General features: G+C 74.1%; 67 protein-coding genes and 1 riboswitch. Of the genes, 49 read left to right on the top strand and 18 right to left on the bottom strand.

Going from position 1 to position 107,005, the window contains the following annotated elements; all coding sequences use genetic code 11:
• Positions 1-1,110: 1,110 nt before the first annotated feature.
• Positions 1,111-2,409 carry an MFS transporter gene (locus ACFVFR_RS04635; RefSeq protein WP_383698046.1) on the bottom strand — a complete coding sequence of 433 codons (1,299 nt, stop codon included), beginning with the start codon at positions 2,407-2,409 and terminating at the stop codon, positions 1,111-1,113.
• 1,304 nt (positions 2,410-3,713) lie between these two features.
• Here ACFVFR_RS04635 and ACFVFR_RS04630 point away from each other — a divergent pair.
• The gene (locus ACFVFR_RS04630) at positions 3,714-7,745 is read left to right on the top strand and encodes a BTAD domain-containing putative transcriptional regulator (protein WP_383698044.1); all 4,032 of its coding nucleotides are present in this window, start codon (positions 3,714-3,716) and stop codon (positions 7,743-7,745) included.
• A 61-nt stretch (positions 7,746-7,806) separates the two neighbouring features.
• Here ACFVFR_RS04630 and ACFVFR_RS04625 read toward each other — a convergent pair whose 3' ends face one another.
• The 5 genes from ACFVFR_RS04625 to ACFVFR_RS04605 form a co-directional block, all read right to left on the bottom strand.
• Positions 7,807-9,669 carry a caspase domain-containing protein gene (locus tag ACFVFR_RS04625; protein WP_383698043.1) on the bottom strand — a complete coding sequence of 621 codons (1,863 nt, stop codon included), beginning with the start codon at positions 9,667-9,669 and terminating at the stop codon, positions 7,807-7,809.
• Positions 9,662-10,102, bottom strand: coding sequence for a hypothetical protein (locus ACFVFR_RS04620; RefSeq protein ID WP_383698041.1), 441 nt, complete (start codon positions 10,100-10,102; stop codon positions 9,662-9,664). Before ACFVFR_RS04620 ends, ACFVFR_RS04625 begins: the two co-directional genes overlap by 8 nt.
• A 531-nt stretch (positions 10,103-10,633) precedes the next feature.
• Positions 10,634-12,340 carry a methionine--tRNA ligase gene (metG, locus tag ACFVFR_RS04615; RefSeq protein WP_383698039.1) on the bottom strand — a complete coding sequence of 569 codons (1,707 nt, stop codon included), beginning with the start codon at positions 12,338-12,340 and terminating at the stop codon, positions 10,634-10,636.
• A gap of 314 nt (positions 12,341-12,654) precedes the next feature.
• Complete coding sequence (locus ACFVFR_RS04610) at positions 12,655-12,960, bottom strand: AzlD domain-containing protein (RefSeq protein ID WP_383698078.1); 306 nt, start codon at positions 12,958-12,960, stop codon at positions 12,655-12,657.
• 26 nt (positions 12,961-12,986) lie between these two features.
• Positions 12,987-13,673 (bottom strand): AzlC family ABC transporter permease, encoded by a 687-nt coding sequence (locus ACFVFR_RS04605; RefSeq protein ID WP_383698038.1) that lies wholly within the window; start codon positions 13,671-13,673, stop codon positions 12,987-12,989.
• 65 nt (positions 13,674-13,738) lie between these two features.
• Here ACFVFR_RS04605 and ACFVFR_RS04600 point away from each other — a divergent pair, with 65 nt between their 5' ends.
• On the top strand, positions 13,739-14,305 hold the full coding sequence (locus tag ACFVFR_RS04600; RefSeq protein ID WP_383698035.1) for a helix-turn-helix domain-containing protein: 567 nt from the start codon (positions 13,739-13,741) through the stop codon (positions 14,303-14,305).
• Positions 14,306-14,817: 512 nt separating this feature from the next.
• On the opposite strand, the gene ACFVFR_RS04595 is transcribed toward ACFVFR_RS04600, so the two are convergent.
• The 5 genes from ACFVFR_RS04595 to gcvT form a co-directional block, all read right to left on the bottom strand.
• Positions 14,818-15,846, bottom strand: a complete 1,029-nt coding sequence (locus tag ACFVFR_RS04595) for a YdcF family protein (RefSeq protein ID WP_383698033.1) — start codon at positions 15,844-15,846, stop codon at positions 14,818-14,820.
• A gap of 594 nt (positions 15,847-16,440) precedes the next feature.
• Positions 16,441-17,838 (bottom strand): L-serine ammonia-lyase, encoded by a 1,398-nt coding sequence (locus ACFVFR_RS04590; protein ID WP_383698032.1) that lies wholly within the window; start codon positions 17,836-17,838, stop codon positions 16,441-16,443.
• Positions 17,839-18,186: 348 nt separating this feature from the next.
• The gene (gene glyA / locus ACFVFR_RS04585; RefSeq protein WP_383698076.1) at positions 18,187-19,446 is read right to left on the bottom strand and encodes a serine hydroxymethyltransferase; all 1,260 of its coding nucleotides are present in this window, start codon (positions 19,444-19,446) and stop codon (positions 18,187-18,189) included.
• A gap of 44 nt (positions 19,447-19,490) precedes the next feature.
• Positions 19,491-19,868 (bottom strand): glycine cleavage system protein GcvH, encoded by a 378-nt coding sequence (gene gcvH / locus ACFVFR_RS04580; protein ID WP_383698030.1) that lies wholly within the window; start codon positions 19,866-19,868, stop codon positions 19,491-19,493.
• Between the two features lie 130 nt (positions 19,869-19,998).
• On the bottom strand, positions 19,999-21,135 hold the full coding sequence (gene gcvT, locus ACFVFR_RS04575) for a glycine cleavage system aminomethyltransferase GcvT (protein ID WP_383698028.1): 1,137 nt from the start codon (positions 21,133-21,135) through the stop codon (positions 19,999-20,001).
• A 151-nt stretch (positions 21,136-21,286) separates the two neighbouring features.
• Positions 21,287-21,403, bottom strand: a riboswitch (glycine riboswitch).
• Between the two features lie 459 nt (positions 21,404-21,862).
• On the opposite strand from gcvT, the gene ACFVFR_RS04570 reads away from it, so the two are divergent.
• The 15 genes from ACFVFR_RS04570 to ACFVFR_RS04500 all read left to right on the top strand — a co-directional run bounded on the left by ACFVFR_RS04570 (position 21,863) and on the right by ACFVFR_RS04500 (position 45,967).
• Positions 21,863-22,540 (top strand): AAA family ATPase, encoded by a 678-nt coding sequence (locus ACFVFR_RS04570; RefSeq protein ID WP_383698027.1) that lies wholly within the window; start codon positions 21,863-21,865, stop codon positions 22,538-22,540.
• Positions 22,541-22,893: 353 nt separating this feature from the next.
• Positions 22,894-23,685: an enhanced serine sensitivity protein SseB gene (locus ACFVFR_RS04565; protein ID WP_383698025.1), complete on the top strand. Its 792-nt coding sequence runs from the start codon at positions 22,894-22,896 to the stop codon at positions 23,683-23,685.
• A 186-nt stretch (positions 23,686-23,871) separates the two neighbouring features.
• Positions 23,872-24,624: an enhanced serine sensitivity protein SseB C-terminal domain-containing protein gene (locus ACFVFR_RS04560; protein WP_383698075.1), complete on the top strand. Its 753-nt coding sequence runs from the start codon at positions 23,872-23,874 to the stop codon at positions 24,622-24,624.
• A gap of 1,017 nt (positions 24,625-25,641) precedes the next feature.
• Complete coding sequence (locus ACFVFR_RS04555; RefSeq protein ID WP_383698023.1) at positions 25,642-26,649, top strand: ABC transporter permease; 1,008 nt, start codon at positions 25,642-25,644, stop codon at positions 26,647-26,649.
• Between the two features lie 80 nt (positions 26,650-26,729).
• On the top strand, positions 26,730-28,499 hold the full coding sequence (locus ACFVFR_RS04550; RefSeq protein ID WP_383698021.1) for an ABC transporter substrate-binding protein: 1,770 nt from the start codon (positions 26,730-26,732) through the stop codon (positions 28,497-28,499).
• Between the two features lie 153 nt (positions 28,500-28,652).
• Positions 28,653-29,651: an ABC transporter permease gene (locus tag ACFVFR_RS04545; protein WP_383698019.1), complete on the top strand. Its 999-nt coding sequence runs from the start codon at positions 28,653-28,655 to the stop codon at positions 29,649-29,651.
• Positions 29,648-30,820 (top strand): ABC transporter ATP-binding protein, encoded by a 1,173-nt coding sequence (locus tag ACFVFR_RS04540; RefSeq protein WP_383698017.1) that lies wholly within the window; start codon positions 29,648-29,650, stop codon positions 30,818-30,820. The genes ACFVFR_RS04545 and ACFVFR_RS04540 overlap by 4 nt, the downstream gene beginning before the upstream one ends.
• Before the next feature lie 11 nt (positions 30,821-30,831).
• Positions 30,832-32,262 (top strand): dipeptide ABC transporter ATP-binding protein, encoded by a 1,431-nt coding sequence (locus tag ACFVFR_RS04535; RefSeq protein WP_383698015.1) that lies wholly within the window; start codon positions 30,832-30,834, stop codon positions 32,260-32,262.
• A 211-nt stretch (positions 32,263-32,473) separates the two neighbouring features.
• Complete coding sequence (locus ACFVFR_RS04530) at positions 32,474-33,142, top strand: trimeric intracellular cation channel family protein (RefSeq protein ID WP_383698013.1); 669 nt, start codon at positions 32,474-32,476, stop codon at positions 33,140-33,142.
• 414 nt (positions 33,143-33,556) lie between these two features.
• Positions 33,557-34,444: a thioesterase family protein gene (locus ACFVFR_RS04525; protein ID WP_383698011.1), complete on the top strand. Its 888-nt coding sequence runs from the start codon at positions 33,557-33,559 to the stop codon at positions 34,442-34,444.
• Positions 34,445-35,584: 1,140 nt separating this feature from the next.
• The gene (locus ACFVFR_RS04520; RefSeq protein ID WP_383698009.1) at positions 35,585-36,127 is read left to right on the top strand and encodes a CU044_2847 family protein; all 543 of its coding nucleotides are present in this window, start codon (positions 35,585-35,587) and stop codon (positions 36,125-36,127) included.
• A 15-nt stretch (positions 36,128-36,142) separates the two neighbouring features.
• Positions 36,143-38,365, top strand: a complete 2,223-nt coding sequence (locus tag ACFVFR_RS04515; protein ID WP_383698008.1) for a trypsin-like peptidase domain-containing protein — start codon at positions 36,143-36,145, stop codon at positions 38,363-38,365.
• A gap of 337 nt (positions 38,366-38,702) precedes the next feature.
• Entirely contained in the window at positions 38,703-39,737 is a 1,035-nt protein-coding gene (locus tag ACFVFR_RS04510; RefSeq protein WP_383698073.1) for an AAA family ATPase, read from the top strand.
• Positions 39,734-45,265, top strand: coding sequence for an SAV_2336 N-terminal domain-related protein (locus tag ACFVFR_RS04505; RefSeq protein WP_383698006.1), 5,532 nt, complete (start codon positions 39,734-39,736; stop codon positions 45,263-45,265). The genes ACFVFR_RS04510 and ACFVFR_RS04505 overlap by 4 nt, the downstream gene beginning before the upstream one ends.
• A 78-nt stretch (positions 45,266-45,343) precedes the next feature.
• Positions 45,344-45,967, top strand: a complete 624-nt coding sequence (locus ACFVFR_RS04500) for a hypothetical protein (RefSeq protein ID WP_383698004.1) — start codon at positions 45,344-45,346, stop codon at positions 45,965-45,967.
• A gap of 155 nt (positions 45,968-46,122) precedes the next feature.
• Here the strand turns inward: ACFVFR_RS04500 and ACFVFR_RS04495 are convergent, their stop codons facing one another.
• Positions 46,123-46,989: an alpha/beta fold hydrolase gene (locus tag ACFVFR_RS04495; protein WP_383698002.1), complete on the bottom strand. Its 867-nt coding sequence runs from the start codon at positions 46,987-46,989 to the stop codon at positions 46,123-46,125.
• 306 nt (positions 46,990-47,295) lie between these two features.
• Between ACFVFR_RS04495 and ACFVFR_RS04490 the strand changes: the two genes are divergently transcribed.
• From ACFVFR_RS04490 to gatB, 12 genes are all read left to right on the top strand, one after another.
• Entirely contained in the window at positions 47,296-48,465 is a 1,170-nt protein-coding gene (locus tag ACFVFR_RS04490) for a cysteine desulfurase family protein (RefSeq protein WP_383698000.1), read from the top strand.
• Between the two features lie 165 nt (positions 48,466-48,630).
• Positions 48,631-49,794, top strand: a complete 1,164-nt coding sequence (gene mnmA, locus ACFVFR_RS04485) for a tRNA 2-thiouridine(34) synthase MnmA (RefSeq protein WP_383697998.1) — start codon at positions 48,631-48,633, stop codon at positions 49,792-49,794.
• A gap of 208 nt (positions 49,795-50,002) precedes the next feature.
• On the top strand, positions 50,003-50,545 hold the full coding sequence (locus tag ACFVFR_RS04480; protein ID WP_383697996.1) for a TIGR00730 family Rossman fold protein: 543 nt from the start codon (positions 50,003-50,005) through the stop codon (positions 50,543-50,545).
• Between the two features lie 219 nt (positions 50,546-50,764).
• Positions 50,765-51,454: an SDR family oxidoreductase gene (locus ACFVFR_RS04475; protein ID WP_383697994.1), complete on the top strand. Its 690-nt coding sequence runs from the start codon at positions 50,765-50,767 to the stop codon at positions 51,452-51,454.
• A gap of 218 nt (positions 51,455-51,672) precedes the next feature.
• A complete protein-coding gene (locus tag ACFVFR_RS04470; protein WP_383697993.1) occupies positions 51,673-52,143 on the top strand; it encodes a MarR family winged helix-turn-helix transcriptional regulator in 471 nt (156 codons plus the stop codon).
• A 148-nt stretch (positions 52,144-52,291) separates the two neighbouring features.
• On the top strand, positions 52,292-53,311 hold the full coding sequence (locus tag ACFVFR_RS04465) for a methionine synthase (RefSeq protein WP_383698071.1): 1,020 nt from the start codon (positions 52,292-52,294) through the stop codon (positions 53,309-53,311).
• A 46-nt stretch (positions 53,312-53,357) separates the two neighbouring features.
• A complete protein-coding gene (gene ligA / locus ACFVFR_RS04460) occupies positions 53,358-55,649 on the top strand; it encodes an NAD-dependent DNA ligase LigA (RefSeq protein ID WP_383697991.1) in 2,292 nt (763 codons plus the stop codon).
• A 195-nt stretch (positions 55,650-55,844) separates the two neighbouring features.
• Positions 55,845-58,007, top strand: a complete 2,163-nt coding sequence (locus ACFVFR_RS04455) for a putative bifunctional diguanylate cyclase/phosphodiesterase (protein ID WP_383697989.1) — start codon at positions 55,845-55,847, stop codon at positions 58,005-58,007.
• 360 nt (positions 58,008-58,367) lie between these two features.
• A complete protein-coding gene (gene gatC / locus ACFVFR_RS04450; protein ID WP_383697987.1) occupies positions 58,368-58,664 on the top strand; it encodes an Asp-tRNA(Asn)/Glu-tRNA(Gln) amidotransferase subunit GatC in 297 nt (98 codons plus the stop codon).
• Between the two features lie 5 nt (positions 58,665-58,669).
• Positions 58,670-60,172 (top strand): Asp-tRNA(Asn)/Glu-tRNA(Gln) amidotransferase subunit GatA, encoded by a 1,503-nt coding sequence (gene gatA / locus ACFVFR_RS04445; protein ID WP_383697985.1) that lies wholly within the window; start codon positions 58,670-58,672, stop codon positions 60,170-60,172.
• Between the two features lie 112 nt (positions 60,173-60,284).
• Positions 60,285-60,527, top strand: a complete 243-nt coding sequence (locus tag ACFVFR_RS04440; protein ID WP_383697984.1) for a hypothetical protein — start codon at positions 60,285-60,287, stop codon at positions 60,525-60,527.
• A gap of 15 nt (positions 60,528-60,542) precedes the next feature.
• Positions 60,543-62,051, top strand: a complete 1,509-nt coding sequence (gene gatB, locus ACFVFR_RS04435; RefSeq protein WP_383697982.1) for an Asp-tRNA(Asn)/Glu-tRNA(Gln) amidotransferase subunit GatB — start codon at positions 60,543-60,545, stop codon at positions 62,049-62,051.
• Positions 62,052-62,357: 306 nt separating this feature from the next.
• On the opposite strand, the gene ACFVFR_RS04430 is transcribed toward gatB, so the two are convergent.
• Positions 62,358-63,686 carry a hypothetical protein gene (locus tag ACFVFR_RS04430; protein ID WP_383697980.1) on the bottom strand — a complete coding sequence of 443 codons (1,329 nt, stop codon included), beginning with the start codon at positions 63,684-63,686 and terminating at the stop codon, positions 62,358-62,360.
• A gap of 593 nt (positions 63,687-64,279) precedes the next feature.
• On the opposite strand from ACFVFR_RS04430, the gene ACFVFR_RS04425 reads away from it, so the two are divergent.
• Complete coding sequence (locus ACFVFR_RS04425) at positions 64,280-64,648, top strand: MerR family transcriptional regulator (protein WP_383697979.1); 369 nt, start codon at positions 64,280-64,282, stop codon at positions 64,646-64,648.
• Between the two features lie 1,414 nt (positions 64,649-66,062).
• The gene (locus ACFVFR_RS04420; protein ID WP_383697977.1) at positions 66,063-66,209 is read left to right on the top strand and encodes a hypothetical protein; all 147 of its coding nucleotides are present in this window, start codon (positions 66,063-66,065) and stop codon (positions 66,207-66,209) included.
• A gap of 687 nt (positions 66,210-66,896) precedes the next feature.
• Here ACFVFR_RS04420 and ACFVFR_RS04415 read toward each other — a convergent pair.
• The gene (locus ACFVFR_RS04415) at positions 66,897-67,592 is read right to left on the bottom strand and encodes an SDR family NAD(P)-dependent oxidoreductase (RefSeq protein ID WP_383697975.1); all 696 of its coding nucleotides are present in this window, start codon (positions 67,590-67,592) and stop codon (positions 66,897-66,899) included.
• A 1,149-nt stretch (positions 67,593-68,741) separates the two neighbouring features.
• Here ACFVFR_RS04415 and ACFVFR_RS04410 point away from each other — a divergent pair.
• From ACFVFR_RS04410 to ACFVFR_RS04390, 5 genes are all read left to right on the top strand, one after another.
• On the top strand, positions 68,742-70,994 hold the full coding sequence (locus ACFVFR_RS04410) for a phosphocholine-specific phospholipase C (protein WP_383697973.1): 2,253 nt from the start codon (positions 68,742-68,744) through the stop codon (positions 70,992-70,994).
• 273 nt (positions 70,995-71,267) lie between these two features.
• The gene (locus tag ACFVFR_RS04405; RefSeq protein WP_383697971.1) at positions 71,268-73,673 is read left to right on the top strand and encodes an MMPL family transporter; all 2,406 of its coding nucleotides are present in this window, start codon (positions 71,268-71,270) and stop codon (positions 73,671-73,673) included.
• Between the two features lie 104 nt (positions 73,674-73,777).
• Positions 73,778-75,187, top strand: coding sequence for an HD domain-containing protein (locus ACFVFR_RS04400; RefSeq protein ID WP_383698069.1), 1,410 nt, complete (start codon positions 73,778-73,780; stop codon positions 75,185-75,187).
• A 247-nt stretch (positions 75,188-75,434) separates the two neighbouring features.
• Positions 75,435-75,620 carry a hypothetical protein gene (locus tag ACFVFR_RS04395; RefSeq protein WP_383697969.1) on the top strand — a complete coding sequence of 62 codons (186 nt, stop codon included), beginning with the start codon at positions 75,435-75,437 and terminating at the stop codon, positions 75,618-75,620.
• A 445-nt stretch (positions 75,621-76,065) separates the two neighbouring features.
• Positions 76,066-79,407, top strand: a complete 3,342-nt coding sequence (locus tag ACFVFR_RS04390; RefSeq protein ID WP_383697967.1) for an AAA family ATPase — start codon at positions 76,066-76,068, stop codon at positions 79,405-79,407.
• A 182-nt stretch (positions 79,408-79,589) separates the two neighbouring features.
• On the opposite strand, the gene ACFVFR_RS04385 is transcribed toward ACFVFR_RS04390, so the two are convergent.
• Positions 79,590-80,786, bottom strand: coding sequence for a PQQ-dependent sugar dehydrogenase (locus tag ACFVFR_RS04385; protein ID WP_383697965.1), 1,197 nt, complete (start codon positions 80,784-80,786; stop codon positions 79,590-79,592).
• 337 nt (positions 80,787-81,123) lie between these two features.
• Positions 81,124-82,143 carry an aldo/keto reductase gene (locus tag ACFVFR_RS04380; RefSeq protein ID WP_383697963.1) on the bottom strand — a complete coding sequence of 340 codons (1,020 nt, stop codon included), beginning with the start codon at positions 82,141-82,143 and terminating at the stop codon, positions 81,124-81,126.
• A gap of 72 nt (positions 82,144-82,215) precedes the next feature.
• Between ACFVFR_RS04380 and ACFVFR_RS04375 the strand changes: the two genes are divergently transcribed.
• From ACFVFR_RS04375 to ACFVFR_RS04340, 8 genes are all read left to right on the top strand, one after another.
• On the top strand, positions 82,216-83,178 hold the full coding sequence (locus ACFVFR_RS04375) for a 2-hydroxyacid dehydrogenase (RefSeq protein ID WP_383697961.1): 963 nt from the start codon (positions 82,216-82,218) through the stop codon (positions 83,176-83,178).
• Between the two features lie 371 nt (positions 83,179-83,549).
• Positions 83,550-86,459, top strand: coding sequence for a putative bifunctional diguanylate cyclase/phosphodiesterase (locus ACFVFR_RS04370; RefSeq protein ID WP_383698067.1), 2,910 nt, complete (start codon positions 83,550-83,552; stop codon positions 86,457-86,459).
• Positions 86,460-86,660: 201 nt separating this feature from the next.
• Positions 86,661-88,523: an acetolactate synthase large subunit gene (locus ACFVFR_RS04365; RefSeq protein ID WP_383697960.1), complete on the top strand. Its 1,863-nt coding sequence runs from the start codon at positions 86,661-86,663 to the stop codon at positions 88,521-88,523.
• Positions 88,524-88,563: 40 nt separating this feature from the next.
• Complete coding sequence (ilvN, locus tag ACFVFR_RS04360) at positions 88,564-89,088, top strand: acetolactate synthase small subunit (RefSeq protein ID WP_176164298.1); 525 nt, start codon at positions 88,564-88,566, stop codon at positions 89,086-89,088.
• Between the two features lie 252 nt (positions 89,089-89,340).
• Positions 89,341-90,339 carry a ketol-acid reductoisomerase gene (ilvC, locus tag ACFVFR_RS04355; RefSeq protein WP_383697958.1) on the top strand — a complete coding sequence of 333 codons (999 nt, stop codon included), beginning with the start codon at positions 89,341-89,343 and terminating at the stop codon, positions 90,337-90,339.
• A 617-nt stretch (positions 90,340-90,956) separates the two neighbouring features.
• Positions 90,957-92,561 carry a phosphoglycerate dehydrogenase gene (gene serA / locus ACFVFR_RS04350; RefSeq protein ID WP_383697956.1) on the top strand — a complete coding sequence of 535 codons (1,605 nt, stop codon included), beginning with the start codon at positions 90,957-90,959 and terminating at the stop codon, positions 92,559-92,561.
• 455 nt (positions 92,562-93,016) lie between these two features.
• Positions 93,017-93,721, top strand: a complete 705-nt coding sequence (locus ACFVFR_RS04345) for a TetR/AcrR family transcriptional regulator (protein ID WP_383697955.1) — start codon at positions 93,017-93,019, stop codon at positions 93,719-93,721.
• Positions 93,722-93,784: 63 nt separating this feature from the next.
• Positions 93,785-95,356 (top strand): MFS transporter, encoded by a 1,572-nt coding sequence (locus tag ACFVFR_RS04340; RefSeq protein ID WP_383697953.1) that lies wholly within the window; start codon positions 93,785-93,787, stop codon positions 95,354-95,356.
• A gap of 672 nt (positions 95,357-96,028) precedes the next feature.
• On the opposite strand, the gene ACFVFR_RS04335 is transcribed toward ACFVFR_RS04340, so the two are convergent.
• The gene (locus tag ACFVFR_RS04335; RefSeq protein WP_383697952.1) at positions 96,029-97,480 is read right to left on the bottom strand and encodes a helix-turn-helix domain-containing protein; all 1,452 of its coding nucleotides are present in this window, start codon (positions 97,478-97,480) and stop codon (positions 96,029-96,031) included.
• A 954-nt stretch (positions 97,481-98,434) separates the two neighbouring features.
• Between ACFVFR_RS04335 and ACFVFR_RS04330 the strand changes: the two genes are divergently transcribed.
• From ACFVFR_RS04330 to ACFVFR_RS04320, 3 genes are all read left to right on the top strand, one after another.
• Positions 98,435-99,361, top strand: coding sequence for a proline dehydrogenase family protein (locus tag ACFVFR_RS04330; protein WP_383697950.1), 927 nt, complete (start codon positions 98,435-98,437; stop codon positions 99,359-99,361).
• Positions 99,362-99,512: 151 nt separating this feature from the next.
• Positions 99,513-101,144: an L-glutamate gamma-semialdehyde dehydrogenase gene (pruA, locus tag ACFVFR_RS04325; protein WP_383697949.1), complete on the top strand. Its 1,632-nt coding sequence runs from the start codon at positions 99,513-99,515 to the stop codon at positions 101,142-101,144.
• A 436-nt stretch (positions 101,145-101,580) separates the two neighbouring features.
• Positions 101,581-101,709: a hypothetical protein gene (locus ACFVFR_RS04320; RefSeq protein ID WP_383697947.1), complete on the top strand. Its 129-nt coding sequence runs from the start codon at positions 101,581-101,583 to the stop codon at positions 101,707-101,709.
• A 427-nt stretch (positions 101,710-102,136) separates the two neighbouring features.
• Here the strand turns inward: ACFVFR_RS04320 and ACFVFR_RS04315 are convergent, their stop codons facing one another.
• On the bottom strand, positions 102,137-103,780 hold the full coding sequence (locus tag ACFVFR_RS04315) for a fibronectin type III domain-containing protein (RefSeq protein WP_383697946.1): 1,644 nt from the start codon (positions 103,778-103,780) through the stop codon (positions 102,137-102,139).
• A gap of 138 nt (positions 103,781-103,918) precedes the next feature.
• On the opposite strand from ACFVFR_RS04315, the gene ACFVFR_RS04310 reads away from it, so the two are divergent.
• Together ACFVFR_RS04310 and ACFVFR_RS04305 are read left to right on the top strand one after the other, a co-directional pair.
• On the top strand, positions 103,919-104,959 hold the full coding sequence (locus ACFVFR_RS04310) for a 3-isopropylmalate dehydrogenase (RefSeq protein WP_383697944.1): 1,041 nt from the start codon (positions 103,919-103,921) through the stop codon (positions 104,957-104,959).
• Positions 104,960-105,351: 392 nt separating this feature from the next.
• A complete protein-coding gene (locus ACFVFR_RS04305; protein ID WP_383697942.1) occupies positions 105,352-106,449 on the top strand; it encodes a branched-chain amino acid aminotransferase in 1,098 nt (365 codons plus the stop codon).
• Positions 106,450-107,005: the final 556 nt, after the last annotated feature.

Here is a 107,005-nt window from a genome sequence, read left to right as displayed (position 1 = left end):
CCACGGGCCGCCCCCCGCACAGGGTGGGCGGCCCGTGGCGGCGACACTCCCGCGCACCGTCCCCCCGCCTGACCGCCGTCGAGTCGCCCCCGTGCCCCGCGTACGGGCCAGGCGTGGGCGCCGACCGCCCCCGTGTCCGCCGGAAGAAGCCGTGCCGAACGCCCTCCACGCCCACGGCCCGGACGCGACGTTCGCCGCCGTCCTCCGGCACGCCCGCAAGCGGTGCGAGGCTGTCCCCGGAGCGGGTGCGCCACCACCTCCGGGCGCAGCGCATCTCGGTCAGCCTCGCCACCCTCAGCTACGGGCGGAGCGGGCGCGGCCGGCCCGGGAAGCCCCGGTCGCTGCGCGCCGTCGACGCGCTGGAGCCGCCGCTCCGCCTGCCACCCGACACCCCGCGCCCGCCGCTGGGACCCAACCGGCCGCGCGGGCGCGCGCCACGACACGACCCGGCCGCTGTCCGTCGGGTCTACCGCCCCGGCCCCGACGTCGAGCGGATACCGGGCGACGCCTTCCCCCACCTCAACGCCGACCCGCGACGGCTGGTCGTCCACGAGACCGTGACCCTCGACGAACACCGCCACGTCCGGGAGACCAACGTCACCACCGTGGTCGGCGGCCTCCGCGACGGCGTCGGGGAGCTGGCCGTCATCCACTCCCCGGACGCGCCGAACGCCGAGTCGATCGACCTCGCCATCCCGCACGGGCCGTCGGTGCCCGCCCGGTTCCTGCCCGACCTGGGCCGCGTGAGCGCCGCGGCCCCGCTCGGACGCGCACTGGCCAGGAACGGAGACGGCGGTGGTCGCGTACCGCCCGCGCTCCGTGTCCACGTCCGGCGCCTCCCACCGCCACGACCGCCGTGCCACCGGCTCGCCGACCAGCTGTCCGCTCCGGGCGCGCTTCCACCCACGGGCGCTGCCCACGCACCGCTGGCGCCGGTACGGCGAACGGCCGGGCGCCGAACCCCGGTACCGACACCGTGTGACCCCCGACGCCTTCCACACGGCGCACCTGCTGTCCACCCCGTGCGCCCCGGGCGTGTACGGCGTCGAGTGGGAGTGGCCGGACGGAGACGGCAGCCCGGCCCACGCCGTCGGAGCGCGCCCGGGCGGCTCAGCCCGTGCGCCGGCTGGCGGGGAAGCCGTGTCGGTGCGCGGCCAGGACGACGGCCAACACCGGTGCGAGGAGCAGCAGTACGGCCCACGGGAAGGAGTCGCTGCCGACGGAGCCGAGCAGCACGCCCCCCAGGACGCCGCCGCCCGCCATGGCCCCGTTCCAGAGCGTGACCAGCATGGCCTGCGCGGCGTCGGCCGCCTCCCCGCCCGCGTCGGCGGCGGCGGTCTGCAACAGCGTGGGCACCCCGCCCCAGCCCAGGCCCCACAGGACGGCGGAGGCATAGACCAGTGCGGTGTGGTCCGCGAGGGTGGCCAGCAGCGCGGCGCCCACGGCCACCAACAGGGCGCTGGCGACGGTCAGCGCGCGCAGCCGGCGGTGGATCTGGGCGCCGACGAGCCAGATGCTGGCCAACGAGGCGGCGCCGAACACCAGCAGCACCAGGTCGGTGTCGTCGCCCATGCCCAGGTCGTCGAGGAACGCCGCGATGTACGCGTACAGGATGGTGTGCGCCAGCACGAAGACGAGCGTGACGAACAGCACCGGCGTCACGCCCGGCACGCGCAGCGCCCCCAGCATCCTCGGCCGCTCGCCGCGCTCCTGCCCCGGGTGGTCCGGCACGGCCGCGACGATCCACAGCAGGAGGACCACCGTCAGCCCCGTCATGGCCAGGAACGCCACCCGCCAGTCGGTCACGCGGCCGAGGAAGGTGCCGGCGGGTACGCCGAGCGAGAGGGCGAGCGGGATGCCCGCCATGGCGATGGCGATCGCCCGGCCCTGGAGGTGGGCCGGTGCCATGCGACGCGCGTACCCGGCGAGCAGCGCCCAGGCCAGGCCCGCCGCGACGCCCGCGACGAACCGCGCCCCCATCGTCAGCGCGTAGTGCGAGGACACGGCCGTGACGGTGTTGGCCAGGGCGAAGCCGCCCATGGCGGTCAGCAGCAGCCGCTTGCGCCGCCACCCCGCCGTGGCCGCGGTCAACGGGATCGCGGTCAGCGCGGTACCGATCGCGTAGATCGTCACCGTCTGCCCCGTCGCGGACTCGCTCACCCGCAGGTCGTGGCTCATCGCGGGGAGCAGCCCGGCCGGCAGGGTCTCGGTCAGGCTGGTGATGAAGACGGCCGTGGCCAGGGCGAGCAGGGCCAGCAGCGGAAGCCCCTGCCGCTCCTGCCCACCGGCCGGCCCACCCGCTCCGCCGCCGGCGTCCACGGTGGGACCGGCCGTGCGAGCGGTGGCGGTGTCGGCCCGGCTGTCGGCTTCGGAATCGACGCCGGGTGCGGCATCGGATGTGGTGCTCATGAGGTGCGCTCCAGGTCTGCTGCGGGTGACGGACCGTTCGGCCGTACGCGGGTGGGGTGCGGGTGGGCGGTTGCCGGGGGTGTGGGGGTGCGGATGTTGTTGGGTGGGCCAGGGGCGTCGGGGCGCCCGAGGGTGCCGGGGGGCGGCGTACGGGACGGGGGAGGGGCGTCGGGTGATCCGGACAGTGGGACTGTGCGCGGACCCGCTTCGGGAATCCTTCGGATCGGCTGTGGGCCCACCACGCGGCGTGCTGCGGGGCGCTGTCGCGCGGCGCCGGGTGGTGGGCCCGTGTCCCGGGCGGGGTGCGGCGCTGGGGCCGCGCCGCACTGGGCGTACGGGGTGTGCGGGGCGTATGGGGCGTGCGGGGCGCGGCGCTGTCCGGGTGCGCTGCCCCGGACCGTGCGAGGAGGGCCGCCGCGCTGAGCGGCGAGGCTCCGTCCCGGGCGGTGCGTGGCCTGGCGGGGCGGGGGCCTTGCCGCGCGTCGTAGGTTCCGTGGTGCCCCGCTCCGCGCCGTAGGCTCCGTGACCGCTCGCCCCTCCCGGGGTTCCCCACCGGCGTGCCGTGCGGCTGCCCGCTCCCTGCCTCGTGCCGTTACGCTCTCCGCTCCGCGCCGTGCGCTCCGTGGCTCCTTGCCCCGTGCCCGCGCCCCGCCTTCGCCACCCCGGATGCCGCGCGGCTACCCGCTCGGCACGGCGGCGCCTCGGTCCCGTGCCCGCTGGCTCCGGGGGCACGGCCTGTTCCGCGTGGGGAGTGCCCGCGCCGCGTTCCGCTGGCCTGGGCGGGTCGGGCGCCTCGCTCCGTACGACAGGGCTCCGCTCCGTTGGGTACGCGCGGGACGCCGCCCGTCGCCTTGTCCGCCGCCGGTGCGATGCCCCGTGCGCCGTCCGCCCCGTGGCCCCGTGCCCCGTCCGCGAGAACGCCTCCACGGGGGCGACGCGATCTCCCACGACCCCGTGGCTCCGTCAGCCCGGCCCCGTGCTCCGTGAGCCCGGCCGCGCACCCTGAACACCCGACCCCGCGTCCCTGTCGTCGCACAGCTCGCGGCCCCGTACGCCGCCAGGCCGCAGGCCCCGTACGCCCCGTGGCGCCCGGCCCGTCCCCGAGCGCCACCTCGCCTCCCGCGCCGCGCCCCGGGCAGTGCCACGCTGCCCTCCGCGCCGGCGGCCCGTACGGGGCACGGAGCGGGCGTGCCGGCCCCGCTCCGTGTCGCTCCGTTGCCCCCGTCGCACCGTCGCCCCGTGCGGGGTGGGGCTCGGGAGGCGGTCAGCGGGTGGGTGTTCGGGGTGGCTATACAGTGACGCGCATGCGGTTTGGGGTGCTTGGGCCACTGGTGGTGTGGGACGACGCGGGGGAGGTCGTCACCGTTCCCGAGCTCAAGGTCCGGGCGCTGTTGGCGGATCTGCTCGCCCACGACGGTGGCCCGGTCGCGACCGACCGGCTCGTCCACGACCTGTGGGGCGACCGACCGCCGGGCAGGCCGACCGGCGCTCTACAGTCCCGGGTCAGTCAGTTGCGCCGGGTCGTCGGTCGGGACCGGGTGGTGCGCCAACCGCCCGGCTACGGGCTGCGGCTTGACGGTGTCACCGACGAGGTGGACGCCGCCCGGTTCGGCGCCCTGCTCGCCGAGGCCCGGCGGGTGCCGGATCCGGCGGACCGGGCCGCGCGGTTGACCACGGCACTGGACCTGTGGCGGGGCCCGGCCTTCGCGGACTTCGCCGACGAGGCGTTCGTACGCGGCGCCGTGCGGCGCCTCACGGAGCAACGGCTGTCCGCGCTGGAGGAACGGGCGCGAGCCCGCCTGGCCACGGGCGACCACCTCACGCTCGCCGGCGAGCTCACCGACCTCGTGGCCCGGTATCCCCTGCGCGAACGCATCCGCGCGCTCCAGATGCGGGCCCTGTACGGGGCGGGGCGGCAGAGCGAGGCGCTCGCCTCGTACGAGGAGTTGCGGCACCGCCTCGCGGCGGACCTGGGGGTCGACCCGAGCCCTGAACTGAGCGCACTGCACCAGGCGGTGCTCCGGCAGGACGCCCATCTGCTCCCTCCGCCGGCGGCGCCCGGCGCGGCGGACCAGCCCGGCCCGGCCCGCCCGCCCGGGTCCACGACACCCGGAGGCGAACCGAGGCCCCGCGCGGCGGCGGCGCCCCCCGCCCCGTCCCAGCCGGCGGCCGCCCCGTCCCCGCACCTCGGTGGACAGCCGCCCGCCCCGCCCCGTACCAGCGGCGGCGCGCACCTCCTGACGCCTCCCGGCAACGGCACGCCCCCTCCGACCGCGCCCCCCACCCCGGCACCGGACGGTGCAAACGCCCCCGGCCGGAACGACACCCCGCCCGCGCCCGGCGAGGGCGCGACCCGACCGGCCCCCACCCCCGCCCCGTACGCCCCGTACGCCCCCTCCGGCACCCTTCAGCCGACCCCGACCCCGACCCCGACCCCGACCCCGACCCCGACCCCGACCCCGACCCCGACCCCGGCCCCGACCCCAGCCCCGGCCTCGACCGCGTCCCCCGCCCCGTACCGCGCGGACGTCACATCCGGGCGTGATGGCGGCCTGTTCGGTGGTGACCTGCCTCTGCCCGCCCCGCTCACGTCGCTGATCGGGCGGCGGGAGGACCTCGCCACCGTCGCGCGACGCCTCGCGGAGGCGCGGCTGGTGACGCTCACCGGTCCGGGCGGTGTGGGCAAGACGCGGCTGGCGGTGGCCGGTGCGGAGCGGCAGGCCGGCGACCGGTTCCCGGACGGAATCCGACTCGTGGAGTTCGCCGGCGTGCGCGCCGGCGGCGCCGACGAACTCGCGCAGATCGTCGCCATGGCCGTCGGCATCAGGGAGGACGCCGCCCCCGCCCCACGCGGCGCCCCCGCGCCCGCCCCGCTCCACCGTCTCGCCACCGCCCTGCGGGATCGCCGCGCGCTGCTCGTCCTGGACAACTGCGAGCACGTCGTCGAGGCCGCCGCCGAACTCGCCGAACGCCTCCTGCGTACCGCGCCGGGCCTGCGCCTGCTGGTCACCAGCCAGGAACCGCTGGGCCTGACGGGCGAGTCGGTGTTCCTGGTCGAGCCGTTGTCGACCGCCGACGCCGTGCGGCTCTTCCACGAGCGCGCCGCCGCCCGCACCCCCGGCTTCCCGCTCGACCCCGAGGCGGCCGCCCTCGTCGACCGGGACGCCGTCGTGGAGATCTGCCGCCGCCTCGACGGCATCCCGCTCGCCCTGGAGCTGGCCGCCACCCGCGTACGCGCCCTGGGTGTGCGGGAGTTGGCCGCGCGCCTCGGTGACCGGTTCCGCGTGCTGACGCTCGGCCAGCGGGGCGCGCCCGCCCGCCAGCAGACGCTGCGGGCGGTGATCGACTGGAGCTGGGAACTGCTCAGCGCCCCCGAACGGGCCGTCCTGCGCCGGCTGGCCGTCTTCAGCGACGGCTGCGACCTGCCGGCCGCCGAGGCGGTGTGCGCGGGGGAGGGCGTCGCCCCACAGGACGTGCTCGACCTCGTGACGCGACTGGTCGACCGGTCCCTGGTGGCCGTCGTGGCCACGCCGACCGGCAGGCGCTACCGGCTGCTGGAGTCCGTGGCCGCGTACGCGATGGAGCGGTTGCGCGAGCGGGCGGAACACGACGCCGCACGCGACCGCCATCTGGGCCACTACCTCGCACTCGCCGAACGCGCCGCGCCCCATCTGCGTGCCGCCGCGCAACGGGACTGGCTCGCCCGGCTGGACGCCGAGGCCGGGAACCTGCGCCTGGCGCTCGACAGCGCCGCGAGCCCCGCCCCGCCCGGCACGGTGGACCGGGCCGCGCGGCTGGCCGTCGCCCTGGCGTGGTGGTGGCTCCTGCGCGGCCGGCTCACCGAGGGCCGCCGCACCCTACGGGCCACGCTCCCCGCCCACCCCGAGGCCGCCCTCCACCGCGCGGGGGCCGCCCCCTCCCCACCCGCCCCGGGCCACGCGACGGCCGTCCCGACCGAAGTCGCCCCACCCTCCCAAGCCACCCCGGCACCTGGCGCCCCCTCAACACCCGCGGCCCCCTCGACGCCCGGCGCCACCTCGACACCCGGGGTCGCGCGGGCGCCCGACACCACGAGCGCACCCGGGGGCGCACCCAACGGCGCCACCACCCCCGCGGGCCCACCCCTCCCCGGCGGCCCCGGCTGTCCCGCCCCCGCGCCCCGCCCCGTGGACGCGCCGGCCGCCGCCCCGTACGCCGAACTCGCGCTTGTGCACACCGCGTTCGCCCTGCTCACCGGCGACCACGGGGCGGTCGTGGAGCCGGGGGCCGCCGACGCGATCCGCGACCCCGCGCGCCGCGCCCACGCCCTGTGGCTGTGCGCGTACGGCCTCTTCAGCGCGGGCGCCACGGCCGACGCCGAGGAGCTGAACTCCCGCACCCTGGCCCTGTGCACCGCCACGGGGGACGCGTGGGGCTCGGCCGCCGCGCTGAGCCTGCGCGCGATGCTCGCGCTGGTACGCGGCGACCTGGCGGCGCTCGACCGCGACGGACGGCGCGGCGCCGACCTCTTCCGTGCCCTGGGCGACCGCTGGGGCGAGCTCCAGACCGTCTCGCCCCTGGCGGCGCTGGCCGAGATCAGAGGCGCGTACGAGGAGGCGGAGCGCCGCCAGCACGAGGGACTTCGTATGGCACGGTCGCTGGGGCTGGCGGCGGAGGTCTCGGCGCGGCTGTCCGGTCTGGGCCGGCTCGCGCTGCTCGCCCAGGACTGGGAGCGGGCGCGCGAACTCCACGAACAGGCACACCGCTGCGCCGTCGAGCAGGGTTACACCTACGGTGAGATCCACTCGCGGATGGGCCTGGCCCTCGGCGCCCGCCGCGTGCACGACCTGGACGCCGCCGAAGCCCACCTGACGCGCATCGGCGAGCGGTACGCGGACGTGTCCTCCCCGGCGGGCGACCATCTGCGACTGGCCGAACTCGGTTTCGTCGCGGAACTGCGCGGCGAGGCGGCCCAAGCCCGCGCGTACCACCTGCGCGCCCTGGCGGTCGCGCGCCAACTCGACGAACCGCGCGCCCTCGCACTGGCCCTGGAGGGCCTCGCGGGCGCGGCGGTCCTGCGCGGCGACGCGCCGGGCGCCACCCGCGCGGCCCGCCTGCTGGGTGCGGCCGACGCCGCCAGGCGGGGCGTGGGCGCCCCGCTGCCCGCCGCCGAACGCGGCGACGTCGACCGCGTCACCACGGCGGCCCGCGCCATCCTGGGCGCCCCCGCGTTCACGACGGCCTTCGCCCACGGCGCCACCCTGACCACCACGGCCGCGGCCCGGTACGCCCGCGCCGGGGCCGAGCGGCTGCGGGCCGAGGGCGGGCGGACCACGCGGGTGGAGCCGGCCGAGTGAGCCGCCCAGGCCGGGCGGGGCGGGCTGGGGCCACAGATGCGACGGGCCGCTTCCGCCTGCTCTACTGGCCGCGAAAGAGGCGTGGACCGGGGGCGTCCCGGCCTGGGTAGCCGAGCACGGCCTTGTTCCTCGGCCAGAGCAGACCGTCGGGCGTGCGGATGACGAGCCAACGGCCGGGCGCGGGGGTGCCGATGACCTCGACGCGTTCGACGGCGGACCCCGGCCGGCCATCGACGTAGCGTCCGTGCGCGGAGTCCAGCTTCACCGCGAGTGACTGCCAGTCCCCTACGGACGTCTGCCAGACGCCGGAGGCGTTGGTACTTCCGTGCTGTGGGAGCAGCGGTGTGTGCGCCGCGTCGGGGTACGCGAGCCATGCCCACGGCGGGTGCAGCTCGATGCCGACGATGCCGTCGGAGGACCACTCCGACAACCGCTCGGTGCGCATGACCATCGACACGGCGTACAGCCCGGAGCCGCGCAACACGGCCCGGACGCGGATGAATCGCCAGGTTGTCCTCCGGCTCGCGAAGGCGGCGATGCCGCTGGGGAGCACGAGGGCGTCGAGGGCCAGGCAGGTCGCCTCGCCCAGCCCGAGGAAGCCACTCAGGGGGTACCGCAGCATCGTCGCGACAACCAGCGCGAGGCCGTAGGCCGCACCCCGCAGGCCCCGGCGCCGTAGACGTCGGTAGCCGCTGTCGGCCCTGAGTTCGGCGAGCAGGGCGCGGCTGGGAGGCAGGGGGGTACCTGGCCATCGCCCCCGCTCCCTGGCCTGGCGGAACACCCGCACCTGCGGCGCCGCCCACTCGACGCCCTGCCCGGTCGGCAGGGTGAAGGCGACCACGCCGCCGCCCAGGAGCTCGGATCGCACGTCGGCCACCTTGCGGCCGTGAACCCCGGAGTGGGCCCCGCGCCAGGAGAGCGTGGCGCGGCGGTACACCTCGGCGGTGACGGGAGTGCCCTCGCTCGCCGCGAGGATCTCGTCGCGGTGGACCGCCAGCATCCCCGCTCCGTGCGGCGGAAGCTGGACGAACACCATCCCGCTGAAGTCCGTGTACGCGGGCATCGCGGTGCGACTCCCGTGGTGACCGACCAGGTGGGGTCGGATATCGACGTACTCGGCGGCCTCCTGCCGCTCCGGACGCTGTTCGTCCTGTCGACCACGCTCGTCAGCGTGGGACGGCTTGGACGGGGCCGGCCGCCGTGTACGGCGGGCCAGCGGGATGGCGCCGACCCCGGCCTGGGTCTTCACATGGGGGATCTGACCGGAGGGGCGTAGCCTGTCGTGGACGTAGTGGTAGAGGTCGTATGCCGTGACGTAGCCGCCCCGGTCAGGGGCGCCGGACCGGAGTCCGGCCACGAGGTGTTGGGTGAAGGGGCTCGTCGTACCGCGCTCGGCGGCGTCCGCCGACGTGTCCGCGTGACTGGAGCTGGTCATCACGAAGCGGCCGTGTCCGGCGAGTTGGGCCGCCGGGTCCGTTCCCTTGACCGCGGCGGCCCCGCTGAAGCAACAGTCCAGGATCACGACGATCGACCGTGCCGCGCAGTCGTCGATCAGCTCGTCGATGTACCGCAGTTCCAGCGAGCGCGCGCGGAGGTGCTCGTGCGTGGTGTCGCGGGCACCCAGCCGCAGCCGGTTGTGCAGGTCGAGCAGGCCGTGGCCGCTGTAGTAGAGAAGGAGTCGCTGGCGCGCGCGAGCACCTTCGAAGAAGTCAGCCAGCTCCTCCTTGATGTGCTGGGTGTCGCCCTCCAGTACGGTGCGCACGCCGCCGCCCCCGTGCAGCCCGGTGTCCGGGTCCGTCAGCGCGGCGGCCAACGCTCGAACGTCGGTCGGTGGCCCCAGCAGGGGGCGTGGGCCGTCGGGCGGCCCGGAGAACTCGGAGTTGCCGATCAGCAGCGCCCGGAACTCGCCCGCCGGCTCAGTCACGTGGCGCGCCGTCCGGGGCGGTCGGTTCGTCGGCGGACGGTCGCTCCGCCGTCGCCGCTCGCAGGCCGTGCTCAAGGGCGGTGCGCAGTGTCGCGTTGTCGACCGTGCTGCCGGTGACCGTGAACTCGCCCTCGCGTCCCTCGACGGACCAGGTCAGGCGTACGCTGCGGCCCCGGTCCCGCCTGAGCCAGGCGGCGATGGCGGCGACCGTGCCGGCTACGGCGGGTCCGGTGAGGCCGATCACCACATGGGAGAGCGCGCCCTTGGTACCCGTACCCTCCGTGATCGGCTCGGGGCGGCGCTCCACCAGCCCGGTTGCCTCGACCAGGGCCGCGTGCAACAGGAGTACCTGCGCCTGCCAGCGGTCGTCATCCGCCGCGAAGCGGTCGCTGTGCGCCGCTAATCGCACCTCCGCCACATCAGTGTCCCCCACGGCCCCCGCCTCTCCGCGTCGCTCCGTCTCCTGCCGTTGTACCAGGAGACACACGCCGTCCGGCAGCCCCGCGCGACGCCCTCCGCGCCCCCGCCGCGCCGCGCCGCCGCCCGCCTTGCTCCGTGCCCCTCGCGGTTCGATGGGCCGGGCGGGCCGTGGTCCGTGCCGAGCGGGTCGAGCCGGTCGAACGAACCGCCCGGGTCAAACGGGCTGTTCGCCGAGGTTTGTCAGCCGGGCGTTGGGTCGCGGGGTCGTCCGGTGACTGGAGCACACCCGTGGGCGGTGGCGGTGTCGTGGGACGCCGGGGTCCAGTCGATTCACGGGCCCGTAAGGCCGCTTCAGGGGGGCGTGGCGGGAGATCCGCCGGGAGTACGACGACGCGGGCCGGACCCGCGAGTCAGAGGCGCGACGTCACGGCGACTGCCGTGGAACGTGGGGGCGAGCACGGAGAGGCGTGCGGAGTCCGCCTCTCCGTGACGCACCAGGAAGGAGCACACCGGCCGACCCAGACCCCGCCCCACCGGCAAGCCCCTACTGGCCGCCGAAGCGCGAGCGCCAGGCGTCGAGGTCGTCGTCGGTGACCTTGGCGAAGAGCACCGGGGGCACGGAGAACGCGGTGCCCGCCGGCACGGAGGCCAGGGCGCGGGCCTCCTGCGCGGTGACCCACGTCGCGGTGTCGTCCGTCAGGTCGAAGGCCCCCCGCATGGCCTGCGCGGAAGCGGGGATGAACGGCGCCGACACGACCGCGTACAGGTGGATCAGGTTCATCGCGGTACGCAGCGTGAGCGCCGCTGCCTCCTGGTCGGTCTTGATCTGCAGCCAGGGAGCCTTCTCCTCCAGGTAGGAGTTGCCCGCGCTCCACAGCGCGCGCAGCGCCTGCACCGCCTTGCGGAACTGGAGGGCCTCCATGTGGCCCTCGTACTCGGCCAGCAGCCGTGCGACCTCCTCGCCCAGCTTCCGCTCCGCCTCGCCGGCCGCCGCGCCCGCCGGGACGGTGTCGCCGAACCGCTTGCGCGAGAAGGAGAGCACCCGGTTGACGAAGTTGCCCAGGGTGTCCGCGAGGTCCTTGTTGACCGAGGCGGAGAACAGCTCCCAGGTGAAGGAGGTGTCGTCCGACTCGGGCGCGTGCGCCATCAGGAAGTAGCGCCAGTAGTCGGCCGGCAGGAGCTCCAGAGCCGTGTCGGAGAAGATGCCCCGCTGCTGCGAGGTCGAGAACTTCCCGCCGTAGTAGTTCAGCCAGTTGAACGCCTTGACGTGGTCGACCCGCTTCCACGGCTCGCGCGTCCCGATCTGCATGGCCGGGAACATGACCGTGTGGAACGGGACGTTGTCCTTGGCCATGAACTGGGTGTACCGGACGTCGGCGGCCTCGTACCACCAGGACTTCCAGTCGCGCGTCTCCGGCTCCAGGTCCGCCCACTCCTTCGTCGCCCCGACGTACTCGATGGGGGCGTCGAACCAGACGTAGAACACCTTGCCCTCCGCCGCCAACTCGGGCCAGGTGTCGGCGGGGACGGGCACGCCCCATTCCAGGTCGCGCGTGATCGACCGGTCGTGCAGGCCCTCGGTCAGCCACTTGCGGGCGATCGAGGAGGCCAGCTGGGGCCACTCGTCGCCGTTGGCGTCGATCCAGGACTCGACCTCGCCGGCCAGCTTCGACTGGAGGAGGAAGAGGTGCTTGGTCTCGCGGACCTCCAGCTCGCTGCTGCCGCTGATCGCGGAGCGGGGCTCGATCAGGTCGGTCGGGTCCAGGACACGCGTGCAGTTCTCGCACTGGTCGCCGCGCGCCTTGTCGTAGCCGCAGTGGGGGCACGTACCGACGATGTACCGGTCGGGCAGGAAGCGGTCGTCGGCGATCGAGAAGACCTGGCGGATCGCCCGCTCCTCGATGAAGCCGTTCTCGTGCAGCTTCCGCGCGAAACGCTGGGTGATCTCGCGGTTCTGCTCGGAGGAGCTGCGGCCGAAGTAGTCAAAGTCGAGCGCGAACCCGTCGTAGACCGCCTTCTGGGCCGCGTGCTGCTGCGAGCAGAACTCCGAGACCGGCAGCCCGGCGTCCTTCGCGGCGAGCTCCGCCGGGGTGCCGTGCTCGTCGGTGGCGCAGATGTACAGGGCGTCGTGGCCCCGTTGCCTCAGGTACCGGGTGTAGACGTCCGCCGGGAGCATGGACCCGACCAGGTTCCCCAGGTGCTTGATCCCGTTGATGTAGGGAAGCGCGCTGGTGATCAGGTGTCGAGTCATCGTCGGATGCTCCCAATTTCTACCGCTGTGGGCCGTGCGCGGCACGGCAACTGAGTCCAGATCCTGCTGGCGTACGCCGTGGGGACACGCGGCGTGGCGGTGTCTCTTCGCAGGCTGCCTGCATCCTATCCAATGGCCAGGGCCCGTCCTGAGCGCGTTTATTCGGCCCCAGCCCGGGGGCGGCCCGCCCGCCGGTCGGGGCGGGGCGCGGGGCGCCGTGCGACGCCTGACCGGTGCTCCCCGCTCGCCACCGGCCCCGCTCGCCACCGACCCCGAGCGACCTCGGCCGGCCCCGTGGGGCGCGGGTGCGGTGGTCACAGGCCCGCCAGCGCGGGCCCGAGCAGGCGCAGTCCGGCGGCGGTCGCCGCGGCGCCCAGCACCACCACGAGGAACGGGGCCCCGCGCCAGGCCAGCACGCCGCCGACCAGGACGCCCACGGGGCGGGCGGGTCCGGCCCCGTCGTGTCCCTGGAAGAGGGCAGTGGTAGAGACCAGTGCGGTCAGCAGCACCACGGCGGCCCGCTCCACGAGCCTGTCCACCGCGCGGGGAAAGGCGAACCTGGCGCGCAACAGGGGGCCGGCGAGACGGAAGGCGTAGGTTCCGGCGGCCAGCACGAGCATCGCGACGACCAGTGCGGGGGTGGTCCTCACCGGGTGTCCTCCTCCGCCGTGGGGCGCCCGACCGCGAGGCCCACGCCGACGAGCGCCAGCAGCACCGGCAGGCCCACCGGCAGCAGGGGCGTCGTGGCCAGGGCCAGGGTCGAACCCGCGAGGGCCGCGCGCCGGGTGACGCGGTCCCGCAGCGCGGGCAGGACCAGCGCCAGGATCACCGCCGGGAACATGGCGTCCAGGCCCAGCGCGTCCGTGTCGTCGACGAAGGCCCCGGCCACGCCGCCCAGCAGGGCCCCCAGCGGCCAGCACACCAGGATGCCGAGACCGCAGAGCCAGTACGCCGCTCGCTGGCGCGACGGGTCCCGTTGGGCCAGCGCGAAGACGACGGTCTCGTCGTTCATCAGATGAGTGCCGACCAGGCGCCGCCAGCCCGTGCCCACCACGTCGGGGACGGCCAGGCCGAAGGGCAGGTGCCGCGCGTTGACCAGCAGCCCGGCGCACAGCGCCGCCAGGGGGCTGCCGCCCGCCGCGACGACCCCGACGAACAGGAACTCGGAGGAGGCGGCGACGACGAGCACGCCCAGCAGGACCGGGGCCCACAGCGGGAAGCCGGAGGCGACCGCGATCGCGCCGTACGAGAGGCCGATGACGCCGATCGCCAGACAGACGAGAACAATGTCCCGCAGCACCCCGTGCTCCAGAGTTCTCCACATCGAACGCATGGAGCGCATAATGAACATGCCGCATGGCGTTCGTCAAGGCGAACGGCGGACCGATGGAGTGAACGTTGACGCGGAAGAACCCCGACAAGCCCCCTCTCGCCGCCATCGCCACGGCTCTGCGCCGGGAACGTGACCGGGCCGGCCTCAGCCTGACGGAGGTCGCCCAGCGGGCCAAGATCGCCAAGTCCACGCTCTCGCAGCTGGAGTCCGGCACGGGCAACCCCAGCCTGGAGACGCTCTGGGCGCTCTGCGTCGCCCTGGACATCCCCTTCTCCCGCCTGATGGACCCGCCCAAGCCCCGTGTCCAGGTGATCAGGGCGGGCGAGGGGCCCGTCGTCTTCTCCGCGCGGGCCGACTACCGCGCCACCCTCCTCGCCACCTGCCCGCCGGGCGCGCGACGCGACATCTACCGCGTCGCCGCCGAACCCGGCGAACCCCGCGTCTCCGAGCCACACCCGCCGGGCATCGTGGAGCACGTCGTCCTGAGCGCCGGCCGGGCCCTCGTGGGCCTCGCCGACGACCCCGTCGAACTGCGCCCCGGCGACGCCGTGACCTACCCCGGAGACCTCCCGCACCTGTTCCACGCGCTGGAGCCGGGCACATGGGCGGTGCTGCTGTCCGAGAACGTGTGAGGTGACCCGTACGGGGTCGCTCCGCTGGGTACCGGGCGGCGGGCGACACGGGGTCGCTCCGCTGCGTACGGAGCGGGCGGTACGGGGCGGTGGGCCGGGGCGTCGGCGGGTCGCGCCCCGCTGAGCGCTCGCCGCACCCGCCCCGGTGCGACCCGGCCACGGCTCACGCGGCCCGTTCGGTACGGGGCTCTGCTCGGGGGTCGCTCCGCTGGGTACGGGGCGGCGACGGAGGAGCCCGTGGGGGCGTGCGCCGACACCGCCCTCGACGCGGACCGCTGACACCCGTCCTCGACGCGGACCGCCGACCCGGCCCCGCCGTACGGGCCCCGGCCGGCGGCGCCGGCGGTCAGCCAACCCCCGGCCCCCGAAGCGTCGGCGCTCGCCGGCTCGTGCCCGGCGAGCGCGCCATCCGCGCAACGCGCGATCACCGCGGCCCCTCCACCCGGCGGGGACCCCCGCCTCGCCCCCTGGTGGGGTTCGGCGCCCGCAGGGCACCTGGAGGGCCTCGACCGCTACGTGACGGCCTGCGGCGACGGCCACCCCAGCCACCAGATGAACAGGCCGCTCAGCAGGACGAGTAGGAAGAGCGCGGCGTTGGTGCGGCGGTAGGCGACCAGGAGGGCCACGAACTCGCGGATCATGGCGCTCGGCCAGAAGTACGCGGCGGTCGGGGCGCCGATCACGTGGCCCCGGACGCCGGTGCGGCGGGCGGTGATCGCGGCGCGGAAGACGTGGTAGTTGTTCGTGACGATCACACACCGGTAGGTGGGGTTGGCCCGCTCCATCAGGGCCTTGCTGAACGTCAGGTTCTCGTCCGTGGTCGTCGAGCGGTCCTCACGTGCGATCAGGTCGGCGGGGAAGCCCTGGGCGACCAGGTAGTCGGCCATCGCGTGCGACTCGGGCAGCTTCTCGTCGGGTCCCTGTCCTCCCGAGGTGAGCAGGACCGGGCGCCGGCCCTTCCGGGACAGCCTGGCGTGTTCCCTCCGGGCCCGGTCGAGGCGGGCGGCCAGCAGCGGGGGCACGGTGGTGCCGCCGATCAGGCCCGAGCCGAGGACCACGACGTAGTCCGCCCGGCGCCAGGTACGCAGACGCCCGTACAGGCCCCCGTAGACGAGGAAACAGAGGAACAGGAAGGCGACGTATCCGGCGAGCGCCACCGCCGTCGCGGCCACCACCACCAGCGTGTGCGTGTGCAGCACCAGCGCGGTGACCAGCAGTACGAGCAGGGCGACCAGGGCGGTGCCCGCTCCCAGGGACAGCAGGTTCGCCAGGCTCCTGCCCTCCTTGCGCACCATGGTGATCCCGTTGGCGACGAGGAACCACGCCAGCGTGACGACCCCCACGCCCGCCAGGGTCAGCAGCGCGACGGCCAGATCGCGGCCCGACTGGGCCCGCTCGGAGGCCACCCGCAGCACGAGCGCGAACACCGCGAAGACGGCGGACAGGCCCAGCAGAACCGCGTTGCTCACTCGGCGGCGATCTCGCACCACACCCACACAGAACAGGAAGAAGCAGACGAACGACGGTACAAAGGCCACCATGCGCTGATCCTACGAGGCGTGACGCGACCCCGGCCAAGCCCCGTGGGCGCTCCCACGCTGGCCGCTTCGTCCGGGCGCCGCCGGCGCCGCGGAGCGCGGGGCGGGCGACGGCGTGGGCCGCCTCGGTGACCGCCGCCGGGCCCGCCCACGCCCTGCCCGGCGCGGGAGGGGGCACGGTTCCCCCCAGGTGCGACCAGCCCCGCTGTCGAGATAGGCGATGCGAGCGAGCAGATCACGTCGCGGCCCCCCAGGTGCGACCAGCCCGACCTGCCCGACCCGCTCGGAGGTCGCGGCCCCTCCAGGAGCGCGAGCCGTCCGAGGCTACGGCCGGCCTACCCCAGCACGGCGACCGCGTTGGCGACCTTCCCGGTCACGGTGTCCGCGCACACGAACGCGCGGGGCACCGGACCCCCGTGACTGTGCGGTGGGCAGATCCGGCGCCCAGGGCCCGCGCGGGAGCTCCCAGGGACTCTTCGGGGACTTCCCGCGCTGTCCGAGGGGGTTCCCAGCGGCTTCCCGCCGTGCGGACAGGGCAGGCCCTGACCGCGCCGAAGGATGGGAACGCGCTGGTCAGGGCCTACCGTGGTGACGTGCTCAGCACTCGATGACGTTGACCGCGAGCCCGCCGCGCGCGGTCTCCTTGTACTTGACCTTCATGTCCGCGCCCGTCTCCTTCATCGTCTTGATGACCTTGTCGAGCGAGACGTGGTGGCGGCCGTCACCACGCAGGGCCATGCGGGCGGCGGTGACGGCCTTGACCGAGGCCATGCCGTTGCGCTCGATGCACGGGATCTGGACGAGGCCACCGACCGGGTCACAGGTCAGGCCCAGGTTGTGCTCCATGCCGATCTCGGCGGCGTTCTCCACCTGCTCCGTGGAGCCGCCGAGTACCTCGGCCAGGCCGCCGGCGGCCATCGAGCAGGCCGAGCCGACCTCGCCCTGGCAGCCGACCTCGGCGCCGGAGATGGACGCGTTCTCCTTGAAGAGCATGCCGATGGCGCCGGCCGCCAGCAGGAAGCGGACGATGCCGTCCTCCCGCTCGCTCTCCGTCGAGTCCTTGGCGACGAAGTTGACGTAGTAGTGCAGGACGGCGGGGATGATGCCGGCCGCGCCGTTGGTCGGGGCGGTCACCACGCGGCCACCGGCCGCGTTCTCCTCGTTGACCGCCATCGCGTACAGCGTCACCCACTCCATCGCGTGCGCGGCCGGGTCGCCCTCGGCGCGCAGCGCGCGGGCGGCCGTCGCGGCGCGGCGGCGGACCCGGAGGCCGCCGGGCAGGATGCCCTCGCGCGACATGCCCCGCGTCACGCACGCCTGCATCACCCGCCAGATCTCCAGCAGGCCCGCGCGAATCTCCTCCTCGGTGCGCCATTCCTTCTCGTTCTCCAGCATCAGCGCGGAGATGGACAGCCCGGTCTCGCGGGACAGGCGCAGCAGCTCGTCGCCGGTGCGGAAGGGGTGGGTCAAAACGGTGTCGTCGAGCTTGATGCGGTCCTCGCCCACCGCGTCCTCGTCCACCACGAAGCCGCCGCCCACCGAGTAGTACGTCTTCTCCAGAAGCGGCAGCCCGTCCGCGTCGTAGGCGAAGAGCGTCATGCCGTTGGCGTGGTAGGGCAGCGAGCGGCGGCGGTGCAGGATCAGCTCGTTCGGCTCGTCGAAGTCGATCTCGTGGTCGGCGCCGATCTCCGCGCCGAGCAGCCGCAGCCGCTTCGTCTGGCGGATGCGGTCGACCTCGCCGTCGGCGCGCTCCACGTCCACGGTCTTCGGCGCGTAGCCCTCAAGCCCGAGCAGGACCGCCTTGGGGGTGCCGTGGCCGTGGCCGGTGGCGCCCAGGGAGCCGAACAGCTCGGCGCGGACGGCGGTGGTGTGGGCCAGCAGGCCCTCGTTCTTCAGGCGGCGCACGAACATGCGGGCGGCGCGCATCGGGCCGACGGTGTGGGAGCTGGAGGGACCGATGCCGATGGAGAAGAGATCGAATACGGAGATGGCCACGGTAGCTGACCCCTTTGTCTGCTCGGTGTGGGTGGTTCGGAGTGCGGAGGGAGAGAGGGGGGCGGTGGGGCGGGAGGTTCCGCGTCCATGGGGCGTGGGACTGAGGGAGCCCTGGAGCGGTGACGGGGCGCGCCCCGTCGGCGGAGCGGGCGGATGGCCGCCGCGGTGCGGGGCCGGATGCAATTGTCGTACGGGCGGGCCGGACGGGCCGGGCCCTCCGGAGGGGGCCGGTGGGCCCCGGTGTCTGGCCGGTACGGGGCCGGCGGACGGCCCCGTCCGGACGTGGGACGGGGCACCGGCCCACTACCAGTGTGCGCGGTGCCCCGGGAAAGCCGCCCAGCCGAAGGGTTACAGCGTGACGTACAACGGGTGCTTCGCGGCCAGCGCGCTGACCCGCTCGCGCAGCGCCTCGGCGTCGTAGGACGGCTTGAGGGCCTGCGCGATGACGTCGGCGACCTCGCGGAAGTCCTCCGTCTGGAAGCCGCGGGTGGCCAGCGCCGGGGTGCCGATCCGCAGGCCCGAGGTGACCATCGGGGGGCGCGGGTCGTTCGGGATGGCGTTGCGGTTGACGGTGATGCCGACCTCGTGCAGCCGGTCCTCCGCCTGCTGGCCGTCCAGCTCGGAGTTGCGCAGGTCCACCAGGACCAGGTGCACGTCGGTGCCGCCGGAGAGGACGGCCACGCCCGCCTCGGCCACGTCGGCCTGGGTCAGCCGCTCGGCCAGGATGCGCGAGCCCTCCAGCGTGCGCCGCTGACGCTCCGTGAACTCCTCCGAGGCCGCCATCTTGAAGGCGACGGCCTTGGCCGCGATCACGTGCTCCAGCGGGCCACCCTGCTGGCCGGGGAAGACCGCCGAGTTGATCTTCTTGGCCAGTTCGGCCGTAGAGAGGATCACACCGCCACGGGGGCCGCCCAGCGTCTTGTGCGTGGTGGTGGTCACCACGTGCGCGTGCGGCACGGGCGAGGGGTGCAGGCCCGCGGCCACCAGACCGGCGAAGTGCGCCATGTCCACCATGAGGTACGCGCCGACCTCGTCGGCCACCCGGCGGAAGGCCGCGAAGTCGAGCTGGCGCGGGTAGGCCGACCAGCCGGCCACGATCAGCTTGGGGCGGTGCTCCTTGGCGAGCCGCTGGACCTCGTCCATGTCGACCTGACCGGTCTGCTCGTCCACGTGGTAGGCGACCACGTTGTAGAGCTTGCCGGAGAAGTTGATCTTCATGCCGTGGGTCAGGTGCCCGCCGTGCGCCAGGTTCAGACCCATGATCGTGTCGCCGGGCTTGAGCAGCGCGAACATCGCGGCGGCGTTGGCCTGCGCGCCCGAGTGCGGCTGCACGTTGGCGGCCTCGGCGCCGAACAGCGCCTTGATGCGGTCGATGGCGATCTGCTCGATGACGTCCACGTGCTCGCAGCCGCCGTAGTAACGACGACCGGGGTAGCCCTCGGCGTACTTGTTGGTGAGGACCGAGCCCTGGGCCTCCAGGACGGCGACCGGAGCGAAGTTCTCCGACGCGATCATCTCCAGGGTGGACTGCTGGCGGTGGAGCTCGGCGTCGACGGCGGCGGCGACGTCCGGATCGAACTCGTGGAGGGAACTGTTGAAAGTCGACATCGGCATCCCGATCAGAGTCGTCAGGGGTACGTGGAAGGTTGCGCTCAGTTGCCGGTGAAGGCGGCGTACTCGTCGGCCGAGAGCAGGTCGCCCGGCTCTTCCGACACCTTCACCTTGAACAGCCAGCCACCCTCGAAGGGGGCCGTGTTCACCAGCGACGGGTCGTCCACGACGTCCTGGTTGACCTCGGTGATCTCACCGGATACCGGCGCGTACAGGTCGCTGACCGACTTGGTCGACTCCAGCTCACCGCAGGGTTCGCCCGCGGTGACCTCGGTGCCGACCTCCGGGAGCTGGACGTAGACGACATCGCCGAGCGCGCCTGCCGCGTGCTCGGTGATGCCGACCGTCGACACGCCGTCCGCGGCGGCCGACAGCCACTCGTGCTCCTTGCTGTAGCGAAGCTGCTGGGGGTTGCTCATGTCCTGATTCTCCTGTACGCGAGGGCGTGGTCGTGCAAGGGGGCGGGGAAACGAAGGAACGGACACGGGGCGCCGGGGCGTGGGGCGGGGCCGACACGGCACGGCGGGCCGGGTCCGGTCGCGGTGCTGGCTAGCGCTCGCGCTTGTAGAAGGGGAGCGCGACGACCTCGTACGGCTCGTGCGTGCCACGGATGTCCACGGCCACGCCCTCGGTACCGGGGGCGGCGTGCTCGGCGTCCACGTAGGCGATGGCGATCGGCTTGCCCAGGGTGGGCGAGGGGGCGCCGGAGGTGACCTCGCCGATGACGGTGCCGTCGGCGGCCACGACCGGGAACCCGGCCCTCGGCACCCGACGGCCGGTGGCGATCAGGCCGACCAGCTTGCGCGGCGGGGCCTCGGCGGCCCGCTTGGCCGCGCCCTCCAACGGCTCGCGGCCGACGAAGCGGCCCCCGTTGGTCGTCTTCTCGAACTTCACCACGCGGCCCAGGCCGGCGTCGAAGGGCGTGGTGGCGGTGGTCAGCTCGTTCCCGTACAGCGGCATGCCCGCCTCCAGGCGCAGCGTGTCGCGGCAGGAGAGCCCGCACGGGATGAGGCCGACGCCCGCGCCGGCCTCGGTCAGCGCCTGCCACAGGGCCACCGCGTCGCCCGGGGCGACGAACAGCTCGAAGCCGTCCTCGCCGGTGTACCCGGTGCGGGCGATCAGCGCGTCCACGCCGGCCACGGTGCCGGGCAGGCCCGCGTAGTACTTGAGCCCGTCCAGGTCGGCGTCGGTCAGCGACCTGAGGATGCCGGGGGACTCGGGGCCCTGGACGGCCAGCAGGGCGTAGTGGTCGCGGTCGTCGCGCACCTGGGCGTCGAAGCCGGCCGCGCGCTCGGTGAGCGCGTCGAGCACGGTCTGCGCGTTGGCGGCGTTCGCGACCACCAGGTACGTCTGCTCCGCCAGCCGGTAGACGATCAGGTCGTCCAGGATGCCGCCGTCGGCGTCGCAGATCATGGTGTAGCGGGCGCGCCCGACGGCCACCGACGACAGGTTGCCGACCAGGGCGAAGTCCAGCACCTCGGCGGCCTGCGGGCCGGTCACGGCGATCTCGCCCATGTGGGAGAGGTCGAACAGGCCGGCACGGGTACGGACGGCGTTGTGCTCCTCGCGCTCGCTCCCGTAGCGCAGCGGCATGTCCCAGCCTGCGAAGTCGGTCATGGTGGCGCCGAGCGCGCGATGGGTCGCGTCAAGGGCGGTACGGCGCGGAGAATCGGGCAGGCTGCTCATCGGTGCGGGCTCCCAAAGGTGGGCAGGGGCTGGCGAAGACATCCTCCCCATCTGTCATCGGAACCTGAGAGGTTCGCCTTGACCCCTTGAAGCGGGGCCTGGCTTGCACCTTGGGTGGAGCCGTGCGAAACGGCTCGCTTTTCAGATCTGCCTCGTCCACGCGGTATCGGGGCCTGAGAGATTCAAGGGAGGACTTGCTCCTTCGGCGCCCCGGGGCGGGTGATCGCGTAGATCACCGCTGGTCCGGGAACTCTCCCGCATGGATTCGAGCGGCCGGTATGCAGTTGCGCGCACATCATGACACGGACAGGCGAGCGATGGACCCCCGGTCCGGCACCCAATTGTCGGTGGGGCGCATTACCTTTTCTTTACACTCGGTGGACGCGAACCGTGGTGACCGCCGCCGTAGCGCTCGGGGAGGACGATCACGTTGCAGGGTCAGGGCATGCAGACGGGACCGCAGGTCCCCGCACCACCCCCACCGCCGCGCCGACGTGCCCGGCCGCCGGGGGAGTCGGTGCAACCGGGCCGTGGCCCCCGGGTGCGCGACCTGCGCGCGGGCGGCAGAGCCTGCGCCCCGGCGCCGGAGCGGCCCCGGGGCCGGGCGGGCACGCCGCCCACCGGCTTAGCCGACCAGCCCGCCGGCCGGCGGCGCACGGGCGAACCGCCCGGTGAGGAGCCGGCCAGTCGTCCGCGCCCCCCGACTCCCGAGGTCGAGGCCGGCTCGGTGGCCGTCGGTCCTCCCGGCCAGACGGCGGGCGGCGGCCCGGAGGCGGCGGCCGTCGGCGTCCCCGTGGCCCGCCAGGACGCCCCCCGCGCCGGGTCGCCGGAGCCCGGGGCCGTCGCCGGGGTGCGGGAGCTGCGGTACGCCGCCGGGGACCTGCTGGTCGTCTCCGGCCTGCCGGGCAGCGGCAAGAGCACCCTGATCCGGCGTGTGGTGCCCGGCCGCGACGGGCGGGGCCGGGCGGTGTGGCGGGTGGACTCGCAGGACGCCCGGGACCGCTGGGAGCGGCGCGTCCCGCCGTGGCTGGCCTACCCCCTCTACCGCCCGCTGGTACGCCTGGCGCACTACGCGGGACTGCGCCGGGCCGTGCGCTCCGGCGACAGCGTCGTCGTCCACGACTGCGGAACGATGCCCTGGGTGCGCCGCTGGCTGGCCCGCAGCGCGCGGCGGAGCGGCGTCTCGCTCCACCTGGTGCTGCTCGACGTGCCACCGCACACGGCCCTGGCCGGTCAGGCCGCGCGGGGCCGCGGCGTCACCCCCTACGCCTTCGGCCGCCACCGGGCCGCCGTCGCCCGGCTGCGCGCGGCGGCGCTCGCGGGCGCCCCGCCGGCCGGCTGCGCCTCGGCGGTCCTGCTCGACCGGGCGGCGGCCGGGGACCTGGGCGACATCACCTTCGGATAGAGCGCCCCCCGCCGCGCCCCGCTCACCCCGCCCCGCCCACTCCGCCGGCGGGCGGGCGCGCGGCGGGGGCGGACGGGCAGCGAGCCGGCGGAACGCGGGGGAGCGGCAGGGGCGGAGGCGACGGGGCAAGAAAAGGGGGAGAGCGGCGGGGGGACAAGGAGAGAGGGGAAAGGGGGGAGCGCTCCGTGAGGGACGCGTGGGGTGTTGGGGGCATCGGTCGCCGTGCCGCGAACGCGCCCGCCCCGGCCGTGTCCGCTGTCCGGAGGGCGAGGGGATCGGCGACCCCCGGGAGCGGGGAGGGGTGCAGCCGTTAGGGTGCGTAGGCAGGCTGGACGAGACGGCGGTTGGACGAGATGAGCATCCCTGAGCGACACGAAACCTCCCCTGCTGTCGGTGGATTCCCGGGCAACGAGCTCGAAGAGGTGCTGGCCGCCGCGCTCGCCCTGGGCCCGGACGGGCAGCAGCGCGCGGGAGCGGGCGCCCGCGTCGTCGAGGTGCTCGGCCGCAGCCACGTGTGGGTGCCGCTGCCCCGGGGTGGCGGACCGGACAGCATCCATCTGGACCTGGCCACCATCGAGTTGGACGGCGCCGCGTTCGTCCCGGTCTTCAGCTCCGAGGAGCGGTTCCACGCGCTGACCGGCGGCCGGCTGCCCGGCACCGTCGCTCCCGCCGTCGAGTTCGCCCGTGGGCTGCCCCCGCAGGTGGGCATCATCGTGAACCCGGGCGGCGCGGTGGGTATCCCGCTGCCCCCGCCCGCCGTCGCCGTCCTGTGTCGTGGCGGCCACGCCCCGCTGGACGGGGCCGCGAGCGGTGGCCGGGTGCTGCTGTACGAGCCCGACTGGCAGGACGAGCCCGTCGACTTCCTGGCCGCCGCCGGCCTGGAGTTCACCGCCACACCCGGTGTGCGCACCGCGCGCCGGGCCCTGGCCAGCGTGGAGGGGCAGCCGCCGGCGCTGTTCGTCGGCGTCGAGCTGGACCGGCCCGACGACCAGGGCCGCGCGGTGACCCTGGACGCCCTGGGGCGCGCGCTCGGCACGGTCCCGGTGGCCTGGCCGGTGCAGCTGGTCCTCCTGGACATAGCGCGCGACCCGGTGGCGGACTGGATGCTGGGGCGCGTACGACCGTTCTTCGACCGGGACGTATGACATCGTGCGGGCGCTTCGCGGGGGACTCGTAAGCTGGTGGGATGACCGGACGGGGCGTGCGACGACGACCCGGACATCGGCCGACAGAAGGGGCGTAACCAGGTGAGCGCGGGCGCGGACAGGGGGGTGCGCAGCGACTCGTATCTCGGCGGCGGGCGAGGCGGGGCGGGGGCGCCCGCCGGGCGGATCGAGGAGGCGCTGGGGCAGGTCTCCCCGGGCCGTTTCGACGCGTACGAACGCCTGCTGCACGCCCTCGTCGAGGGGCGGGTGTGGATGCTCCTGTGGCACGGCCGGAGCGGATCTCCCGAGGCGCAGTACGGGAACATGGACATCGACGGCCTCGGGTACGCGCCGTGCGTGACCTCCGCGCACGAGCTGGCCGCCAGCGGCTGGAACCGGGCCCACGAGGTGGTCCCCGTCCGCCGTGTCGCCGCCGCCCTCTTCCCCGAACGCTGGGGCCTGTGGCTCAACCCGCACGCGCCCGGCGGCGGCGTCGGCGTCCCCTGGGCCGACCTGCGCCGCGTCGCCGGCGGCTTGGACCGACTGCCCGCCGGACCGCTGCGGCTGAGCGAACCCACGGTGGACATGCACCAGTTCTACGCCCTGCTCGGGCAACACGCGCACCGCACGGCCGCGGTGCGCTCGCTGCGCCGCGCGTGGGTGCAACCCGCGCTCGGCAGCCCGTACCTGGCCATCGGCCTCGATCTGTACGACACGGGCCAGGCGGCCGTGGAATCCGTACGGTTGATGATGCGTCAGGCCATCGGCGTGGTGCCCGAGGGGCTGCCGGTCTCGACGGTCGCGATGGCCGACGCGTACGACCCGGTGGCCATGTGGATGCGGGCCAACAGCCGCCCCTTCTTCGACCGTGACCTGTACGGCCCCGCGCCCGCCCCCGCCGCGGGGTACGGCTATCCGCCGCAACCCCAGCCCTACTGACCGCGCCCACCCCGCCCGCGCCCGGGTGCGGCGCCCCGCTGTGGCCACGAGCCCGGCCGCGCCTGGCCACGCCCGCCTGGGCGTGTCCTCCACGTCTGGTTCCCGCCCACCCGAGATGCCTCCCGCGTCGGGTCACGCCTGCCCAAAGGCGCCGCCCGCACCGCTCCCCGGCGCCGTGCCGCGTCGCCGCCCGCCGCGCGCGCCAGCGACCCCGTGTCGCCGCACGCGGCGTGGGCGGGGAGGCCGCCGCCGCTGGTGGCGCGCTCCGCGGGTCACCGTCGCGCGGGGTGACCCCTCCGCGTTCCCGCGTGCCGCGCACCGCCGCCCCGCGCCCGCCCGCGGGGCGAGGCACCGCACCGCGAGGTCACCGCCGGCGATCCCACCTGCCGAAAACCGCCGCGAACGGTCGCCAACCGCCGTGCGGCGGTGGGTGCGAACGGTGACGGCGGGTGCGGTTTCGGCCGCGGTGTGCGCGCCGGAGTGGCGGGAACGCGCCACTCCGGATTCGCGTGTCCGGCGGCCTCCAGCGAACTTCCGCCCCCGCCGCGTGAGATCGGTAGGCCCAGGCCACGGGCGCTGAGCGCGGGCACATAGCAGCTTGTCGCCGTCCCGCTGATCTGTCACCGCTGTTCGGATAACGGAACCTTCCTGGCCACATCACAGTTGCGCATCCATTACCGATGAGGTCTGGCGGGTGATCGCGGCAGCGTTGAAGACTCCCGCTCCAAGGGACGTGTGGCGCGTCACACGCCCCGAACGGGTGACGCGCCGCGGGTGAACTTCCCGGTCCGTCCGCACTCCTCCGCCGAGCCCGTGTCAGCGTTCTCGCGCGATGGACTCGCCTGGGGGGCGAGGGCGGATCGCGCACCACCGCTCCCGCACCACCTCGGTACGCGCACACCAAGCTCAGCCCGTGTGCACCAGCTCCGCTGTTCCTGCTCCAACTGATGTGAACCAAGCCGCTACAGCGGCGGTCGTGGGCCGGTCACCACCCGGCCGAGAGGGGTCCCCACCACGATGACGGCACCACTGCACGACACGAGCGCGGCCGAGACCGCGGCTGTCGACGTCGCGGCCAACGCCCCGGCCAAGGAGATCGCGGGCCGTTCGCCCGCGCAGATCGCCTGGGCGCGACTCAAGCGGGACAAGCTCGCGCTGGCCGGTGGCGGCGTCGTGCTGTTCCTGATCATCGTCGCGATCTTCGCCCCGTTGATCGTGAGCTGGTTCGGCCACCCGCCCAACGAGTTCCACGACGACCCGGAGACGGTCGACGCCCTGCTCGGCGGCCAACCCGTGGGCGAGTGGGGCGGCATGAGCAAGGACTTCCTGTTCGGCGTCGAGCCCGTCAACGGCCGCGACACCTTCAGCCGCGTGGTCTACGGCACCCGCATCTCGCTGATCGTGGCCTTCCTCTCGGCGATCTTCGCCGTGCTGCTCGGCACCGTGTTCGGCATCATCGCCGGCTACTTCGGCGGCGTCGTGGACGCGATCATCAGTCGCACCATGGATCTGCTGCTCGCCTTCCCGCAGCTCCTGTTCATCCTGGCGCTGGTCTCCGTGGTGCCCAGCGAGCTGTGGGGGCTGAGCGGTTCGGGCGTGCGCATGGGTGTACTGATCGTGGTGATCGGCTTCTTCGGCTGGCCCTACGTGGGGCGCATCGTGCGAGGTCAGACCCTGTCACTGCGCGAGCGCGAGTACGTGGAGGCGGCTCAGAGCCTGGGCGCCGGCCGCCGCTACATCCTGTTCCGGGAACTGCTGCCCAACCTGGTCGCGCCGATCACGGTCTACATGACCCTGATGATCCCGACCAACATCCTCACCGAGGCCGCCCTGAGCTTCCTGGGCGCGGGCGTCAAGCCGCCCACCGCCTCGTGGGGGCAGATGCTGTCAACGGCGGTGCGCACGTACGAGATCGCGCCCCTGTTCATGATCTTCCCCGGCCTGGCCATCTTCGTGACCGTGCTGGCCTTCAACCTCCTCGGCGACGGCGTCCGCGACGCCCTCGACCCCAAGGGGAACCGTTGACCCCATCGATCCACCGAGCTCTACCGGCAGTCCCACCACGCTAGGCAAAGAAACGTCACCACCACGGAGGTTGCGAGATCGTGACAACCCATCGCACATCGAAGCGCAGACTGGCCCTCGGGTCGGCCGTCGTCGTCGCGGCTCTGCTGACCACCGCCGGCTGTGGGGGCGGCGACGACAAGAGCAAGGGCGGCGGGCCCGGCTTCAACGCCGCACAGAACAAGATCGCCAACCCGTCGGAGAAGACGGGCGGCACGCTCAAGTTCATCGGCACCCAGGACGCCGACTCCTGGGACCCGCAGCGCGGCTACTACGGCTTCGTCTGGGACTACGCGCGCTACTACACCCGCCAGCTGATCACCTACAAGCCGGCGCCCGGCGAGCAGAGCAAGGAGCTCGTACCCGACCTGGCCACCGGCGTCGCCAAGATCACCGAGGGTGGCAAGCGGTACGAGTACACCCTGCGGGACGGTGTGACCTGGCAGGACGGCAAGCCGATCACGTCCAAGGACATCAAGTACGGCATCGAGCGGATCTGGGCCCAGGACGTGCTGTCCGGCGGCCCGATCTACCTCAAGGACGTGCTGGACCCCAAGGGCGAGTACAAGGGTCCCTACAAGGACAAGCACCCGGAGAAGCTGGGTCTGAAGGCGATCGAGACGCCGAACGACAAGACCATCGTCTTCAAGCTGCCCCGGGCCAACGGCGACTTCGAGCAGATGCTGGCGATGCCCGCCGCCTCCCCGGTCCGCAAGGACAAGGACACCGGGTCGCGCTACGGCCAGAAGCCGTTCTCCTCGGGCCCGTACCAGTGGGTCTCCTACGAGGCCAACAAGTCCATGGAGCTCACGCGCAACCCCAACTGGAAGAAGTCCTCGGACCCGATCCGCAAGGCCCTTCCGGACAAGGTCACGCTGACCCTCATCACCAACTCCGATGAGATGGACAAGCGCCTGATCAAGGGCAACTACGACATCGACCTGAACGCGACGGGCATCGGCCAGGCCGGCCGCGTGGAGGCCCTGCGCAAGCACAAGGGCAACGTCGACAACCCGATGACCGGCTTCATCCGCTACGCCGTCTTCCCGCAGACGGTGGAGCCGTTCAACAACATCGAGTGCCGCAAGGCGGTCATCTACGGCGCCGACAAGAAGTCGCTGCAGACCGCCCGTGGTGGCCCGCAGGCCGGTGGCGACATCGCCACCAACATGCTGCCGCCGGTCGTCAAGGGCTCGGACCCCAAGTTCGACCCGTACGGCGCGCTGGAGAACGGCGGCCTGCCGAACGAGGCCAAGGCCAAGGACGCGCTCAAGAAGTGCGGCAAGCCGAACGGCTTCAAGACCACCATCGCGGTGCGGAACAACAAGCCCGTCGAGGTCGCCACCGCCGAGTCGCTCCAGGCGTCGCTGAAGAAGATCAACATCCAGGCCGACATCGAGCAGTACGACGGCTCGCAGACCACCGGCATCATCGGTAACCCGGCCTACGTCAAGAAGCACAACTTCGGCATCATCATCATGGGCTGGGGCCCGGACTTCCCGACCGGCCAGGGCTTCTCGCAGCCGCTCGTCCACAGCAAGTACATCCTGGACAACGGCAACAACAACTACAGCATGCTCAACGACCCCAAGATCGACGCCAAGTTCACCGAGGCCCAGGCCGAGCTGGACGACGACAAGGCGGCCACGATCTACGGCGACATGAACAAGCTGGTCTCGGAGCACGCCGTCTACCTGCCGTTCGTCTTCGAGAAGAACATCATCTGGCGCAGCAGCCGGCTCACCAACGTCTACACGGCCGACTCCTTCAACGGCCGCTACGACTACCAGGCGCTGGGCGTCGTCAAGTGATCACCACCACCCGTATCCGCAGGTCTGGCGTTCGGCCAGCCGCACCCCGGCGCACCCGCCGCTAGGCACGAAGGGCAGGTGATGGCCGCGTTCCGCGGCGGGGAACTCCCGGACACACTCCGGTAGTTCCCCGTCGCGGCCGGGCCGAGAGCAGTGCTCGCATACCTCATCCGGCGGCTGTTCGCCGTCGTCCTGACACTGATGGTCGTCATCCTGGTGACCTTCGGCATCTTCTTCATCATTCCGAAGTGGACCGGCGTCGACCCGGCGACGATGTACGTCGGCAAGCAGTCCGACGCGCAGGCCATCGAGGCGATACGTCAGAAGCTCGGGCTCGACGACCCGATCGTGGTCCAGTTCTGGGAGTTCCTGCGCGGCCTGTTCGTGGGACGCGACTACACCAGCGGCGCCGACACCGTGCACTGCGACGCACCGTGCTTCGGGTACTCCTTCAAGAACGAGCAGCCCATCTGGCCGGTCCTGACCGACCGGCTGCCGGTCACCCTCGGCCTCGCCGGCGGCGCGGCCGTGCTCTGGGTGCTCGGCGGCGTGGCCACCGGCATCGTCTCGGCGCTCAAGCGCGGCACGCTCTGGGACCGTACGGCCATGACGGTCGCCCTGGCCGGCGTCTCGCTCCCCATCTACTTCACCGGCGTCGTCTCGCTGGCGATCTTCTCGTACCAGCTCGACTGGGTGAGCAACGAGTACACCGAGTTCGCCACGGACCCGGCGAAGTGGTTCAGCGGCATGATCCTGCCCTGGATCACCCTCGCCTTCCTGTACGCCGCGATGTACGCCCGACTCACCCGGGCCACCATGCTCGAAGTGCTCGGCGAGGACTACATCCGTACCGCGCGCGCCAAGGGCCTGCGCGAGCCGGTCGTCATCGGCAAGCACGCCATGCGCTCCACGATGACGCCGGTGCTCACCATCCTCGGCATGGACCTGGGCGCCCTGGTGGGCGGGGCCATCCTCACCGAGACCACGTTCAGCCTCCCGGGCCTGGGCCAGGCCGCGGTGCGGGCGATCAGCGAACGCGACCTGCCGCTCATCCTGGGGGTCACCCTGATCACGGCCGGCGCCGTCGTCGTCGCCAACCTCATCGTGGACCTCCTGTACGCCGTGATCGACCCCCGAGTGAGGCTCTCATGACGACGGATTCCACCCCCGGGGCCGGCCGCGCGGTCAGCAAGACCGACGGCGACACGGGCGCCACGCCGCGCGGCGGGACGGCCCGTCGGGCCGGCGCCGTGGGCGAGCCCACCGGCTCCAAGGCCCCGACGTCGACCGCCTTCCTCGACGTGCGCGACCTCAAGGTGCACTTCCCGACCGACGACGGCCTGGTCAAGTCCGTGGACGGGCTCTCGTTCCAGTTGGAGCGCGGCAAGACACTGGGCATCGTCGGCGAGTCCGGCTCGGGCAAGTCGGTCACCTCGCTGGGCATCATGGGGCTGCACACCGTCGGCCAGTACGGCCGGGGCAAGGCGCGGCTGTCCGGCGAGATCTGGTTCGACGGCACCGACCTGCTCGCCGCCCACCCGGACGAGGTGCGACGGCTGCGCGGCCGCGAGATGGCGATGATCTTCCAGGACCCGCTGTCCGCGATGCACCCGTACTTCACGGTCGGCGCGCAGATCGTGGAGGCGTACCGGGTCCACCACAACGTGGACAAGAAGAAGGCCCGACGGCGCGCCGTCGAACTCCTGGACCGGGTGGGCATCCCCCAGCCCGACCGCAGGGTCGACGACTACCCGCACCAGTTCTCCGGCGGCATGCGACAGCGCGCCATGATCGCGATGGCGCTCGCGAACAACCCGGACCTGCTCATCGCCGACGAGCCGACCACCGCCCTGGACGTCACCGTGCAGGCGCAGATCCTCGACCTGATCCGGGACCTGCAGAAGGAGTTCGGCTCCGCCGTCATCGTCATCACCCACGACCTGGGCGTCGTCGCCGAACTGGCCGACGACATCCTGGTGATGTACGGCGGCCGGTGCGTCGAGCGCGGCCCCGCCGAGAAGGTCTTCTACGAACCCCAACACCCCTACACCTGGGGCCTGTTGGGATCGATGCCGCGCATCGACCGGGAGGACACCGACCGGCTGATCCCGGTCCACGGCTCGCCGCCCAGCCTGATCAACGTGCCCAGCGGGTGCGCCTTCAACCCCCGCTGCCCGTACGCCGACGTGCCGGCGGACAACCGCACCCGCACCGAACGGCCGGAGCTTCGGGAGGTCGGCAGCCGTCACTTCTCCGCGTGCCACATGACGCAGGAGGAGCGGACGCGGATCTGGACCGAAGAGATTGCGCCCAAGCTGTGAAGGACCAAGCTGTGTCGGAGAACAACGTGACGTTGCAGAAGCAGCGGCCCGCCCCGGGCGAGCCCCTGCTCAAGGTGAACGGCCTGGTCAAGCACTTCCCGATCACCAAGGGGCTGCTGCGTCGACAGGTCGGCGCGGTCCAGGCCGTGGACGGGCTGACCTTCGACGTGCGCTCGGGCGAGACGCTGGGTGTGGTCGGCGAGTCCGGCTGCGGCAAGTCCACCATGGGGCGGCTGATCACCCGTCTCCTGGAACCCACCGGCGGCACGGTGGAGTTCGAGGGCCAGGACATCACGCACCTGAACGTCGCCGGCATGCGCCCGCTGCGCCGCGACGTCCAGATGATCTTCCAGGACCCGTACTCGTCACTGAACCCGCGCCACACGGTCGGCACCATCGTCAGCGCACCGTTCAAGCTCCAGCGCATCACCCCCGAGGGCGGTGTGAAGTCCGAGGTCCAGCGGCTGCTGGGGCGCGTGGGCCTGAACCCCGAGCACTACAACCGCTACCCGCACGAGTTCTCCGGCGGCCAGCGTCAGCGCATCGGCATCGCCCGCGCGCTGGCCCTGAACCCGAAGCTGGTCGTCGCTGACGAGCCGGTCTCGGCCCTCGACGTGTCCATCCAGGCCCAGGTCGTCAACCTGCTCGACGACCTCCAGGAGGAGCTGGGCCTGACGTACGTGATCATCGCGCACGACCTGTCGGTCATCCGACACGTCTCGGACCGGATCGCGGTGATGTACCTCGGCAAGATCGTCGAGCTGACCGACCGGAAGTCGCTGTACGAGCGGCCGATGCACCCGTACACCCGGGCGCTGCTCTCGGCCGTCCCGGTGCCCGACCCCCGGCGACGCGGCCAGCGCGAGCGCATCCTGCTGCGCGGTGACGTGCCCTCGCCCATCGCCCCGCCGAGTGGCTGCCGGTTCCACACCCGGTGCTGGAAGGCGACGGTGGTGTGCACCGTGGAGGAGCCGCCGCTGCTCGCCCTGAAGTCGGGGCACCAGGTGGCGTGCCACCACCCGGAGAACCACGAGGACCTCAAGCCGGGCGACGCGGCGTTGCCCGAGGGCGCGGCGGGCGCGGACGGCGCGGCGCGCACCCTGGCGCCGGCCACGGCCTCGCCCAAGGCCGCGTCGCCCAAGAAGCTGGCGGCGCCGGAGGCCGGGGTGGCTTCGTCCGAGGCAACCGGCGCGACGCCGGCGAAGGAGGCGTCGCCCGCGAAGGAGGCGTCCGTGACGACGCCGGCCGGGGAGAAGGCGGCCTTGGCCAAGGCGACGGACTCCGGCGCCGCGAAGACGCCGGCGGGCGCGGCGGACACGGCCGCGACGGAGGCGGCGGGCGAGGCGGCGGCCTCGGCGCCAGCGCGGGAGTCGGCCGACGCGGCGGGGAAGCCGGCCGAGGCGGCGAAGGCGAAGAAGGAGTCCGATCCCGCTGAGGGCTGATCGCGGGCCGGCGCGGGGATGCCGACGCGGCGCCGGTGCGGCCGGGTCCGCCCGTGCGGCGGCCCCGGCCGGCGGGCGCCCGGAGCCGGCCCGGGGTCGGCCTGGAGCGGGGCGCGGGGCGACCCCGCGCGGGGCGGGAGCCGACCTGGGACGGGCTGAGGTCACACCCACCGGATCGGGGCATCTCGGACCCGCGAGGTAAAAATATCGGGTGCTCACCGACCTGTTCACGCCATCCGTGCTGCGCTCCATGGACCTCGCCGGGATCTTCGTCTTCGCGATCTCGGGCGCGCTGCTCGCCGTGCGCAAGAACTTCGACGTCTTCGGCATCGCGGTGCTCGCCGAGGTCACCGCGCTGGGCGGCGGGCTGCTCCGCGACCTGATCATCGGCGCCGTCCCACCGGCGGCCTTCACCGACCTCGGCTACTTCGTCACCCCGCTGATCGCCGCCGTCCTGGTGTTCTTCCTGCACCCCGAGGTGGAGCGGATCAACGGAGCGGTCGGCATCTTCGACGCCGCCGGCCTCGGCCTGTTCTGTGTGGCCGGCACCACCAAGGCCCACGAGTACGGGCTCAGCCTCACCGCCTCGGTCACCCTGGGCGTCGCCACGGCGGCGGGCGGCGGCGTCCTGCGCGACGTGCTGGCCAACGAGGTGCCCTCGCTGCTGCGCTGGGACCGCGAGATCTACGCCGTACCGGCCCTGGTGGGCTCCTCCGTGGTGGCCCTGCTGATGCACTTCGACGCCTTGAGCGGCGGCACGAGCGCCCTGGCGGCCGTCCTCGCCTTCGCGCTGCGGCTGTGCGCGATGCGGTTCGGCTGGCGCGCGCCCCGGGCGTGGAACCGCCGCAGCGCGGCCCGCGAGGACCCGGAGGGGGCGTAGCACCGCCCACCGTCCCCCGCTTCCGCCTCGCCTCGTCGACGGTTCGCCAGCGCCTTGCCGACTCCTTGGCCGCCCCGCCGGCGCCCTCTCCCCGCCCGCGCCCCTGCCCTTGCCCCACCTCGCCTCTGTCCTCGCCTTCGGAGTTCCGCGACTGGGCGGCGGGGCTGCTGCCCGGCTGGTTCGGAAGGCACGCGGCGCGGGGAGACGCTGGGCGGGGCGACGCGGCGCGAGTCGCGGGGGTTGTGTGTGGGGGGCCGCTGGCGTCGCGTGGTGAGGAGGCGCCGCGCGGCGTGCGGGCGGCGCGGTGGACGGGGCGACGGGGCAGGTCGTCCGGGCGGACTCCTGTCGGGAGTGTGGTGAACGCGGCCCAGTGAAACCTACCCGCCGGTAATTGATGCGTGTACCGTGCCGTGCATGGCACAGGCAACCATCGGTAACAGCGAGTTCGACCGGGACACGACGGTGACCCGCCGCGCGCCCGGCGCGGGCTCCGCCACCGAACCCGGCGCGAGCCCCACCGTCGCGACCTACGACGCCGACCTCTCCGCGCGGTGGAGCATCCTCAAGGCGCTCAACGGCGGCTACCTGCTGGCCGTGCTCGGCCGCGCCCTCGGGGACACCCTGGCGCACCCGGACCCGTTCACCGTCACGGCCCACTACCTGACCGCCTCGCAGCCGGGGCCCGCTCTGATCCGTACCGAGTCGATACGCACCGGCCGCACCCTCTCCACCGGACAGGCCGCACTCGTCCAGTTCGACGAGGACGGCGCCGAGGTGGAGCGCATCCGCGTGCTGGCCACCTACGGAGACCTGGCCGCGCTGCCCAACGACGTACGCACCACCGCCACGCCGCCCGCCATCCCCCCGTACGCACAGTGCCTGGGCGCGGACGACGCTCCCGACCGGCAGGTGCCGTTGAGTGACAGCACCGAGATCGTGGGCCGGTTCGACATGCGCCTCGACCCGGCGACGGCGGGTTGGGCGATCGGCCAGCCCAGCGGTGTCGGGGACATGCGGGCCTGGTTCGGCCTCGCCGACGGCCGGGACCACGACCCCCTGTCGTTGCTGCTGGCCGTGGACGCGCTGCCGCCCACCGCGTTCGACCTCGGCCTGAGCGGCTGGGTCCCCACGGTGGAGCTCACCGCGCACATCCGCCGCCGCCCCGCCCCCGGCCGGCTCCGCGTCTCCATCACCACCCGCAACCTCGCCGGCGGCTTCCTGGAGGAGGACGTCCAGGTCTGGGACAGCGCGGACCAACTGGTGGCACAGGCGCGCCAGTTGGCGCGCGTGCAACTGGGCTAGCGCGAGCGGCGGCCCGGGGGTGAAGGCCCCTGGGAGAGAGGCGCCGGGACACGGAGGGGCCCCGCCCCGTAGGCTCGCCCGCCCCCGCGTCGCCCCGTACGCCGTGCGCCATGACGCGCCGCTCCCTCTCGCCCTATCCGCTTCGAGGTCCATGCGGGGCCGCCCCCCGCGTGCCGTGTCGGGCGCGCGGGGGGCTGGCGCCTCCTGTGCTGTACGGGGTGGCTCGGTACGAGACGACTCCGTGTGGGGCGGCTCCGTATCCCGTGCCCCACGCGGGGCGGGCTTCGCGCCTCGTGCCCTCTGCTTCGCGTGGGCCCGGCGTCCGTGCGCCGTGCGGGGCTGGCCCCCTTGCTCCGTCGCGCCAGTGTGCTGGCCGTCGGCTGTGCCGCGAGTGGGCGCGCCTTCACCCCGCGCTCCGTGCGGGCCGGCCCCGTGCCCCGTGCCCCCCGCTGCGTTGTGCCCGGTACGCCGGCCGTCAGACAGGCCGCGCGTGCCTGCGGGTGGCCTACGTCCACCTCGTGCTGCGTGGGGGCGACCTCGTGCTCCGTGGCTCCGTGGCTCCGTTGCTCCGTGCTCCGTGGCTCCGTTGCTCCGTGCCCCGTGCCCCGTGCCCCGTGCCCCGTGCCCCGTGCCCCGTGCCCCGTGCCCCGTGCCCCGTGCCCGCGTGAGGTTGCCGCCGTACGCCGCCTGCTGCGCGCCGCGCAGCACCGTGCGGGGGCGCCGCCCGCTGTCCGCGCGCCGCGCACCGTTGTGGCGGCCCGTCGCGCGGTGCGTACGTCCGCGAGCGTGTGCGCCTCCGCTCCGTGCCGGGTGCGGCGCCGGGCGGGGCCCCCGCCCCGCTCCCCGTGCTCCGGGCGGGCCGTGACTCCGCGCCCCGTGGCCCCCGGGTCGCCGCCGGTGGGGCGGCGCGGTGTGCCGCGCGCGCTCGGGGGCGGCGTCCCGTGCTCGCGGTGCGGGGTGGGCGTCGCCGGCGTTCGCTGAGGTGATGGTGCGTCACATTGTGTCGGCTGTAACGGTGTTGTGGCGTGTGAGGCGTGGCGAGGGAGGTGGTTCCGGTGAGCGCGCGTGGGCGTGGTGGGGCCGGGGATCGGGGCGTTCGGCGGCTCCCCGTGTCCGGGTCTCCGTGCCACACTGATCGCCATGGGGGACCTTGCACTGACATTTGATGACGGCACTGTTGCCTGGCTCCATCTCGCCCCGGTCGCCGACGGCGCACGGCCCGTGCCGCCGGGTGCCGAGGGCGGCCCGAAGCCGGGCGGCGCGGGCGGTGACGGGGCGCCGGGCGGCCCCGACGGGGCCGGTGGCGGGGCGGATGGTGGCGAGTCGCACGGAGGCGGGCCCGCCGATGCCCACGGCGCGCCCGGCGGGGCGTCCGGCCTGGCGCGCCCGGATCTCGAACTCCCCGCCGGCTTCGGCGCCGCTCGCCCGGTCAGCGCCGACAGCAGGGCCGCGCGCGCCCTGACCACGGGCGGGCAGGCGCTGGTGAACGCGCTCCGCCCGCTGGGCGGGGTACTGGAGAGCATCCACCAGTCCCTGGCGGACTCGGCTCGCCGCCCGGACGAGGTGACGGTGGAGTTCGGCGTCACCCTGGGCACCGACCTCAGCCTGGGGGTCTTCACCGGCACGGGAGAGGCCAACTTCACGGTCTCCGCCACCTGGAACCTCGGTTCGACAACCGCGTGAGGCAGCGCGATCGAGATGCACGCTGACATAGAAGACGCCGCGCTGCACGCGGCGTTCGTCTCGGTGTTCGCCGGGCCCACGCCTGTGGGGGCCGGCGTACTGATCGCCGAGGACCTGGTACTGACGTGTGCGCACGTGGTCAACAGCGCGCTCGGGCGCGACCGGTTCGACCAGTCGAGCCCGCCCCGTGCCGCCCGGCTGACGCTGACCTTCCCGCTGGTCGACCACGCGCACCCGGTCAGCGCCCGGGTGGAGCCCGCGTCCTGGCGGGCGCCACGGGCCGAGGCCGTCGGACTGGCCCCGGTGCTTCCCGGCCGGCTCGCCTACTACGGCGACCTGGCGGTGCTCAGACTGGAAGGGGGCGCCCCGGCCGGCGCCGAGCCCGCCCCGTTCCAACTCCACGACTGCGAGCGGGAGGTCGTCGCGCTGTGGGCCAGCGGGCACCCGCTCACGGCGACCCGGGCCAGGCCGCGCGTGGTGGCGGCCTCCTGGCTCGCGCTGGACGTCGTCGGCGGGGCGGGGGTCACCGAGGGGTACAGCGGTGGTCCGCTCTGGGACCGCGCGCGGCAGGCGGTCGTCGGGCTGGTGGTCGCCGTCCACGAGGAGCCGTCGGCCCTGCGGGTACGCGCCGGCGCGTACCCGGACCGCGCGCCGGCCGTGCTGTACGGCATCAGCCTGCCGGCCGTCGAGTCGGAACTGCCCCGGCTGCCGCCCCTGCGGGGGCCCGCGGCGCGGCGCGGCGTGCAACAACTGACGGCCGCGCTGGAGGACGTACTGGTCCCCCCGACGTCGGTGGCCGACTGCGAGCGTCGGCTCGCCGCGCGCCTGGGCTTCCCCGCGCGGGAGGCCGGCGCCGACCACGCGCGCCTGGTGCGGCTCGCGGTGGGCACCCGACGGGGCGTGCCGGAACTCCTCGAAGCCGTCCGGGGCACCCTCGACCAGTACCCGACGCCCCGCGAGGGGGCGGCCGGGGCGCTGGCGCGACTGCGCCGGGCCGCACGCGTCGTCAGTCCCGCCGAGTGCCTGACGCTGGCCCAGCGCCGTGAGTTGACCGAGCTGCTGGCACGGTGCCGCCCACCGGCCCCGGAGGCCCTGCTGGCCGCCGTGGTGCCCTACGACGCGGAGCCGCGCGCACTGTCCGGGCTGGCCGACGTGATCGACGTACTGGAGACGTACGAGCCGACGGAGGCGCAGCCCACCCCGCCCCTGCTGCAGGCGGTCGTCCTGGTGGCCCGTCAGGAGCGGGAGGGGGCGGATTCCCCCGCCGCCGACCTGCGGGCCTGGGCGAAGCGGGTCGCGGCCCGGCTGGGCGTGGAGTGGGCGGCGGTGTGCCAGTTCGAGGCGGACACGGCGCACCGCCCCCCGCTGACCGCGCCCCCGCTCCCCGCGTCCCCACCGAGGGACACGGAGCGGGGCCACCAGCGGGCGGCGGTCGGGGCGGCCGGGCGGGTGGGGCGCGAGGGGACGGTGCCACGGGTGCAGGTCGAGCTGCTGCCCACTGGCGGTGGCACGCTCTTCACGTACCAGATCTGGGCCTGGGACGCCGGGGCGCAACCGAGACTCGTCGTCGTCCAGGACCACGACGCGAGCAGCTCCCGCGTGGTGGACGACATCCGGCGCGTGCTGCGTACGGAGGTGCGCGAGGACCCCGAGACGGCGCTGGTGGAGTTCTTCCTGGCGCCGGAGTGGCTGGGGCTGGCCGTCGACACGTGGGAGTCCGACGAGGGCGACGAGGGAGGCGCGTTCGTACCAGGGCTCACCCGGCGCCTGGTCGTCCGCACCACGAGCCGTACCCGGGAGTGCTACGCGGGCTGGAAGCGGCGCACGGCGTCGCTGACCACCACCGAGCGCCTGGTCTTCGACGACCGCCACGCCGACCACAAGGTGGCCCGGGCCAATCTGGAGGTGCGGCCCGACGTCGGCACCGTGGTGCTGTGCTGCGACCCGGTACGACACGGCCAGTTGCTGCGCCAGTGCGTGCAGGCCGGCGTGCACACCGTGCTGTGGCACCGGGCGGACCACGGGGCCCAGGTCGGCATGGACCTGGCCAACGTGCTGGAGGGCACCGAACCGCGTGGGGTGCCCGAGGCGGTGCGACTGGAGCGAGCCAAGGCCGTGGCCGAACCAGGCGTCTCGACACACCGTGGCGGCCAGCTCTCCCTCCTGCACGACCCGCCCGACCATCGACCCCCACCGCTGGCTCCGGAGCCCTGGGTCCTCGCGGAGCCGTCGCCGTGACGGGGCGCCCACCGCCGGCCCGGCACCGCCCGCCACGGGGCCCCGGCCCCGTGGCTCCGTGCCCGCGAGGGGCGGGCCGGCGGACGCCCGTTCCCCCGCGCCGCGCGAGAGCCGGGGTGTCGGCCCCGCCGCCACGCGGGGCGGCCACCCCACCCCGCCGCCCTACGACGACCAAGGAGAACGCGCCGTGGCCCCACCAGCCGGACCGGGCAACGACCCCCAGGACGCGCCGGGCGCGGACGCCCCCAGCGATGCGCACGGGGCGGCGGCCCACGGCGCCGGCCCGGACGCCGAGGCCCCGTCCGAGGGGTGGTGGGTCTTTCGCGGCCCCGCGCCGCTGCCCCAGCCGCCACCCTGGCGTCGGTTCGCCACCGCGCGGCAGACCCGCCCCGCGCCGCCGTACCTGCTGGGCCGCGACGAGATCGCCGTCGTCAACGCCGCCCTGCACCTGCACCGCCCGCTGCTGGTCACCGGGCGGCCCGGCACCGGCAAGTCCGAGCTGGCGCACGCCGTCGCCCGTGAACTCGAACTCGGCCAGGTGCTGCGCTGGTCCGTGAACAGCCGCGCCACGCTCGCCGACGCCCTCTACCGGTACGACGCGGTGGGCCGGCTACGCGAGGCGTCACTGCGCCGCGAACGCGCGGTGGGGCCCGCCGCCCCCGCGCGGGGTGGGCCCCGAACCGGTGGGCCGCACGGCAAGACCGGCGCCCGCGCGCTCCGTGGCGCCCGGAGCGGCGCGCCCGGGGCGATGCGCGCTGGCCGGCGCGCTGTGGGCTACCGGGCCGCGACCCCCGAACCGGACATCGGTCAGTACCTGCGGCTCGGACCGCTGGGCACGGCGCTGGCCGCCGCCCACCGGCCCCGGGTGCTCCTCATCGACGAGCTCGACAAGGCCGACATCGACCTGCCCAACGACCTGCTGGTGGTCCTGGAGGAGGGTGAGTTCGAGATCCCCGAGCTGGCCCGGCTGCCCGAGCAGCAGCGCGATGTGGACGTGCTGGTCAGCGGGGGACGGGAGCGGGCCCGGGTGCGGCGCGGCGTGGTCGCCTGTACGCACTTCCCCATCGTGGTGATGACCAGCAACGGGGAGCGCGACTTCCCTCCGGCGTTCCTGCGCCGCTGTGTCCGCCTCGACCTGCCCGACCCGGACGCGGCCCGGCTGCGGGACATCGTCCGAGGCAGCCTGGGCGAGCGGGCGTTGGCCCAGGCGGAGGATCTGATCAGTGCCTTCCTGCGCCGCTCCACCACCGAGACGCTCGCCACCGACCAGCTCCTGGCCGCCATCCACCTCCGTCTGGCGGGCGCCGACATGAGCCGGGACCAGCTCCTGGCGGCCGTGATGCACCGGCTCGACGAGACCCTGCCCACATGATCGACCGGCTGTGCCAGGCGCTCGTCGGCGCGGGCTTGGAGCCCAGCGCCGACGAACTGCTCGACGTGCTCTGGCTGGGCCAGGTCATGGCCCGCGCCCAGCGCGCGGACGAGCCGCCGACCGCGCCCGGCCCGGCCCCGTCGGCGGCCCTGGCCGTCCCGCGCGCCTCGGCCGGGGAGCCGTCGGGCGCCACCTCCGCCAAGCCGTCCCCCGAGCCCGCTCCGGAAGCGCCCTGGGAGCCGCTGCCCGGGACTCCGACGCTCCCTCCGTACGGGGCGACTCCCGCCCCTGTCCACGGAGCACCGGCCGCGCGGCCCGATGAGCGCACGCGCCCCGACGGCACCGACGGGCCCGGGGAAGCCGGCCTCCCTGGCCGTTTTGACGGGGCCGACCACGACGCCCGACCGGACCAGCCGGGCCTTGTCGGCGAGTGGGGCCACCCCCACCGGTCCCGTCACGACGCGCCGGCCGCCCCGCCTGGCAACGCCCCGGCGTACCCGGGGTCGGACGACGCCACCCGGAGCGCACCGACCGGCGCGCGGGGTACGCCTGAGGCGCGGGGGCCTCGGCGTGCCCTCTACAGCGACGGTAGCCAGGGCGGGGACAGCGCCGACCGGCGCGCGCGGGCGAGCCGGGTCCCGGGCGGGCGGGTGCTGCCCGAGGCGCAGCGGCTGGCGCGGGCGCTGCGTCCGCTGATCCGCTACCACGACCATCCCCAGCGCCGGGCCACCGATGTCGAGGCCACGGTGCGACTGACCGCCGAGACGGGGCTGTTCGACCTGGTGACCCAGGCGGTGCCCGAGCGCGCCCTGACGGCCGTGCTGTGGGTCGACCGCTCGCCGTCCATGCGGGTGTGGCACTCCCTCGCGTCCGAGGTGCGCGCGGCGTTACGGCGCAGTGGCGCGTTCCGTTCCGTACGCCAGCAGCGGTTCGATCCGGCCGGGCTGGGCGCCGACGCCAAGCGCGCCACGTCGATGGCCGACGGACCCGGGACGGTCGTGTTCGTCCTCACCGATGGCGTGCACCCCGCCTGGCGCGATCCACGCACCCCGCGCGTCCTGCTCGCCCGACACCGCTCCGGCCCCGTGGCCGTGCTGCACGCGCTACCGCGCCGGCTGTGGCGAGGCAGCGGACTGGACGGCCAGCCCCGGCTGCTCACGGCGACCACGCCGCTCAGCCCGGCGCACCGGCTCACCGTCACCGACCCGCTCACCGGCGAGCGCGACCCGACCGTCGAGCACCAGGTGGCGCTGCCGGTGATACGCCTGGCGCCGGCCGCGCTCGGACCGTGGGTGGCCCTCCAGACCCGGCCGGGCACCCCGCGTCACGTCGAGACCGTGCTGGTGCCGACGGAGCGGATACGGGGCCCCGGCGCGGCGCGGCGCGGCGGCCAACCCGCCGAGGCGACACGGGGCGCACCACCGCCGTCCGGCGGCCCCGGAGCGTTCGCCACACCCGGCGCGAGCGTGCCGGGACTCACCGCACCGGGCTGGGCCGCGCCGTACGGAGCCGTGCTCGGACCCGACGGGGCCGGGCACACCGCGCGGGAGCGCATCGAACGCTTTCGCAGCACGTTCTCGCCGGAGGCGTACCGGCTCGCGGTGCGGCTCTCCGCGATCCGCCCGCTGACCACGCCCGTCATGCACCTGGTCAGGTCGGCCGCGCTACCGGAGGCGACCGCCGCGCAGGTGGCCGAGGTCCACCTCGGCGGCCTGCTCACCCAGATCGCCCCGGACCAGGCGGGCGCAGCGTACTCGCCCGAGCTCGACGCGCTGACGCGTCACCTGGCCCCGTCCGACCCCGTCCAGCCCGTGTACGACTTCGCCGACGGGGTGCGCGAACTCCTCTTCAGCGGCCTGGGCGTGGAGCGTTCCCTGGAGGTCGCCGAGGCCGTGGGGCGCGCGCTGGCGCCCTACCTGGGCAGCCTCCCCGACTTCCCCGCCCTGATGGCCGACCCCCAGGGCCTGCTGCGTCTGCACGGCACCGCCCGCGCCTTCGCGGTGTTGGTCGGCCCCGTCTGCGAGCGACTCGGCCTCCCCGCCCCGACGCCCGGCCCGATGGCCCCGTCCGCCCCGCCCCGTCCCCCCGGCCCCGCCGGCGCCGGGCCGGCGGCACCCGCCCCGCCGCCCCGTCCCCCGCTCACGCCGCCCCCCGCGCTGCCGCCCCGTCCCACCACGCCGCCGCCGACCGTGGCTACACCCCCGCCCCTGCCCCCGTTCCCCGTCCCTCTCGCGCCCCCGCCGTGGCCGCCCCAGCTCCCGCCCCTCCCGGACCCGTACCCCGTGGCGCGGGAGGCGGCGCTCACCGCTCCACGGGGCGCTCCCGGCGACACGAGCCCGACCCCGGAGACCACCGCCCCCGAGCCGGAGACCACCGCCCCCCGGCCCCCCACGCGGCCGGAGCGAGCGGGCCGACCGGAGCCGCGTACGACCGCCCCACCGGTGGGCGTCGACCGGCTGCGGTTCGAACTGCTGGGCCCCGTACGGGCCTGGCGCGGCGAGATCGAGGTCTCCCCTGGCCACTGGGAAGAGAGCGAGGTCTCCCCCCGGTGGCCCCGGCGTCGCGCGTTGCTGTGCCTGCTGCTGATCCGCAAGGGGCACCCGGTCACCGTGGCCGAGGCCGCCAGCGCGCTGTGGGGCGCCGCGCAGCCGACCCAGGCACAGGCCGTGATCCACAACTACGCGCTCCAGCTCCGCCACGCCCTGGGCTCGGACGCACTGCGCGGCGCCGGCCCGCACGGCTACGTCCTGGACGCCGGCGTACGCACCGACATCGACGCGTGCCAGCGACGGGAGGCGGCGGCCGACACGGCGCTGCGGCGCGGAGAGCGACACCGGGCGCGCGCCCTGCTCGACGAGGCGCTGCGGCTGTGGGGTGGCGACGAGCCGCTGCCCCGCGTGCCGGGCCCGTACGCCGCCGCCCAGCGCGCGCGGCTGATCGCGTGGCGGCTCGACCTCCAGGAGCGCGCGCTGGGCCTGGACCTCGCGCTCGGCCACACCGCACGAGTCGTACCCGAACTCACCGCCCTGCTCGCCCGGCACCCGCTGCACGAGCCGCTCCATCGCCTGCGCATGACGGCGCTGCACCGCGCGGGCCGCACGGCCGAAGCCACCACCGCCTACCAGAGCTGCCAGCGCCTGCTCGCCGAGGAGCTGGGCATGGAGCCCGCCGGCGTCACCCGGGACCTGTACGAGCGCATCCTGCGCGGCGCCGACCTGCCGGCCCCCGACCCACTGGAAACGCGCGACCCGGGCCCGCCTGCGGTCAGCCCACTCCCGGCGCCCCCGCTCCACTTCGTGGGGCGCGCGGCGGAGCTCGCCGAGCTGCGGAGCGGGCTGCGCGAGTCCGGCCGGCCCGCCCCGGTCTACGGCATCGGCGGGTTGAGCGGCATCGGGAAGACGGCGCTCGCCCTCCAGGCGGCACACGAGCTCGCGCCCGGCTACCCGGACGGGCGGCTCTTCGTCGACCTGCGCGGCGGCGAGCGCGACCGGCCCGAACTCGCCCACGTGCTGGGGGGCCTGCTGCGCGCCCTCGGCGTTCCGGCCGGCGACATCCCCACCGGTACGGAGGCACGCCGCGCCCGCTACCAGTCGCTGCTGGAGCACCGGCGCGTCCTGGTCGTCATCGACCGGGCGCACGGCTGGGCGCAGGCCGCCCCGTTGCTGCCCGACGCGTCCGGCTGCGCCGCCCTGGTCACCAGCCGTCGGACACAGGCCGTACCGGAGCGCGTGTCCCTGGTCGAACCGCGCGAGCTCACCGCGCGCGAGGGGACGGACCTCATCGGGCACCAGCTCGGGCCCGCCCACGTCGCCGCGGACCCGGACGGGGCGCACCGCGTCGTCCACTACTGCCACGGGCTGCCGCTGGCCCTGCACATCGCCGGCAGGCTCGCACGCGGGCAGCTCCGGCACCACGCGCGCCCCCTGACCCGACTGGCGGACCGGCTCGCCGCCCCCGCACACCGACTGACCGGGCTGCGCGTGGCCGGCCTCTCGGTCAGCGCGGGTTTCGAGCAGAGCTACCGCCAGCTCGACGAGGCCCAGCAGCGCGCCCTGCGCCTGCTGTCGGTCCTCGGCTGCGCGGAGGTCAGCCGGTTCAGCTCGGCCGCGCTGCTGGACCGGCCGCAGCTCGTGACGGAGGACCTGTTGGAGGCCCTGGCCTCCGCGTCACTGACACACCGCGAGGGCCGCGGCCGGTACCGGTTCAACGCCCTGGTCCTGCTCTACGCCCAGCGGCAACACACGTCACACACCCTCGGAGGGGCGGGCATGCCCAGCAAGTACCTGGCACAACGCGAGAGCACGGCCGCCATGGCGCGGCTGGTCGACCGCTACCTGAGCGGTTGCGCCACCGCGCTACGGCGACTCGACCCGGGCGACACGCTGCCCCACCACCTCGCCTCCCGCGACACCCCGCTGGACCGGGCCGCAGCGCGCCATGTCGAGCCCCCCGCACGGTGGTTACACGACGAGGCGCCCCGTCTGCTGCGCGTCCTGCGTCACGCGGACTCACCCACACGCGTCTCGGCGGGCGTGCTGCACCGGCTGGCGGACCTCGCGCTCGCCGCCCGCGCGCTGGCCGAACACCAGGCGTACGGGCGGGACTTCACCGAGGCCACCGAGTCCCTGGTACGGGCGGCCAGCGGACCCCACGACGGGGCGGCGGCGCGGCGCGCCCTGCTGGCGCTGGCCCACGCGCACAACAGGGCCGGCCGCTTCGGCGAGGCGGAACGGGCGGCGGCCCGGATGATGGACCACGGGGCGCCCGCCGCCGACCGGCCCGACCCCGTCACCCAGGCGCTGGCTCCGCACGAGCGAGCCCTGGCCGTCTACAGCCTGGGCCGCCTGGCGGAGGCCGAGAAGCTCCTGGAAGTGGCCGAGCGCGCCTACCAGGACGACACCAACCTGGCGGGCCTCGCGCGGGTCTGGGCCGACCGATCCCGGCTGTACCTGGCGCGGGGCAAGCCACGGGAGGCGTGCGAGCTGGCCGAGCACGCGCTGGCGGTGGCCCGGCGGGCACGGCCCGAGCCGGCGCCGGGCACGCGGGCCCCCTCGGTGGGGGCGCCGCCGCCCGTGGGGGAGGGGCTCGCGGTCGCGCACGCCTGCTACGCCCTGGGGAGCGCGCTGACGGCGGCCAGACGCGCCACGGACGCGCTGGGCCCGCTCCAGGGGGCGCTCGACCTCTTCGCGGACGCGGGCCTGCCCCTGGCCGAGGCCGGCACCCGCGCCCGGCTGGCCGAGGCGCGGCTCGCAGTGGGAGACACGACCGCCGCGACCGAGCTCGCCGACCAGGCCGCGACCGCGTTCGGCCGGCACGGCGGCGACTGGCGCCGCGCGGACGCCCTGGTCGTCCTCGGCCGGGCCCTGGCGCGCCAGGGGCGGCTCCGCGAGGCCGGCGAGTGCTGGTCGACGGCGCGGGACCACTACCACGCGCTGGGCCTGCGGGAGGCGCGCACGGTCACCGAGCTGCTCGCCGACCTCACAGCCGGCGACCCGACGAGCGCGGGCCGGCGCGCGCACCGAGGCTGAGCCACGGGCGCCGCGCCGCCCGCGAGGTGACCACGAACCCGGGGAGCGCGGGCCCCGGGAGCCAGCGGGGAGGACACCATGCGGGCGAGGAAGACGTCACGACGGGGCGGTCCCGGGGCCGTCGCGATCGCGCTGGCCGCCGTGGTGGCGGCCGGGGCGACGGGGCCGGCGGGCGCCGCCGAGACCGACCCGGCCCCACACCCCCCAGCGGCACCCACGGCCGGTACGCGCCCCGCCGGCCCGGAGGGCCCCGTCGTCACCCATCCGGAGTCCAGGCCCTACGACTACCCGGCGGGCGAGGTCTGCCCGTTCCGGGCGCGGGCCGAGTTCCCGGTCAGCGACCTACGGCTGCGCACCTGGACGGACGGGGCGGGGCGCCCCGTGTTCGCCGTCGAGGACGGGCCACTGGTGCTGCGCGCCACGAACCTGGACACCGGCACGTCGGTGGAGCGCGAGGTATCGGGCACAGCCACCATCGGCTACCCCGAGTACCCCCGTTCGGACGTGTACGTGATGGGCGGCGACAACTGGGCGACGGGCTTCCACACCCACGACCAGCCGGGCGGCCGGTGGATCATCAGTCGCGGCTACATGGCGGTGGAGATCCGTCCCGCGACCGACGGGTCGGCGGGCACCGCGAAGCGACTGCTGGCGCTGTACGGGCCGTACGAGGACCTGTGCGCGACCCTCGCCGCCCCGTAGCCCCGCACCGTTACGCTGCCCCGCCGCCCCGTAGCCCCGCACCGTTACGCTGCCCCGTCGCCCCGTCGCCCCGTCGCCCCGTCGCCCCGTCGCCCCGTCGCCCCGTCGCCCCGTCGCCCCGTCGGGCGGGGGCGCGGCGCGGGGCGGCCGGTGGGTCAGGCGTCCAGATCGCGGAGGAAACCGCTGAGCGCGCCGGCCAGTTCGGCCGGGGCGTCCTCCTGGACCAGGTGGCCCGCGCCCTCGATGAGCCGTAGGCGGGCCCCGGGCACCAGGGCGGCCAGCTCGTGACCCTTGGCGACGGGAATCCAGGAGTCGTCGGTGCCCCAGCACACGAGCACCGGCAGCCGCAGCTCGCCGTAGCGGCCCTGGATCTCGTCGGTGTACCGCTGGTCGTTCTGCGTGATCTGCCGGTAGAAGGCGGGCTGCCCCGCCTCGCCGCACCACGGGGCGACCAGACGGTCGAGAACGTCCGGACGCAGCCCCGGCGCGCTGGCCGAGCTGACGTACTCCCGCACCAGCGCACGGTGCAGCGCGGGCGGTAGCCGCTCGAAGACCGCCGCGTGCGCGCCCAGCAGCCGGTAGGTGGGCGAGCCCCACGGCGCCAGCGCCACCGGGTCCACCAGGGCCAGCGCCCGGTAGCGCGCGCCGTGCAGCAGATGGGCACGCAGCGCGACGCACCCGCCGAAGTCGTGCGCGACGACGTACGGGGCGACGTCCTTCGCCCCGGCTCCGGGCTCGCCGGCGCGCAGGCCCCAGTGCGCCAGCAGCTCGGCGAACACGACCGCCTGCGCCGCCAGCGACACGTCCTGCCCCGCGTGCTGTTCGGAGGCGCCGTATCCCGGCATGTCCCACACCAGCACGCGGTACCGGTCGGCCAACGCGCGGGCGACGCCGCGCCAGACGTACGACGAGAACGGCGTGCCGTGCAGGAGCACCACCGGCGGCGCGTCAGGGTCTCCGAACTCCGCCCAGCGCACGGTGCCGGAGGACGAGTGGTACGCGCGGTCCAGATCCCATGTCATGACCGTAAGGCTAGTAACTCATGACAGGCCCGTCGAGTGATCCGCGCCTTCCCTCCGCTCCGTGCCCTCCGTACCGGACTGGACCAGTGCGGGCCCCGACCGCCCCGCACCCCGCCGGGTGGGACGGTCGAGCGGCCCCGCGCTCCGGCGCCCCGGTGCACGGGGCGGCGCATGCCGGGGCCGCCCCGCCACCCGGCCCCACCTGGAGCGACGTCAGGGGCCCGGGAACGCGCCCGCGCGCCCGGGACCCGTGCGCCCCTACGCGCCTCTCGTGTGCACCGCCGTGGCTCGTAGAATCGACGCATCATGGCCTACCTCGACCACGCCGCCACCACCCCGATGCTGCCGGAGGCGGTGCGGGCGATGACCGACCAGCTCGCCGTCGCCGGCAACGCCTCCTCCCTGCACGCCGCCGGCCGGCGGGCGCGCCGCACCGTGGAGGAGTCCCGCGAGACGCTCGCCGCCGCACTGGGCGCCCGCCCCAGCGAGGTGGTGTTCACCGCCGGCGGCACCGAGGCCGACAACCTCGCCGTCAAGGGCATCTACTGGGCCCGGCGCGCCGCCGACCCGGCCCGCACCCGACTGCTCGCCAGCCCCGTCGAGCACCACGCCGTACTCGACGCGGTGGACTGGCTCGCCACGCACGAGGGCGCGCGCGTGGAGTGGCTGCCGGTCGACTCGTACGGCAGGGTCAGCCCGGACGCGCTGCGGGAGGCGATCGCCCGCGATCCCTCCGACGTGGCGCTGGCGACCGTGATGTGGGCCAACAACGAGATCGGCACGATCATGCCGGTTACCGAACTCGCCGAGGTGGCCCGCGCGTTCGACGTCCCGCTGCACGCCGACGCGGTGCAGGCGTTCGGCCAGGTCGAGCTGGACTTCGCGGCCTCCGGGCTCGCCGCGATGACCGTCACCGGCCACAAGATCGGCGGCCCGTACGGGATCGGCGCCCTGCTCCTGGGCCGCGCGTACGCGCCCGTGCCGCTGCTGCACGGCGGCGGCCAGGAGCGCCACGTGCGCTCGGGCACGCTCGACGTGCCCGCCATAGCCTCCTTCGCGGTGGCCGGCGAGCTCGCCGCCGCGCGCCACGAGGAGTTCGCCCGCGAGATCGGCGGGTTGCGCGACGCGCTCGTCGCGGCGGTCACCGAGGCCGTCCCCGACGCGGTGCTGGGGGGCGACCCCGACCCGGCGGGCCGGCTGCCCGCCAACGCGCACTTCTCCTTCCCCGGCTGTGAGGGCGACTCGTTGTTGCTGCTGCTCGACGCGCAGGGCATCGAGTGCTCGACGGGCTCCGCCTGCACCGCGGGCGTCGCCCAGCCCAGCCACGTGGTGCTCGCCACCGGCTCGCCCCCCGAGCTGGCCCGTGGCACGCTGCGGTTCTCCCTGGGGCACACCTCGACCAAGGCGGACGTGGAGGCGGTGGGCGCGGCCATCGGCCCCGCCGTCGCCCGCGCCCGCACCGCCGGACTCAGTTAGCGGCGCCCGCCCGCCCGCGCGAGGCGGAGCCCGGCACACGGGGCGACGGAACGGAGCCCCGTGCGGCACGCACGGAGCGGTCGGACCTCGGACTGGGGGCTCCCGTCGCGGCGGGTCCTTATCGCCGCGACGTACCACCGCGCACACCCGTACCCTGGAACGGCTATGACTGACTTCCCGGGCGCCCCCGATCCCCTTGCTCCGCGCGATGGCCGTCGCCTCCGTGTGCTCGCCGCCATGTCCGGCGGCGTCGACTCCGCCGTCGCCGCCGCGCGAGCCGCCGAGGCCGGGCACGAGGTGACCGGCGTACACCTCGCCCTGTCCGCCAACCCGCAGTCGTTCCGCACCGGTGCGCGCGGCTGTTGCACCATCGAGGACTCGCGTGACGCGCGCCGCGCCGCCGACGTCATCGGTATCCCCTTCTACGTCTGGGACCTGGCCGAACGATTCCGCGAGGACGTGGTCGAGGACTTCGTCGCCGAGTACGCGGCCGGTCGCACGCCCAACCCGTGTCTGCGGTGCAACGAGAAGATCAAGTTCGCGGCCCTGCTGGACAAGGCCCTCGCGCTCGGCTTTGACGCCGTGTGCACGGGCCACTACGCCACCGTCGTCACCCGCGACGACGGCTCCCGCGAGCTGCACCGCGCCTCCGACCTGGCCAAGGACCAGAGCTACGTGCTCGGCGTCCTCGACGACCGGCAGCTCGCGCACGCGATGTTCCCCCTCGGCGACACCCTCACCACCAAGGACGAGATCCGCGCGGAGGCGGAGCGGCGCGGCCTGGCCGTCGCGAAGAAGCCCGACAGCCACGACATCTGCTTCATCGCCGACGGCGACACACAGGGCTTCCTGGCCAAGCGACTCGGCACCGCCGAGGGCGACATCGTCGACGAGGACGGCACCCGGCTCGGCACCCACGAGGGCGCGTACGGCTTCACCATCGGCCAGCGCAAGGGCCTGCGCCTGGGCGTCCCCGCCGCCGACGGCAAGCCGCGCTACGTGCTCGACATCTCCCCGGTGAACAACACCGTCACGGTGGGCCCGGCCGGCGCGCTCGACATCTCCGCGCTGACCGCGATCAAGCCCCGCTGGTGCGGCACGGCGCCCATCGGCCCCGACACCTACACGGCCCAGCTCCGCGCGCACGGCAGCGAGACGCCTGTCACGGCCGAGCTGGTGGACGGCACGCTGGAGGTCCGCTTCGACGCTCCGGTGCGCGGCGTCGCCCCGGGCCAGGCGATCGTGCTGTACGACGGCACGCGAGTGGTGGGCTCGGCGACCATCGCGCGTACCGAACGCCCCACGCCCGCCGCCGCCCGCCCGGCCTGAACCGCCCCGCCCCGTCCCGTCCCGTACGGAGCCGCCGCGCGCCCCGTGTGTCATCGCGGGGCGCGCGGCGGCGCGAGGTGCGCCCGCCCCGCGCCAGGGGGCGCACCGGCGGCAGGCCACGGGGCGGCGGGCCGGGCTTCCGGCCGTCGAAGCGAGCGGTGGAGCGGGCCTCGAACACCGACCCGCCCGCTCTCGTACAGTGACGCGCATGAACATCTGCGTCTTCTGCTCCGCCGCCGACCTTGACGAGCGCTACGTCACGCCGGCCCGCGAGTTCGCCGAGCTGATCGGCAAGGGCGGGCACACACTGGTGTGGGGCGGGTCGGAGTCCGGCCTGATGAAGGTCATGGCCGACGGGGTGCAGGAGCACGGTGGGCGGCTGGTCGGCGTCTCCGTGGAGTTCCTCCGGGACAAGGCGCGCCAGCACGCCGACGAGATGCTCGTCACCCGCGACCTGGCCGAACGCAAGGCGGAGCTTCTCGCGCGCGCCGACGCGGTCGTGGTCATGGTGGGCGGCACCGGGACGCTGGACGAGGCGACCGAGATCCTGGAGCTGCGGAAGCACGGCCTGCACTCCAAGCCGGTGGTGCTGTTGAACGCGGCCGGGTTCTACGACGGCCTCAAGGCGCAGCTCCAGCGCATGGAGCGGGAGGGGTTCCTGCCGATCCCGCTGACCGACCTCGTCTTCTTCGCCGAGGACGGCGTGAGCACCCTGGCCTACCTGGAGGAGCAGGCGGGCATCCAGCCCTGACACCGGCCCCGTCAACGCCGTCCGCCCCGCCCCGACTCCGCGACCCCGCCCGTCCCCCACCCCGCCCGGGCCCCGTGCCTGACCCGCTCGCCCCGCCGCCCGCTCCGTCCTGAGCCTCACCCCCCTCGCGGCGGCCGCGCGTCCGGGCCCCGTGTCCGCCCCGTGTGCGCTGGGCCACGTGCGCCAGGGCGGGCAGGCCGGCGTCGTTAGGATCGTCGTATGGGTACGCATCTGATCACCGGAGCAGGCTCGGGCATCGGCACCGTCGTCGCGGAGCGGCTGTGCGCGCGCGGCGAGGAACTGTGGCTGCTGGCGCGGGACGCCGGACGGGCCAAGCAACTCGCCGAGCGCTACCCCGGGGCCCGAACGCTCGTCGGCGACCTCGCGGAGCCGGAGCGGCTGTCCTGGGCGCTGGGCCACCAGCAGGTGCCCGAGCGCCTCGACTCGCTGCTGCACATCGCCGGCATCGTGGAGCTGGGCGAGGTCGGCGAGCTGACCCCCAAGGCGTGGAACCAGCAGCTCGCCGCCAACCTGGTCTCCCCGGCCGAACTGACCCGGCTGCTGCTGCCCCAGCTCCGGCTCGCCAAGGGACACGTGGTGTTCGTGAACTCCGGCGCGGGGCTGCGGGCCAACGCCCAGTGGGGCGCGTACGCGGCGAGCAAGCACGGCCTCAAGGCGCTGGCCGACGCCCTGCGCTGGGAGGAGAGCGGCCACGGCGTACGCGTCACCACGGTCTACCCGGGGCGCACGGCCACACCGATGCAGGTCAAGGTGCACCAGCAGGAGGGCAGGGAGTACGACCCCGAGCGCTGGATGACGCCGGAGTCGGTGGCCACCACGCTGCTCACGGCCCTGGACCTGCCGCGCGACGCGGAGATCACCGACCTGTCGGTGCGCCCCGCCGGCTGACACGCGCGCGCCCGGAAGCGCCCTGCGGCGCGCGGCCGGGCCGTGGGTCGCCGGGCTCGTGTCGGGGCCGCCGGCCGAGCGCGGGACCGGGAGCGTCGGGCTGGAGTGAACGGCTCAACCGCCCCGGTGGCCACAGCCGTTGGCAGCGGCCGTCTCAACGTTCGGGAACGCGCCCGGCACCCTCCTGGAAGGCCCCGGGGCCGACGTACGCTAACCGGGTGACTAGCAGTGAGGTGACACCGGGCGCGCCGGACAAGCGGGCGGCGCCCGCCGCTGGGGCGGGGTGTGGGACCAGGGAGATCCGGGGGCTCGTCACGGAGCTGACCCGGCGCATGGACGCCCACCGACGAAGCCACGTCGCCACCCTCGACCTCACGCCGACCCAGGCCAAGGCCCTGGAGGAGCTCGGCGAGCCGAAGACGGCGCGCGAGTTGGCGGCCGGCATGTGCTGCGAGCCGCCCAACGTCACGTACGTCATCGACAAGATGGAGCGGCAGGGACTCGTCGCGCGCTGCCCCGACCCCCGGGACCGGCGCGCCAAGCAGCTCGTGCTGACCGACGCGGGCCGGCGGCTGCGGCTCGACCTGCTGGAGCGGATGGCCCAGGACTCGCCCCTGGACCACCTGACCCACGACGCCCGCGCCGAACTCCGCACCCACCTGCTGCGCGCGCTGGACCGCGCCGAGTAGCTCCGTACGGCCCCACGCCAGCGCCCCGTGGCGGCCGGAGCGCCGCCCCGTGCGCACGACGGCGGGTGGCGCCGGCCCGGGGCGCGCCCGTCGCGGCGCGGGCGGCGACGCTGCCGCGCCCCGCGCCTCGTACGCTTCCTGCGTGAGCGTGAGCGAGAACAACGAGACGGGCTGGGGCGCGGGCGCCGCCACCGGAGTCGGGTCGATGCCGGGCGGGGACGCGCGGGAGGCGGCCAAGACGGTCACCGGGTCGCTGGAGCGACTGCCGTACCTACCGGAGCTCCCCGCACGGGGCCCCGGCGCGGACATGATCGGGCGCACCGCCGGGATGCTCGTGGAGCTCTACGCGCGCGTGGAGCCCAGCGGCTGGCGGATCGGGGACCACCCCGGGCGGGACACCCGCCGCGCGCGGTCCTGGCTCGGCGAGGACCTGGACGCCCTGGAGGAGTTCACCCAGGGGTACACCGGGACGCTGAAGGTGTCCGCCGTCGGGCCGTGGACGCTGGCCGCCGCGCTGGAGCTGCGCGGCGGCGAGGCGATGCTCAGCGACCCCGGCGCCTGCCGGGACCTGAGCGGGTCGCTGGCCGAGGGGCTGCGCGCGCACCTGGCCGAGGTGCGGCGCCGGGTGCCGGGCGCCCGCGTGGTGCTCCAGCTCGACGAGCCGTCGCTGCGCGCCGTCCTCGACGGCCGGGTCCGCTCCGCCAGCGGCTACCGCACGCACCCGGTGGTCGACCGGGCCGTGGTCGAGGGCGCGCTGCGCGAGATGTGCGCCGTGACCGACGGGCCGGTGGTCGTGCACTGCTGCGCGCCGGGCGTCCCGTTCGGACTGTTGCGCCGCGCGGGGGCCACCGGCGTCTCCTTCGACCTCTCGCTGCTCACGGAGCGTGAGGAGGAGTCGGTCGGTGAGGCGGTCGAGGACGGGCTCGCGCTGTTCGCCGGGATCGTGCCGGGCACGGACCCGCAATCGGGGGCATTGTCAGACCCTGCCGGTAGCGTCATGGGTGTCAGGACGCTGTGGCGCAGGTTGGGGCTGGCTCCGGGGACCCTCGCACGGTCCGTGGTGCTCACTCCCTCCTGCGGGCTCGCGGGTGCCTCGCCGAGGTACGCGCGAGCCGCGCTGGCCCACTGCGTCCGGGCCGCGACATCACTCGTGGACAACCCTGAGTGATGGCGCGCCCGCCCCGCGACGCGGTGAACCGCGGGGTGGTCGACGGATGAGGTTACGGGAGGTCGAGACGGTGGCTGGCGAAACGGTGTCCGGGGGCGAGAACGCCCCCGAGGAGCCGGTGGACGGCGCGCGCGCGGTGGTGCCCGCCGAGGCACGGTCCGAGGTGCCCTCCAAGGCCCGGGAGCGTCATCAGCTCCTGGCCGAGGAGGTCGAGGAACACCGCTTCCGGTACTACGTGCGGGACGCGCCGATCATCAGCGACGCGGACTTCGACAAGCTGCTGCGCGCCCTGGAGGCGCTGGAGAACGAGCATCCGCAGCTGCGTACGCCCGACTCGCCGACCCAGAAGGTGGCGGGGGCGTACGAGACGGAGTTCACCGAGGTCGAGCACCTGGAGCGGATGCTCAGCCTGGACAACGCCTTCGACGAGGAGGAGCTGGCGGCCTGGACCGACCGGATCGCCAGGGACGTCGGCGAGGGCGCCGCGTACCACTTCCTGTGCGAGCTGAAGGTGGACGGACTCGCGATCAACCTCACCTACGAGCACGGCCGGCTGACCCGTGCCGCCACCCGGGGCGACGGGCGCGTCGGCGAGGACGTCACGCCGAACGTGCGCACCATCGCGGACATCCCGGACCGGCTGGTCGGCGAGGAGGTGCCCGCCCTGGTCGAGGTGCGCGGCGAGGTCTTCATCCCGATGGAGCGCTTCGAGGAGCTCAACGCCGGGCTGGTGGAGGCCGGCAAGGCGCCGTTCGCCAACCCGCGGAACGCGGCGGCCGGATCGTTGCGGCAGAAGGACCCGAAGGTCACCGCCAGCCGACCGCTGCGCATGGTGGTCCACGGCATCGGTGCCCGCGAGGGCTTCACCATCGACCGTCAGTCGCATGCCTACGAGCTGCTCCACGGATGGGGCCTGCCGACCTCCCGCCACAGCCAGGTGGTCGATACGCCAGACGGCGTACGGGCCTTCATCGCCCGCTTCGGTGACACCAAGGCGCGGCACTCGGTCGAGCACGAGATCGACGGCGTCGTCGTCAAGCTGGACGAGATCCCGCTCCAGGGCCGGCTCGGGTCCACCTCGCGGTCGCCGCGCTGGGCGATCGCGTGGAAGTTCCCGCCGGAGGAGGTCAACACCAAGCTGGTCGACATCCGCGTCGGCGTCGGTCGCACCGGCCGGGTCACCCCGTACGCGGTGGTCGCGCCCGTGACGGTGGCCGGCTCCGAGGTCGAGTTCGCCACGCTGCACAACCAGGAGGTCGTCAAGACCAAGGGCGTCCTCATCGGCGACACCGTGGTGCTCCGCAAGGCGGGCGACGTGATCCCGGAGATCCTCGGCCCGGTGGCCGACCTGCGGGACGGCAGCGAGCGGGAGTTCGTCATGCCCGCCGCGTGCCCGGACTGTCAGGCCGCGCTCCAGCCGATGAAGGAGGGCGACATCGACCTGCGCTGCCCCAACGCCCAGTACTGCCCGGCCCAGATCCGTGAGCGGATCTTCTACCTGGCCGGCCGCAAGAGCCTGGACATCGAGCACCTGGGATACGTGGCCGCCGCCGCGCTGACCCAGCCGCTGGAGCCCAAGGAGGCGCCGCTGCGTAACGAGGGCGACCTGTTCAGCCTGGACATCGACGCCCTGCTGCCCATCCGCTCGTACGTCCTGGACCCCGACAGCGGCCTGCCCAAGCGCGGCCCGGAATCCGGCGAGGAGAAGATCGTCACCTTCTTCGCCAACCAGAAGGGCGAGCCGAAGAAGAACGCCCTGTCCATGCTGGAGAACATCCAGGCCGCCCGTCAGCGGCCGTTGGCCCGCGTCATCACCGGCCTCTCGATCCGCCATGTCGGCCCGGTGGCGGCCGAGGCGCTGGCCCGTGAGTTCCGTTCCCTGGACCGCATCGCCGAGGCCGACGAGGAGGAGCTGGCCGCGGTCGAAGGGGTGGGCGGAATCATCGCCGCCTCGGTCAAGCAGTGGTTCGCCGAGGAGTGGCACCGGGAAATCGTTGAGAAATGGCGGGCTGCGGGGGTGCGTTTCGAGGAGGAAGCCGGCGAGGATGAAGGCCCCAGACCACTCGCCGGGCTCACCGTCGTCGTCACGGGAACACTCCAGTCGTACACACGGGACGGCGCGAAAGAGGCCCTGCAGAACCAGGGAGCGAAGGTGACCGGGTCGGTTTCCAAGAAGACGCATTTCGTAGTCGTCGGTGACAACCCTGGCTCCAAATACGACAAGGCGATGCAAGTGAAGGTGCCCGTGTTGGACGATCGGGGTCTGGGCGTGCTGTTGGAACAGGGCCCCGACGCCGCCCGCGAGGTTGCGCTCACGCCACCGGAAGAGACGGAATAGTTCACAGGCGTTCTGGGGGTGGCCCGGCCGTGAACGGCAGGCATCACCCTTATGGCGCATATCGGATGGTTACGGAGAGCGCGGGCGTATTCGGGCAACCGCTGTCGATCGCCGCTCGCCGTAGCCTAGTGCGGCCTACTGTTGAGATGTGCGCCTGCCGTGGCGCGGGCACCGCCGGCTGTGAGAGGGACGGGTATGAAACCGACCGACAGCGCCGCCCCAGTGTCGCGGTTGTGCCGGATCGCTCTCCCCGGATTACCGGTAGCGGTCGTCGCGCTGGCCGCGATCGCGCTGGGCGTGGGCGTGTTCCGCGTGGTGCGCACCGACACCGCGCTCTTCCCCAGTGGCACCGTCGGCTGGTCGCTCGCCGTGCTCACCGGGGCGATCGTCGGCCATCTGGTCGCCCTCGGCCGGGACCGCTGGTGGGGCGGCACCGGCTCCGGTGCCGCCCTGACCCTGGCCGCGCTGTTGCTGTACGGCTGGCTGCCGGCGGTCGTCATCAGCCTGGCCGTCGTGGTCCTGGTCGGCGCGGCCCGGCGACACCGCTGGCGACAGGCCCTGTTGCACGGCGCCGTGGACATCCTCGGCATCGGCGCCGCCGGCCTGGCCCTCGCCGGACTCGGCACCATCCCCTCGGTCGAGCACCCCTGGCGCCCCGACGCGTGGAACCTCTACGTCATCCCGCCCATAGCCCTGGTCGCCTTCGCCTACCTCCTGGTGACCCGGGCCCTGCTCTGGTACACGATGGCGCCGCGCGGCGGGGGCCTGCGCACTGTCGTGCGCACCGCCATCGTCCGGCAGGCGCTGGTCGGCATCGCGCTGCTGGGCATCGCCCCGCTGATCGTCGTCGTCGGCGTCCACACCCCGATGCTGCTCCCGCTGTTCGCGGTGCCCCTCATCGCCCTCGACTCCACGCTGTGGATCGCCCGGGTCCGCGCCGAGGAGCAGCTCCGCGACCCGCTGACCGGGCTGCCCAACCGTCAGTGGCTGCTGGAGCGCACCTGGTCGGCGCTGGACGAGGCCGAGCGGGCCGGGACGCGGTCGGCCCTGGTGCTCATCGACCTCGACCGGTTCCGATCCGTCAACGACACCCTCGGCCACCTGGCCGGCGACCGGCTGCTGCTCCAGATCGCCGAGCGGCTGCGGCTGGCGCTGCCACGCGGCGCCGAGGTGGCCCGGCTCGGCGGTGACGAGTTCGCCGTACTGCTGCCCACCGCCGACTCCCTGACCAGTGCTCAGCGCGCCGCCCGCTCGCTGGTCGCCGCCCTCGGCTCGCCGCTCGACCTCGACGGGCTCACCCTCGTCCTGGAGGCCAGCGCCGGCGTCGCGGTCTTCCCCGACCACGCCATCGACGCCGAGGGCCTGCTGCGCCGGGCGGACGTGGCCATGTACCAGGCCAAGCGCGACCGCAGCGGCACGGAGGTCTACGAGGCGCGCCGCGACGGCAACACGCCCGACCGGCTCGGCCTCCTCGGCGACCTGCGCCGCGCCCTGGACGCGGGCGACGTCGAGCTGCACTACCAGCCCAAGGTCGGCTTCGACGGACATGTGGCCGGACTGGAGGCCCTGGTGCGCTGGGTGCACCCGGACCGGGGCAAGGTGCCGCCGGACGAGTTCATCGCCATGGCCGAGAGCTCGGGCCTGATGCCCAAGCTGACGGAGTACGTGCTGGAGACGGCGCTCGGCCAGGTCGCCGAGTGGCGGGCCGCCGGGCTCGACGTACCGGTCGCGGTCAACGTCTCCCCGCGCGACGTCCACACCCCCGGCTTCGCGGGCGCGGTCGCCGCCCGGCTGGCCCGGCACGGGGTGCCCCCCGGCGCGCTGCAACTGGAGATAACCGAGCACGTCCTGCTCGAGGACCCGCAGCGGGCCGCCGACACGATGGCCGGCCTGACCGGGCACGGCGTCAAGATGTCACTGGACGACTTCGGTACCGGGTACTCCTCGCTGGTGCACCTGCGCCGGTTGCCGGTGAGCGAGCTGAAGATCGACCGGTCCTTCGTGGCCCGGCTGGTCGTGGACAACGAGGACGCCGAGATCGTCCGCTGCACCCTGGACCTGGCGCACTCGCTGGGGCTGTTGGTCGTCGCGGAGGGCGTGGAGGACGACGAGACCTGGGAGCGGCTGCGCGACCTGGGCTGTGACGCGGTGCAGGGCTGGCTGGTGGCCGCGGCGATGCCGCCGGAGGAGACCACGGCCTGGCTCAAGCTCCGGGGCAAGAGCGGCTGGCACCGGGAGGTCGAGCGCGACCAGAGTGCGCGGGCGGCGGCGTCGGAGGCGTCGGTGCCCGCGCCGCCGACCGCGTGCGAGACCCCGGCGGCGGCGGTGGGCAAGGAAGCCGACCAGCCGGTGACATAGCTGCCGCGACGGCTGGTGCCGCAACGTTTTGCCTGAGGTGGGAGGGCTGCCGACAGCGGCCGGGCGGGCGCCTCGCGCGCCCGTCGCCGCGCGCCGCGCGCGCCCGGTGGCCCCGCGCGGGCGCGCGCTGGCCGACGGCGTGGTTCCGCCCGCCGAGGGCCCGCCGGCGACCTCGATCGGGCGGGCCGGGGGTGGCGTCGGAAAGCCCTTCGTCGGGCGCTGGCCGTGGCGCATAGGATTGGACGCGCATCACGACCTGACGTACGGGCCGCATCCGGCCACGTACCGCCCGGGTCCACGCCCGAGAACCAGCTCGTACATCCAGCCCGAACCCAAGCCAAGAACCCAGAGGATCGCTGCATGCCTGGCATCACGCGCGAGGAGGTCGCCCACCTCGCTCGGCTGTCGCGTCTTGAGTTGAAGGACGAAGAGCTCGACCACTTCGCCGAACAGCTCGACGTGATCATCGGCGCGGTCGCCCGCGTTTCCGATGTCGCCACCGAGGACGTCCCCCCGACCTCCCACCCGCTGCCGCTGACCAACGTCATGCGCGCGGACGAGGTCCGCCCGTCGCTGACCCCGGCGGAGGCGCTGTCCGGCGCCCCCGCGCAGGAGCAGCAGCGTTTCAAGGTGCCGCAGATTCTGGGGGAGGAGTGACCGCCGTGCCGGGTACCACTGACCTGACCAAGCTCACGGCGGCCGAGACCGCCGCCCGGATCGCCGCCGGCGAGGTGACCGCGGTCCAGGTGACCGAGGCCCACCTGGCGCGGATCGCCGCGATCGACGAGAAGGTGCACGCCTTCCTGCACGTGGACCGCGAGGGCGCGCTCGCCCAGGCCCGCGCCGTGGACGACAAGCGCGCCCGGGGCGAGAAGCTGGGCCCGCTGGCTGGCGTGCCACTGGCGCTGAAGGACATCTTCACCACCAAGGGCGTACCGACCACCGTCGGCTCCAAGATCCTCGAAGGGTGGATCCCGCCCTACGACGCGACGCTGACCCAGCGGCTGAAGGCCGCCGACGTGGTCATTCTCGGCAAGACCAACATGGACGAGTTCGCCATGGGCTCCTCCACCGAGAACAGCGCGTACGGCCCGACCGGCAACCCGTGGGACCTGACCCGCATCCCGGGCGGCTCCGGCGGCGGCTCCTCGGCCGCGCTCGCCTCCTACCAGGCCCCGCTGGCGATCGGCACGGACACCGGCGGCTCCATCCGCCAGCCCGCCGCCGTGACCGGCACGGTCGGCGTCAAGCCGACCTACGGCGCCGTCTCGCGGTACGGCATGGTCGCCTTCTCGTCCTCGCTGGACCAGGGCGGCCCCTGCGCCCGCACCGTCCTCGACGCGGCCCTGCTGCACGAGGTCATCGCCGGACACGACCCGCTCGACTCCACCTCCATCGACGCGCCGGTGCCATCGGTGGTGGCCGCCGCGCGCGAGGGTGACGTACGGGGCCTGCGGGTGGGCGTCGTCAAGGAGTTCAGGGGCGAGGGCTACCAGGCCGGGGTCATGCGGCGGTTCGACGAGTCCGTCGAGCTGCTGCGCGAGCTGGGCGCCGAGATCGTCGAGGTCTCCTGCCCGTCCTTCGACCGGGCGCTGGCCGCGTACTACCTGATCGCCCCGTCCGAGTGCTCCTCCAACCTGGCCCGCTTCGACGCCATGCGCTACGGCCTGCGCGTCGGCGACGACGGCACCCGCTCGGCCGAGGACGTCACCGCCCTGACCCGCGAGGCCGGCTTCGGCGACGAGGTCAAGCGGCGGATCATGCTCGGTACGTACGCCCTGTCCTCGGGCTACTACGACGCGTACTACGGCTCCGCGCAGAAGATCCGCACGCTCATCACGCGCGACTTCGAGCGGGCCTTCGCCTCGGTGGACGTGCTGGTCTCGCCGACGACGCCGACCACCGCCTTCCCGATCGGTGAGCGCGCGGACGATCCGCTGGCGATGTACCTGGCCGACCTGTGCACCATTCCGTCCAACCTGGCGGGTAACGCGGCGATGTCGCTGCCGTGCGGGCTCGCGCCCGAGGACGGCCTGCCGGTGGGCCTGCAGATCATCGCCCCGGCCATGGCCGACGACCGGCTCTACCGGGTGGGCGCCGCCGTCGAGGCGGCGTTCGTCGAGCGCTGGGGTCATCATCTGTTGGAGGAGGCGCCGTCGTTGTGAGCGCCGTCTCCGTGGTCCCTGTGAACGTCGCGCGTACGGCCACCGGGTCGCACCCGACCACGACATCCGCCCCGCCGCACCACGCGGGTCAGGAAGCGAAGAGGAGCAGCCTGTGAGTGGCAAGCTTGAGAAGGCCAAGGGGTTCAAGAAGTCGAAGCCCGGCCTCTACCTTTCCATCGGCACCACCCTGTTCGGCGCGGTGAGCGTCATCAAGCAGGGCAAGAAGGCCCGCTACGAGAACGACACGCTGCAGCTCGTGGACGCCGTGGTCTCCGCCGCCGCCATCGCCACCGGCGTCGCACTGCTCTTCCGCGAGCTCAAGCGGCTCGGCGACGACGACGTCCTGCTGGGCTGAGAGGGTTAGTTTTCCGTGACCGTCACTGAACTGGTGTCGTACGAGGACGCGCTGACCACCTACGACCCCGTGATGGGGCTTGAGGTGCACGTGGAACTCGGCACCAAGACCAAGATGTTCTGCGGGTGCTCGACGACGCTGGGCGCCGAGCCGAACGCGCAGACCTGCCCCACCTGCCTCGGCCTGCCCGGCTCGCTGCCGGTGGTCAACGCCGTCGGCGTCGAGTCCGCCGTCAAGATCGGCCTCGCGCTGCACTGCGAGATCGCCGAGTGGTGCCGATTCGCCCGGAAGAACTACTTCTATCCGGACATGCCGAAGAACTTCCAGACCTCGCAGTACGACGAGCCGATCGCCTTCAACGGCTACCTGGACGTCCAGCTGGAGGACGGGGAGGTCTTCCGCGTCGAGATCGAGCGCGCCCACATGGAGGAGGACACGGGCAAGTCCACCCACGTGGGTGGCGCCACCGGCCGCATCCACGGCGCCTCGCACTCCCTCCTGGACTACAACCGCGCCGGCATCCCGCTCATCGAGATCGTCACCAAGCCGATCGTCGGAGCGGGGGAGCGCGCGCCGGAGGTCGCCAGGGCGTACGTCGCCGAGCTGCGTGAGCTCATCAAGGCGCTCGGTGTCTCCGAGGCCCGCATGGAGATGGGCCAGATGCGCTGCGACGTCAACCTCTCGCTGCGCCTTCGGGGCGTCGAGAAGTTCGGCACGCGCTCGGAGACCAAGAACGTCAACTCGCTGCGCTCCGTCGAGCGGGCCGCGCGCTTCGAGATCCAGCGGCACGCGGCCGTCCTCGACGCCGGCGGCACGATCCTCCAGGAGACCCGCCACTTCCACGAGGAGGACGGGTCCACCACCTCCGGGCGGATCAAGGAGGAGGCCGAGGACTACCGGTACTTCCCCGAGCCCGACCTGGTGCCCGTGGCGCCGGCCCGGGAGTGGGTCGAGGAGCTGCGCGCGGGTCTGCCGGAGCTGCCGCGCGTGCGGCGCAACCGGCTGCGTGAGGAGTGGGGCATCTCCGAGCACGAGATGCAGTCGGTCCTCAACGCGGGCGTCATCGACCTGATCACCGCCACCATCGAGGCGGGCGCCGACGCGGCGTCGGCCCGCAAGTGGTGGATGGGCGAGCTGGCGCGGCGCGCCAACGAGGAGGGCGTCGACCCCACGGCGCTGGCCATCACCCCGGTCCAGGTCGCCCGGGTGGCGGCGCTGGTCGCCGAGGGCGCGCTCAACGACAAGCTGGCCCGCCAGGTCATCGAGGGCGTTCTCGCCGGCGAGGGCGACCCGGACACCGTCGTCGACCGGCGCGGCCTGAAGGTCGTCTCGGACGAGGGCGCGCTGGGCACCGCCGTGGACGAGGCCATCGCCGGCAACGCGGCCATCGCGGACAAGATTCGCGGTGGCAAGGTCGCCGCCGCCGGCGCGCTGGTCGGCGCGGTCATGAAGTCCACCCGTGGCCAGGCGGACGCGGCCCGGGTGCGCGAGCTGATCCTGGAGCGGCTCGGCGTGACGGAGTAGCGGTACGGGGCGTGACGGCTCAGCCCCCCCGGGGGGCCGGCCCGTCGCGCCCCGTACGCCACCGCGCCACCCACGGCGGCGGGTCCCCACGGGGCCCGCCGCCGCCGCGTGTCCGAGGGCGGCACGGTGCCTACAGGGCGCGGCATCACGGGATACGGGGCGCAGGCGGCAGGGGGGCGTGGCGCGTCGGCGCGGGGCGGGGCCCGCCCCGGAGGTGGCCTGGGGCGGGCGCCCCGCGCACCGGCCCGGCGGGGGCCCGAGGGCTACGCGCGTAGGCCACGTCGCCGAAGCGTCCCGCGCCCTCTGTCACGTCGTGCCGATGACGATGGCCAGCGGGCCGTTCCTGTCCGCCGGGTCGTCGGGCGCGCTGATGAGCTTCTGGCCCAGGTAGAGGTGTCCACGCGCGTAGTGCACCTGGCCGCCGGCTTCGAAGGACGCCTCGGTGTCCCGGCCGGCCGCGCCGTTGCGCAGCAGTTGCCGCTTGCGGTGCGTACGGGGGTCGACGCTCCAGACGGCGCCGCCGGCACCGCCCAGAGTGGTCTCCTGGTACGCGAGGACCGCGCCCTTCTCGTCCAGGCCCAGGACGCGCAGGTTGGCGTCGGCGGAGCCGGGCGTACGGCCGGACTCCTTGCCGGTGCGCAGGTCGAAGGCGACGACCTCGTTCATGGTCTCCGCCTCCACGTCCTGCTCCGTGGCCAGGAAGACCGCGTCGTGCGCCTTGCTCACCGCGACCTCGGCACAGCTCTCCACCACCGACGGCTGACAGTCGATCTCGTACCGGTCGTCGCCCATCTCGACCGCGCCGCGCAGCGTGCCCCGGGTGCCGCTGTCGTCGACGGCCAGCAGGTCGGTGACGCCCGTCGACTGTTTGCGCTCGTCCTCGACGGCGAGGACGAGCGGGTCGGTCGAGACCACGTGCAGGTACTCGACGCCCGTCTGCATCGAGTAGGTGGACTTCGCCTTCCGCGTCCTCGGGTCCAGGCTCTGGACGTCGACGTCGGGGCTGGCGATGTCCCCGCAGCGGCGCACCGCGACCAGCCTGGGGCCGCCGCCGTAGCCGACGTCGCGGCAGTCCGCGTCCTCTGCCGGCTTCCACAGTGCGGTGCCGTCCACCGACCAGGCGGCACCACCGTCGGAGCCGCCGGCCGCGATGGTGCCGCCGCCCATGGTCACCTCGTCGAACATCACCCGCGACCCGTACTCGCCGGTGACCTCGTGCTGCCACCGCAGCTCGCCCTTGCGCAGGTCGAGCAGGCCGACCTGGGTGCAGACCGGGTTGTCCGCGTCCGTGTCACGGAACAGCACCGGCGTCAGACCGTCCGCGCTGATGTGGGGCGTGGTCCAACAGAGTTCGCCGTCCAGGGGTATTTCCCATTGCGCCGTGCCGCCCGCGCGTGGATATCCGGTGACCTTGTTGACGCCCGCCTTCACGAAATTACGGTCGGTCGTCCACATGCCCTCCACCATGATCGGGTCTTTCCCCACCTTGGGTGTCGGAATCTCGTGCAGAATGCGCGCCTCGGGTGGCTCTTTCGTGCCGGAGTCGCCCGCCGACTCATCGCCGGACACGGCGAACCAGATGCCGCCGGCCACCACCAGGGCCGCGGCGGCCACCCCGGCGACGAGCGCGGGCACGCGGTTCTTCCGGCGCCGGCGATCGCCGCGCCCCGCACCGCGCCCGGCACTCTGGTGCGGTCCGTCTCCGGGGACAACACTCGCCCCAGTGATGCCACTTGGGGCCTGGTGACCCGCTCCGGCGGGGTGCGCGCCCGCGCCCGGGTAGGGCGGTACGCCGCCGCCCGCGCCGCCCGGCGTGTCGACGCCCGGGTGGGGCGGGGGCGGGTAGCCGTAGCCGCCGGGGGGCGGCTGGTTCGGGGGCGGGCCCGGAGGGAGAGGAGGCGGCTGGGTCATGGAATTCCCTTGTGCCGGGCGCCGGTGAACCGTCCGCTTTCCCCCGCGATCCGGGGGTTATATCCCCCAGAAAAGAAACGAATCGGAAAATGGCGCCCGTGATGTGCGAGTCAACTGGCAGGGCAATTGCGGGAGTTATTTCTATCACCCGTCGCGGTGGCGATTCGGGCGCCCCGACCACGCGGAGCGGAGAAGCGGTCGGCGCGCCCGGAAGCTGACCCCGACGCTGACGACGACCTTTTAGCCTCCCTCCATGACGAAGGAGACCCGGATGCGGATCGGGGAACTGGCCCAACGCGCCGGCGTCACCCCCCGCGATGCGCTACTACGAGCAGCGGGGTCTGCTCGCACCCGAACGGGCCGCCAACGGGTACCGGCAGTACGGCGCCCTCGACGGCGTCCGAGCCGCCAACCCGCGCGAGCTGCTGGGCGCGGGCCTGACCGTCGAGGACGTTCGCCCCGCCCTGGGGCGGGAGTGCCTGGACGTGCCGCCGCGGGCGAGCACGGTGTGCGACGCGCGGTTGCGCGCGGCCACCGAGCGACTGGCCATCCTGGACGCCCGTACCGCGGCCCCACACGGCCTCCGCGACCGGCTGGCCCACCACGTCGACGAGGCCCGCTCGTCGACCACGGTGCCGCCGCCGGGTCCCGGCCATCCCACCATCGGGCACTCCGCCGCCCCGTAGGCCGTCGCCGAGCGCACCGTGTCGGCGTCGCGGGCGGCGGCGGGGGCTCGTCCGGTACGACACGGCCCTGCGGGTCGCGGATCGCCCGGGCGGCACGGAGGCAGCCCTGACGGCCGACACCGCCGTGTGGGCCGGGCGCGCGGGGGCGGGGGTGCGCGGGTGTGGGGGTCACGCCGATCAGCCGAGTCCTCCCGCTGGCGCCGGCCGCGTTCGCGGTCGGTACCGACGGCATGGCCATCGCCGGCGTGTTGCCCGACATCGCCGCCGACCGGCACGTCAGCGAGGCCGACGCGGGGCAGTCGCGTCGCCGCGTTCGCCCGCACCTACGGCATCGGCACCCCCGTCGTCGCCGTCCTGAGTCGCGCCGTGCTCGCGGCGGGGCGTGCCGCTGGGCGGGCTCGCCGCGTTCGTCGCGCTCAGTCTGGTGGCCTCCGTGGCGCCACCGTACGGGGTGCTGCTGGCGCTACGGGTGTCGGCCGCACCCGCCGCCGCCACGATCGCACCGGCCGCGCTGGCGATCGCCGCGACCACCGCCCCCGCCCGCCAGCGCGGCCGGTACCTGGCTCGGTCTGGTCATCGCGGGTCTGGCCGTCTCCCCGGCGGCGGCCGCACCGCTGGGCACCCGGATCGGCGGTCACCACGGCTGGCGGGCCACGATGCTCTTCGTCGCGGGGCCCGAGGCACTCGCCTGGTGCGGCGCGTCGGCCACGCCTGACGCGAGGTCGGCGGGGGGTGCCACGGGGGGCGGCGGTGGGAGGCGTCCCGCCGCCGACGGCCGCCACGGGAACGGAGCCGCGTGACGGGGCGCTCGCCACGGCACAGGCCGCTGGCGCGGGAAAGCCGGGGGACGGGGCGGCTGTCGCCGGGCCGGCCGTTGAAGCGGGGCCGCCTGGCGGGTGGAACGGGGTCGGCGCGAGGGCGCGTACGGGGTCGACGAGGCCGGGGCGAGGCGAGTGTGGGGGCGGGTGGTGCGGGGGCGGTTGTCCCTGGGGGCGGTGTACGGGGGGCGGTGGTGCGGGGTCGGCCGCCGCTGGGGCGCGGTCGTACGGCGGTGCGGGTGATGCCGGCTCGGGGCCGTGTGGGGGAGTAGGCGCGGGCGGGTTCGTCGCGGCGGGGGATGCCACGGTCGGGCCGCGTGCTGCGACGGACGGGGCAGAGTCGGAGCGGGGCAGAGGCGGAACGGGGCGGTGGGGCCGCGGGGGTGGTTGGCGGCCACGCGGCGGCGCCCCGTACTCGGCCTGGTGCGCGTGCCCGCCATCGCGGTTGCCGCGTCGGGCGGCATAGTGCGGAGGACGTACGTCTTCCCGGTGCTGCGTGCGGCCGAACGGGGCACCGGCCCCGACGATGTCGCCCTCACGTTCATGGGGTGCGCGGGCGCCGTCGCCGCCTGGCTCGGCGGACGCGGGGGCGACATGTGTGGCCCGCGCCCCCGCTGATCGCCGCCGAACTCGGGCACGGCGTCGCACCGCTCGTCGTCGCCGCACAGGTCTGGACCGGTGATGTGCCGTACGTCGCGCTGGTCGCGTGCGTGATGCTGGCCGCCCTCTTCACGGGGCGCTGACCTCGCCGCTCCAGCTCCTGCTGCTCAGTCTTGGCGCCGGAGGCCGGTACGGAGGCGCTGGCGTCGCAGACCAGTGCGCTGTTCGTCGGGACGTCGGTGGGCGGCGTGCTCGGCGGACTGCTGCTGGCCACGGGACTGCGGCGGCGATACCCCTGGTGGGGGGCGCGGTTCGCGGGCCTCGCGCCGCTGCCGCGCCGGCGAACGATCTAAGGGGCTCGACTCCCGGGCTCGGCTCGACTCCCGGGCCCGGGCCGGCCGCTCCGTGGGGCCCGCTGGATCGCCCCGTACGGAGGGCCGCCGGGTCGGCGCCTGGCGACGCCCCCGCCCACCGTGGTGCCTCGGCGCTCGGGGGCGCCTCACCTCGCGGCACCCTTCCGGCGTTTGGCCAGGCCCCGACTGGTCGCGCCCTGGCTGGTGGTCGCGCCCCGACGGGGTGAGGCGCGGCTCCCGGGCGGGGCGCGGCGTGCTCGTCGACGGGTGTCGGCCTCGGACAGGGCAGGCGGGCGTCGGGCGGGCGTCGGGTGTACGGAGCCGGTGTGCGGGGCCGGAGGGGGCCGGCCGCTCGCCCCCTGCGGCCCCGCTGTCTGGCCCGTGGCTCTGGCTCGTGGCTTGGCTCGTGCTGGACGTGCGGCCAGCGTGCCGTCCGCGTCGTGAACGCGGGGGCCGCCATATGAGGGTGCCGCGATGTCAGGCGACGGGGTCTCCGGCGAACAGGACGTCGCGTTCCCACGCGGCGCGCGGCTGGGTGTGCAGCCGCCAGTAGTGCTCGGCTATGGCGTCCGGGTCGAACGCCGTGCCCGGGGCTACGGGCCCGTCCACGGTCACGGCCGCCACGTGGACGCCGGCCGGCCCGTACTCCTGGTCGAGCAGCGAGACCAGCGCGCGGACGCCGGCCTTGCCGAGGGAGAGGCTGACGAACTCCCGCACCGTCTGCGGCATGCCGCTGGTGACCAGGAAGGTGCCGCTGCCGCGCCGGGCCATCCCCGGCGCCACGTGGGCGGCGGCCGTGTGCGCGCCCACCACGTTGACGGCCCAGGCGTCCAGGTGGGCCCGCGCGTCCAGTTCGCCGACGCGGTCGGAGCGGACGACCGCGGCGTTGTAGACCACGACGTCCGGCGGCCCGAACCGGTCAGCCGCCGCGTCGAGCGCGGCCCGCAGCGCCGCCTCGTCGGTGACGTCCGCGATCAACGCGGCGACGGAGGCACCCGGTCGCGCTCCGTCGCCGGCCGCCGCGTCGGCCACGGGCTGGACCTCTCGCGCCACCTCGTCCAGTGTCCGCCGGGACCGCGCGACGAGCGCGACGGGCAGTCCCTCGCGTGCGAACCGCCGCGCGACGGCCTGTCCGATTCCCGGCCCCGCTCCGATGACGACCGCTCCAGGCATGGCTCGACTCCGTTCCCTCAAGATCACGTACGGCGCGATGCTAGGGGTTGCCATGGATGTGAAGGTCAAGCGCGGGCCTGACCGGGCGGGCCCCCGGCCAGGCCGGTCGAGAGGGTGCGCGCCGGACGAACCGGGCCCCGTACAGGGCCCCGCATCGTCGGGGCACTCGGCCGGAGCGGCCGAGCCCCAACGGCGACGCGCCGGGGCCGCCCCACGCCCCACGCGGGCCCTGCCTCTCCGGACCGTCCTCCCCGCAGAGTGCCGCACCCCGTTCAGGCGGGCCCCGTGTGACTCCGTGCCCCTGTCCGGACCGCGCCCGCGCCTGCGCCGCGCCCGCGCGTGGCTCCGCGCCCCCGCGTGGCGCCATGCTCGTGCGGACCGCGCCCCGTGGGGCTCCGTGCCCGCGTCCGGGCCGTGCCCACGCGTCGCACCGCGCCTGGCCGCTCCGTAGCCCCGCGACGGAGAACCTGACGCCCCGTCATCCGAGCCGGGGTTCCGTCGGCATCCGAGGCACACGCTCCACCGCGGAGAGGCTCGCCCTACCGCACAGAGCTCGCCCCGTTGCTCCGTGCTCCGTGCCCCGTGCCCCGTGCCCCGTGCCCCGTGCCCCGTGCGAGCGTTCCGCATCGCCGCCCCGCGCGGGCACGCCTTCGCGCGGCTTCGGGGTGCGGCGTCTGTCACCCGCGCTCCGTAGGGCCGCCTGCCCCGTGAGGGCCGTCGCCCCGTGGGGGCCGCCCGCTCCGTGCGGGACCCGCCGGCCGGCGGCCCGTGCGGGCCCGTTGGGTCTCATGCCTGGCGCCTGATGCCTGGTGCCGCGTACGGGTTCCGAAGCTCCGTAGCCCGACGTTCGGACCTCCACGGCCGGGCACGGGGCCCGCCCCGCCGTCGCCCCGTGCCCCACGCGAGCGCGCCGCCCGCCCCGGCGTTCCGCACGGGCTCCACCGCCCCGTTCCCCGGGCGGTGGGTCGGCCCCGTGGATGCGTACGCGGCCCCGGTGGGACGGGGTGAGGGGCTCGGGCGTGACTGTGCCCCGTTCACCGGTGCGCCACTTCGCTACCTCCCGCCTGCCATGCGGCTGGAGTACGGTCCCCACCGTACGTTGCCAATGGTGCGAAGGCGGACCATTGACCGCTGATCAGGAGGAAGAGCGTGGCATCGGAGATATCTCGCAGGCGGGCGCTGGCACTTGGGGCGGGCGGGGCGGGGCTCGCCGCGGCGGGTTCGCTGCTGCCGCCCTCGCTCCAGGAGGCGCTGGCCGCCCAGGGCGCGGAGCGCCACCGTGGTGACGGGCTGCACGACATCCGGCACGTCGTGGTGCTGATGCAGGAGAACCGCTCCTTCGACCACTACTTCGGCATGCTGCGCGGCGTGCGCGGCTTCGGCGACCGCAACGCCATCGAACTGCCCCGTGGCGGCAACGTCTTCGAGCAGCCCGGCGCACTCGGCGTCGGCACCGTGCTGCCGTTCGGCGTGCGTGGCGCGGCGGCGGCGCAGCGGAAGGAGCTCCAGTACATCGGGGACCTCGACCACAGCTGGCAGGGCGGCGCGAAGGCGTGGCACGACGGCTGGATGGACCGCTGGGTCACCGCGAAGACCGCCGCGACGATGGCGTACTACGACCGGTCGGACATCCCGCTGCACTACGAACTCGCCGACACGTTCACCGTCTGCGACGCGTACCACTCCTCCATCCACTCCTCGACCAGCCCCAACCGCAACCACCTCGTCAGCGGGTGGACCGGCTTCGAGCCGAGCGGGGCGCGCGCGGTGGGCAACGACGCGTACGCCGAGGACACCCACCCCGGCTACGCCTGGCCCACCTACGCCGAGCGACTGGAGAAGGCCGGCCACTCCTGGCGCGTCTACCAGGAGTGGGACAACTTCACCGACAACAACCTGGAGTTCTACGCGAGCTTCAAGGCGGTCGCGCGCAAGGCCCTGGCCAAGGTCGAGGGCGTGCGGAACATGACCGCCTACTACGACAGGCTCGCCGCCGCGGACGAGGCCGGCCGCACCCGGCTCCGCGCACTCCTCGACGAGGGCCTCACGGCGCTGGGGGCGAGGGAGCGGAGCCTGTTCGAGCGCGCCCTGCGGCGCGGCGAGCCGGGCACGACGGCCACCGCCTTCGCCGCCGACGTCGCCGCCGGCAAGCTGCCCGAGGTCTCCTACATCGTGCCCTCGGCCGCCGACTCCGAGCACCCGGGCGCCTCCTCACCGGTCGCCAGCGCCACCCTCGTCTACAAGGTGCTCGACGCTCTCGGCAAGAACCCCGACGTGTGGCGGCACACCGCGCTCTTCCTCACCTACGACGAGAACGACGGCTTCTACGACCACGTGCCGCCGCCCGTTCCGCCCGCGGGGACGGACGGCGAGTTCTGGCAGGGGCAGCCGACCGGGCTGGGCATCCGGGTGCCGATGCTGGTGATCTCGCCGTGGACGGTGGGCGGCTACGCCTGCTCGGAGGTCTTCGACCACACCTCCATCGTCCGCTTCATGGAGCGCTGGCTGGGCGTGCGCGAGCCCAACATCGGCGCGTGGCGCCGCACCGTGTGCGGCGACCTCACGTCCGCGTTCGACTTCTCGCGCCGCCGCAGGCTGCCCCAGGTGGAGCGGCCGGGCCCGATCCCGCCCTTCGACGGGCGCTGGCGTCCCCAGCCCCCGGCGGACCAGCGCCTGCCCGAACCGGAGCGCGGCACCCGCCCCGCCCGCCCGCTGCCGTACGGGCCGGACGCGGACGGGCGGCTGGACGCCGGGGCGGCCGTCTTCCGGCTCGCGCTACGCAACGCCGGCCGCTCCAGCGCGCACCTGGCGCTGTACCCGTACGCCGACGAGTACGCGACGCCCCAGCACCGCGACGTGCCCGGCACGGGGCGCCACCACGGGGCGTACGGGGCGGACACGGAGCACGGGGCCGCGCCGGACGGGGCCGACGCGGCGTACGCCCCGGACCCCGAGGACGGGGCCCAGGCCGCCGTGGGCACGGAGCCCACACGGGGCGGACACGGCGCGGAGCGGACCTGGAACGTGCCGATCAAGAACGGCGCGTACCGCTTCACCCTCACCGGGCCCGGCGGCTTCCGCCGTGAGTTCGCCGGCAGCGCCCGTGGCGCGGCGGCGGCCACCGTGGTCCGCAGCCGGATCGACGAGCGGCGCCGCGAACTGCACCTGTCCCTCCACAACGCCGGTGACACCCCGCTGACCTTCACCCTCAAGCCGCTGGCGTACGCGAGGACCGCGCCGCGCACCGTCACACTGGCCCCGGGCCGTACGCGCACCCTGCCGTTCCCGACGGGCGGCGCGCACGGCTGGTACGACCTGGCGCTGACCGTCGCGGAGGACGAGACCTTCCAGCGCCGTCTGATGGGTCACATCGAGAACGGGGCGGAGTCGGTGACGGGCTGACCCGTGCCGAGCCGGGCGCGCCGAGCCGGGCGCCGGCGACGAGAGGGGAACGGCCCCCTCCGGGCCGGCGCCAACCGCTCATCCCGGGTCGTATGTGGGGTAACCCACAAAGCGGTCAAAGGATCTCCGTGGGCTGCCAGAGTGCAGCGCAGGACCCGCCGCTCCTTCGTCGGCAGGCGGCGGGTCCGGTGCCCACCCGTTCCTCCGCGCGCGCTTCCCGGCCCCGGCTCCCCGGCGGTGAGCGGTGCACAAACCGGAAGCGACCCGCACTCCATGGCCGCACTCGCCCGGTGGTGCCTCAGACGCCGCCTCGTCGTCATCGTGTTGTGGCTGGCCGTCCTCGCGGGCACCGGCGCCGCCGCCGCCGTGACGGGCGCCGCGTACTCCAACGACTACGACGTGCCCGGCACCGAGTCGGCCAAGGCCACCGCCCTGGCCGCGCGGGCGTTCCCCGACCAGGCGGGCGACAGCGACCGCGTCGTGTGGCACACCGACACGGGGCGCGAACCGGTCGACTCCGCCGGCGTCGAGGCCAGGATGGGCCGCGCGCTGGAGCGCATCGCCGACCTGCCCGGCGTGGCCGCGGTGGGCAGCCCCTACACGGAGCCGAACGGGGCGCGGCAGATCAGCCCCGACGGGCACACCGCGTACGCCACCGTCACCTTCGATCGGCCCGCCGACGACCTGCCGGCGAGCCAGGCGCGCGCCGTCGTGACCGAGGCCAGGGCCGCCGCGGGTGACGGGCTCCGGGTCGAGGCCGGGGGCAGCGCCATCGCGCTCACCGAGAAGGCCGACACCCACCTCAGCGAGCTCATCGGCATCGCCGTGGCCGCCGTGGTGCTCTTCGTCGCCTTCGGCTCGCTCGCCGCCAGCCTGCTGCCGATCGTCACGGCCGTGGTCGCGGTGGGCACCGCCACGCTGGGCATCACCCTGCTCGGACACGTCATGACCGTCGCCGACTTCGCGCCCATGCTGGGCATGCTCATCGGCCTCGGCGTGGGCATCGACTACGCGCTGTTCATCGTCACCCGACACCGCACGGGCCTCAGGTCCGGACTGTCCGTGCACGAGGCCGCCGAGCGCGCCGTGGCCACCACGGGGCGCGCCGTCGTCTTCGCCGGCGGCACCGTCTGCGTCGCCCTGCTCGGCATGCTGATCCTGCGACTGAGCTTCCTGAACGGCGTCGCCATCGCCGCGTCGCTGACCGTGGTACTCACCGTCGCCGCGTCGGTCACACTGCTGCCCGCACTGCTCGGCGTCATCGGGCCCCGCGCGCTCAGCCGCCGCGAACGGCGCCGGCTCGCGACGGGCGTGCGCCGGCCCGCGCCCCAGACCGGGCTCGCCGCCCGCTGGTCCGGGTTCGTCGAGCGCCACCCCCGGCTGCTCGGCGGCCTGGCCGCCGCCGTCATGCTCGTCCTGGCCCTGCCCACCCTCTCGCTCCACCTGGGCACCTCCGACCAGGGCAACAACCCGCTGACCTCGACCACGCGGCAGGCGTACGACCTCATCGCCGGAGACGGGGCGGGCCGGGACGGGGCGGACCCGGGCGCGGCCGACGGCCGTGACGACGCGGCCCCCGGTGCCGGGAGCGGATTCGGGCCCGGCACCAACGGGCCCCTGACCCTGGTCGCCCACCTCGACGGGGCCGCCGACCGGGTGGCCCTCAACCGGCTGGAGGACACCCTCCGGCACACCGACGGCATCGCCTCCGTCCAGGGCCCGGCCGACGCCGACAGGGCCACCCCCAGCAGCGGTGACACCGGCGTGATCACCGTCATCCCCACCACGTCCCCGCAGTCCCAGCAGACCAGCGAACTGGTCGACCGGCTCCGTGGCGAGGTGATCCCGGCGGCCGAACGCGGTACCTCGCTGGAGGTCCACGTCGGTGGCCTGACCGCCAGCTACGACGACTTCGCCGAGGTCATCGTCGGCAAGCTGCCGCTGTTCGTGGGGGTCGTGGTGGGGCTCGGCTGCCTGCTGCTCCTGCTGGCCTTCCGAAGCGTCGGCATCCCCGTCAAGGCCGCCGTCATGAACATCGCAGCCGTCGCCTCCTCCTTCGGCGTCATCGTCGCCGTCTTCCAGTGGGGCTGGGGCAGCGAGTTCCTGGGCCTGGGCAGCGCCGGCCCGATCGAACCCTTCCTGCCCGTGATCATGATCTCCGTGCTGTTCGGTCTGTCGATGGACTACCAGGTGTTCCTGGTGAGCCGGATGTACGAGGAGTGGCGGGAAACCGGCGACAACTGCCGCGCCGTGCGCGTCGGACTGGCCGAAACCAGCCGGGTCATCAACTCGGCCGCCATCATCATGATCGCCGTCTTCGCCGCCTTCGTCCTCAGTGGTGACCGCATCATCGCCATGTTCGGCATCGGCCTGGCCGTCGCCGTCGCGTTGGACGCGTTCGTGTTGCGCACGCTCCTGGTCCCGGCCCTGATGCATCTGCTGGGCGGCGCCAACTGGTGGCTGCCCGGCTGGCTCGACCGCTGGCTGCCCCGGCTCAGCATCGAACCACCGGAGCGAGCCGCCCCACCCGACCCGGTGGAGCCCGCCACCACGTCGAGGGAACCCGCCCTGGCCGGCGTCACCGGCATACCGCGGGCGGCCCCCGGCCCCGAGCGCCTGCCGAGGCCGCGTGGACGGGACGGGGCGAAGGACGCGCCACGTGACCCGGCCGCGCGCTAGCCCGGCCCCACGTCCGCTGTCGCGTCCCCACCGCCCCGTACCGTGCCGCCGCGTCGCCCCGTGCTCCGTCGCTCCGTGTCTCGACGCCTCGTGCCCCGTGCCCCGTGCCTCGTCGCCCCCTGACGGGCCGACGGAGCTGCCCAGAGCGGGCCCGATGGACAGCCCCGTCGGCTCTGCCAGCCGCGTCAGCCCCGTCGACCGGACCTCGTCGCCGGGTTCGGGCGACACCGCCGCGCGGGCCACGCGGACCAACGGGGCGGGCCTGTCCCCGGTCCTCACCGACCCGTTGTGGCGCGTGCCCGTCCGCCTCAACCCGGTGGAAGTGGACGTGTGCGCACGGCGCCGCTGCGGCGCCTGCCCGCCGTCGCCCACGCCGGCGCCTCGACGCTCAGCACCCTCCACTCGTACTCGCGGTGGGACACACCCTCGGGGTGCTCGCGCTGGTTGCGCACTTCCGCCCCGACGACGAGGCCCTGCGAGCCGCGGCACTCCTGCACGACGTCGGACACCCGCCGCTCAGCCACACCGCCGAGGGCCTGGCCGGCCTCGACCACCACACCATCGGCGCGCGGCCGCTCCGCGCCGAGCCCCCCGCGCTCCGTCCTGGCCGAGCACGCGGTCCCCGTCGAGGCGATCCTCGCCGCGCTCGCCGCGTGGTCGCCCTCCCCGCTGAGCGACCGCACCGGCCTGCTCCACCTGGACCACCTCGACCCGTACGCGCGCAACGGCCGCGCCGTCGGGCACCTCGCGACCGACCCGGCCGCCCTGTGGGGCCGGCTCACCCTGCGGGGGGCCGCGCCCTCCACCGACCGCGAGGGCGCCGCCGTGCTCGGGGACCTGGTCCGCGCCGAGGCCCGGCCGCACACCTCGCGGGACAACGTGGGCCCGGCCTCGGTGGTCCGGCGACTGGCCGGCCGGCTCCTGGACAGCACCCCGTTCACCCCCGCCGAACTGGCGCGGATGACGGACGCGGACCTGTGGTCCGCGCTCGACGCCTGCCCCGCCACGCGCGCGGACGCCGCCATGATCCGCGACGAACCACACCGCCTACGGGGTCACGACCGACCCCGCCCCCGGCGCCAGTCCGGGAGGGGACTTCTCGCCACGCAAGGTCTACAGCTCCGCCCCGTTGGTGGCGGGGGAGCGGATCGAGACCGCCGCGCCCGAGCTGGCGGCCGAGTTGGCCGCCCTGCGCTCGCCGCCCACCACGTTCCACCTCTGGTGGAGCTGAGCGCCGCGCCCGGCGCCCACGCCGACGGAGCGGACCCCGCCGCCCCGTAACCCCCGTTCCACCCCTCCCCTCCCTCGGCCCGCCGCCCCCCCCCGCACGTCCCGGCCCCGCCCCGCGCGCCCCGCTCGGTAACCTCTTCCGGCCCGTACGCCCCGCCCCGTACGCCCCGCCCCGCCCGCACGGCTGCGCCCCGGTCCTACCGGCCGCCCCGGCCCGGGACCTCAGGCCGCCCGGGGCCGCCTCGGACCAGCGGACTACGCCGCTCCTCGGTCCGCGGGCGTAGGTGCCCTAGGTCGTGGGGTACGCCCCGCTCCGTGGCCGCCGGACCTAAGGCCCCGGGCGGGGCCCCGGACTGTCGTCGGGCGTTCTAAGGCGGGCGGCCTAAGGCCCCTGGACGCCGGGAAATCAGGCACTCTCCCGATGTGGCGCACCCGCCTGAGCCGCCAGGGTGGAAGCACGTCGACGACCTGCCGGAGACGGGGCCCACCCGGTCCCCGCCGCCGGACCACCACCACGCCAGGAGAGCCCGCATGTTCCACCACGAACTGCACCAGCTTCGCCAGCACGACCTGATCCGTGAGGCGGCCACCGCCCGCCGGACCCGCGAGGCCACCCGGGGCGGCGCCGCTCGCCACTCCGGGGGCGACGAAACGAAGGGCCGGGTGAGTACGCCCAGAGACCGCCGCGCGGCCCCGCCGCGCCGCGCCACCGCCTGACGGGGCTCCCTGACCCGAGTCCGCCCCGTCGCCCCGTACGGAGCCACCTCACCCCACGGCTCCGTACGGGGCACCACCCCCGCCCTCCCGTCCCGCCAGCGGAGTCCCGAACGTGTCCGACACCCCGCCCGGGGCCGCCCCCGTCACGGGAGACGACCCCGCACCCCACGCGAGCGCGCACCCCGATCACGGCACGGAGCCGGACCCCGGCCCCCACACAACGCCGGGCCCCGTGCCCCGCGCCGCCTCCGCGCCCCGTACGGAGCCGGACTCCGCGCCCCACACGGAGCCGGGCCTCGCGCCCCGTACCGCCGCGCCAAGCACACCCCGTACCGCCGCGTCGAGCGCTCCGCCGGCGACCCTGTCACCACCGGCGGCGGCCCCGCCCCGTACGCCGCCGGGCACACCGCACCGCGCCACCGACGCGTTGTCGGACCCCTGTGCGATGCTCGGCTCTGTGCACATCACGTCTGTCAGCTCGGTCTTCGTCGGCCGCGCCAAGGAGTTGGACGCCCTGGCCGACGCGCTCGCGCGTGCCGCCGCCCAGCAGCCCCAGGCGCTGGTGCTGGGCGGCGAGGCGGGCGTGGGCAAGACCCGGCTGGCCGAGGAGTTCCTGACCGCCGCCCGCGCGACGGGAGCGGTCACGGCGCTGGGCGGGTGTGTGGAGATCGGCGTCGACGGCCTGCCGTTCGCGCCCGTCTCCACCGTGCTGCGCGCCCTGCGCCGGCAGTTGGGCGCGGAGCTCGACCAGGCCGCCGCCGGCCAGGAGGGCGAGCTGGCCCGGCTCCTGCCCGAGCTGGGCGAGACCGCGCCGGAGTCCCGCGACGAGGACGGCCGGGCCCGCCTCTTCGAGCTGACGGCCCGCCTCCTCGAACGACTGGCCACCGAGCGCACCCTCGTCCTGGTCGTCGAGGACCTGCACTGGGCCGACCGCTCCACCCGCGAACTGCTCGGCTACCTCTTCCGCTCCGTGCAGCGCGCCCGGTTGGTCATCCTCGCCACCTACCGCTCCGACGACATCCACCGCCGCCACCCGCTGCGCCCCTTCATCGCCGAGATCGACCGGATGCGCACCGTGCGCCGCGTCGAGCTGGCCCGCTTCAACCGCGCCGAGGTACACGCCCAGATAGCCGGCATCTACGGCACCGAACCCGACCGGCGGCTGGTGGACCGGGTGTTCGAGCGGACCGACGGCAACGCCTTCTTCGTCGAGGAGATCGCCCACAGCATCAACGACGGCAGTCAGACCGGGCTCAGCGAGTCCCTGCGAGACCTGCTGCTGGTGCGGGTCGAGGCACTGCCCGAGGACACCCAGCAGGTGGTGCGGATCGTCGCGGAGGGCGGCTCGCGCGTGGAGCACGGGCTGCTCGCGGCCGTCGCCCGGCTCGGCGAGGACGACCTGATCGAGGCGCTGCGCGGCGCCGTCGGGGCCAACATCCTGCTGCCCACGGACGACGACAGCGGCTACCGCTTCCGGCACGCCCTGGTCCGCGAGGCCGTCACCGACGACCTGCTCCCCGGCGAGCGCGCCCGCCTCAACCGCCGGTACGCCACGGCCCTGGAGGCGGACCCCACGCTCGTCCGCGCGGACGAGTACGAGGCGCGGCTCGCCAGTTACTGGTACCACGCGCACGACCCGGCCAAAGCGCTGCCCGCCGTGCTCGCCGCGTCCGTCAAGGCCCGCCGCCGGCACGCCTACGCCGAGCAACTGCGACTCCTCGAGCGGGCCATGGAGCTGTGGGAGGACGCGCCACGCGAGATCAGGACGGCGCAGCGGCCGATGGACGCGGCGGGTGCCTACCCGGCCTGCGGCGTGTGCGAGGACGGCGCGCTGCGCTATCTGGACCTGCTCGCCGAGGTGGTCGTGGCCGCGCACCTCTCGGGTCAGCGCGAGCGGGCGCTGGCCATCACCAAGCGCGCGCTGCGCACCGTGGACGAGACACACGACCCGCTGCGGGCCGCGTGGTTCTGGACCCAGCGCTCCAAGATCATGGAGGGGCTGGCGCGCGGGAACGGCTGGTCCGAGCTGAGCCGCGCCCAGGAACTGGTGCGCGGGCTGCCGCCGTCGGTCGTGCACGCGGACGTGCTCGCCGCCGCCGCCGGCTGGCTCGTGGTGCACGAGCCGGGGCCCGACAACTACTCCACCGCGGAGCGCGCCGTGGAACTGGCCCGCCTGGTCGGCGCCGACGAACTGGAACTCCACGCCCGGGTGACACTCGGCAGCCTGATGATCGACTCGGGCGACGTGGAGGGCGGCCTGGGTGAGATGACCGACGCCGCCGCCCGCGCCGTCGAGGGCGGACACATCAGCGTCATCGCCCGCTGCCACGTCAACCTCGCCTCGGCCCTGGAGGGCGTCGGCCGCTCGATGGAGGCCGTCGAGGTCGCCCGCGAGGGGGTGCGTACGGCCAAGCGCTTCGGGCTCGTGGACACCAAGGGCTGGACGTTCGCCAACATGGCCGAGTCGCTGACCTCGCTGGGGCGTTGGGACGAGGCGCTGCGGGCGGTGGAGCACTCGGAGCGGTTCGCCCTGGGCACCAAGCCGCGCGGCACGGCCGCCAACCGGCGTGCCCAACTCGCCTTCGACCGGGGCGACTGGGCGACCGCCCGCGAGCAGCACCTGGCCGCGCGCGAGTTCTACGGCACCCACGACCCGCAGCCGCAGTACACGATCACGCTCACCCGGCACGCCCTCATGCTGGCCGCGCTCGACGGCGACATCATCCGGGCCCGCGCCCTCCTGGTCGACGCGCTGGAGGCCGGCATCCCGGTCGGCACCCAGCGGTACGCCTGGCAACTGCTGCTGGCCGCAGCCAGCGCGGAGGCCGACGCGCGCGGTCTGCCCGTCGCGGAGCCGGGCCGGGCCGAGGCGCTGGACCGCGTCCACGCGGCGGCCAAGCGGCTCGCCCAACCCGTGCCGGTGTGGCGGGCGTACGGCCTCATGGTCGCCGCCGAACTGCTGCGTGCCCAGGGTCGTGACACGCCTGCGCACTGGAGCGAGGTCGCCGCCGCCTTCGCCCCCCTGGACCGCCCGTACCACCTCGCCCAGGCCCGCTACCACTGGGCCGCGGCCCGGCTGGCCGCCGGTGACGCGCCGTCGCCGCCCCCGGCGGGCGCCACCCGGGCCGCGCGCCGGGTCACGGTGCCCGAGCCCGCCTCCGTCAGCTGTGTGATCGTCGCGCCGGGTACCGATCCGGCCGCCGAGCCCGCCGTCGTCGGCACGGCGCGCACACACGCCGCCTCGCTGCTGGCGCGGGCGTACGAGGTGGCCGAGCGGCTGGCGGCGCGGCCCCTGTGCGAGGCGATCACCCTGCTGGCCGCGCGCGCCCGACTCCCGCTGGTCCGCGAGGGCGCCGGTCGGCCCCGCCCCGTGGGCGCGCCGGAGCGGGGCGCGAGCCGCCGCGCGGTCACCGCCGGGTCCGAACCGACCACCCGCTCCGAGAGCCCCGTGCCGGCCGCGCCGCCGTCGCCTCGACCCGACGGCTTGTCGGGGCTCGGGGAGAAGCCGACGGCGCCTACGGGCGCGAGCCCGCGACCACCGGACGGCGGGGCCGGCGCCGAGGAAGCGGCCGACGCGTTCCGGCTCACCCCGCGCGAGCGCGACGTGCTGCGCCTGGTCGCCGTCGGCCGCAGCAACCGTCAGATAGCCGAGGAGCTCTTCATCTCCCCGAAGACGGCCAGCGTCCACGTCTCCAACATCCTGTCCAAGCTGGCGGTCTCGGGCCGCGTCGAGGCGGCGGCCATGGCCCACCGCCTGCGCCTGGTCACCCCGGTGGAAACGACGTAACCGCCCCACACACACCAGCGTGCCGTGCCGTGCGCCCCCCCGGGCGGTCACCGGCCACGTCCCCCGGGCCCCCACGCCGCTGGCCCCGCGGCACCGTGGCCGCCGTACGCGAGGCCCGTCCGTGGCCGCGCGGCGCGGGCGGAGGAGGCGACGGGGCCTGGGGGCCCACGGGGCGGGGCGGGTCAGGTCACCTTCAGACGAAGGACGCGGTCGTCCTGGTCGCCGGGATCGCCCCGCCCGTCCGTGTTGCTCGTCGTCACCAGCAACGTGCCGTCGGCCGCGGCCTGTACGGAACGCAGCCGCCCGTACTTCTTGACGAGGAACTCCTGCGGCCGTGCCGCCGGCCGGGTGCCGTCCAGCGGGATGCGCCACAGGCGCTCGCCCCCCAGCCCCGCCATCCACACGGAGCCCTTGACGATGGCGATACCGCTGGGTGAGGCGTCACTGGTCTTCCACTGCTCCACCGGGTCCACGAAGCCCCGCGCCGTGGCCTCGTCGTCCTTCCCCTCGCCCTCCACCTCGGGCCAGCCGTAGTTTCCGTCCGGCTTGATCAGGTTGAGCTCGTCCCAGGTGTCCTGGCCGAACTCCGTGGCCCACAGTCGCTTCTGCTTGTCCCAGGCCAGGCCCTGCACGTTGCGGTGGCCGTAGGAGTAGACGGGCGAGTCGGGCGACGGATTGCCCTCCGCGGGCTCCCCGTCCGGCGTCACCCGCAGGATCTTGCCGCCGAGGGACTCCTTGTCCTGGGCCAGTCCCCGGTCCCCGCTCTCCCCGGTGCCCACGTACAGCATCTTGTCGGGGCCGAACGCGATCCGCCCGCCGTTGTGGGTGGTGCCCTTGGGGACGCCCTTCAGGACGGTGTCGGGCGCGCCCAGCTGCTGGCCCGCCGGCCGCCGCTCGTCGTAGATCATGCGCGCGACGCGGTTGTCGGACTCGGTCGTGAAGTACGCGTAGAGCATGCGGTCCGCGCCGAAGGTGGGCGACACGGCGATCCCGAGGAGCCCGCCCTCGCCGCCGGGCGAGGCGCCGGGCACGGTGCCGAGTTCGGTCTGCTTGCCGTCGTCCGCCCCGATCCGCAGCACCTTGCCCGTATCGCGGGAGGAGACCAGCAGGTCGCCGTCGGGCAGCTCCACCAGCCCCCACGGCGTGTCCAGCTTGCGCGCCACCGTGGCGACCACCTCCGCCGTCCCCGTCGCGGGCGCGGCGGAGTGGGAGGGGCTGGCGGAGGAGGAGGGCCCGTCGGTGCCGGAGGAGGAGGCGCCGGTGGAGGAGGCGTCCGGCGACCGCTCGAAGAGCGGGTTGTCGCCCCCACCGTCCGAACACCCGGTCACGAACAGCAGCGTGGCCGCGGCGAATGCGGCGGTGACACCGGTACGTCGCACGAGGGGTTCCTTCCGTAGAACACGAGCAACTGGCCGGGGACGGCCCCAGAACAGACGACACAGACCCGCCCCACACCGCGACCCCGGTTTCTTATACACCGTGCCCCACCCGAAGGCCGGGGCCCCGGCCTTCGGGCGAGTGGCCGGCCTCGGGTCGGGGCGCTGCTCGGCTGGCCGCCCACGGGAAGGTGGCCGGCCAGGAGAAGGTGGTGGCCTTCGGCGCCGGGCGCCGCTCCGTAGGCCGCCTGCCGCCCCGTTCGCCGCCCGCCGTCGCCGCCCGCCCCGTACGCGCCTGGCTCCGGCCTCCCGCACGCCGCCGGGGCCGGGCGCCGCGCGCTCAGTCCCAGGAGTCCCGGGCCGGGGGGAGGGCGGCGATCTCCGCCAGGTCCCGGTTGGTCAGGCGCAGCCGCGTGGCCTCCGCGTTCTCCGCGGCCCAACGTTCCTTCTTGGCACCGGGGATCGGCACGATGTGCCGGCCGCGCGTGAGCAACCACGCCAGCGCCACCTGTGCCGCCGTGGCCCCGTGGCGCTCGGCCACCCGGCGCAGGCCGACGACGATCGGCTGGTTGGCGGCCATCATCTCCCCGGTGAAACGCGGATGGCGGGCGCGTATGTCCTCCGGCTCGAAACCCTGCCCCGGCGTCAGGGTGCCACTGAGGTAGCCGTTGCCCAGCGGCATCGCCGCCAGGACGCCGACGCCGCGCGAGGCGCACCACGGCACGAGCGACTCCAGCGCCTCCGGCGACCACACCGACAACTCGGCCTGCACACAGCTGACCGGGAACACCTGCTGCACCCGTTCGAGCTGGCGGATCGTCGCGTCGTGGAGCCGCCCCGCCGCCGTGGCCCCCGCGCGCCCGGCGGCACGGCGCAGTTCGCCGCGCGCTCCCACCGCGCACAGCCCCAGGGCCCGCACCTTGCCGGCCGCGACGAGTTCCGCCATGGCCCCCCAGGTCTCCTCGACGGGCACCTCCGGGTCGGCCCGGTGGAGCTGGTAGAGGTCGATCCGGTCCGTCTGGAGCCGCCGCAGCGAGGCGTCACAGGCCCGCTTCACATAACCGGGGCGTCCGTTGGCGACCACGTGCTGCTCGCCGACGAGCAGCCCGCACTTGGTCGAGACGAAGGCGTCGTCGCGCCGCTCCCGCAGCACGCGGCCGACGAGCAGCTCGTTGGTGAAGGGGCCGTACATGTCGGCGGTGTCCAACAGGCTGACGCCCCGGTCGAGCGCGGCGTGCACGGTGCGCAACGAGCTCTCGCCGTTCTGCTGGGAGCTGCTGTACCCCCAGCTCATGGGCATGCACCCGAGACCGACGGCGCCCACCGACAGCGCCCCCGCACCGATTGTCCTGCGCTCCACCTGCCCGCACCCCTCCCGTGCCGGCCCCCAACGTAACGTCTGCGCGCGAGACCCTTCGCATAGCCTCCTGTCATGCCTGTATACGACAGTGAACCCACCCGCCCCGTGGTCTGGCTCCCGCTGCCCCCCGACGACATCGAGGGTCTGCCGGAGGGCCTGGAGTACGCCTTCTGGGACGCGGAACGCGACTACCCGACCGATCCGGCGCGCTGTGTCTTCTACGGCGTTCCGTACATGAAGGGCGCGGAGGCGTCCGTACGCCCGCTGGCCGGGATGTCCCACGTACGAGTCGTGCAGACCCTCACCGCCGGTGTTGACCACATGGAGTCCGGGCTGGCCACGCTGCCGTCGGGGGCGCAGCTGTGCAACGCGCGCGGTGTCCACGACGCGAGCACGGCCGAGCTCGCGCTGACGCTCACGTTGGCTGCGCTGCGTGACATCCCCGGATTCGTCCGTGCCCAGGACGCCGAGCGGTGGAGCACCGGATTTCGGCCAGCGCTGGCTGACCGTTCCGTGCTTATTGTCGGATACGGTGCCATCGGTGCGGCGATCGAAGACCGGCTCACACCTTTCGAGTGTGCGCGGGTGGCGCGCGTCGCGCGCTCTGCCCGCGAGTCCGAGCGCGGCCCCGTGCATCCACTCGCGGCGCTGCCCGAGCTGCTGCCGTCGGCGGACGTGGTCATCTTGGCACTGCCGCTGACCGATGCCACGCGTTCCCTGGTCAGCACGGGTTTCCTGGGCCAGATGAAGGACGGGGCACTGCTGGTGAACATCGCTCGCGGCGCGATCGTGGACACCAAGGCCCTCCTCGTCGAGCTGGAATCGGGGCGGCTGCGCGCGGCACTCGACGTCACCGACCCCGAACCACTGCCGGCGGGGCACCCGTTGTGGCACGCTCCAGGGGTCCTCGTCACCCCACACGTGGGTGGCCCTTCCTCCGCCTTCCTGCCACGCGCCCGCCGGATGCTCCGGGACCAACTCCACCGGTTCGCGGCAGGGGAGCCCCTGCGCAACGTGGTCGTGACGGCTGGCTGAATCCCAGCGCCGCAGCGCCCGGAATCCACACTTCCGGCACACTGCGGAATCGCGTGATTGCGCAAAGTGTCGGCATCGCCCTCCTCGATTACGCTGCGTAGATGACCTATGTCCCTGAGTGACTAACCTGGTGTATCGTCCGGAACGGGGACCCACGCCACGAAACGCACGGCGTGCGTGACGGACCGGAACCGAGGGGGGCGACGGGCGATGTACGGCCAATGGACGAACGACCCGACGCGGCTCACGCGTCGATCACTACACGGCCTGACGAACCGCGGCGCGGCGATTCGCGAGCTGACGGCGGTGCCGTCGTGAGCGCCTGGGCGGGGGTGCTCGCCCGCCCGAGGGCGGCGGACGGCGGCACCGGAATGATGCACCAACTTCTCCTGACCCTCGTGTGCGGCGGGTACGCGGCGGGCTCGATGCTCGGCTGGGGATCGCGCGAACTGGCCACGATCATGGGCGACTTCGGGCTGTGCGTGGCGGCGCTGATCGCCGCCGTCTCGTGCTTCCTCTACGCGCGCACACGCTCCGGGCCGTCCCGGCCGGCGTGGTTCATGTTCGCCGCCTCGTCGCTGATGGCGGGCCTGGGCAACGGCGTCTGGGGCTGGTACGAGGTGGTGCTGGCGCAGCCGGTGCCCTCCGTCTCGCTCGCCGACTTCTGCTTCCTGCTGTTCGCGCCGCCCGCCATCGTGGGCCTGCTCGTGCTCGCCAAGCGCCCGGTCAACCGCGCCGGTTGGCTGTGCCTGAGTCTCGACTCCTGGCTGATCGCGGGGTCGTTGCTGACCCTCTCGTGGAGCCTGGCCCTCGCGCACACGGCGCGCTTCGACGGCGAGAGCGTCGCGCGCACCGCCCTGTCGTTGGCCTATCCACTGCTGGACATCGCGCTGGTCAGCGTCGTGCTCGCGGTCCACTTCCGGCGTTCTTCGGCCAACCGGTCGGCGGTCAACACCGCCATCGGCGCCCTCGCGCTGACCGTGCTGTGTGACGCGCTGTTCACCTCGCCGCTGCTGCGCCAGCAGTACAACTCGGGTCAGCCGCTGGACGCGGGCTGGTTCGCCGGCTCCCTGCTGCTGGCCTACGCGCCGTGGGCGTCCGTCCACGTCGGCCACGACTGGGAGCGCCCACGCCGACCGCAGCCCGCCGGGCGCCCCATCGCCAACTCGCTGACCGCCCTGACGCCCTACCTGGCCGCCAGTGTCTGCGTCCTGGGCATCATCTACAACGTGCTCAACGGCCGCGCGGTGGACCAGGTCGTGCTCTTCACCGGCTGCACCGTCGTGCTGGCCCTGGTCGTGCGGCAGGCCATCATGCTGATGGACAACATCACCCTGACCCAGGAGCTGGCGCAGAAGGAGAACCACTTCCGCTCCCTGGTGCAGGGCTCCAGCGACGTCATCATGATCGCCGCGCCCACCGGCATACTGCGCTACGTGAGCCCGGCCGCCTCCGGCGTCTACGGCCGCGACGCCGAGGAGCTGACCGGCTCCGAGCTCGCCTCCCTCATCCACCCCGAGGACTTGGGCTCGGTGGTGCACGAGGTGCGCAGGTTCCTGGCCGCCACCCCCAGCAAGGAGCCCACCACCCGCATCGAGTGCCGCTTCCGCTCCGGCAACGGCGACTGGCTGAACGTCGAGTCCACCATCAACCGGCACCACGGCGGGCTGATCCTCAACAGCCGGGACGTCACCGAGCGTGTCCGGCTCCAGGCACAGCTCCAGCACAACGCCGAGCACGACCCGCTCACCGACCTGCCCAACCGGGCCCTGTTCACCCACCGGGTGCGGCAGGCGCTGGGCGGCCGACGGCGTACCGACGCGGGCACCGCCGTGCTCTACATCGACCTCGACGGCTTCAAGGCGGTCAACGACACCGTCGGCCACCAGGCCGGCGACGAACTGCTCGTCCAGGCCGCCCGCCGGCTCCAGGAGTCGGTGCGCTCCGGTGACGTCGCCGCCCGGCTCGGCGGCGACGAGTTCGCCGCGCTCATCATGGGCGACGGTGGCCCCGACCACGCCGCCCACGAGTACCGCGTGCACGACATCGCCGAGCGGCTGCGTATCGCCCTCTCCCGCCCCTACCGCGTGCAGGGCACCGAGGTGCGCGTGGCCGCCAGCATCGGCGTGGCCTTCGCCGAGCCCGGCATCAGCCCGGGGGACCTGATGCGCAACGCCGACCTGGCGATGTACCGGGCGAAGTCGGGCGGCAAGAACCGGGTCGAGCTCTACGCGCCGCAGATGCAGGCCGACGTCGCCCGCCGCGCCGAGATGGCCACGCGGTTGCGTACGGCGCTCAAGGACGGCGAGTTCGTGCTGCTGCACCAGCCCGTCGTCGACGTCAACAGCGGGCGGATCACCGCCGTGTCCGCGCAGCCGCGCTGGCGCTCCGCGCAGGGCATCCTGTTCACCCCGGCCGAGTTCCTCCGCGTCACCGGCACCGGCGCCGGCGCCGGTCGGAGTGACGGGCGCGGTGGCGGCGAGGACGCCGCGCGCAGCGCCGAGCTCAGCCGTTGGACGCTGGAGGAGGCCATCCGGCAGGCCGCCCGGCGGCGGCGGGCCGGACACCTGGTGGCGGTGTCCGTACGGCTGCCCGCGAGCCACCTGGCGGACCGGGCGGTCCCGCCCAAGACGGTCGAGGGCCTGCTCGTCGAGCACGGCCTCCCGTCCGGCAACCTCATCATCGAGTTGTCCGAAAGCGACCCCCGGATGCCGCTGGAGGACCTGGAGCACCGGCTCATGGCCCTGCGCCGGCTGGGCGTGCGCATCGCCCTGGACGGGTTCGGCAGCGGGTATGCCGCGATCAACGCCCTTCGCAAACTCCCCATCGACCTGGTCAAACTCGATCCCACCCTGGTCGAGGGCGTGCTGGAGTCGGCCCGGCTCTACAAGATCACCGCAGGGCTGCTGCGGATCGCCAACGACCTCGGCACCCAGGTCACGGCCGAGGGTGTCGACCTGCCCGAGCAGCTGGCGGCCCTGCGCGCCATGGGCTGCACCCACGCCCAGGGCACGGTCTTCTGCGGCCCGCTGGACGAGCACCGACTGCGCCGCGCGCTCACGGTGGGCGACTATCCGCTCCCGCGACCGGAGCCGCGACTGGTCTCGCGGGCCGACCTCATGGCCGACCTGCGCGCCCCCGAGCAGCGGCTGGAACCGCCCGCGCTGGTGGGCGGGGCCGTGCCGGTGCGGCACAGCGGATCACACGGAACGCGACGGCACGAGCCGCTGGCACATACGCCCTTGCGTTCAAATAATGAGACGCCCGTCCCACCCACTTGACACTCGCTAGGCGACGGGGGGAGGGTCAGAGCCATGCGCACCCGAATTCTCGTACTTGGACAGCGCGTCGGCTGAGCAGGGCCACAAAGGCCCTGCGGACCTCCTCCCGACGCGCTCCCCTCGATTGCCTCACGGCACGAGGGGTTTTTTGTTGCCTGACGCACTTTCACCCCCGCACCACCCCTCATCTTCGAGAAGAGAATGCCGATGACCGAGCAGGCCACCGGGGCTCCCCATCCCCAGCCGCGGGCCCGAAACGGACAGCAGACCGTTACTCCCGAGAACGTCACGGGTGCGCAGTCCCTCATTCGTTCGCTTGAGGAGGTGGGAGCCGACGTCGTCTTCGGAATTCCCGGCGGAGCGATCCTGCCCGCGTACGACCCCATGATGGATTCCTCGCGGGTCCGCCACGTACTGGTGCGCCACGAACAGGGCGCGGGACATGCCGCGACGGGATATGCCCAGGCGACCGGGAAGGTCGGGGTGTGTATGGCGACATCCGGGCCCGGCGCGACCAATCTGGTCACCCCGATCGCCGACGCGCACATGGATTCCGTGCCGCTGGTCGCCATCACCGGGCAGGTCGCCTCGCAGGCCATCGGTACCGACGCCTTTCAGGAGGCGGACATCTGTGGCATCACCATGCCGATCACCAAGCACAACTGGTTGGTGACGGACGCGGACGACATTCCGCGCACGATCGCCGAGGCGTTCCACGTGGCCTCCACGGGCCGACCGGGCCCGGTGCTGGTGGACATCGCGAAGGACGCGTTGCAGGCGCGGACGACGTTCGCGTGGCCGCCGCAGACGGAACTGCCGGGGTACCGGCCGGTGACCAAGCCGCACGCCAAGCAGATCCGGGAGGCCGCCCGGCTGATCACCCAGGCGCGCAGACCGGTGCTGTACGTGGGCGGCGGGGTGCTCAAGGCGCAGGCCAGCGCGGAGTTGCGGGTGCTGGCGGAGCTGACCGGCGCGCCGGTGACCACGACGCTGATGGCGCTCGGCGCCTTCCCCGACGGCCACCGCCAGCACCTGGGCATGCCCGGCATGCACGGCACGGTGGCGGCGGTGACGGCGCTCCAGAAGGCGGACCTGATCGTCGCGCTGGGCGCCCGCTTCGATGACCGGGTGACGGGGCGGCTGGATTCCTTCGCGCCGCTGGCGAAGATCGTGCACGCGGATATCGACCCGGCGGAGATCGGAAAGAACCGACTGGCCGACGTGCCGATCGTGGGGGACGCCCGGGAGGTCATCGCCGATCTGGTGACGGCGGTCCAGGCCGAACACGCCGAGGGTCATATGGGCGACCTCGCCGCGTGGTGGGCGGATCTGGACCGGTGGCGCAAGACCTATCCGCTGGGTTACGACCAGCCCGCCGACGGCAGTCTCGCGCCGCAGCAGGTGATTGAGCGCATTGGGCAGCTCGCGCCGTCGGGAACGGTTTTCGCGGCCGGGGTCGGACAACACCAGATGTGGGCCTCGCATTTCATTCAGTACGAGGAACCGGCGACGTGGCTGAATTCCGGTGGGGCCGGCACGATGGGTTATGCGGTGCCGGCGGCCATGGGAGCGAAGGCCGGCCGGCCGGAGCGTACGGTGTGGGCGATCGACGGTGACGGATGCTTCCAGATGACCAATCAGGAACTGGTCACCTGTGCGCTGAACGACCTTCCCATCAAGGTCGCCATCATCAACAACGGAGCTCTGGGAATGGTCCGCCAGTGGCAGACCCTGTTCTACAACCAGCGTTACTCCAACACGATCCTGCATTCCGGCCCCGGTGACGCGGAAGGGGGCGCGGGAAAGCCGACCGGGACCCGCGTGCCGGATTTCGTGAAACTGGCTGAGGCCATGGGGTGTGTGGGACTGCGTTGCGACGACCCGGCCCAGCTCGACGCCGTCATCGAGAAGGCCAACGCGATCAACGACCGCCCCGTGGTGGTGGACTTCATCGTCCACGAGGACGCCATGGTCTGGCCCATGGTCGCGGCGGGAACCTCCAACGACGAGGTCATGGCCGCCCGTGGGGTTCGCCCGGACTTCGGCGACAACGAAGACGACTGAGCACCAGGCCGAGCGCAAGCCGAGAAGAGAGACACGCCCCATGTCCAAGCACACGCTCTCCGTTCTGGTGGAGAACACCCCCGGCATCCTCGCCCGGATCGCCGCGCTGTTCTCGCGCCGCGGGTTCAACATCGACTCCCTCGCCGTGGGCGTCACCGAGCACCCCGACATCTCCCGCATCACCATCGTGGTCAATGTCGAGGAACTGCCCCTGGAACAGGTCACCAAGCAGCTCAACAAGCTCGTCAACGTGCTCAAGATCGTGGAGCTGGAGGACAGCTCGGCCATCCACCGCGAACTCGTCCTGGTGAAGGTCCGGGCCGACAACGAGACGCGCTCCCAGGTCGTGGAGATCGTCCAGCTCTTCCGCGCCAAGACCGTGGACGTCTCCCCGGAGGCCGTCACCATCGAGGCCACCGGCGGCAGCGACAAGCTGGAGGCCATGCTCAAGATGCTGGAGCCCTTCGGCATCAAGGAGCTCGTGCAGTCCGGCACCATCGCCATCGGCCGGGGCGCGCGCTCCATCACCGACCGGAGCCTGCGCGCCCTCGACCGCTCCGCGTAGCCCACCGGGCCCCCATCCCCGGGCCCCGACGGCGCCGTACCACCGCGACATCGCACCACCGCGCCCGACCGCGCGCCCCGTACGCCACCGCGTACGCCTCTGAGGGTCCGCACTGCGGGCCGGCCGCGACCGCCCCACCCTCGGCGGCATCCGACCGGCCCCGTGGGGACCGGATAGTAAGACCCCCGAACCCTCCCCAGCCCAGCCGTCATACGGTGGGCCGCACCACCCAAACGCTAGGAGATACCCGAAGTGGCCGAGCTCTTCTACGACAACGACGCCGACCTGTCCATCATCCAGGGCCGCAAGGTCGCGGTCCTCGGCTACGGCAGCCAGGGCCACGCCCACGCGCTGTCCCTGCGCGACTCGGGCGTCGACGTCCGGGTGGGCCTGCACGAGGGCTCGGCGTCCCGGGTCAAGGCCGAGGAGCAGGGGCTGCGCGTGACGACCCCGGCCGAGGCCGCCGCCGAGGCCGACGTGATCATGATGCTGGTGCCGGACCCGATCCAGGGCAAGGTCTACGAGGAGTCCGTCAAGGACAACCTCAAGGACGGCGACGCGCTCTTCTTCGGGCACGGCCTCAACATCCGGTACGGCTTCATCAAGCCCCCGGCCGGCGTGGACGTCGCCATGGTCGCCCCCAAGGGCCCGGGGCACCTGGTGCGCCGCCAGTACGAGGAGGGTCGCGGCGTGCCGTGTATCGCGGCCGTCGAGCAGGACGCCACCGGCAACGGCTTCGCCCTGGCCCTCTCGTACGCGAAGGCCATCGGCGGCACCCGCGCCGGCGTCATCAAGACCACCTTCACCGAGGAGACCGAGACCGACCTCTTCGGCGAGCAGGCCGTGCTGTGCGGCGGCGCGTCCGCGCTGGTCAAGGCCGGCTTCGAGACCCTGGTCGAGGCGGGCTACCAGCCGGAGATCGCGTACTTCGAGTGCCTGCACGAGCTGAAGCTCATCGTGGACCTGATGTACGAGGGCGGTCTGGAGAAGATGCGCTGGTCGGTCTCGGAGACCGCCGAGTGGGGCGACTACGTCACCGGTCCGCGCATCGTCAACGACGCCACCAAGGCCGAGATGAAGAAGGTCCTCGGTGAGATCCAGGACGGCACCTTCGCCAAGAACTGGATGGCCGAGTACCACGCGGGCCTGCCCAAGTACAACGAGTACAAGAAGGCCGACCAGGACCACCTCCTGGAGACCACGGGCAAGGAGCTGCGCAAGCTCATGAGCTGGGTCGACGACAACGAGTAGGCCCACCGTGGACCGGGCGGGCGACGGCCGGCGCCCCGGCCGCCGCCCGCCCGCGTCGCACCCGGCGCGGGCGCGGGCGGCCCGCCCGGGGTGAGCGCCCGCCCCGGGCGTCCGTCCGGAACCGGGGCCGCGCCGCGCCGGCGGCGGCCCCGGTTCCGGGAGGGGCCGCGCCGACCGCCGCCGCACACCACCGGCCCCGGGCCCACGGCGCCGTCGCGGCGCCCCCGCACGGTGCGCGCGGTCTTGCCAGCGCCCGGTGGCCGTACGGGCGCCGACCCCGCCGACCCGTGTCGTCAGCGGTCCGCACCACGCGCGGCTCCGATCGCGTCGTACCAGGTCACGGGCGTGGGCGGCCGGCCCCGACGGAGCGGGGCCAGGGGGCGCGGCCCGCGTGGCGCACCGCGTACGGGGCGGCTCTGACGACGTTGTCCAGAGGGCCCGGTCATAACCGGGCGATGTTGTGCGACGACGGCAGCCGTGAGCCCGTACGCCACTACACTGCTTCCACAAGCGCGTCAGGCTCACAGCGTCGTGCGTCTTCCACGCGGCTGACCCCTTCACCGCCTTCGGCCGTTGGGACGGCCGTCCGCAAAGGACTAGTGAGGACTGAGGACCACGTGAGCACTGCCAAGTCCAGCAAACCTGTCGTACTGATCGCTGAAGAACTCTCGCCCGCCACCGTCGACGCCCTCGGCCCCGACTTCGAGATTCGGCACTGCAACGGTGCGGACCGGGCCGAGCTGATCCCCGCCGTCGCGGACGTGGACGCCATCCTCGTGCGCAGTGCCACCAAGGTGGACGCCGAGGCCATCGCCGCCGCCCGCAAGCTCAAGGTCGTCGCCCGCGCCGGAGTGGGCCTGGACAACGTCGATGTCGCCGCCGCCACCAAGGCCGGCGTGATGGTCGTGAACGCGCCGACCTCCAACATCGTCACCGCCGCCGAGTTGGCGTGCGGCCTGATCGTCGCCACCGCGCGCAACATCCCGCAGGCCAACACGGCCCTGAAGAACGGCGAGTGGAAGCGGAGCAAGTACACCGGCGTCGAGCTCAGCGAGAAGACGCTGGGCGTGGTCGGCCTCGGCCGCATCGGCGTGCTGGTCGCGCAGCGGATGTCCGCCTTCGGCATGAAGATCGTCGCGTACGACCCCTACGTGCAGCCCGCGCGGGCGGCGCAGATGGGCGTCAAGCTGCTGTCGCTGGACGAACTGCTCGCCGTGTCCGACTTCATCACGGTGCACCTGCCCAAGACCCCCGAGACGCTGGGGTTGATCGGCGACGAGGCGCTGCACAAGGTCAAGCCCGAGGTGCGCATCGTCAACGCGGCGCGCGGCGGCATCGTGGACGAGGCGGCGCTGGCCTCGGCGCTGAAGGAGGGGCGCGTCGCGGGCGCGGGCCTGGACGTGTACGCCACCGAGCCGTGCACGGACTCGCCGCTCTTCGAGTTCGACCAGGTCGTGGCCACCCCGCACCTGGGGGCCTCGACGGGGGAGGCGCAGGAGAAGGCGGGCATCGCGGTCGCCAAGTCGGTGCGCCTGGCGCTCGCCGGCGAGCTGGTCCCGGACGCGGTCAACGTGCAGGGCGGCGTCATCGCCGAGGACGTGCGCCCCGGGCTGCCGCTGGCCGAGAAGCTCGGCCGCATCTTCACGGCGCTGGCCGGCGAGGTCGCGGTCCGGCTCGACGTGGAGGTCTACGGCGAGATCACCCAGCACGACGTGAAGGTGCTCGAACTCTCCGCGCTCAAGGGCGTGTTCGAGGACGTGGTGGCCGAGACCGTCTCGTATGTCAACGCCCCGCTGTTCGCGCAGGAGCGCGGCGTCGAGGTGCGGCTGACGACGAGCTCCGAGTCGCCGGAGCACCGGAACGTGGTGACCGTGCGCGGCACGCTCGCCGACGGCCAGGAGGTGTCCATCTCGGGCACGCTGGCCGGCCCGAAGCACCAGCAGAAGATCGTCGCGGTCGGCGACCACGACATCGACCTCGCGCTCGCCGACCACATGGCCGTGCTGCGCTACGGGGACCGCCCCGGCGTGGTCGGCACGCTCGGCCGGGTGTTGGGCGAGGCCGGGATCAACATCGCCGGCATGCAGGTCTCCCGGTCGACGGCGGGCGGCGAGGCGGTCGTCGCGCTGACCGTGGACGACTCGATTCCGGCCTCGGTGATGGCCGAGATCGCCGTGGAGATCGGCGCGACGTCGGCGCGCGCGATCAACCTCGCGGACTGACGACGGGGCGCCCACGGGGCCGTGGCGCGAGCCGCGCTCCGTGGGCGAGCGCGGCCGTGGCGCCCGGCGTGACGCCGGGCCGTGGCCGGTGCCGTGGCCGGCACGGGCGCTGAACCGGGCGTCGGTGCGGGTCTCGACGCGGCGCCGCGAACGGCCGTGAGCATGCCGGCCGAGCCACTACCAGGCGGCCCCCGGAGCGGATTCGGCGGCGTACGGGCTGGTCAGAGCGGGTTTCGTGGAAGTGAGGTGACCGGGTCCGCATCGCGAGGGCGATGCGGGCCCGGTTTTTTCGCGCCCAGATACTCAACAGGCGATGAATTTATTCGTGGCAGGCCCTACGCTGGTCGAAGTGGAGAAAAACTGTCCACCTACGGGGTGTGCGCGGTTCGCCGCCGCGCGTAGGCGACCCGTCGCGCGCCGCGCGCACCGCCCCCGACCCGCCCAGGAGGAAGCCCGTGGCCCCCGACCGCGCCCCCACCACCGACCCGGAGCCCGCGCGCATGCGGGCCGACGCCCGCCGCAACCGCGAACAGATCCTGTGCGCGGCCCGCGAGGTCTTCGCCGCACAGGGGCCCGACGCCCCGCTGGACGAGATCGCCCGGCGCGCGGGCGTCGGGGCCGCCACCCTCTACCGGCGCTTCCCCGACCGCTCGGACCTGGTCCGGGGCGTGGCCGTCGACGTCCTGACGGCGCTGGGCGAGGCCGCGCTCGCCGCGCGCGAGAGCGAGGCGGAGCCGTTCGAGGCGCTGCGCGCCTTCACCCACGCGGCACTCGACCTCAAACTCGGCTCCGTCATGCCCGCGCTCGTCGGACGCGTCGCCGCCGACGAGGTGCTCGACGGGGTACGCCAGGACGCCGTCGAACCGGTCCGCGACCTGCTCGCCCGGGCTCACGCCGATGGCACGCTCCGGCCCGACGTGTGCTTCGGCGACATCCCGCTGATGTTGATGCGGCTCTCCCGGCCGCTGGTCGGCGGGCAGCTCGCCGAGGACGGCGACCTCGCCCACCGGCAGCTGGAGATCTACCTCGACGGGCTGCGCGCCCCCGGCACCAGCGACCGGCGCGCCGTGCTGCCCGGCCCCGCCGTCGGCCTCGGCTGGTTCCGGCGGATCAGGGCCCGACTGATCGGCGACCAGGCCGCCCCGGGCCCCCTCGCCTGACCCGGGCCGGGCCCCGGGCCCGCCCCACGCACCGCACCACCCGCCCACGAGAGAGGCGACACCATGTCCGTCAGCGACCGCGAGCCCGGCGGCTCGCCCGAGCCCGAGCCCGCGCCCGGAGCGCACGCGGCAGCCACGACCGCGTCCGCCACCACCGCGCCTCCCGCGAACGCGCACCCACGACGCTGGCTCGCGCTGCTCTTCGTCGGCCTGGCCCAACTGATGATCGTGCTCGACATCACGATCGTGAACATCGCCCTGCCCTCCGCGCAGCAGGACCTCCACATCTCCGCCGGAGACCGGCAGTGGGTCATCACGGCGTACACGCTCGCGTTCGGCAGCCTGCTGCTGTTCGGCGGGCGCATCGCCGACTACACGGGGCGCCGCCGCGCCTTCCTGATCGGCCTCGCCGGCTTCGCGAGCGCCTCGGCGCTCGGCGGTGCCGCGGGCGACCTCGGCATGCTGCTCGCCGCCCGTGCGCTCCAGGGCGCCTTCGCCGCGCTGCTGGCGCCGTCCGCCCTCTCGCTCCTCGCCGTGATGTTCACACAGGCGAAGGAACGCGCCAAGGCGTTCGGTATCTTCGGTGCCATCGCCGCCGGTGGCGGCGCCCTCGGCCTCGTCCTCGGCGGCCTGCTCACCGAGTACCTCACCTGGCGCTGGTGCCTGTACGTCAACGTCCCCATCGCCATCGGTGCCCTCTTCGGCTGGTACGCCCTGCCCGCCGACACCCCCACCGGCGGGAAGCGGGCCCGCTTCGACATACCCGGGGTGCTGCTGGCCGTCGCCGGCCTGGTGGCCGTGGTCTACGGGTGCAGCGAGGCGGAGTCCGACGGCTGGGACTCCGGCCCCGTCCTCGGCCTGCTCGGCGCCGGCGTGCTGCTGCTCGCGGCGTTCGTCGTGGCGGAGGCGCGGGCCCGTACGCCGCTGCTGCCGCTCCGGGTGGTTCTCGACCGCACCCGTGGCGGGGCCTACCTGGCGGTGGGCCTGTCGATGGTCGGCATGTTCGCGATGTTCCTCTTCCTCACCTACTACCTGCAGACCGTCAAGGACTACTCGGCGGTCGTCACCGGGGTGGCCTTCCTGCCGCTGACGGCCGGCGTGCTGTTCGGCGCGGGCGGCGTCGCCACGCGCCTGATCCCCCGGGTCCCGCCCCGTGCCCTGGTGGCACCGGGGCTCCTGCTCTCCGCCTCGGGCGTGGCCTGGCTGATCCCCCTGAGCCCGGACAGCTCGTACGCCGGCGGGGTGCTGCCCGCCGAACTCCTGGTCGGCATGGGCATGGGGCTGGTGATGGCCCCGGCGATGAACTACGCCACGCACGGCGTACGCCCCGAGGACACGGGCATCGCCTCCGCCTCGGTCACCACGGCCCAGCAGATCGGCGGCTCGATCGGCACCGCCCTGCTCAACACCATCGCCGCCAGCACCACCTCCGACTACCTCGCCGCCCACCACCCGCCCACCCCCCAGGTCGCCAAGCAGGCCCTGACCGAGGGCTTCTCGGACGCGTTCGTCGTGGCCGCGCTGATCCTCGCCACGGCGGCGGTGCTGGTGGGCCTCCTCATGAACACCCCCCGCCCCCGCCGCGACACCACCACCGCGAAGGACACCGACCCCACGCCGGCCCACCTCGGCTAGGCGTCTGTCAGCCCGCCGGCCGGCCTGCGCACCGGCTGGCTGACTGGTTGCGCTGGGGGCTTCGTGCGGTGGGGCGGGCTCGCGGCGACGGGTACGGGCCCGCCCGGTGGTGCCGGGTGTCGTCGCGGGCCCCGGGCGCGTGGGCCGCCCGCTGGGCGAGGCGTGAGGCGGCGCGTGCCGGGACGGGGCGAGTGCGACGGGGGAGGGGCGGCGATTCTCGCGCGGAGTACGGGGCGGGCTGTCTCGCGGAGTACGAGGTGTGGGACGGGGCTCGCGCGACGGCTGGGGTGCCGGGCGGGGCGGGGCGTGGCCCGTTTGAGGGAGTGGAGTACGGGGTTTTCCGCGTGGGGCGGGGTAGGTCCGGTGCGTCGTTCGTACGGGGTGCGGGGCGTGGGCGGGGCGGAGTGTCGGCTGTAGGTGGCGGGGGGCGGCTGGCCCCGCGCGGGACACGTGGACGGAGTGCCGCACCCTCCCTGGGGGCACGGGGCACGGGGCACGGGGCACGGGGCCACGGAGCGCAAGAGCTACGGGGCGGGGGCGCCCGTCGGCCAGGGCGTGGCGCATGACTGGGGCCACGGGGTGGGGCGGCCTCGGAACGGAGCGCGGGGGACGGGGCACGGGGCCCTGGGGTGCTGGGCGGTCGGGTTCGGGGCGTGGTGTCGGTGGCGTGTGCTAGGCGCGGGTCAGGCGGGCCTTCTTCAGCGCCATGTGGAGCAGGAGCCGGTCCTCGCCGGCGTCCAGGTCGAGGCCGGTGAGCTGTTCCACGCGGGACAGCCGGTAGTAGAGCGTCTGCCGGTGGATGCCGAGAGCCTGCGCGGTGCGACCCGCCTGGCCGGCTCGGTCCAGGAACTCCTCCGCCGTGCGCGCCAGTTCCGCGTGGCCGTGCTCCAGGAGGGGGCGTACGGCTGGGTCCGGGTCGGTGGACGGCAGGCCGGTCAGCAGCCGGTAGGGGCCGACGTCCGCCCAGTTGACGACGGGCCCGAACCGCTCGTCGGCGCGCGCCGCACGCGCGGCGGCCAGCGCCTCGCGCCACGCGGCCGGCAACTCCGTCAGCTCGCGGCGTACGTCGCTCACCCCCGCCGCGGCGCCCCGTGCCGCGTGCCGCGCGGTGGGCGTGGTGTCACCCTTGGCCGGTGCGCCCCGGGTCGCGCGCCCCGTGCCCCGTGCTCCGGGCCCCGTCCCGGCCGGCGCCGGCTCGCTCGCCGTGTTCGTCGCCGGGCCCGCCCCCTGCTCCGCACTCCGCGCGCCCTCCGTGGTGCCCCGCCCGGGGCCGTCGCCCGCGCCGGGGCCCGCTCCGTGTTCGGCGCCCGCCGCGCGCGGTGAACGCAGCAGTTGCTCCGCCGCCGCGCGCGCCGGTTCCAGAGAGCTGGCCGACCGCAGCCGTACCAGCGCGGCCAGGCTCGCTCTGGGTGCGCGCGGCGTGCCCGCCACCCCGGCGGCACGCGAGGTCGCGGGCCGGGGCTGGCCCGTGATGGCGCAGACCGCGGCGAGCCCGGACAGGTTGGGCAGAGGGCCGGCCTCCGCCGGGTTCTCGGCGTCCCAGGGTGTGACCGCGACGACGGCCAGCGGGCCGCGCGCCGTGGAGCGCAGCGCCTCGCGCAGGGCGGCCTCCGCCTCGTCCCGCCCCGATGGCGGCCCCACCAGGAGTGCCCGGAGCAGCTCGCCGAGCTCCGCCCCGCTGCGCGCCTCGGCCGCCAGCAGGGCACCGATGCGCGCCGTCGTCTCCATGGCCTGCGCGAGCCGGGCGTCGACGGGTGTGCCGGGCCGGCCGAGTTCGAGGTCGGCGAGATGGCCGTCGTCGAGCAGCCACACGTAGCCGTGCACGATGCCCCGGTGCCGCACCGGCAGGCAGATACGCCCCATGAAGACCCCGGCCGCGGGGTCCGGCGGAATACGCAACGGGGCCTGCGCGCGGGCGATGCCGAACCCCTCGAACCAGGCCCGGACCGCCGCCGTCGAACGGCGCTGGAGGATCGACCGGGTCCGCACCGGGTCCATGGCCAGGTCGTCGTCGCTGTCGTGCACCCCGAAAGCGATCAACCCGAAGTCCCGGTCCTCCAGGGTGGCGGGGGCGCCCAGGGTCGCCGAGATCTCGTCCACGAGTTGCTGGTAGTCGCCGCGCATGCGCCGGGTGGCCCCCTTCGAGGTGGCTGGGCTTCGAGGTGTCTGGGTTGGTCGGGCCCCGGGCGCGTCCGACGTCCGAGCGGCGCGCGAGGGAAGGGGTGAAGGTAGCGGGGCGGTCCGCCGCCGGGATGGCACCCGGCGCGTCAGCCGTGGTCGGCTCGTCCTGTCGGTCCGGTGGGTCCTGTCAGTTCCGTGGGCCCTGGGGCCGGGGCGGGCGAGCGGTGCGCCGGCACCGCGGATGTCTGAGGTGTTCCACGCACTCCCCGCGTTTCATGCTTGCCGTGCTCCGTACTCGTCGCCCCGTATCCGTCGTGCCGCACCTTGACGGCCCCGCCCCACCCGTGTCCCGCCTTGGGCGCTCCGTGCTCCGTGCTCCGTGCTCCGTGCTCCGTCCCGCGCCGCTCACCCCGTTCCGTCCGCGTCCCCCTCCAGGCGCCCCGCGCCCCGCCCCGTGCCGCACACCGTCCCCATCGCACGCCGGGCCCGTCGCGCGCCGCTGGAGCGCTCGGCGCGGCCCCGTCCACGTACGAGCGCAGCGTCCGCACCCGCCTCGCACACGATCTCTCCCGCTCACCACGCCGGCGCGGCGACACCGTCAGCCCGCCGCGCCCCGTGCGGCGCCGCTCACCGTGCCGACCCGCCACACCCCGATCGGCGCGACGCCGCACTACGCCGGCCCGCCGCACACCTCACCGCTCGCACCGACCTCGCGCCGAGCCACACGCGTACCGCGCCGGCCGGTGCCCCGGCGTACGCCCGGCGGATGTCGCGGCGCACCGCCGGGTCCATTGTCATACATCTGTCTGAGATCCCGGCCACCAACGCGTGACAGGTGTCGATGGCCTGGGCCCGGTCCGCTTCATAGGTTTCACAGTGGCTCACCTTGCCGTCGTGGCCCTGGTCGCCCGGCGCCATCAGCCTTGACAAAGAACCATCGCAACGTGGAGGTGCCCCGTGCTGGGTCCCGTGCTGCTCGCCGCGTCACGCAGCGACGCCATCCGCCGTATCGTCTCGGCCGCGCCGGTCACCCGCCCCATGGTGGACCGTTTCGTCGCGGGGGAGCTGCTGGACCCGACCATGTCGGTCATCCAGGGGCTCACCGAGCGCGGCCTCGATGTGACCATGGACTTTCTCGGTGAGGACATCACCGACCCGGCCGAGGCGCTCCGCAACCGCGACGCCTACCTGGCGCTGACCGAGGCGCTCGCGCCGCTCGGCCTCGGCGCCCGCACGGAGATGTCGGTCAAGCTCTCCGCGTTCGGTCAGGCGCTGCCCGGCGGGCACGACCTCGCGCTGGCGAACATCACGCCCGTCGTGGAGGCGGCCGCCGAGGCCGGCATGAACGTGGCCCTGGACATGGAGGACCACACCACCACCGACTCCACGCTGGCGATCCTGGGCGAGCTGCGGAAGAAGTACCCCTCGACCGGCGCGGTGGTGCAGTCGTACCTGTTCCGCACGGAGGAGGACTGCCACGCGCTGGCGACGGAGGGCTCGCGGGTGCGCCTGGTGAAGGGCGCGTACAAGGAGCCCGCCGACGTGGCCTTCCAGGACAAGCGCGAGGTCGACAAGGCGTACGTGCGCTGCCTGAAGATCCTCATGGCCGGCGACGGCTACCCGATGATCGGCTCCCACGACCCGCGCCTGGTCGCCATCGCCCAGGAACTCGGTCGCCGCTACGGCCGTAAGCTGGACGAGTACGAGTTCCAGATGCTGTTCGGTATCCGCGTCGCCGAGCAGGAGCGGCTGCTGGCCGAGGGGCACCGGATGCGCATCTACGTCCCGTACGGCACGGACTGGTACGGGTACTTCATGCGCCGCCTCGCCGAGCGACCCGCCAACATGGCCTTCTTCCTGCGGTCGCTGGTCAGCCGCGGCTGACCAGCCACCGGCGCCCGCGCCGCACGGGGCCCGACCGGTGCCGTGACGGAGCCCGCGGGCCCACGGGCCTGGTGGCTCCGTGCCGCCGCCCCTACGTTCCGTACGCAGAACGTTTTCGTACGCAGACCCGACGATCGAAGGAGACACGGCCATGGACGCTGTGACCCAGGTCCCCGCGCCGGTGAACGAGCCGGTGCACACCTACGCACCCGGCACTCCCGAGCGCGCCCGCCTTGAGATCAAGCTCAAGGAGCTTGGCGAGAACCCCATCGACCTGCCGATGACCATCGGTGGCGAGAAGCGGCTGGGCGGCGGCGACCGCTTCGACGTCGTACAGCCGCACAACCACGCCGCCAAGCTCGGCACGTACGCGAACGCCACCACCCAGGACGCCCAGGACGCGGTGGACGCCGCGCTGGCCGCCGCCCCCGCGTGGCGCGAGCTGCCCTTCGACGACCGCGCCGCGATCATCCTCAAGGCCGCCGAGCTGCTGGCGGGCCCCTGGCGCGAGACGCTGGCCGCCTCCACCATGCTGGGCCAGTCCAAGACCGCCCAGCAGGCGGAGATCGACACCCCGTGTGAGCTGGTCGACTTCTGGCGCTTCAACGTGCACTTCGCGCGCCAGATCATGGCCGAGCAGCCGATCGCCAACTCCCCGGGCGTGTGGAACCGCAGCGACCACCGGCCGCTCGAGGGCTTCGTCTACGCGATCACGCCCTTCAACTTCACCGCCATCGCGGGCAACCTGCCCACCGCCCCCGCGCTGATGGGCAACACGGTCGTGTGGAAGCCCTCCCCGACCCAGACCCACGCCGCCGTGCTGCTGATGGAGCTCCTGGAGGAGGCCGGGCTGCCCAAGGGCGTCATCAACCTGGTGACCGGCGACGGTATCGCCGTCTCCGAGGTGGCCCTGAACCACCCCGACCTGGCGGGCATCCACTTCACCGGTTCGACCAAGACCTTCCAGTACCTGTGGAAGACGGTCGGCAACAACATCGAGAAGTACAAGACCTACCCGCGACTGGTCGGCGAGACCGGCGGCAAGGACTTCATCGTCGCCCACCCGAGCGCCGACCCGGCGATCCTGAAGACGGCCATGACCCGTGGCGCCTTCGAGTTCCAGGGCCAGAAGTGCTCCGCCGCCTCGCGCGCCTACGTGCCGCGCTCGCTGTGGGAGAACGGCCTCAAGGAGGAGTTCGCCGCCGAGGTGAACGGCCTGACCATGGGTGACGTCACCGACCTGACGCACTTCATGTCCGCCGTCATCGACGAGCGCTCCTTCGCCAAGAACAAGGCCGCCATCGACCGGGCCAAGGCCGACCCGACGGTCGAGGTCGTCGCCGGTGGCACGTACGACGACAGCGTCGGCTACTTCGTCCGCCCGACGGTGCTCGTCTCGACCGACCCCGAGAACGAGATCTTCAAGGACGAGTACTTCGGCCCGATCCTCGGCGTCTTCGTCTACGACGACGAGAAGTACGACGAGATGCTCACCCAGATGGAGTCCGCCTCGGCGTACGGCCTGACCGGCTGCGTCATCGCGCAGGACCGTGCCGCCGCCGCCGCCACCTGCGAGGCGCTGCGCTTCGCGGCCGGCAACTTCTACATCAACGACAAGCCGACCGGTGCCGTCGTCGGTCAGCAGCCGTTCGGTGGCGGGCGCGCGTCCGGCACCAACGACAAGGCCGGTGCCAAGCAGAACCTGATGCGCTGGACCTCCACCCGCTCCATCAAGGAGACCCTGGTCCCGCCGACCGACTACCGCTACCCGCACATGGGCTGATCAGCCCCACACACCGGCCGGCCCGACGCGTTCGGTCCGGCCCGGTGCGCGCGACGCCGCGCGCACCGTCTGCTTCCGCCCCCGCCTGGTCCCCCAACCGGTCGGGGGCGGAGGTGTGCACGGGGCCGGGCCGGCCGTGCGGGGCGCGTCGTACGGCCGGCCCCGGCCGCCCGGTGTCCGACAGGTGGGATGCCCACGGCATCTGCCAGCGGAGCCCTGGTAGTGCCGCCGTCTCAGATAGTAGGAAGTCCGAGTAACGGGGCAGACAGCTCCGCTTCACTGGCTTACGTTGGTGGAAGCCGAACGTCCCGCTCCATCGAGCGGCGGCGGACGAGCCGGCTGCGTCGTGCAGGTGACCCCTGCCGTATCCAGGCTCCCGCCCTTCCGGCGATTCCATTCCCCTCGGGTTCTGGCATTGGCATTGGAGACGTGCATCATGGCCAACACCGTTCGCAAGATCCGGCACGCAGCCCGTCGCGACGACAACACCGACCGCAAGAACGCCGCCGCCGCGCTCCAGCGCGCGCTCGACCGCCGCGACAACGGCGGCGCCACCGGCCACTAGGAGACGACGGCGCCACCGGCGACGCGGAACGCGCGCACGGAACACGGCGCCCAGGTTCACCGGGTCGCGTACGGAGCACCGACGGCGCGCCGGACCCGGTCCGTGGCCGTGCCCGCACGGAGCGCGGGGTACGGCCACCCGTGCGGGGAACGGAGCCGTACACGGGGCACGGAGCGCGGGCGGGACGGGCCACGGAGCGCAGCCCCCGCACGGGGCACGGAGCGCGGCGGGCGACGGGGCTCAGCTCTCCGTACGGGGCGCGCAGCCCGCCCGGGGCACGGGGCCTGCCGCACGGGGCACGGGGCACGGGGCCTGCCGCACGGAGCACGGGGAGGGTGGCGCGGCCCCGTCTCCCGCTCCGTGCACCCACCGCCCCGCCCCCGCTCCGCGCGTCGGCCTCCCGCTCCGTGCGCCCCGCCGGAAGGCGCTACGCCTCGTGGCCGTGGCGGTGGGAGCGGGTGATGTCGAAGTGGTCGACGCGTTCGCCCGACTCGGCGAGGGTGGTCACCCGCAGCCGGGGTCGGGTGCCGGCGCGCACGCTGACCGCGATGAACGAGAAGCCCGTGAAGCGCACGCGCGACCACTCCACGTCCTCCTCGCTCTTCTCCGGCTTCGCCCCGCCCTTGACCCAGTGGTAGGTCCGCACGTGGTCGCGGTCCTGGACGTGTCCCTCGTAGCTGTCCGGCACCGGGAAGCTGTAGAGCGCCTTGCCCGCGCCGCCGGCCGTCACGTACACGATGCCGTCGCGGGCGGAGTCCACGCTCTCGCCGATCGGCACCTCCTTGGTCACGACGCCGCCGCGCAACGCGTCGGTGCGCTCGTAGACGTGGTTGTGGCCGTTGATGACTAGGTCCACCCGGTGCTTCTCGAACAGCGGCACCCACGCGTCGCGCACGCCGCCGTCCGAGGCGTGCGCGCTGGTGGTGGAGTACGCGCAGTGGTGGAAGAAGACCACGACGAAGTCGACGCCACGGGTACGGCGCAGCTCGCCCAGCCGCCGGTCGAGCCAGGCCGTCTGGCGCCCGCCGGTGTAGCCGAGGTTGGCGGTGATCTCGTACGAGACGTCGTTGGCGTCGAGGGCGACCACGCCGACGTTGCCGTAGACGAAGGAGTACACGCCGGGGGCGTCCCGCGCGTGCGGCCCGTTGTCCGGCAGCGTCCAGCGGGCGAGCTGGCCGCCGTAGCCGTTGGGGCCGTACCACGCCTCCATGTCGTGGTTGCCGGTGGTCACCATCCACGGCACGCGCGCGGCGACCGACTCCGTCTGCGCGAGGAACTGGTCCCACACCCGCGCGTCGTAGACGTCCGAATCCTGACCGTGCCCCGTGCTGTCCGCGTAGCACAGGTCCCCCGCGTGCAGGTGGAAGGAGGGGTTCTGACCGAGGATCAACTGGTCGTTGGCGAGCGCGTCGTAACTGACGCCCTGATCGCCGAAGGCGGTGAAGACGAACTCCTCGGGCCGCGCGGGCGCCGTGCGGAAGCTGCCGATCGTCGAGAGCCGGCTGGGGTCGGCCGGGTCGAAGCCGTCGTGACCCACGCCGTAGTAGTACGTGGTGCCCGGCCGCAGCCCGTCCAGCGCGGCGTGCAGGTAGTACTGCCGCACGGCGGGCAGCTTGCTCGACAGCGCCGGCGTGTGCAGGTCACGGACCTCCGCCTCGATCTTCCGGCTCAACTGCCACGGCTTGAGGCCGATCCGCACGTACGGCCGGCGCACGGCGAACGGGACCTGCCACGAGACGCGCATCTGCGTCATCGGGTCGGCGCCGAAGGCGAGATGGCGACCGAACGGGGCCACGTACGCGCCACCGACCCGCCCCGTGGCGGGCGCGGCGACGGGGGCGGTGGAGCGGGGGCTGGCGTTGGCCGAGCCGGCCAGCAGGCCGGCCCCGGCGATCGTGCTGGCGGTCGCCGCGCCGGTGCGCAGGGCACCCCGCCGCGACAGCTTGGCGCGTAGATAGGCGTGTTGCTCCGGCATCGACATCCGGCGGGCGAGCTCATCGGGGATGCCGACCCGGGGGAGGTCGGCGGAACCAGGGGAGTGGGGGCCCGGCTGGCGGGAATGAGCGGTCATGACAGGAAGCTCCCAGCCACGCTCAACTCCGTACTGTACTGCGGCCGTATCCGGGGTGAACGCCACTTGTCCGGCGGACCCCCGTCCGAATGATGGACGTCGCGTGTCAACGAATGGGACGACGAGTAGGGTCCTCGCATGTCTCGCAGCATGCGCCTCGCAGTGATCCCCGGTGACGGAATCGGCCAGGAAGTGGTGGCCCAGGGCCTCAAAGTGCTCTCGGCGGTGCTTCCCCAGGACGTGAAGCTGGAGACCCGGGAGTACGACCTCGGCGCCCGCCGCTGGCACGCGACCGGGGAGACCCTCCCGGACGCGGAGCTCACCTCGCTCAAGGACCACGACGCGATCCTGCTCGGCGCGATCGGCGACCCGTCCGTGCCCTCCGGCGTCCTGGAGCGCGGGCTGCTGCTCAAGCTGCGGTTCGCCTTCGACCACTACGTCAACCTCCGCCCCTCCAAGCTCTTCCCGAACACCCCGACGCCGCTCGCCGGCCGCCCCGAGATCGACTTCGTCGTGGTGCGCGAGGGCACGGAGGGCCCGTACACGGGCAACGGCGGCAGCCTGCGCACCGGCACCCCGGCCGAGGTCGCCACCGAGGTCAGCGTCAACACCGCCTACGGCGTGGAGCGCGTGGTGCGCGACGCCTACGAGCGCGCCAACGCCCGCCCCCGCAAGAAGCTCACCCTCGTGCACAAGAACAACGTCCTGGTCTACGCGGGCCACCTGTGGAAGAACACCTTCGACCGGGTCGGCCAGGAGTACCCGGACGTGAGCACCGACTACCTGCACGTGGACGCGGCGACCATCTTTTTCGTCACCCAGCCCGAGCGTTTCGACGTCATCGTCACCGACAACCTCTTCGGCGACATCGTCACCGACCTCGCCGCCGCCGTCACCGGCGGCATCGGGCTGGCCGCCAGCGGCAACATCAACCCCACCGGCGCCTTCCCGTCCATGTTCGAGCCCGTCCACGGCTCCGCCCCCGACATCGCCGGCACCGGCAAGGCCGACCCCACCGCCACGGTGCTCTCCGTCGCCCTCCTGCTGCGCCACCTCGGGTACGAGGCGGAGGCCGGCCGCGTCGAGAGCGCGGTCACCGACGACCTGGCCGCCCGCGCGGGTGTGAGTCGCACCACGGACGAGATCGGCGACGCGCTCGCCCTCCGCGTCACGGCCTGAGCGCACGCGGTCCGCGCGGCGTACGCGGTACGCGCGGCGCACACGCGGGGCACGGGACACGGGGCGGGCACGGGGCGGGACGTTGCCCCGCCCGTCCCGTGCCGTGCGCGGCCCGAAGCGGACGGTCACCCTCCCTCGACGGCGACCGGAGAGGGCTTCAAACAGGGATGGGAGCCTTCTCACCGTCGCTGTGCTTCGGCGCGGTGGGGTGCGACCATCGAGGTCAGGCCCGCGCGCGCCGAAGTGTGGCCTTGTGTTCCCTGGGCGGTCCCGCGCGAGCGATAATCGAACGCGGGGCCGCAGCACAAGGCGAAACTTGGACGTTATAGCCGACTGACAGGGACGGAAGTGAGCGCGGTCCGCCAAACCCATCTGGTGAAGGACACGTACTCATGACGACGACCACGATCGAGCTCAAGCCCTCCGCTCATCCGCTGCCGGCCGCGGAGCGCGAGAAGATCCTGGCCAGCCCTGGTTTCGGCCGCCACTTCACCGATCACATGGTGACCATCAAGTGGACCGAGGGCCGCGGTTGGCACGAGGCCCAGCTCGTTCCGTACGCGCCGCTGTCGATCGACCCGGCGAACATGACGTTGCACTACGCGCAGACGATTTTCGAGGGCCTCAAGGCGTACCGGCAGCCCGACGGCACCGTCGCCACCTTCCGCCCCGACGCCAACGCCGCCCGTTTCCAGGCGTCCGCCCGCCGGCTCGCCATGCCCGAGCTGCCGACCGAGACCTTCATCGCGGCTTGCGACGCTCTGGTCACCCAGGACAAGGCGTGGGTGCCGGCCAGCGGTGAGCAGTCGCTCTACCTGCGGCCCTTCATGTTCGCCACCGAGGTGGGCCTGGGTGTGCGCCCGGCCAACGAGTACCTGTTCGTGGTCATCGCGTCCCCCGCCGGCGCCTACTTCCCCGGCGGCGTCAAGCCCGTCTCGGTCTGGCTCTCCGAGGAGTACGTGCGCGCCGCCCCCGGCGGGACCGGCGCCGCGAAGGCCGGCGGCAACTACGCCGCCTCCCTGGTCGCCCAGGCGCAGGCCGCCGAGCAGGGCTGCGACCAGGTGGTCTGGCTGGACGCCATCGAGCGCCGCTGGATCGAGGAGATGGGCGGCATGAACCTCTACTTCGTCTACCGCTCCGGCGACTCGGTGCGCATCGTCACCCCCGAACTGTCCGGCTCGCTGCTGCCCGGCATCACCCGCGCCTCGCTCCTGAAGATCGCCGAGGACCTGGGGTACGGCTTCGAGGAGGGCCGTATCTCGGTGGACGACTGGCGGAACGGCAACGCCGACGGCACGCTGACCGAGGTCTTCGCGTGCGGCACCGCCGCCGTCATCACCCCCGTCGGCTCCGTGAAGTCCGCGCGGGCCAACTGGACGGTGGGCGACGGCCAGCCCGGCGAGATCACCATGAAGCTGCGGACGGCGCTGCTGGACATCCAGACCGGTGCCACGCCCGACACCCACCAGTGGATGCACCCGCTGGGCTGAGCACCACCGAGGCCCGCCCGCCACCGCCGCCCCGGCGCGCGGGCGGGCTCTCGCGTACCCGCCCCGTGCCACGCCAGGGCGCGTACCCGCCGCGCCGGGTCAGCGCCCCGCCCCGTGCCCCGTACGCCCCGCACCCGTTGAGCCCCGCCCCGTCGCCCCGTCGCCCCGTCGCCCCGTCGCCCCGTCGCCCCGTCGCCCCGTCGCCCCGTCGCCCCGTCGGGCCGCTCCGTGCCCCGTGCCCCGTACGCCCCGTGCCCCGTGTCGGCCGGAGCGGGCCGGGTGGGTCCCCACCGCTCGGGCTCCCGCATCGTGAGACGGGCGGGCTTCCCACCAGGGCGTGTGGCACACTCCTGCCGTGCTCTCGTTCGCCATGATTATTGGCAGCAGGCGCGCCGGTCCGCAGTGACCGCCCCGTACGAACCCGGTACGGCGCGGCCACCGTCGCCCCAGACCCGCGCGCAGACCTCTCGCACCCGCGAGGGGTTTTTTCGTTTCCTGGCCCACCCGCGCCGGAGAACGGAGCGCACGGGAGCATAGTGGGGGCGGTGGAGCCGGT

It is taken from the genome of Streptomyces sp. NPDC057702, from assembly GCF_042799315.1.
GTDB lineage: Bacteria > Actinomycetota > Actinomycetes > Streptomycetales > Streptomycetaceae > Streptomyces.
Note: the sequence above shows the minus strand (reverse complement) of the source record. Positions and strands in the feature narration are given on the sequence as shown.

What these genes read in the sequence shown, in the direction of transcription:
- ACFVFR_RS04635 (WP_383698046.1), bottom strand. Translation starts at nt 2,409, where the DNA reads ATGAGCACCACATCCGATGCCGCACCCGGCGTCGATTCCGAAGCCGAC.
- ACFVFR_RS04630 (WP_383698044.1), top strand. Translation starts at nt 3,714, where the DNA reads ATGCGGTTTGGGGTGCTTGGGCCACTGGTGGTGTGGGACGACGCGGGG.
- metG (WP_383698039.1), bottom strand. Translation starts at nt 12,340, where the DNA reads ATGACTCGACACCTGATCACCAGCGCGCTTCCCTACATCAACGGGATC.
- ACFVFR_RS04610 (WP_383698078.1), bottom strand. Translation starts at nt 12,960, where the DNA reads ATGCTCGTGCTGGCCGCCGGAACCTACGCCTTCCGTCTCGCCGGCCCC.
- ACFVFR_RS04605 (WP_383698038.1), bottom strand. Translation starts at nt 13,673, where the DNA reads ATGCGTTCGATGTGGAGAACTCTGGAGCACGGGGTGCTGCGGGACATT.
- ACFVFR_RS04595 (WP_383698033.1), bottom strand. Translation starts at nt 15,846, where the DNA reads ATGGTGGCCTTTGTACCGTCGTTCGTCTGCTTCTTCCTGTTCTGTGTG.
- glyA (WP_383698076.1), bottom strand. Translation starts at nt 19,446, where the DNA reads ATGTCGACTTTCAACAGTTCCCTCCACGAGTTCGATCCGGACGTCGCC.
- gcvH (WP_383698030.1), bottom strand. Translation starts at nt 19,868, where the DNA reads ATGAGCAACCCCCAGCAGCTTCGCTACAGCAAGGAGCACGAGTGGCTG.
- gcvT (WP_383698028.1), bottom strand. Translation starts at nt 21,135, where the DNA reads ATGAGCAGCCTGCCCGATTCTCCGCGCCGTACCGCCCTTGACGCGACC.
- ACFVFR_RS04565 (WP_383698025.1), top strand. Translation starts at nt 22,894, where the DNA reads ATGAGCATCCCTGAGCGACACGAAACCTCCCCTGCTGTCGGTGGATTC.
- ACFVFR_RS04555 (WP_383698023.1), top strand. Translation starts at nt 25,642, where the DNA reads ATGACGGCACCACTGCACGACACGAGCGCGGCCGAGACCGCGGCTGTC.
- ACFVFR_RS04540 (WP_383698017.1), top strand. Translation starts at nt 29,648, where the DNA reads ATGACGACGGATTCCACCCCCGGGGCCGGCCGCGCGGTCAGCAAGACC.
- ACFVFR_RS04525 (WP_383698011.1), top strand. Translation starts at nt 33,557, where the DNA reads ATGGCACAGGCAACCATCGGTAACAGCGAGTTCGACCGGGACACGACG.
- ACFVFR_RS04520 (WP_383698009.1), top strand. Translation starts at nt 35,585, where the DNA reads ATGGGGGACCTTGCACTGACATTTGATGACGGCACTGTTGCCTGGCTC.
- ACFVFR_RS04515 (WP_383698008.1), top strand. Translation starts at nt 36,143, where the DNA reads ATGCACGCTGACATAGAAGACGCCGCGCTGCACGCGGCGTTCGTCTCG.
- ACFVFR_RS04505 (WP_383698006.1), top strand. Translation starts at nt 39,734, where the DNA reads ATGATCGACCGGCTGTGCCAGGCGCTCGTCGGCGCGGGCTTGGAGCCC.
- ACFVFR_RS04500 (WP_383698004.1), top strand. Translation starts at nt 45,344, where the DNA reads ATGCGGGCGAGGAAGACGTCACGACGGGGCGGTCCCGGGGCCGTCGCG.
- ACFVFR_RS04495 (WP_383698002.1), bottom strand. Translation starts at nt 46,989, where the DNA reads ATGACATGGGATCTGGACCGCGCGTACCACTCGTCCTCCGGCACCGTG.
- ACFVFR_RS04490 (WP_383698000.1), top strand. Translation starts at nt 47,296, where the DNA reads ATGGCCTACCTCGACCACGCCGCCACCACCCCGATGCTGCCGGAGGCG.
- mnmA (WP_383697998.1), top strand. Translation starts at nt 48,631, where the DNA reads ATGACTGACTTCCCGGGCGCCCCCGATCCCCTTGCTCCGCGCGATGGC.
- ACFVFR_RS04480 (WP_383697996.1), top strand. Translation starts at nt 50,003, where the DNA reads ATGAACATCTGCGTCTTCTGCTCCGCCGCCGACCTTGACGAGCGCTAC.
- ACFVFR_RS04475 (WP_383697994.1), top strand. Translation starts at nt 50,765, where the DNA reads ATGGGTACGCATCTGATCACCGGAGCAGGCTCGGGCATCGGCACCGTC.
- ligA (WP_383697991.1), top strand. Translation starts at nt 53,358, where the DNA reads ATGAGGTTACGGGAGGTCGAGACGGTGGCTGGCGAAACGGTGTCCGGG.
- ACFVFR_RS04455 (WP_383697989.1), top strand. Translation starts at nt 55,845, where the DNA reads ATGAAACCGACCGACAGCGCCGCCCCAGTGTCGCGGTTGTGCCGGATC.
- gatC (WP_383697987.1), top strand. Translation starts at nt 58,368, where the DNA reads ATGCCTGGCATCACGCGCGAGGAGGTCGCCCACCTCGCTCGGCTGTCG.
- ACFVFR_RS04425 (WP_383697979.1), top strand. Translation starts at nt 64,280, where the DNA reads ATGCGCTACTACGAGCAGCGGGGTCTGCTCGCACCCGAACGGGCCGCC.
- ACFVFR_RS04415 (WP_383697975.1), bottom strand. Translation starts at nt 67,592, where the DNA reads ATGCCTGGAGCGGTCGTCATCGGAGCGGGGCCGGGAATCGGACAGGCC.
- ACFVFR_RS04405 (WP_383697971.1), top strand. Translation starts at nt 71,268, where the DNA reads ATGGCCGCACTCGCCCGGTGGTGCCTCAGACGCCGCCTCGTCGTCATC.
- ACFVFR_RS04395 (WP_383697969.1), top strand. Translation starts at nt 75,435, where the DNA reads ATGTTCCACCACGAACTGCACCAGCTTCGCCAGCACGACCTGATCCGT.
- ACFVFR_RS04390 (WP_383697967.1), top strand. Translation starts at nt 76,066, where the DNA reads ATGCTCGGCTCTGTGCACATCACGTCTGTCAGCTCGGTCTTCGTCGGC.
- ACFVFR_RS04375 (WP_383697961.1), top strand. Translation starts at nt 82,216, where the DNA reads ATGCCTGTATACGACAGTGAACCCACCCGCCCCGTGGTCTGGCTCCCG.
- ACFVFR_RS04370 (WP_383698067.1), top strand. Translation starts at nt 83,550, where the DNA reads ATGATGCACCAACTTCTCCTGACCCTCGTGTGCGGCGGGTACGCGGCG.
- ACFVFR_RS04365 (WP_383697960.1), top strand. Translation starts at nt 86,661, where the DNA reads ATGCCGATGACCGAGCAGGCCACCGGGGCTCCCCATCCCCAGCCGCGG.
- ilvN (WP_176164298.1), top strand. Translation starts at nt 88,564, where the DNA reads ATGTCCAAGCACACGCTCTCCGTTCTGGTGGAGAACACCCCCGGCATC.
- ACFVFR_RS04340 (WP_383697953.1), top strand. Translation starts at nt 93,785, where the DNA reads ATGTCCGTCAGCGACCGCGAGCCCGGCGGCTCGCCCGAGCCCGAGCCC.
- ACFVFR_RS04335 (WP_383697952.1), bottom strand. Translation starts at nt 97,480, where the DNA reads ATGCGCGGCGACTACCAGCAACTCGTGGACGAGATCTCGGCGACCCTG.
- pruA (WP_383697949.1), top strand. Translation starts at nt 99,513, where the DNA reads ATGGACGCTGTGACCCAGGTCCCCGCGCCGGTGAACGAGCCGGTGCAC.
- ACFVFR_RS04320 (WP_383697947.1), top strand. Translation starts at nt 101,581, where the DNA reads ATGGCCAACACCGTTCGCAAGATCCGGCACGCAGCCCGTCGCGACGAC.
- ACFVFR_RS04315 (WP_383697946.1), bottom strand. Translation starts at nt 103,780, where the DNA reads ATGACCGCTCATTCCCGCCAGCCGGGCCCCCACTCCCCTGGTTCCGCC.
- ACFVFR_RS04310 (WP_383697944.1), top strand. Translation starts at nt 103,919, where the DNA reads ATGTCTCGCAGCATGCGCCTCGCAGTGATCCCCGGTGACGGAATCGGC.
- ACFVFR_RS04305 (WP_383697942.1), top strand. Translation starts at nt 105,352, where the DNA reads ATGACGACGACCACGATCGAGCTCAAGCCCTCCGCTCATCCGCTGCCG.